The organism is Pseudomonas sp. AL03 (assembly GCF_029960815.1).
Lineage (GTDB): Bacteria > Pseudomonadota > Gammaproteobacteria > Pseudomonadales > Pseudomonadaceae > Aquipseudomonas.
The window spans coordinates 1-114586 of sequence record NZ_JASBRE010000010.1 but is presented as its reverse complement, the minus strand read 5'-3'; the positions used below and the strand labels follow the sequence as shown (position 1 = coordinate 114586).

111 protein-coding genes and 1 pseudogene (1 of these 112 cut by a window edge) are annotated in these 114586 nt (G+C 58.6%); 19 read left to right on the top strand and 93 right to left on the bottom strand.

Translation table 11 applies throughout. The annotated features are described in order from the left end of the window. From htpG to QK293_RS12345, 3 genes are all read right to left on the bottom strand, one after another. A protein-coding gene (gene htpG / locus QK293_RS12355) for a molecular chaperone HtpG (RefSeq protein WP_282377560.1) crosses the window boundary here: on the bottom strand, window positions 1-131 show its beginning. 1774 nt of this gene lie to the left of the window's left edge; 131 of the gene's 1905 nt are visible here — the first part of the coding sequence; its start codon is at window positions 129-131; its stop codon lies off the left edge, out of view. An 81-nt stretch (window positions 132-212) separates the two neighbouring features. Further along, window positions 213-665, bottom strand: coding sequence for a PaaI family thioesterase (locus QK293_RS12350; protein ID WP_282377559.1), 453 nt, complete (start codon window positions 663-665; stop codon window positions 213-215). Beyond that, window positions 662-1138 carry a PaaI family thioesterase gene (locus tag QK293_RS12345; protein ID WP_282377558.1) on the bottom strand — a complete coding sequence of 159 codons (477 nt, stop codon included), beginning with the start codon at window positions 1136-1138 and terminating at the stop codon, window positions 662-664. Before QK293_RS12345 ends, QK293_RS12350 begins: the two co-directional genes overlap by 4 nt. Window positions 1139-1296: 158 nt before the next feature. On the opposite strand from QK293_RS12345, the gene QK293_RS12340 reads away from it, so the two are divergent. Then, entirely contained in the window at window positions 1297-1530 is a 234-nt protein-coding gene (locus tag QK293_RS12340) for a hypothetical protein (protein WP_109635983.1), read from the top strand. A 77-nt stretch (window positions 1531-1607) separates the two neighbouring features. Here QK293_RS12340 and QK293_RS12335 read toward each other — a convergent pair whose 3' ends face one another. The 12 genes from QK293_RS12335 to sdhC form a co-directional block, all read right to left on the bottom strand. Then, window positions 1608-2009, bottom strand: a complete 402-nt coding sequence (locus tag QK293_RS12335) for an MAPEG family protein (RefSeq protein ID WP_282377557.1) — start codon at window positions 2007-2009, stop codon at window positions 1608-1610. Then, window positions 2009-2746: a DUF599 family protein gene (locus tag QK293_RS12330; protein ID WP_282377556.1), complete on the bottom strand. Its 738-nt coding sequence runs from the start codon at window positions 2744-2746 to the stop codon at window positions 2009-2011. Before QK293_RS12330 ends, QK293_RS12335 begins: the two co-directional genes overlap by 1 nt. A gap of 262 nt (window positions 2747-3008) precedes the next feature. After that, on the bottom strand, window positions 3009-4322 hold the full coding sequence (brnQ, locus tag QK293_RS12325; RefSeq protein ID WP_282377555.1) for a branched-chain amino acid transport system II carrier protein: 1314 nt from the start codon (window positions 4320-4322) through the stop codon (window positions 3009-3011). A 322-nt stretch (window positions 4323-4644) separates the two neighbouring features. Continuing rightward, window positions 4645-5526: a succinate--CoA ligase subunit alpha gene (gene sucD / locus QK293_RS12320; RefSeq protein ID WP_003210566.1), complete on the bottom strand. Its 882-nt coding sequence runs from the start codon at window positions 5524-5526 to the stop codon at window positions 4645-4647. Next, window positions 5526-6692, bottom strand: a complete 1167-nt coding sequence (gene sucC, locus QK293_RS12315; protein WP_008148602.1) for an ADP-forming succinate--CoA ligase subunit beta — start codon at window positions 6690-6692, stop codon at window positions 5526-5528. Before sucC ends, sucD begins: the two co-directional genes overlap by 1 nt. A 199-nt stretch (window positions 6693-6891) precedes the next feature. Next, a complete protein-coding gene (lpdA, locus tag QK293_RS12310) occupies window positions 6892-8328 on the bottom strand; it encodes a dihydrolipoyl dehydrogenase (RefSeq protein WP_282377554.1) in 1437 nt (478 codons plus the stop codon). A 110-nt stretch (window positions 8329-8438) separates the two neighbouring features. Further along, window positions 8439-9659 carry a 2-oxoglutarate dehydrogenase complex dihydrolipoyllysine-residue succinyltransferase gene (gene odhB, locus QK293_RS12305; protein ID WP_282377553.1) on the bottom strand — a complete coding sequence of 407 codons (1221 nt, stop codon included), beginning with the start codon at window positions 9657-9659 and terminating at the stop codon, window positions 8439-8441. A gap of 42 nt (window positions 9660-9701) precedes the next feature. Beyond that, window positions 9702-12533 carry a 2-oxoglutarate dehydrogenase E1 component gene (locus QK293_RS12300; protein WP_282377552.1) on the bottom strand — a complete coding sequence of 944 codons (2832 nt, stop codon included), beginning with the start codon at window positions 12531-12533 and terminating at the stop codon, window positions 9702-9704. A 276-nt stretch (window positions 12534-12809) separates the two neighbouring features. Further along, window positions 12810-13514, bottom strand: a complete 705-nt coding sequence (locus QK293_RS12295) for a succinate dehydrogenase iron-sulfur subunit (protein WP_046048041.1) — start codon at window positions 13512-13514, stop codon at window positions 12810-12812. A gap of 11 nt (window positions 13515-13525) precedes the next feature. Then, window positions 13526-15301 (bottom strand): succinate dehydrogenase flavoprotein subunit, encoded by a 1776-nt coding sequence (gene sdhA, locus QK293_RS12290; protein WP_282377551.1) that lies wholly within the window; start codon window positions 15299-15301, stop codon window positions 13526-13528. A 3-nt stretch (window positions 15302-15304) separates the two neighbouring features. Continuing rightward, on the bottom strand, window positions 15305-15673 hold the full coding sequence (gene sdhD, locus QK293_RS12285) for a succinate dehydrogenase, hydrophobic membrane anchor protein (RefSeq protein WP_007945134.1): 369 nt from the start codon (window positions 15671-15673) through the stop codon (window positions 15305-15307). Beyond that, window positions 15667-16041: a succinate dehydrogenase, cytochrome b556 subunit gene (gene sdhC / locus QK293_RS12280; protein ID WP_282377550.1), complete on the bottom strand. Its 375-nt coding sequence runs from the start codon at window positions 16039-16041 to the stop codon at window positions 15667-15669. The genes sdhD and sdhC overlap by 7 nt, the downstream gene beginning before the upstream one ends. A 361-nt stretch (window positions 16042-16402) precedes the next feature. Between sdhC and gltA the strand changes: the two genes are divergently transcribed. Continuing rightward, window positions 16403-17692: a citrate synthase gene (gltA, locus tag QK293_RS12275; RefSeq protein WP_282377548.1), complete on the top strand. Its 1290-nt coding sequence runs from the start codon at window positions 16403-16405 to the stop codon at window positions 17690-17692. A gap of 235 nt (window positions 17693-17927) precedes the next feature. Here gltA and QK293_RS12270 read toward each other — a convergent pair whose 3' ends face one another. The 3 genes from QK293_RS12270 to QK293_RS12260 form a co-directional block, all read right to left on the bottom strand. After that, the gene (locus tag QK293_RS12270) at window positions 17928-19586 is read right to left on the bottom strand and encodes a cation acetate symporter (RefSeq protein ID WP_282377546.1); all 1659 of its coding nucleotides are present in this window, start codon (window positions 19584-19586) and stop codon (window positions 17928-17930) included. Beyond that, window positions 19583-19894, bottom strand: a complete 312-nt coding sequence (locus QK293_RS12265; RefSeq protein WP_129442278.1) for a DUF485 domain-containing protein — start codon at window positions 19892-19894, stop codon at window positions 19583-19585. The genes QK293_RS12270 and QK293_RS12265 overlap by 4 nt, the downstream gene beginning before the upstream one ends. 238 nt (window positions 19895-20132) lie before the next feature. Further along, window positions 20133-20984 (bottom strand): glycine betaine ABC transporter substrate-binding protein, encoded by an 852-nt coding sequence (locus QK293_RS12260; RefSeq protein WP_282377545.1) that lies wholly within the window; start codon window positions 20982-20984, stop codon window positions 20133-20135. 300 nt (window positions 20985-21284) lie between these two features. Between QK293_RS12260 and QK293_RS12255 the strand changes: the two genes are divergently transcribed. Further along, on the top strand, window positions 21285-22880 hold the full coding sequence (locus QK293_RS12255) for a beta (1-6) glucans synthase (protein ID WP_282377544.1): 1596 nt from the start codon (window positions 21285-21287) through the stop codon (window positions 22878-22880). A gap of 99 nt (window positions 22881-22979) precedes the next feature. On the opposite strand, the gene QK293_RS12250 is transcribed toward QK293_RS12255, so the two are convergent. Next, window positions 22980-23348 (bottom strand): hypothetical protein, encoded by a 369-nt coding sequence (locus QK293_RS12250; protein ID WP_282377543.1) that lies wholly within the window; start codon window positions 23346-23348, stop codon window positions 22980-22982. A gap of 224 nt (window positions 23349-23572) precedes the next feature. Here QK293_RS12250 and QK293_RS12245 point away from each other — a divergent pair, with 224 nt between their 5' ends. Together QK293_RS12245 and QK293_RS12240 are read left to right on the top strand one after the other, a co-directional pair. Then, a complete protein-coding gene (locus tag QK293_RS12245; RefSeq protein WP_282377542.1) occupies window positions 23573-24871 on the top strand; it encodes a serine/threonine protein kinase in 1299 nt (432 codons plus the stop codon). Continuing rightward, window positions 24864-25652, top strand: a complete 789-nt coding sequence (locus QK293_RS12240; protein ID WP_282377541.1) for a VacJ family lipoprotein — start codon at window positions 24864-24866, stop codon at window positions 25650-25652. The genes QK293_RS12245 and QK293_RS12240 overlap by 8 nt, the downstream gene beginning before the upstream one ends. Window positions 25653-25816: 164 nt before the next feature. Here QK293_RS12240 and QK293_RS12235 read toward each other — a convergent pair whose 3' ends face one another. Then, window positions 25817-26731, bottom strand: a complete 915-nt coding sequence (locus QK293_RS12235; protein ID WP_282377540.1) for a DUF808 domain-containing protein — start codon at window positions 26729-26731, stop codon at window positions 25817-25819. 134 nt (window positions 26732-26865) lie between these two features. Between QK293_RS12235 and QK293_RS12230 the strand changes: the two genes are divergently transcribed. Beyond that, on the top strand, window positions 26866-27474 hold the full coding sequence (locus tag QK293_RS12230; protein ID WP_282377539.1) for a TetR/AcrR family transcriptional regulator: 609 nt from the start codon (window positions 26866-26868) through the stop codon (window positions 27472-27474). A 113-nt stretch (window positions 27475-27587) separates the two neighbouring features. Here the strand turns inward: QK293_RS12230 and QK293_RS12225 are convergent, their stop codons facing one another. Beyond that, window positions 27588-28028 (bottom strand): heme-binding protein, encoded by a 441-nt coding sequence (locus QK293_RS12225; RefSeq protein ID WP_282377538.1) that lies wholly within the window; start codon window positions 28026-28028, stop codon window positions 27588-27590. Between the two features lie 267 nt (window positions 28029-28295). Here QK293_RS12225 and gcl point away from each other — a divergent pair, with 267 nt between their 5' ends. From gcl to QK293_RS12195, 6 genes are all read left to right on the top strand, one after another. Continuing rightward, the gene (gene gcl / locus QK293_RS12220; protein WP_282377537.1) at window positions 28296-30071 is read left to right on the top strand and encodes a glyoxylate carboligase; all 1776 of its coding nucleotides are present in this window, start codon (window positions 28296-28298) and stop codon (window positions 30069-30071) included. Between the two features lie 142 nt (window positions 30072-30213). Beyond that, window positions 30214-30996, top strand: coding sequence for a hydroxypyruvate isomerase (hyi, locus tag QK293_RS12215; protein WP_282377536.1), 783 nt, complete (start codon window positions 30214-30216; stop codon window positions 30994-30996). A 50-nt stretch (window positions 30997-31046) separates the two neighbouring features. Continuing rightward, the gene (locus QK293_RS12210) at window positions 31047-31937 is read left to right on the top strand and encodes a 2-hydroxy-3-oxopropionate reductase (protein WP_282377535.1); all 891 of its coding nucleotides are present in this window, start codon (window positions 31047-31049) and stop codon (window positions 31935-31937) included. A gap of 160 nt (window positions 31938-32097) precedes the next feature. Next, window positions 32098-33378 (top strand): glycerate kinase, encoded by a 1281-nt coding sequence (locus QK293_RS12205; RefSeq protein ID WP_282377534.1) that lies wholly within the window; start codon window positions 32098-32100, stop codon window positions 33376-33378. Next, entirely contained in the window at window positions 33368-34783 is a 1416-nt protein-coding gene (pyk, locus tag QK293_RS12200; protein WP_282377533.1) for a pyruvate kinase, read from the top strand. Before QK293_RS12205 ends, pyk begins: the two co-directional genes overlap by 11 nt. 144 nt (window positions 34784-34927) lie before the next feature. Then, on the top strand, window positions 34928-35842 hold the full coding sequence (locus QK293_RS12195) for an urea transporter (protein ID WP_282377532.1): 915 nt from the start codon (window positions 34928-34930) through the stop codon (window positions 35840-35842). 17 nt (window positions 35843-35859) lie between these two features. Here QK293_RS12195 and QK293_RS12190 read toward each other — a convergent pair whose 3' ends face one another. Beyond that, entirely contained in the window at window positions 35860-36675 is an 816-nt protein-coding gene (locus QK293_RS12190; RefSeq protein WP_282377531.1) for an alpha/beta hydrolase, read from the bottom strand. Between the two features lie 61 nt (window positions 36676-36736). Beyond that, window positions 36737-39310, bottom strand: coding sequence for an autotransporter outer membrane beta-barrel domain-containing protein (locus QK293_RS12185; RefSeq protein ID WP_282377530.1), 2574 nt, complete (start codon window positions 39308-39310; stop codon window positions 36737-36739). A gap of 205 nt (window positions 39311-39515) precedes the next feature. Between QK293_RS12185 and QK293_RS12180 the strand changes: the two genes are divergently transcribed. Together QK293_RS12180 and QK293_RS12175 are read left to right on the top strand one after the other, a co-directional pair. Further along, window positions 39516-40340 carry an ion transporter gene (locus QK293_RS12180; RefSeq protein WP_282377529.1) on the top strand — a complete coding sequence of 275 codons (825 nt, stop codon included), beginning with the start codon at window positions 39516-39518 and terminating at the stop codon, window positions 40338-40340. A 103-nt stretch (window positions 40341-40443) separates the two neighbouring features. Then, window positions 40444-41442 carry a sulfate ABC transporter substrate-binding protein gene (locus tag QK293_RS12175; protein ID WP_282377528.1) on the top strand — a complete coding sequence of 333 codons (999 nt, stop codon included), beginning with the start codon at window positions 40444-40446 and terminating at the stop codon, window positions 41440-41442. A gap of 262 nt (window positions 41443-41704) precedes the next feature. Here the strand turns inward: QK293_RS12175 and QK293_RS12170 are convergent, their stop codons facing one another. Then, window positions 41705-42109, bottom strand: a complete 405-nt coding sequence (locus tag QK293_RS12170; RefSeq protein ID WP_282377527.1) for a type II toxin-antitoxin system HicB family antitoxin — start codon at window positions 42107-42109, stop codon at window positions 41705-41707. Continuing rightward, window positions 42109-42321: a type II toxin-antitoxin system HicA family toxin gene (locus tag QK293_RS12165; RefSeq protein ID WP_282377526.1), complete on the bottom strand. Its 213-nt coding sequence runs from the start codon at window positions 42319-42321 to the stop codon at window positions 42109-42111. The genes QK293_RS12170 and QK293_RS12165 overlap by 1 nt, the downstream gene beginning before the upstream one ends. Window positions 42322-42644: 323 nt before the next feature. On the opposite strand from QK293_RS12165, the pseudogene QK293_RS12160 reads away from it, so the two are divergent. Beyond that, a pseudogene (locus QK293_RS12160) lies at window positions 42645-42806 on the top strand (SDR family oxidoreductase); the annotation flags it as partial. Window positions 42807-42849: 43 nt separating this feature from the next. Here QK293_RS12160 and QK293_RS12155 read toward each other — a convergent pair. From QK293_RS12155 to ccmA, 10 genes are all read right to left on the bottom strand, one after another. After that, window positions 42850-43254, bottom strand: coding sequence for a hypothetical protein (locus tag QK293_RS12155; RefSeq protein ID WP_282377525.1), 405 nt, complete (start codon window positions 43252-43254; stop codon window positions 42850-42852). 14 nt (window positions 43255-43268) lie between these two features. Next, a complete protein-coding gene (gene ccmI, locus QK293_RS12150) occupies window positions 43269-44471 on the bottom strand; it encodes a c-type cytochrome biogenesis protein CcmI (RefSeq protein WP_282377524.1) in 1203 nt (400 codons plus the stop codon). After that, window positions 44464-44937, bottom strand: a complete 474-nt coding sequence (locus QK293_RS12145; RefSeq protein ID WP_282377523.1) for a cytochrome c-type biogenesis protein — start codon at window positions 44935-44937, stop codon at window positions 44464-44466. Before QK293_RS12145 ends, ccmI begins: the two co-directional genes overlap by 8 nt. Further along, complete coding sequence (locus tag QK293_RS12140) at window positions 44934-45470, bottom strand: DsbE family thiol:disulfide interchange protein (RefSeq protein ID WP_282377522.1); 537 nt, start codon at window positions 45468-45470, stop codon at window positions 44934-44936. The genes QK293_RS12145 and QK293_RS12140 overlap by 4 nt, the downstream gene beginning before the upstream one ends. Beyond that, window positions 45467-47470 carry a heme lyase CcmF/NrfE family subunit gene (locus QK293_RS12135; RefSeq protein WP_282377521.1) on the bottom strand — a complete coding sequence of 668 codons (2004 nt, stop codon included), beginning with the start codon at window positions 47468-47470 and terminating at the stop codon, window positions 45467-45469. The genes QK293_RS12140 and QK293_RS12135 overlap by 4 nt, the downstream gene beginning before the upstream one ends. A gap of 3 nt (window positions 47471-47473) precedes the next feature. Further along, complete coding sequence (gene ccmE, locus QK293_RS12130) at window positions 47474-47929, bottom strand: cytochrome c maturation protein CcmE (protein WP_282377520.1); 456 nt, start codon at window positions 47927-47929, stop codon at window positions 47474-47476. Then, window positions 47926-48102 (bottom strand): heme exporter protein CcmD, encoded by a 177-nt coding sequence (gene ccmD, locus QK293_RS12125; protein ID WP_008145547.1) that lies wholly within the window; start codon window positions 48100-48102, stop codon window positions 47926-47928. Before ccmD ends, ccmE begins: the two co-directional genes overlap by 4 nt. Continuing rightward, a complete protein-coding gene (locus QK293_RS12120; protein ID WP_282377519.1) occupies window positions 48099-48854 on the bottom strand; it encodes a heme ABC transporter permease in 756 nt (251 codons plus the stop codon). Before QK293_RS12120 ends, ccmD begins: the two co-directional genes overlap by 4 nt. An 82-nt stretch (window positions 48855-48936) precedes the next feature. Continuing rightward, window positions 48937-49605 (bottom strand): heme exporter protein CcmB, encoded by a 669-nt coding sequence (gene ccmB / locus QK293_RS12115; protein WP_090188533.1) that lies wholly within the window; start codon window positions 49603-49605, stop codon window positions 48937-48939. Beyond that, window positions 49602-50237: a cytochrome c biogenesis heme-transporting ATPase CcmA gene (gene ccmA / locus QK293_RS12110; RefSeq protein ID WP_282377518.1), complete on the bottom strand. Its 636-nt coding sequence runs from the start codon at window positions 50235-50237 to the stop codon at window positions 49602-49604. Before ccmA ends, ccmB begins: the two co-directional genes overlap by 4 nt. 197 nt (window positions 50238-50434) lie before the next feature. Between ccmA and QK293_RS12105 the strand changes: the two genes are divergently transcribed. The 4 genes from QK293_RS12105 (at window position 50435) to QK293_RS12090 (ending at window position 54478) form a co-directional block, all read left to right on the top strand. Then, window positions 50435-52009: a flagellar hook-length control protein FliK gene (locus QK293_RS12105; RefSeq protein WP_282377517.1), complete on the top strand. Its 1575-nt coding sequence runs from the start codon at window positions 50435-50437 to the stop codon at window positions 52007-52009. Beyond that, entirely contained in the window at window positions 52006-52335 is a 330-nt protein-coding gene (locus QK293_RS12100; RefSeq protein WP_282377516.1) for an EscU/YscU/HrcU family type III secretion system export apparatus switch protein, read from the top strand. The genes QK293_RS12105 and QK293_RS12100 overlap by 4 nt, the downstream gene beginning before the upstream one ends. A 158-nt stretch (window positions 52336-52493) precedes the next feature. Further along, a complete protein-coding gene (locus QK293_RS12095; protein WP_282377515.1) occupies window positions 52494-54218 on the top strand; it encodes a hypothetical protein in 1725 nt (574 codons plus the stop codon). A 65-nt stretch (window positions 54219-54283) separates the two neighbouring features. Beyond that, complete coding sequence (locus tag QK293_RS12090; RefSeq protein WP_282377514.1) at window positions 54284-54478, top strand: hypothetical protein; 195 nt, start codon at window positions 54284-54286, stop codon at window positions 54476-54478. Window positions 54479-54776: 298 nt separating this feature from the next. Here the strand turns inward: QK293_RS12090 and QK293_RS12085 are convergent, their stop codons facing one another. The 58 genes from QK293_RS12085 to rfbF all read right to left on the bottom strand — a co-directional run bounded on the left by QK293_RS12085 (window position 54777) and on the right by rfbF (window position 114219). Then, a complete protein-coding gene (locus tag QK293_RS12085; protein WP_282377513.1) occupies window positions 54777-56420 on the bottom strand; it encodes a hypothetical protein in 1644 nt (547 codons plus the stop codon). A gap of 255 nt (window positions 56421-56675) precedes the next feature. Then, window positions 56676-58322, bottom strand: coding sequence for a hypothetical protein (locus QK293_RS12080; protein WP_282377512.1), 1647 nt, complete (start codon window positions 58320-58322; stop codon window positions 56676-56678). Window positions 58323-58573: 251 nt separating this feature from the next. Next, entirely contained in the window at window positions 58574-58966 is a 393-nt protein-coding gene (locus QK293_RS12075; protein WP_282377511.1) for a DUF2802 domain-containing protein, read from the bottom strand. Beyond that, window positions 58967-59452 carry a chemotaxis protein CheW gene (locus QK293_RS12070; protein ID WP_131061597.1) on the bottom strand — a complete coding sequence of 162 codons (486 nt, stop codon included), beginning with the start codon at window positions 59450-59452 and terminating at the stop codon, window positions 58967-58969. 72 nt (window positions 59453-59524) lie between these two features. After that, window positions 59525-60403, bottom strand: a complete 879-nt coding sequence (locus QK293_RS12065) for a CheW domain-containing protein (protein WP_282377510.1) — start codon at window positions 60401-60403, stop codon at window positions 59525-59527. A gap of 1 nt (window position 60404) precedes the next feature. Further along, entirely contained in the window at window positions 60405-61193 is a 789-nt protein-coding gene (locus QK293_RS12060; RefSeq protein WP_282377508.1) for a ParA family protein, read from the bottom strand. 43 nt (window positions 61194-61236) lie between these two features. Beyond that, window positions 61237-62127 carry a flagellar motor protein MotD gene (motD, locus tag QK293_RS12055; protein ID WP_282377507.1) on the bottom strand — a complete coding sequence of 297 codons (891 nt, stop codon included), beginning with the start codon at window positions 62125-62127 and terminating at the stop codon, window positions 61237-61239. 15 nt (window positions 62128-62142) lie between these two features. Continuing rightward, window positions 62143-62883 (bottom strand): flagellar motor protein, encoded by a 741-nt coding sequence (locus QK293_RS12050; RefSeq protein ID WP_282377506.1) that lies wholly within the window; start codon window positions 62881-62883, stop codon window positions 62143-62145. Beyond that, window positions 62883-64019: a chemotaxis response regulator protein-glutamate methylesterase gene (locus tag QK293_RS12045; protein ID WP_282377505.1), complete on the bottom strand. Its 1137-nt coding sequence runs from the start codon at window positions 64017-64019 to the stop codon at window positions 62883-62885. Before QK293_RS12045 ends, QK293_RS12050 begins: the two co-directional genes overlap by 1 nt. A gap of 49 nt (window positions 64020-64068) precedes the next feature. Next, window positions 64069-66312, bottom strand: a complete 2244-nt coding sequence (locus QK293_RS12040; RefSeq protein WP_282377504.1) for a chemotaxis protein CheA — start codon at window positions 66310-66312, stop codon at window positions 64069-64071. Between the two features lie 14 nt (window positions 66313-66326). Next, window positions 66327-67115, bottom strand: a complete 789-nt coding sequence (locus QK293_RS12035; protein WP_282377503.1) for a protein phosphatase CheZ — start codon at window positions 67113-67115, stop codon at window positions 66327-66329. A gap of 22 nt (window positions 67116-67137) precedes the next feature. Next, window positions 67138-67509 carry a chemotaxis response regulator CheY gene (locus QK293_RS12030; RefSeq protein ID WP_003183998.1) on the bottom strand — a complete coding sequence of 124 codons (372 nt, stop codon included), beginning with the start codon at window positions 67507-67509 and terminating at the stop codon, window positions 67138-67140. 167 nt (window positions 67510-67676) lie between these two features. Further along, window positions 67677-68417, bottom strand: a complete 741-nt coding sequence (fliA, locus tag QK293_RS12025) for an RNA polymerase sigma factor FliA (RefSeq protein ID WP_282377502.1) — start codon at window positions 68415-68417, stop codon at window positions 67677-67679. Next, a complete protein-coding gene (gene fleN / locus QK293_RS12020) occupies window positions 68414-69244 on the bottom strand; it encodes a flagellar synthesis regulator FleN (protein WP_007975361.1) in 831 nt (276 codons plus the stop codon). The genes fliA and fleN overlap by 4 nt, the downstream gene beginning before the upstream one ends. A gap of 116 nt (window positions 69245-69360) precedes the next feature. Continuing rightward, window positions 69361-70689 carry a flagellar biosynthesis protein FlhF gene (gene flhF / locus QK293_RS12015; RefSeq protein WP_282377501.1) on the bottom strand — a complete coding sequence of 443 codons (1329 nt, stop codon included), beginning with the start codon at window positions 70687-70689 and terminating at the stop codon, window positions 69361-69363. An 11-nt stretch (window positions 70690-70700) separates the two neighbouring features. Further along, the gene (flhA, locus tag QK293_RS12010) at window positions 70701-72830 is read right to left on the bottom strand and encodes a flagellar biosynthesis protein FlhA (protein ID WP_282377500.1); all 2130 of its coding nucleotides are present in this window, start codon (window positions 72828-72830) and stop codon (window positions 70701-70703) included. A gap of 253 nt (window positions 72831-73083) precedes the next feature. After that, window positions 73084-74223: a flagellar biosynthesis protein FlhB gene (gene flhB / locus QK293_RS12005; RefSeq protein ID WP_282377499.1), complete on the bottom strand. Its 1140-nt coding sequence runs from the start codon at window positions 74221-74223 to the stop codon at window positions 73084-73086. 3 nt (window positions 74224-74226) lie between these two features. Further along, on the bottom strand, window positions 74227-75009 hold the full coding sequence (fliR, locus tag QK293_RS12000) for a flagellar biosynthetic protein FliR (protein ID WP_282377498.1): 783 nt from the start codon (window positions 75007-75009) through the stop codon (window positions 74227-74229). Between the two features lie 3 nt (window positions 75010-75012). Then, window positions 75013-75282 (bottom strand): flagellar biosynthesis protein FliQ, encoded by a 270-nt coding sequence (gene fliQ, locus QK293_RS11995; RefSeq protein WP_010456946.1) that lies wholly within the window; start codon window positions 75280-75282, stop codon window positions 75013-75015. Then, window positions 75279-76037, bottom strand: coding sequence for a flagellar type III secretion system pore protein FliP (gene fliP, locus QK293_RS11990; protein WP_282377497.1), 759 nt, complete (start codon window positions 76035-76037; stop codon window positions 75279-75281). Before fliP ends, fliQ begins: the two co-directional genes overlap by 4 nt. Beyond that, window positions 76037-76483 carry a flagellar biosynthetic protein FliO gene (gene fliO / locus QK293_RS11985; protein WP_282377496.1) on the bottom strand — a complete coding sequence of 149 codons (447 nt, stop codon included), beginning with the start codon at window positions 76481-76483 and terminating at the stop codon, window positions 76037-76039. Before fliO ends, fliP begins: the two co-directional genes overlap by 1 nt. Continuing rightward, entirely contained in the window at window positions 76484-76942 is a 459-nt protein-coding gene (fliN, locus tag QK293_RS11980) for a flagellar motor switch protein FliN (protein WP_282377495.1), read from the bottom strand. It abuts the gene before it with no gap. 69 nt (window positions 76943-77011) lie between these two features. Continuing rightward, the gene (gene fliM / locus QK293_RS11975) at window positions 77012-77980 is read right to left on the bottom strand and encodes a flagellar motor switch protein FliM (RefSeq protein ID WP_282377494.1); all 969 of its coding nucleotides are present in this window, start codon (window positions 77978-77980) and stop codon (window positions 77012-77014) included. A 9-nt stretch (window positions 77981-77989) separates the two neighbouring features. Then, window positions 77990-78490, bottom strand: a complete 501-nt coding sequence (fliL, locus tag QK293_RS11970) for a flagellar basal body-associated protein FliL (protein ID WP_282377493.1) — start codon at window positions 78488-78490, stop codon at window positions 77990-77992. 219 nt (window positions 78491-78709) lie between these two features. Continuing rightward, window positions 78710-80068 carry a flagellar hook-length control protein FliK gene (locus QK293_RS11965; RefSeq protein ID WP_282377492.1) on the bottom strand — a complete coding sequence of 453 codons (1359 nt, stop codon included), beginning with the start codon at window positions 80066-80068 and terminating at the stop codon, window positions 78710-78712. A gap of 105 nt (window positions 80069-80173) precedes the next feature. Further along, a complete protein-coding gene (locus tag QK293_RS11960) occupies window positions 80174-80521 on the bottom strand; it encodes an Hpt domain-containing protein (protein WP_282377491.1) in 348 nt (115 codons plus the stop codon). A gap of 30 nt (window positions 80522-80551) precedes the next feature. After that, window positions 80552-82258, bottom strand: coding sequence for a fused response regulator/phosphatase (locus QK293_RS11955; protein WP_282377490.1), 1707 nt, complete (start codon window positions 82256-82258; stop codon window positions 80552-80554). Between the two features lie 5 nt (window positions 82259-82263). Further along, window positions 82264-82569 (bottom strand): STAS domain-containing protein, encoded by a 306-nt coding sequence (locus tag QK293_RS11950; protein ID WP_282377489.1) that lies wholly within the window; start codon window positions 82567-82569, stop codon window positions 82264-82266. A gap of 95 nt (window positions 82570-82664) precedes the next feature. Next, entirely contained in the window at window positions 82665-83114 is a 450-nt protein-coding gene (gene fliJ / locus QK293_RS11945) for a flagellar export protein FliJ (protein ID WP_282377488.1), read from the bottom strand. Window positions 83115-83120: 6 nt separating this feature from the next. Further along, a complete protein-coding gene (gene fliI / locus QK293_RS11940) occupies window positions 83121-84479 on the bottom strand; it encodes a flagellar protein export ATPase FliI (protein WP_282377487.1) in 1359 nt (452 codons plus the stop codon). Further along, the gene (gene fliH / locus QK293_RS11935) at window positions 84469-85278 is read right to left on the bottom strand and encodes a flagellar assembly protein FliH (RefSeq protein WP_282377485.1); all 810 of its coding nucleotides are present in this window, start codon (window positions 85276-85278) and stop codon (window positions 84469-84471) included. Before fliH ends, fliI begins: the two co-directional genes overlap by 11 nt. 7 nt (window positions 85279-85285) lie before the next feature. Next, window positions 85286-86305 carry a flagellar motor switch protein FliG gene (gene fliG, locus QK293_RS11930; protein ID WP_282377484.1) on the bottom strand — a complete coding sequence of 340 codons (1020 nt, stop codon included), beginning with the start codon at window positions 86303-86305 and terminating at the stop codon, window positions 85286-85288. Next, window positions 86298-88085 (bottom strand): flagellar basal-body MS-ring/collar protein FliF, encoded by a 1788-nt coding sequence (gene fliF / locus QK293_RS11925; RefSeq protein WP_282377483.1) that lies wholly within the window; start codon window positions 88083-88085, stop codon window positions 86298-86300. Before fliF ends, fliG begins: the two co-directional genes overlap by 8 nt. 14 nt (window positions 88086-88099) lie before the next feature. Then, window positions 88100-88429 carry a flagellar hook-basal body complex protein FliE gene (gene fliE / locus QK293_RS11920; protein ID WP_282377482.1) on the bottom strand — a complete coding sequence of 110 codons (330 nt, stop codon included), beginning with the start codon at window positions 88427-88429 and terminating at the stop codon, window positions 88100-88102. Between the two features lie 146 nt (window positions 88430-88575). Then, complete coding sequence (gene fleR, locus QK293_RS11915; RefSeq protein WP_282377481.1) at window positions 88576-89961, bottom strand: sigma-54-dependent response regulator transcription factor FleR; 1386 nt, start codon at window positions 89959-89961, stop codon at window positions 88576-88578. A gap of 5 nt (window positions 89962-89966) precedes the next feature. Then, the gene (locus QK293_RS11910) at window positions 89967-91169 is read right to left on the bottom strand and encodes an ATP-binding protein (protein WP_282377609.1); all 1203 of its coding nucleotides are present in this window, start codon (window positions 91167-91169) and stop codon (window positions 89967-89969) included. 128 nt (window positions 91170-91297) lie between these two features. Further along, entirely contained in the window at window positions 91298-92773 is a 1476-nt protein-coding gene (locus tag QK293_RS11905) for a sigma-54 dependent transcriptional regulator (RefSeq protein WP_282377480.1), read from the bottom strand. Window positions 92774-92947: 174 nt separating this feature from the next. Next, window positions 92948-93244 carry a flagellar protein FliT gene (locus QK293_RS11900; RefSeq protein ID WP_282377479.1) on the bottom strand — a complete coding sequence of 99 codons (297 nt, stop codon included), beginning with the start codon at window positions 93242-93244 and terminating at the stop codon, window positions 92948-92950. 10 nt (window positions 93245-93254) lie between these two features. After that, on the bottom strand, window positions 93255-93650 hold the full coding sequence (gene fliS, locus QK293_RS11895) for a flagellar export chaperone FliS (RefSeq protein ID WP_282377478.1): 396 nt from the start codon (window positions 93648-93650) through the stop codon (window positions 93255-93257). Between the two features lie 129 nt (window positions 93651-93779). Next, window positions 93780-95219 (bottom strand): flagellar filament capping protein FliD, encoded by a 1440-nt coding sequence (gene fliD, locus QK293_RS11890; protein WP_282377476.1) that lies wholly within the window; start codon window positions 95217-95219, stop codon window positions 93780-93782. A gap of 82 nt (window positions 95220-95301) precedes the next feature. Beyond that, window positions 95302-95667 (bottom strand): flagellar protein FlaG, encoded by a 366-nt coding sequence (locus QK293_RS11885; protein WP_282377475.1) that lies wholly within the window; start codon window positions 95665-95667, stop codon window positions 95302-95304. A gap of 72 nt (window positions 95668-95739) precedes the next feature. Further along, window positions 95740-96585: a flagellin domain-containing protein gene (locus QK293_RS11880; RefSeq protein ID WP_282377474.1), complete on the bottom strand. Its 846-nt coding sequence runs from the start codon at window positions 96583-96585 to the stop codon at window positions 95740-95742. Window positions 96586-96838: 253 nt separating this feature from the next. Beyond that, window positions 96839-97105 (bottom strand): hypothetical protein, encoded by a 267-nt coding sequence (locus QK293_RS11875; RefSeq protein WP_282377473.1) that lies wholly within the window; start codon window positions 97103-97105, stop codon window positions 96839-96841. Next, a complete protein-coding gene (locus tag QK293_RS11870) occupies window positions 97102-98394 on the bottom strand; it encodes a 6-hydroxymethylpterin diphosphokinase MptE-like protein (protein WP_282377472.1) in 1293 nt (430 codons plus the stop codon). Before QK293_RS11870 ends, QK293_RS11875 begins: the two co-directional genes overlap by 4 nt. 83 nt (window positions 98395-98477) lie before the next feature. Further along, window positions 98478-99404: a ketoacyl-ACP synthase III gene (locus QK293_RS11865; protein WP_282377471.1), complete on the bottom strand. Its 927-nt coding sequence runs from the start codon at window positions 99402-99404 to the stop codon at window positions 98478-98480. 229 nt (window positions 99405-99633) lie between these two features. After that, the gene (gene pseI / locus QK293_RS11860) at window positions 99634-100686 is read right to left on the bottom strand and encodes a pseudaminic acid synthase (RefSeq protein WP_282377470.1); all 1053 of its coding nucleotides are present in this window, start codon (window positions 100684-100686) and stop codon (window positions 99634-99636) included. After that, entirely contained in the window at window positions 100679-102184 is a 1506-nt protein-coding gene (pseG, locus tag QK293_RS11855; protein WP_282377469.1) for a UDP-2,4-diacetamido-2,4,6-trideoxy-beta-L-altropyranose hydrolase, read from the bottom strand. The genes pseI and pseG overlap by 8 nt, the downstream gene beginning before the upstream one ends. Then, window positions 102181-102876 carry a pseudaminic acid cytidylyltransferase gene (gene pseF / locus QK293_RS11850; RefSeq protein WP_282377468.1) on the bottom strand — a complete coding sequence of 232 codons (696 nt, stop codon included), beginning with the start codon at window positions 102874-102876 and terminating at the stop codon, window positions 102181-102183. Before pseF ends, pseG begins: the two co-directional genes overlap by 4 nt. A gap of 6 nt (window positions 102877-102882) precedes the next feature. After that, the gene (gene pseC / locus QK293_RS11845) at window positions 102883-104046 is read right to left on the bottom strand and encodes a UDP-4-amino-4,6-dideoxy-N-acetyl-beta-L-altrosamine transaminase (protein WP_282377467.1); all 1164 of its coding nucleotides are present in this window, start codon (window positions 104044-104046) and stop codon (window positions 102883-102885) included. Continuing rightward, window positions 104043-105044 carry a UDP-N-acetylglucosamine 4,6-dehydratase (inverting) gene (gene pseB / locus QK293_RS11840; protein ID WP_282377466.1) on the bottom strand — a complete coding sequence of 334 codons (1002 nt, stop codon included), beginning with the start codon at window positions 105042-105044 and terminating at the stop codon, window positions 104043-104045. Before pseB ends, pseC begins: the two co-directional genes overlap by 4 nt. A gap of 30 nt (window positions 105045-105074) precedes the next feature. Continuing rightward, a complete protein-coding gene (locus tag QK293_RS11835) occupies window positions 105075-108008 on the bottom strand; it encodes a TIGR00180 family glycosyltransferase (protein WP_282377465.1) in 2934 nt (977 codons plus the stop codon). A 54-nt stretch (window positions 108009-108062) separates the two neighbouring features. Beyond that, complete coding sequence (locus tag QK293_RS11830; protein WP_282377463.1) at window positions 108063-108791, bottom strand: cephalosporin hydroxylase family protein; 729 nt, start codon at window positions 108789-108791, stop codon at window positions 108063-108065. Between the two features lie 30 nt (window positions 108792-108821). Further along, window positions 108822-109487, bottom strand: a complete 666-nt coding sequence (locus QK293_RS11825; RefSeq protein WP_282377462.1) for an acetyltransferase — start codon at window positions 109485-109487, stop codon at window positions 108822-108824. Then, window positions 109484-110605 (bottom strand): DegT/DnrJ/EryC1/StrS family aminotransferase, encoded by a 1122-nt coding sequence (locus QK293_RS11820; RefSeq protein ID WP_282377461.1) that lies wholly within the window; start codon window positions 110603-110605, stop codon window positions 109484-109486. The genes QK293_RS11825 and QK293_RS11820 overlap by 4 nt, the downstream gene beginning before the upstream one ends. After that, window positions 110602-111828 (bottom strand): class I SAM-dependent methyltransferase, encoded by a 1227-nt coding sequence (locus tag QK293_RS11815; protein ID WP_282377460.1) that lies wholly within the window; start codon window positions 111826-111828, stop codon window positions 110602-110604. Before QK293_RS11815 ends, QK293_RS11820 begins: the two co-directional genes overlap by 4 nt. Next, window positions 111825-112385 carry a dTDP-4-dehydrorhamnose 3,5-epimerase gene (gene rfbC, locus QK293_RS11810; protein ID WP_282377459.1) on the bottom strand — a complete coding sequence of 187 codons (561 nt, stop codon included), beginning with the start codon at window positions 112383-112385 and terminating at the stop codon, window positions 111825-111827. Before rfbC ends, QK293_RS11815 begins: the two co-directional genes overlap by 4 nt. Next, on the bottom strand, window positions 112382-113464 hold the full coding sequence (gene rfbG, locus QK293_RS11805; protein WP_282377458.1) for a CDP-glucose 4,6-dehydratase: 1083 nt from the start codon (window positions 113462-113464) through the stop codon (window positions 112382-112384). Before rfbG ends, rfbC begins: the two co-directional genes overlap by 4 nt. Then, window positions 113446-114219, bottom strand: coding sequence for a glucose-1-phosphate cytidylyltransferase (rfbF, locus tag QK293_RS11800; RefSeq protein WP_282377456.1), 774 nt, complete (start codon window positions 114217-114219; stop codon window positions 113446-113448). The genes rfbG and rfbF overlap by 19 nt, the downstream gene beginning before the upstream one ends. Window positions 114220-114586 lie beyond the last annotated feature (367 nt).

Sequence of the window (114586 nt, the reverse complement as noted above, 5' to 3'; positions counted from 1 at the left end):
TCAGAGGCGTTCGAGATCAATTCGCGAAGGAAAATTTCCTTGTTGGAATACAGCGAATGGATCATGAGGTGCAGCAGCTGCTTCACCTCGGTCTGGAAGCCCAGGGTTTCCTTTTGAGTTTCCACACTCATGGTCATCAAACTCCAATCAGATGGCAGTGGCCGCAACCTTCAGGGTCGACGGCGGGTTGTCATCAGAGTTTGGGGCTGAGTTCAGGATTTCAAGGGCTCTTCGATTTTGAAATGAGCGCGGGCCGTGGCAATCGGTTCGGCTTCGGTACTTTGCCAGGCCGTAATCGCGACGTTGGCCACCCGGCGACCCTGACGGCAAACCTGGCATCGAGCCCAAGTGTCGCGAAACTGCCCCGCACGCAGGTAGTCGAGGGAGAAGTCGATGATCTTCGGCACGCCTGGCGAACCGGTGAAAATCAGCAGGTGCAACGCTGCGGACAGTTCCATGAACCCGGCGATCACGCCGCCATGAATCGCCGGCAGTAAAGGGTTACCAATGTTGTCCTTGTTGGCCGGCAAGCGAAACAGCAGATCATCCCCCACCCGCGAACATTCAACGCCGATCAGTTTGGCGTAAGGAATCAGGTGCAGCAGCGAGGCGTAGTCGCCTTGCTCATGTGCCTTCTGAAGTTGTTCCTTGAAGGCGTCGGTCATTTCTCACCTCTGGCGATGGCGCCGCCAAAACCTTTGGTGCCTTTGATGGCTTTACCCATGCGCATGAAGGTACCCACCACATGGGCGATGGGTTGCTCGGGATCGTCTTGATAGGCGAAACCGCGAGCAAAGATCACATCCGTGGTCACCCGGTAGCACTGAGCAAAACCGTAGACATCTTTGTGTGGTTCAGCGGCGTGCATGTAGTCGATGCGCAGATCGAGGGTCGGGCAGACCTCAAATTCGGGTAGCACGCAGAGGGTCGACATGCCACAGGCAGTGTCCATCAGCGAGGTCAGCGCTCCGCCATGGATCACCCCGGTTTGCGGGTTGCCAACAATTTGAGGACTGTACGGCAGGATGACGGTTAGCCCTTCGCTGCTGGCGCTGTGAACCCGCAGCCCAAGTACCTGACAATGTCGCAGCGCCGATAGAAATCGCGTCGCGCGCTCAAAAACGGGGTTTTCGGTCATTTTTATCCCACTCTTTTTAGTGTTCTGGCAACGCACTGGCGCTTTAGTAAAAGTTCCCGTCAGAATAATCATATATATCTGTATAAATTGAGGAACTTAACGCTGCGGACTACGCTCGAAAGGTCAGTAGATATATTTTCCATAAGGAGAAACACCCCATGCGTAAGACTTTAGCTATTGCCTTGATGTTGACCGCTTCCCTCGGTCTCGCTGCCTGCGATAAAAAATCCGAGGACAAAGCTCAAGATGCCAACCAACATGCTGAGCAAGCTCAGCAAGACATGAACAAAGCTCAGGATAAAGTGAACGACGCTGCGAAAGAAAACGCCGAAGCCGCCAAAGCTCAGGCTGAATCGGATGCAGCGGCAGCAAAAGAAGCACCTAAAAATTAAAACAGTTTTTAGCGTGAAAAAGAAAACCCGCCAAGTGCGGGTTTTCTTTTGCCTGCTGTTTTTTTGCACTGCAGGCATTACAGCAAAATAGTTCTAAAAGTCGGACTAATCATTAACAACAACGAGCACACTAGTCCAACGAACCACACCAAGCTCCGTTGCCAGGCCAGATCAACCCAATAGCACAGTAAATAAATGATTCGCGTAATGACGAAGACGATTGCCAACAAGTCGATCAACCACCCCGCCGTCTGCGTGGTGTGAGCCATCAACACCCCCACCGCGAACAAAATGAACGCCTCAAAACAGTTTTGATGAGCCGCCAACGCACGGGCACCAAAGCCTGTCAGTTGCGCCTGTTGCTGACGCGGCAGATGGTTGTCGTAACCGCCCTGCTCGTTCATCGCTTTGGCCACGGGAATCTTTGCCACGAAAATCAGCAAGGCACTGATAAACACACACCAGAATGGAATACTCATCAAGCGGCCTCTTTGTTCGCTTCGGGCAATGGCGCCTCTGTAGGTGTATAGACCATCACGTCGAGAACGTCGGAATGAAACTCCCGGCGATACAACACCAACACGACGCCAGCGCTCATCAACATGAACAACCAGGGGCTGACGAACCAGGCCAGCATGGTCATGCCGAAGTAGTACGCGCGCAGGCCGAAGTTGAACTGGTTGGCGGCCATGGAGATGACGCGCGCCGCACGGGCAGCAAAGGCTTTGCGCTCCTGCTCGGAAACGTGACGCTCACCGACCATCGGCGCCGAGCCAATCAGAATGGCCGCAAAGTTGTACTGGCGCATGCACCAACTGAACGTGAAGAACGCATAGACAAACACCAGCGCCAGGCACAGCAACTTGATCTCCGACATCCCCTGGGAGGCCTGCTGCACCATCGGGATATCCGCCAACAACGACACGGCCCTTTCCGAGGCGCCGAGCACCGTGAGAATGCCGGCCAGGATAATCAGTGTGCTGGAGGCGAAGAATGAGGCGTTGCGTTCCAGGTTACCGACCACGCTGGCATCAGCGATGCGGTTGTCGCGCAACAGCATGCGGCGCATCCAGTCTTCGCGATAAAGGTGCAGCACACTGGCCAGACACGCAGTGTCGCGGCCCTTCCACGACGCATAACGGGTGTAGCCGCCCCAGCAGATGACGAACCAGAGCGCGGCGAGGATATGGATCATATTGGCGTGGATGAACGACATGCAGGTCCTTGTGATGTAGATACTTAACACCGAAACTTGTGGGAGCGAGCCTGCTCGCGAAAGCGGTGGATCAGCCAACATTTCTGTTGAATGTAAAACCTATATCACGAGCAGGCTCGCTCCCACATGGGATTTGCAGTGCTTCGACGTTAGCTGACAAAAAAAGACACTGCATCACGCGCATAAAAAATGCCCCGTATCGATTGATACGGGGCATTTCCATGTGTGTTCATGGCCGGCTTGTGGCGGGCCATGAAGCGGATTAAGCCAGTGCTTCTTCGCGCTTGCCCAGCAGACGATCGCAGACCACCGCGACGACCAGGGTCATGACCGACGGCACCAGCCAGGCCAGGCCTTGCTCGCTCAGCGGCAGGTGGGACATCTGAGTCGGCATCCAGTCCGCCAGGCCCGCGCCCTTGAGGGCGTCGATCAGGCCGAAGATGAACGACACCAGCATCACCGGACCGACGATGCGGCCCTGCTCATGCCAGAAGTCCTTGCAGAAGCTCAGGGCTACCAGGGCAATGCACGGCGGGTAGATCGCGGTCAGCACCGGGATCGAGAACGCAATCAGCTTGGTGAGGCCCAGGTTGGACACCAGCAGCGAGAACACGGCCAGGATGATGACCAGTGTCTTGTAGGACAGCGGCAGCACACGGCTGAAGTATTCGGCGCAGGCGCAGGTCAGACCCACCGCCGTCACCAGACAGGCCAGGGAGATCAGCACCGCCAGAAAACCGCTGCCCAGAGAGCCGAAGGTGTGTTGCACGTAAGCGTGCAACACCGCCGCGCCGTTGGTAGCGCCCGCAGCCACTTCATGGCTGCCCGAACCGAGACGGAACAGGCTGATGTAAACCAGCGCCAGACCCACGCCGGCAATCAGTCCGGCAATGATCGCGTAACGGGTAATCAACACCGGCGACTCGACGCCACGGGAACGAATCGCGTTGACGATGACAATGCCAAATACCAGTGCGCCCAGGGTATCCATGGTCAGGTAACCATTGATGAAGCCTTGGGAGAACGGTGCCGCCACGTATTCCGGGGTGGCTACGCCGACATCACCGGCCGGCAATGCAAACGCTGCGATGCCGAGAGCGGCCAGGGCGATGATCTTCAGCGGCGCGAGGAAACGCCCTACGGTATCCAGCAGTCGGCCCGGATAGAGCGAGATGAAGAACACCAGTAGGAAGTACACCGAACTGTAGAGGAACAACGCCAGCGGGCTCTCGCCGGTCAGCGGCGCCAGGCCCACTTCGAACGACACGGAGGCGGTGCGCGGTGTCGCGAACAGCGGGCCGACAGCGAGGTAGCACGCAGCCGCCAGCAGGCCACCGGCGACTTTACCGATCGGGCTGCTCAAGGCATCCATGGCGCCACCGACCTTGGCCAGGGCGATCACGGTGATCACTGGCAAGCCGACCGCGGTGATCAGAAAGCCCAGCGCCGCCATCCAGACATTTGGACCGGACTGCAGACCGACGATAGGCGGGAAGATGATGTTGCCAGCCCCGACGAACAGGGCAAACGTCATAAAACCAAGTGCCAGGATGTCCTGGCCTTTCAACACTTTCATTAAGGAAATACCACACTACTGAATCGGAATTTAGAGAGGGATTTCCCTTATGGGTGAGGGAAATGCTGTCGGTCCGTATAGGACTGACCCGTTTAGCGCGCAGCAACCTTGTGGGTCGCGGGCGCAAAAATGGCTGCTAGCCTAACGAATTTGCCCGACAAACGCACTGTTAGGGTGCGAACTATCCGATACACGACATTTCTGTGTCGCGTTTTTGCGTGTAATGGGTGCAGACCACTCTGCGTGGGAACGATCACCCGGAAACGACAAAGGCCACCCGAAGGTGGCCTTTGTCTGGTGAAGCGTCAGTTAAGCGCGAGGCTTACTTGACTGCCCAACCGGTCAGCTCGGACAAAGCCTTGCCGATGTCTGCCAGCGAACGCACGGTTTTAACGCCTGCGTCTTCCAGGGCAGCAAACTTCTCGTCTGCAGTGCCTTTGCCGCCAGAGATGATTGCGCCAGCATGGCCCATGCGCTTGCCCGCTGGGGCAGTCACACCAGCGATGTAGGACACAACCGGCTTGGTCACGTGTGCCTTGATGTAGGCAGCCGCTTCTTCTTCAGCCGAACCGCCGATCTCACCGATCATCACGATCGCTTCGGTCTTCGGGTCTTCCTGGAACAGCTTCAGGATGTCGATGAAGTTCGAACCCGGGATCGGGTCACCACCGATGCCGACGCAAGTCGACTGACCGAAACCGGCGTCAGTCGTCTGCTTCACAGCTTCGTAGGTCAGGGTGCCGGAACGGGAAACGATACCGACTTTACCTGGCAAGTGAATGTGACCTGGCATGATGCCGATCTTGCATTCGCCTGGAGTGATCACGCCTGGGCAGTTAGGACCGATCAGGACCACGCCCAGCTCGTCGCACTTGACCTTGGCATCCAGCATATCCAGGGTAGGAATGCCTTCAGTGATGCAAACGATCAGCTTGATGCCGCCGAACGCTGCTTCCAGGATGGAGTCTTTGCAGAAAGGAGCTGGAACGTAGATCACGCTGGCAGTGGCGCCAGTGGCAGCTACAGCGTCTTTCACGGTGTTGAACACTGGCAGACCCAGGTGCTCGGTGCCGCCTTTACCAGGAGTAACGCCACCCACCATCTTGGTGCCGTATTCGATGGCTTGCTGGGTGTGGAAACTACCTTGCGAACCGGTAATACCCTGGCAGATAACTTTGGTGTCTTTATTGATCAGGACGCTCATTATTTGCCCTCCGCAGCTTTGACAACTTGTTGAGCAGCGTCGGTCAGGCTGGTAGCAGCGATGATGTTCAAACCGCTTTCTGCCAGTACTTTAGCGCCCAGCTCAGCGTTGTTGCCTTCAAGGCGAACAACAACCGGGATTTTCACGCCGACTTCTTTCACAGCGCCGATGATGCCTTCGGCAATCATGTCGCAACGAACGATGCCGCCGAAGATGTTGACCAATACTGCAGCGACGTTAGTGTCGGACAGGATGATCTTGAACGCTTCGGTCACGCGTTCTTTGGTAGCACCGCCGCCCACGTCGAGGAAGTTGGCTGGTTTGCCGCCATGCAGGTTGACGATGTCCATGGTACCCATGGCCAGGCCAGCACCGTTGACCATGCAACCGATGTTGCCTTCCAGCGCTACATAGTTCAGTTCGAACTTGGCAGCGTGCGCTTCGCGCGGATCGTCTTGTGACGGATCGTGGAAAGTCTTCAGCTTAGGCTGACGGTACATGGCGTTGGCGTCGATGTTGATCTTGGCGTCGAGGCAATGCAGATCGCCGTCAGCCTTGATCACCAGCGGGTTCACTTCCAGCAGAGCCAGGTCGTGATCCTTGAACAGTTTGGCCAGACCTACGAAGATCTTGGCGAACTGAGCAACTTGCTTGCCTTCCAGACCCAGCTGGAATGCCAGCTCGCGACCCTGGAATGGCTGAGCGCCAACCAGTGGATCGATAGTGGCCTTGAGGATTTTCTCAGGGGTGTCGTGAGCGATTTTCTCGATGTCCACGCCACCTTCGGTGGAAGCCATGAACACGATACGACGGCTCGAACGGTCAACGACAGCGCCCAGGTACAGCTCTTTAGCGATATCAGTGCACGATTCAACCAGGATCTTGGTGACTGGCTGACCATTGGCATCAGTCTGGTAAGTCACCAAACGCTTGCCCAACCACTGTTGAGCGAATGCTTTGGCGTCTTCTTTGCTGCGAACCAGCTTAACGCCGCCCGCTTTACCGCGACCACCTGCGTGAACCTGGGCTTTGACAACCCATTCGGTCCCGCCGATCTTGTCGCACGCTTCTGCTGCTGCTTCCGGGGTGTCTACGGCGAAACCCTGGGAAACTGGCAGGCCGTATTCGGCGAACAGCTGCTTACCCTGATACTCGTGAAGATTCATGCTTATTACCGTCTTCGTTAGGTACTGCGCATTCGGTGCTGCACTTGTTCAGTGCCGCACCACCTGTGACTGCTGCTTGCGTAGGTGTTCCGGATAACCGGTGAAACTACGCAAGACTGCGTCCGGCGGACATTCCGCGGTGAGTCTTGCACGCAAGTCTCACGACGGGCCTTCCGCCGTGGTTTCTTATTGTCTTGTCTTAACGCTTCTTGCGGTTGGCGATGTGAATGGCGCCGCCATTCACTGCCAGAGCGGCTTCGTGCAAGGCTTCGGACAGGGTCGGATGGGAGAAAACCATCATGCCCAGGTCTTCGGCACTGGTGCCGAATTCCATACCGATCGCGCCCTGCTGAACCAGTTCTGCAGCGCTCGGGCCAATCACGTGGACGCCCAATACGCGGTCAGTCTTGGCATCAGCAATGACTTTCACGAAACCGCCGGTGTCGTTGGCTGCCATGGCACGGCCACTGGCTGCAAACGGGAAAGTGCCGACGTTAACTTCAACGCCTTCAGCTTTCAAGGTTTGCTCGGTTTTACCGACCCACGCGATTTCCGGGTGAGTATAAATAACAGACGGGATCAGGTCATAGTTGATCTGGGCTTTGTGGCCCTTGATGCGCTCTACAACCATGATGCCTTCCTCGGACGCCTTGTGCGCCAGCATCATGCCGCGAACCACGTCACCGATCGCGAAAACGCCCGGTACACTGGTCGCGCACTGGTCGTCAACGAAAACGAAACCACGTTCGTCGATCGTCACACCGCTGTCAGCTGCCAGCAGCTCGGTGGTCACCGGACGGCGACCAACGGCAACGATCAGCTTGTCAAAGGTGATGTTCTGTTCGCCATTGGCATCGGTGTAGTTCACAACGACTTCGTCGCCGTTCACTTTGGAACCGGTGACGCGAGCGCCCAGCTTGATGTTCAGACCTTGTTTGGTCAGGGTTTTGTAGGCTTCTTTGGAAACGGCGTCGTCAGCAGCAGGCAAGAACTTTTCCAGTGCTTCCAGAACAACCACTTCGGAACCCAGACGGGACCAGACCGAACCCAGTTCCAGACCGATGACGCCAGCGCCGATCACGCCCAGACGCTTAGGCACCGATTGGAATTCCAGCGCGCCAGTCGAATCGACGATCACGTTCTGGTCAACCGGAGCCGGTGGAATGTCGATCGGACGCGAGCCCGAAGCCAGGATCACGTTCTCGGCCTCGATGATTTCGACGGTGCCGTCTGGCTTGGTCAGTTCAACTTTCTTGCCGGCCAGCAGTTTGCCGTGGCCTTGCAGGGAAGTAACGCCGTTAGCCTTGAACAGGGTTGCAACGCCAGAGGTCAGGCCTTTGACGATGTTGGCTTTACGGCCAACCATTGCAGCCACGTCCATGGTCACGCCAGCGTGGTTGATACCGTGGATCGCGAAGCCTTCTTTGGCTTCCTTGTATTTCCAGGAGCTGTCCAGCAGCGCCTTGGACGGAATGCAGCCGACGTTCAGGCAAGTACCGCCGAGGGCCAGCTTGCCTTCCTTGTCGGTGTATTTCTCGATGCAGGCAGTGGAGAGGCCCAGTTGCGCTGCTTTAATGGCAGCCACGTAGCCGCCAGGGCCCGCGCCAATCACTACCACGTCGAATTTCTGAGTCATGTGTCATTCCTTCTCGAATCAAACCGGACGGCCCCTTTTGAGGACCGTCGTGGGACGAAGCTGGTCATTACAGAAGGGCCGTCCATCACTGGACGGCCTGTGCAACGAAATCAGATATCCAGCAGCAAACGAGCCGGGTCTTCCAGCAGGTTCTTGATGGTAACCAGGAAGGTCACAGCTTCTTTGCCATCGATCAGACGGTGATCGTAGGACAGAGCCAGGTACATCATCGGACGGATAACAACCTGACCGTTGATCGCCATAGGACGCTGCAGAATGTTGTGCATGCCCAGGATAGCCGCTTGTGGCGGGTTGACGATCGGGGTCGACATCATCGAACCGAAGGTACCACCGTTAGTGATGGTGAACGTACCGCCGGTCATCTCGTCCATCGACAGTTTGCCGTCACGAGCCTTCTTGCCGAAGGTGGCGATGCCGCCTTCGATTTCAGCCAGGCTCATCAGTTCGGCGTTACGCAGAACCGGTACAACCAGACCGCGGTCGCTGGAAACAGCCACACCAACGTCGGCGTAGCCGTGGTAAACGATGTCAGCACCGTCGATCGAGGCGTTGACAGCCGGGTAGCGTTTCAGCGCTTCGGTGGCCGCTTTCACGAAGAACGACATGAAGCCCAGACGCACGCCGTTGTGGGACTTCTCGAACAGGTCCTTGTACTTCGAACGCAGCGCCATGACTTCGGTCATGTCGACTTCGTTGAACGTGGTCAGCATCGCCATGTTCGACTGAGCTTCAACCAGACGCTCGGCAACCTTGGCACGCAGACGGGTCATTGGAACGCGTTTTTCAACGCGGTCACCGGCGGCGAACATTGGAGCAGCGGCAGCAGGCGCAGCAGCCTTGGCAGGCGCGGCAGCCGGAGCGGCTTTCTTGGCGGCAACAGCGGCTACTACGTCTTCCTTGGTCACACGACCGCCTTTGCCAGTGCCGGCAACGGAAGCGATATTGATGCCATTTTCTTCAGCCAGCTTGCGAGCAGCCGGTGCAGCAACAGGATCGTCTTCGCCTTCGGCCGCTGGAGCAGCAGCCTGTGCAGCAGCCGGAGCAGCGGCAGCGGCTGGAGCGGCAGCAGCGCCGCCCGCTTCAATGGAGCCCAGGACTTCGTCGGACAGAACGGTGTCGCCTTCGTTCTTGACGATAGCGCCCAGCACGCCGTCAGCGGTGGCCAACACTTCCAGTACGACTTTGTCGGTTTCGATGTCGACGATCAGATCATCGCGCTTGACGGCGTCGCCCGGCTTTTTGTGCCAGGTGGCAACGGTGCCATCGGCAACCGATTCCGGGAAAGTGGGGGCTTTGATTTCGATAGCCATTATCTGTGGGTCCTTAAATTCGGTTTCAGGTGCGCGAAGGCGTTAAACAGTAAAGGCGTCTTGCAGCAGTTTTTCTTGCTGCTCAGCGTGCATCGATGCGTAACCACAAGCAGGTGCAGCAGAGGCATCACGGCCCGCGTACTCGAGTACGAGAGACTTGTTGTGATTGCCAACGATGCGACGCATGTGGTGTTGGCTGCAGTACCAGGCACCCTGGTTCATCGGCTCTTCCTGACACCAAACGATATGTTTGAGGTTGGTGTACGGAGCCAGGACTTCGTTCAAGTCGTCCTCAGGGAATGGGTACAGCTGCTCGATACGCACGACGGCGATGTCATCACGACCTTCGGCACGGCGTTTTTCCAGCAGGTCGTAGTAGACCTTGCCGCTACACAGGACAATGCGCTCGACCTTTTTCGGGTCTTGAACATCGATTTCCGGGATAACGGTCTGGAACGAACCTTCGGCCAGATCTTCCAGGGTCGACACGGCCAGTTTGTGACGCAGCAACGACTTCGGCGTCAGGACTATCAATGGCTTGCGCAGCGGGCGAATCACCTGACGACGCAGCAAGTGGTAGATCTGCGCCGGCGTGGTCGGCACCGCTACCTGAATGTTGTGCTCGGCGCACAGTTGCAGGTAACGCTCCAAACGAGCCGAAGAGTGCTCCGGACCCTGACCTTCATAACCGTGCGGCAGCAACATGGTCAGACCGCAGAGACGGCCCCACTTGTGCTCGCCACTGGTAATGAACTGGTCGATAACCACCTGGGCACCGTTGGCGAAGTCGCCGAACTGGGCTTCCCAGAGAACCAGTGCCTCAGGCGTGGTGGTCGAGTAACCGTATTCGAACGCCAGTACGGCCTCTTCAGACAGGAACGAATCGTACAGGTCGAAGCGTGGCTGACCTTTGTACAGATTCTGCAGCGGAATGTAGCTGCCCGGGTCTTTCTGGTTGTGCAAGACAGCGTGACGGTGCGAGAACGTACCGCGGCCGATGTCCTGACCGGTCATGCGAATCGGGTGACCTTCGAACGCCAGGGTCGCGTACGCCATGGTTTCGGCGTAACCCCAGTTGATCGGCAGGCCGCCGACTTGCATCTTCTGACGGTCTTCGTAGATTTTCGAGACCTGGCGCTGAACCACGAAGCCTTCCGGAATTTCCAGCAGCTTGGCGGACAGTTCCTGCAAGGTTTTCAGATCGAAGCGAGTGTCGTGACGCGCGGTCCAGGCATGGCCCAGATACGGACGCCAGTCCACGAACAACTCTTTGTTCGGCTCTTTGACCAGGCTTTTTACAACATGCAGACCGTTGTCCAGCGCGTTACGGTATTCGTCGACTTTCGCCTGAACACGCTCAACGTCCAGTACACCGCTCTGGGTCAGACGATCGGCATACAGCTCACGCGTGGTGCGCTGCTTGGCGATCTGCTGGTACATCAGAGGCTGGGTACCGCTTGGCTCGTCGGCCTCGTTGTGGCCGCGACGACGGTAGCAGACCAGGTCGATCACCACGTCGCGCTTGTACTGCATCCGGTAGTCGATGGCCAACTGGGTCACGAACAATACGGCTTCCGGATCATCACCATTCACATGGAGGATCGGCGCCTGGATCATTTTCGCAACGTCGGTCGCGTACTCGGTGGAACGCGAGTCCAGCGGGTTGCTGATGGTGAAACCGACCTGGTTGTTGATGACGATGTGCACGGTGCCGCCGGTTTTGAAACCGCGGGTCTGCGACATCTGGAAGGTTTCCATCACCACGCCTTGACCGGCGAATGCCGCGTCACCGTGGATGGAAATCGGCAGAACCTTCTCACCGGTAGGGTCGTTGCGACGATCCTGACGGGCGCGAACCGAACCCTCGACCACTGGAGATACAATTTCCAGGTGGGACGGGTTGAACGCCATGGCCAGGTGAACCTCACCGCCAGTGGTCATGACGTTGGACGAGAAACCCTGGTGATATTTAACGTCACCGGAACCCAGTTCGACCTTCTTCTTGCCTTCGAACTCGTCGAACAGCTCGCGCGGGTTCTTGCCAAAGGTGTTGACCAGCACGTTCAGACGACCACGGTGGGCCATACCGATAACGATTTCCTTGGTGCCGTAGGAGCCGGAACGCTGGATCAGCTCGTCGAGCATCGGAATCAGACTCTCGCCGCCTTCCAGACCGAAACGCTTGGTACCCGGGTATTTGGTCCCCAGGTATTTTTCCAGGCCTTCGCCGGCCGTGACGCGCTCGAGTAGATGGCTCTTGATGTCGGCGGAGTACGTCGGACGGCCACGCACGCTTTCCAGACGCTGCTGGAACCACTGGCGCTGCTCGGAATCGGTGATATGCGTGAATTCAGCGCCGATGGTGCGGCAATATGTCTGCTGCAACGCTTCGTGAATTTCGCGTAGGCTCGCTTCCTCTTTGCCGATGAACAGGTCGCCGGCACGGAAGGTCGTATCAAGATCGGCATTGGTCAAGCCGTAATGATTGATCGACAGGTCTGCAGGCGCAGGACGCTGCCACAGCCCCAGCGGGTCAAGCTGGGCTGCCTGGTGGCCACGCATACGGTAGGCCTGGATCAATCGCAGCACTTCAACTTGCTTCTTCTCGTGCTCACTGCTCACGCTGCCGGCGGAAACCGGTTGGGCGCGGCGCTGGTTCTTTGCCAGCAAGACGAAATGATCGCGTATTGTCGAGTGCGAAACATCGGTGGCAGTGTTGCCGTCAGCTGGCAACTTCTGGAAGTAGGTGCGCCACTCTTCTGGCACAGCGTTAGGGTCGTGCAGGTAGAGCTCATAGAGCTCTTCCACATAGGCAGCGTTACTACCGGATAGGTAGGCGCTGTTCCACATGCGCTGCATCACGCTTTCTTGCATGCTTGGTCACCCTCGGTTAGGGGAACACCACCGGCGTCGACACCGAGCACGCTTGCAGAAGTCCGAATGCAGCGACTAAAACAAGCCACTTAGGATCACGCTGATAGTCCGGGTACCAGCCCGGATGCCCCTGCTTGTCTCATTTCTTCAAAATAAGAGCCGCAGCCTTATAAGCTGCTGCTCAGGTTAAAACTACGGCGCCGGTTGAAGCCTGCGCCGTAGCATCTACGGGTACAGCGGTACTGCATTTACAACAGCCGGGTTACAGCAGCTGAATCACACGCCGCTTTGCAGCAACATGTTACGTACGTGACCGATGGCCTTAGTCGGGTTCAGGCCTTTCGGGCAGACGTTGACGCAGTTCATGATCCCGCGGCAGCGGAATACGCTGAACGGGTCATCCAGCGAAGCCAGACGCTCGGCAGTCTTGGTGTCGCGGCTGTCTGCCAGGAAGCGATACGCTTGCAGCAGAGCAGCTGGACCCAGGAACTTGTCCGGGTTCCACCAGAAGGACGGGCAAGAGGTCGAGCAGCAAGCGCACAGGATGCACTCGTACAGACCGTCGAGCTTTTCGCGCTCTTCAGGGGTCTGCAGACGCTCGATGGCCGGAGCCGGCGTGTCGTTCTGCAGGTATGGCTTAACCTTCTCGTATTGCTTGTAGAAGATGCTCATATCGACGACCAGGTCACGGATAACCGGCAAACCTGGCAGAGGACGAACGATCAGCTTGTTACCTTTTACGACAGCGGACAGCGGCGTGACGCACGCCAGAGCGTTTTTGCCGTTGATGTTCATGCCGTCGGAACCGCAAACACCTTCACGGCAAGAGCGACGATAGGAGAACCCTTCGTCCTGCTCTTTGATCAGGGCCAGCACGTCCAGCACCATCAGGTCTTTACCACCGGTATCGACCGAAAATTCCTGCATGAACGGCGCAGCGTCCTGATCAGGGTTGTAGCGATAAACACTGACTTGCAACATGGCGGCCACCCTTAATAAGTCCGAATCTTAGGTTCAAAAGTCGGAACAGTCTTCGGCGAGAAGTTCACGGCACGCTTGGTCACGCGCTTGTCACCCGGGAAGTACAGGGTGTGGCACAGCCAGTTTTCGTCGTCGCGATCTTCGTAGTCTTCACGGGCGTGAGCGCCGCGGGACTCTTTGCGGATTTCTGCGGCGATGGCGGTAGCTTCGGCCACTTCCAGCAGGTTCTGCAATTCCAGCGCTTCGATACGAGCCGTGTTGAACGCCTGGCTCTTGTCGTTGATCTTGACGTTGGCGATACGGCCACGCAGATCAGCGAGCTGCGCGATACCCTTCTGCATGTATTCGCCGGTACGGAATACACCGAAGTAGTTCTGCATGCAGCTTTGCAGCTCTTTACGCAGGGTGGCGACGTCTTCGCCTTCGGTACGCGAGTTCAGGCCATCGAGACGCGCCAGGGCAGCGTCGATGTCGGACTGGCGAGCGCGAGTGTAATCGACGCCTTCTTTCAGGGTCTGCTCCAGGAACAGGCCGGCAGCACGACCGAATACCACCAGGTCGAGCAACGAGTTACCGCCCAGACGGTTGGCACCGTGCACCGATACGCAGGCCACTTCGCCTACTGCGAACAGACCCGGGATGATCTGGTCAACGCCGTCGGCGTCCTGAGTGATTGCCTGACCGTGAATATTGGTCGGCACGCCGCCCATCATATAGTGGCAGGTTGGAACGACCGGAATCGGCGACACGGCTGGATCGACGTGGGCGAAGGTCTTGGACAGTTCCATGATGCCTGGCAGACGGCTGTGCAGAACTTCTTCACCGAGGTGATCGAGTTTCAGCATTACGTGGTCGCCATCCGGACCGCAACCGTTGCCGGCGATGATTTCTTTAACCATCGAGCGAGCAACCACGTCACGACCAGCCAAGTCTTTGGCGTTCGGAGCATAACGCTCCATGAAACGCTCGCCGTGCTTGTTGATCAGGTAACCGCCTTCACCGCGGCAACCTTCAGTCACCAGTACACCCGCGCCGGCGATGCCGGTTGGGTGGAACTGCCACATTTCAATGTCTTGTACCGGCACGCCAGCACGCAGAGCCATGCCGACGCCGTCACCGGTGTTGATCAGGGCATTGGTGGTGGACGAGTAGATACGACCTGCACCGCCGGTCGCCAATACGGTGGCGTTAGCGCGGACGTAGGAGGTTTCGCCGGTTTCGATGCAGATGACGATCATGCCGACAAAAGCACCATCTTCGTTCTTCACCAGGTCGACACCGTAGTATTCGTTGAGGAATACGGTGCCGGCCTTGAGGTTGGCCTGGTACAGGGTGTGCAACAGCGCGTGACCGGTACGGTCGGCAGCGGCGCACGTACGGGCAGCCTGGCCACCTTTACCGAAGTCTTTCGACTGACCGCCGAACGGACGCTGATAGATGCGGCCTTGTTCGGTACGGGAGAACGGCAAGCCCATGTGCTCGAGCTCGAAGACCGCTTCCGGGCCTACGGAACACATGTATTCGATAGCGTCCTGGTCACCGATATAGTCGGAACCCTTGACGGTATCGTACATGTGCCAGCGCCAGTCATCGTTCGGATCTGCCGAGGCGATGGCGCAGGTGATGCCACCCTGGGCGGATACAGTGTGCGAACGAGTCGGGAAAACCTTGGTAACCACGGCAGTCTTGTGACCACCTTGTGCCAGCTGCAGCGCAGCGCGCATGCCAGCACCGCCGCCGCCAATGATGATGGCGTCGAACGAAAGCGTGTTAACTGTATTAGACATGAATCAGATACCCCAAAGAATCTGCACACCCCAGACGAAGTAGGCGAACATCGCGACGCCGCATACTGCCTGGAAGAGGAAACGTATTGCAGTCGCGGACTTGCCGAACGCCATTGGCGTCAGGTAGTCGGTCGCGATGGTCCACATGCCGACCCAGGCGTGAGCGCCGAGGGCAACGAGGGCCAGGAGACTGAAAATACGCATCCAGTTGCTTGCGAACAGTTCATGCCATTGGGCGTAGCCGATGCCAGGGTTGGCGACGACGTATCCGATCAGGAAAATGAAGTAAGCCGCGAGAACGACCGCAGACACACGTTGTGCCATCCAGTCATAGAGGCCCGAACGCGACAGGTTCGTGACGTTAGTTACCATATCCAAACTCCTGCCAGAACGATTACCACCACGGAAATGGCGATAACGATTTTCGAGCCCAGTTTGCCGCCTTCAAGCGACTCGCCAATGCCCATGTCCATCATCAAGTGGCGCACACCGGCAACCAGGTGATACAGCAGAGCGGACAGGATGCCCCATGTCACTAGCTTGGCTAGCGGACTGGTCAGACACGCTTTCACCTGACCGAAGCCTTCTTCCGAGTCGAGCGACTTGTCCAATGCATAAAGCATGATGGCCAGGCTGACAAAGAGGATGATTCCGGAGATTCGGTGAAGAATGGACGTGTAAGCAGTGACTGGGAGTTTGATGGTCCTTAGGTCTAGGTTTACAGGTCGTTGGCTATTCACGGCTTTTTCACACTGAAGAGCCCCTAACAATCAGGGCAAAGTTGTTGGGGAGTGCACTGGTCAGGTACCCACCACCCAGGGAGTGCGACCCCCAGTAAAGCAGGCCCAAAAGCCCCTGGCGGTCGGAGGCCGAGTATAGACAGTTAGGCTACTAATGACAACGCGTTCACCTTCCCCTAATAGCGCATTGCACAAGTTGGATAAAAGGCGTAAACGGCAGTCAATTTCGAGGAAAAAGTCCGGTTAAAGCCTTCTGGAGCAAGACTTTAGGCAAATTGACATTCGAATTTATCTCACTATAGTGGTGCGGGCCCTGCGTGGGGGGTCTGTCTGATGATTTCAAGCATAAATAGGAGGCCACATGGCTGACAAAAAAGCGCAGTTGATCATCGAGGGCGCAGCCCCCGTCGAGCTGCCCATTTTAACCGGCACCGTTGGTCCCGATGTTATCGATGTTCGGGGCCTTACGGCCACGGGCCGTTTCACCTTTGACCCTGGTTTCATGTCGACCGCTGCCTGCGAGTCGAAGATCACCTATATCGACGGCGACAACGGCATTTTGCTGCACCGCGGCTACCCGATCGAACAGCTGGCTGAAAAGTCGGACTACCTGGAAACCTGCTATCTGCTGCTCAACGGCGAACTGCCGACCGCAGAACAGAAGGCCCAGTTCGTCAGCACCGTGAAGAACCACACCATGGTTCACGAGCAGCTGAAAACCTTCTTCAACGGCTTCCGTCGCGACGCCCACCCGATGGCCGTCATGTGCGGTGTAGTCGGCGCCCTCTCGGCCTTCTACCACGACTCCCTGGACATCAATAACCCGCAGCATCGCGAAATCTCCGCGATCCGTCTGGTTGCCAAGATGCCAACCCTGGCAGCGATGGTTTACAAGTACTCCATGGGCCAGCCCATGATGTACCCGCGCAACGACCTGACGTACGCGGAAAACTTCCTGCACATGATGTTCAACACCCCGTGCGAGATCAAACCGATCAGCCCGGTACTCGCCAAGGCCATGGACAAGATCTTCATCCTCCATGCCGACCACGAGCAGAACGCATCGACCTCCACCGTACGCCTGGCCGGCTCTTCGGGTGCCAACCCGTTCGCCTGTATCGCCGCCGGCATCGCTGCACTGTGGGGCCCTGCCCACGGCGGCGCGAACGAAGCTGTTCTGACCATGCTCGATGAAATTGGCGATGTGTCGAACATCGACAAGTACATCGCCAAGGCCAAGGACAAGAACGATCCGTTCAAACTGATGGGCTTCGGTCACCGGGTTTACAAAAACCGCGACCCACGCGCCACAGTCATGAAGCAGACCTGCGACGAAGTACTGAAAGAACTGGGCATCACCAACGATCCGCAACTCGAACTGGCCATGCGCCTGGAAGAGATCGCCCTGACCGACCCGTACTTCATCGAACGCTCGCTGTACCCGAACGTCGACTTCTACTCGGGGATCATCCTCAAGGCGATCGGCATTCCAACCAGCATGTTCACCGTGATCTTCGCCCTGGCGCGGACTGTCGGCTGGATTTCCCACTGGAAAGAAATGCTCTCCAGCCCGTACAAGATTGGCCGTCCGCGCCAGCTGTATACCGGCTACGAGTCGCGTGACATCACCAAGCTGGAAGATCGCAAATAAGACCTGTCTTGCGATAACGTTTAAAGTTGCACCGGGAACGGCCTCTATGTAGATAGAGGCCGTTTTTGTTTGTGCTGGTTCAGCGGCCTGAAGGCCGGCTGGGTCTTTGGTCGTGTACATATCCGTTGCTGCGGTAACGGATATGTACACGATCAAACCACCCAACAAAAAATGCCCCGATCTCTCGACCGGGGCATTTCTGTTTAACGCAGCTTACATAAGCAAACCTGAAGCCTTAGTGAGCAACCGCCCCACTCGCCCCCAAGCCAGTCTGCGAACGAACAAACTGAGGGAAGAACAGCGCCCGCTCATTGTCAGCCGCAGTCGACTTGTCAGTAATCGAGAAGAACCAGATCCCGATAAACGCAATGGCCATGGAGAACAACGCCGGGTACTCATACGGGAAGATAGCCTTCTCGTGATGCAGGATCTGCACCCAGATGGTTGGCCCAAGGACCATCAAACCAACGGCACTGATCAGACCCAGCCAGCCGCCGATCATCGCACCACGCGTGGTCAGCTTCTTCCAGTACATGGAAAGCAGCAGCACCGGGAAGTTACAGCTCGCCGCGATGGAGAACGCCAGGCCCACCATGAACGCAATGTTTTGGCTTTCGAACAGAATGCCCAGACCGATCGCCAGCACACCCAGGCAGACGGTGGTGATTTTCGAGACGCGGATCTCGTCCTTGTCGTTGGCCTTGCCCTTCTTGATCACGCTGGCGTAAAGGTCATGAGACACCGCCGTAGCACCGGCCAGCGTCAAACCAGCCACCACAGCCAGAATGGTTGCAAACGCGACTGCCGAGATGAAGCCCAGGAAAACACTGCCTCCTACCGCGTTGGCCAAGTGCACCGCCGCCATGTTGTTGCCGCCCAACAGCGCGCCAGCCGCATCTTTAAAGGCAGGGTTGGTGCTGACCAGCAAGATCGCGCCGAAGCCGATGATGAACGTCAGGATGTAGAAGTAGCCAATGAAGCCGGTTGCATACAGCACGCTCTTACGAGCTTCTTTTGCGTCACTCACAGTGAAGAAGCGCATCAGAATGTGCGGCAGGCCCGCGGTACCGAACATCAGCGCCAGGCCAAGGGAAAACGCGGAGATCGGGTCTTTCACCAGACCGCCCGGGCTCATGATCGCCTCACCTTTAGGGTGAACCTTGATCGCCTCGGAAAACAGCGCATTGAAGTCGAAGTTGACGTGCTTCATTACCATCAGCGCCATGAACGAGGCACCAGACAGCAGCAACACTGCCTTGATGATCTGCACCCAAGTGGTCGCCAGCATGCCGCCGAACAGCACGTACAAGCACATCAGGACACCGACCAGGATGACTGCAATGTGATAGTCGAGACCGAACAGCAGTTGAATCAGCTTGCCGGCACCGACCATTTGCGCGATCAGGTAGAACGCCACTACCACTAGCGAACCGCAAGCGGACAGCGTGCGGATCTGGGTTTGCCCGAGACGATAGGACGCCACGTCGGCAAAGGTGTATTTACCCAGGTTACGCAGGCGCTCGGCGATCAGGAACAGAATGATCGGCCAGCCCACCAGGAAGCCGATCGAGTAGATCAGGCCGTCGTAGCCGGAGGTGAACACCAGGGCGGAAATACCCAGGAAGGACGCCGCGGACATATAGTCGCCGGCAATTGCCAAACCGTTCTGGAAGCCGGTGATCTTGCCACCCGCCGCATAGTAGTCAGCCGCCGAATTGTTGCGCTTGGAGGCCCAGTAGGTGATGCACAGGGTCAAACCGACGAACGCCACGAACATCAGAATCGCGGAGACGTTAAGCGGTTGTTTGTTGACTTCGCCAGTCAGAGCTTCAGCGGCCCAGGCACCAGGCGCGAAAGCTGCGATGCTCAATAGAGCCATTAGACGCCGGATCATTGCTGAGCCTCCTTGAGAATCGCATTGTTCAGGTCGTCGAATTCGCCATTGGCGCGTCGTACGTAGATTGCCGTCAGGATAAAGGCCGAGAGAATCAGCCCGACACCAATGGGTATCCCCCAGGTAATCGAAGACTCGGGGCTGATTTTCGCACCCAGAATATGCGGCCCGTAAGCGATCAAAAGGATGAATCCAGAGTAAAGCCCAAGCATGATTGCCGAAAGAATCCAGGCGAATCGTTCTCTCTTGCTAACCAGCTCCTTGAAGAGCGGGCTGTTTTGAATCGAGAGGTAAATGCTGTCGTTCATTGTTTTTATCCTCGCAGCACAGATGAAGTTGTAACGTCATCCACTTTATGCGGCTGCGGAACTGGTTCCAGACGACCTTAGTATTAGAACGACATGACGGTACTACCATTTTTCAGCCGATATTAATTAGCCTGCTTTGCACCCATCTTCTCTCTGCAAAAATGCGGGAATGCAAAAGGCCGCTTGGCAGTGATACCAAGCGGCCCTGGAAGGTGCTGACTAGACGCGTCAGCTCAAATCATTTGATCCAGTCGGCAACGCGTTCCGGGTGTTTGGCCACCCAATCCTTCGCTGCGGCTTCAGGTTTGGCACCATCCTGAATGGCCAACATGACTTCGCCGATTTCGTCTTTCGACGCCCACTGGAAGTTCTTCAGGAACTTGGCAACTTCCGGAGCCTTGGTGGCCAGGTCTTTGCTGCCGATGTTGTTCACGGTTTCAGCCGCGCCAAAAACGCCCTTCGGGTCATCCAGGAAGCGCAGTTTCCACTTGGCGAACATCCAGTGCGGCACCCAACCGGTGACTGCGATGGATTCGTTTTTCTTCTCGGCACGGGTCAGCTCGGCGATCATCCCGGCGCCGGAACTGGCCTTGAGTTGATACCCAGTCAGATCGTAGTCCTTGATGGCCTGTTCGGACTTGAGCATCACGCCTGAACCGGCGTCGATACCAACGATGCGTTTTTTGAAGCTGTCGTCGGTTTTAAGATCGTCAATGGATTTGGCCTTGACGTACTCCGGCACGATCAGACCAATTTTCGCGTCTTTGAAGTTCGGACCGTAATCGACGACCTGATCCTTGTTCTTGGTCCAGTAATCGCCGTGAGTTACAGGCAGCCACGCAGACATCATGGCGTCGAGCTTGCCAGTGGCCACACCCTGCCACATGATCCCGGTGGCGACGGCTTGCAGCTTCACGTCATAACCCAGCTTCTGCTTGATCACTTCGGCCGCCACATGAGTGGTGGCAACGCTGTCGGACCAACCGTCAACGTAGCCGATGCTCAGGGTTTTGCTCTCGGCATTGGCGAATGTGGAGCCAATCGCAAGTACCAGAGCGGCACTCGCGCCTAAAAGTCGTCGCATCTTCATCGTTACTTCCCCGAAAGTGCTGCGCTCGACGGATGCCGAGTCGCGTCAACGTATTGTTATGGTGCACAGCGCCCCCATCACGCCCACCGCAAACTCGTCCGAACATCAGCGCGATTTATCTATGAGAGCACTGATGCGTCGATCATCAACCTCACGCCAAAGGCGACCTTCTCTGCCAGCGACCTCAAGGCATCGAGAAACGACATCAGAACGCCATTAATCTAGACCACCGGACGTCCGCCGGCCAATCCGCTCGAACTTTGCATGTCAAAATTATGCAGGCCACCAAGCACGCGGCAAATGAAGGTAACATGCGCGGCTTTGCTCCCAGACGGCCTGACCATGCCCGCGACATCACGTTTTCCTTTTTTTGCTTATCTATTCGCCTGCCTGCTGGGGCTTTTTGCCCTCGGTGGCTTCTGGTACGGCCTCGGTAAACCGGTGATGCTGCCGGATGTGGCCAGTGCGACGCACAAGCTGCAATGCGCCTCCTACACCCCGTTCGACAAGGATCAATCGCCGTTCGATCAGCCGTTCAAGCTGCGCCCCGAACGCATGGACGCCGACCTCGCGCTGCTGGCGACGCGCTTCGAATGCATCCGCACCTATTCAATGACCGGCCTTGAGGCCCTGCCCGACCTGGCGCGCAAGCACGGGCTGAAGCTGATGATTGGCGCCTGGGTCAACAGCAATCCGGTAGACACCGCCAAGGAAGTCGACCTGCTGATCGCCTCAGCCAATGCGAACGCGGACGTGGTGACCTCGGTGATCGTCGGTAACGAAACCCTGTTGCGCAAAGAAGTCACTGGCGCGCAGTTGGCCAAGCTTATTCATAAAGTCAAAAGTCAGGTCAAACAGCCTGTCACTTACGCCGACGTCTGGGAGTTCTGGCTCAAACACCCGGAAGTCGCCCCGGCAGTGGACTTCCTGACCATCCATTTGCTGCCGTACTGGGAAGACGATCCTTCGAATATCGACGCCGCGCTGCAACATGTAGCCGAGGTGCGTCAGGTGTTCGGTAACACATTCGCGCCCAAGGACGTGATGATTGGCGAAACCGGTTGGCCGAGCGAAGGCCGTCAGCGCGAAACCGCTCTGCCGAGCCGGGTCAATGAAGCCAAGTTCATTCGCTCTTTTGTCATCATGGCGGAGCAGCAAGGCTGGCATTACAACCTGATCGAAGCTTTTGACCAGCCGTGGAAACGCGCCAGCGAAGGTGCGGTCGGTGGTTACTGGGGGCTATTCGACGCCGATCGTCAGGACAAGGGCGTGCTGGCAGGTCCGGTGTCGAACGTGCCGTACTGGTCGCAGTGGCTGGTGGTGGGTGGTTTGATCTTCCTCGGCACACTGATCCTCGGCGGGCGTGTTCGCAGCACTCGCGCAGCGTTGGTCCTGCCGCTGCTAGGCGCGCTGGCGGCTTGCTCGATTGGCGCCTGGGGCGATCTGGCGCGTGTCACCACTCGTTTTGCCAGTGAATGGTTGTGGGTGGCGCTGCTGACGGGTTTGAATCTGTTGGTGCTGGCGCATGCGGCACTGACGTTGAGCGCTCGCACTGGTTGGCGTGGACGGGCGTTCAATGCGCTGGAACGTCGGGCTGGCTGGTGGCTCGCTGCAGCCGGGTTTGCCGCTGCGGTAATGATGCTGGAGCTATTGTTCGATCCGCGTTACCGCAGCTTTCCGAGTGTCGCTTTCCTGTTGCCGGCCCTGGTTTATCTGTGCCGCCCGGTAAGCGTGCCGCGTCGTGAGATAGCCCTGCTGACCTTCATCATTGGCGCCGGCATTGCGCCGCAGCTGTATCAAGAAGGGTTGCAGAACCAACAGGCCTGGGGTTGGGCGCTGGTGAGTGGGCTGATGGTTGCAGCGTTGTGGCGCAGTTTGCGGGTTCGTAAAGGCTAATCTTCAGCGAGGCGACTGGCCTCTTCGCGGGCATGCCTCGCTCCTACAAGGTTTGGGGGATCCATTGTAGGAGCGAGGCTTGCCCGCGAAGACTGACTGTCAGGCGCTGCGAGAGGCGCGAACCAGACGCAAAGCAGCAATCACCACCGCAAACACCGCCAAAGTCGTGTTGTACAACGCCAACGCCGGAAACCCGATCAACAGCGCCAGCACGGCCAACCACCACCCTGCCCGGCCCGGTAGCACAAACCCGATAACGGCTGCCGCCAATGCCGCGAAGCCCAAGACCTTGAAGTGAATCATCAACCCCAGGCTCGAACGAATCTGGCATTCCCAGCGACTCGCTTCGTCCACACAGATGCCAACCCATTGAGCATCCTCCATAAAGCCATAACGCGCGCCATAACTGGCGGCCAGCCATAACGGCAGGAGAACGAGCAGCAGAATCACAGGCAGACGGCGGGACATGAAACACTCCAATAAACGAAAACGGCGGCCAGCTTAATCCCCCGCCAGCGGTAAGCAAACGCGCGCAACAGATAATTGGTCACGAAATAGCTGCAAAGTGTATCGTCCAGCTACCATTACTCCGAAATTAGGCCTGATTGGTGCCGATCCATGGCACTTTGGCGCAAACCCCGTGGTCATAGCCTGCGAACTTCATTCGGCACCTTTCTCTAAGAGATCTAGTCATGCTCCGTTCCTTGCGCTTCGCCGCCCTGTTTGGCGGCCTTATTTTGAGTGCGTCCGTACTGGCGGTCGACATCGACGCCGCCAGTTATGGCTACCCCTTGACGAACCCGTTCGAGGCGACCATTGCCACGACACCGCCGGACTTGCGCCCGGAGTTGCCGCTGGATGACGACATCAATCAGGCCGACCGCAGCGTCAGGTTGCGCCCGGAGCGTGAATTCGACCTGCCGGACAACTTCTGGCCGGTGAAGAAACTCACCTATCGCATCGCCACCCAGGACAAAGCCGCACCGCTGATTTTCCTGATCGCCGGCACCGGCGCGCGCTATGACAGCAGCCACAACGAGTACCTGAAAAAGCTCTACTACAAGGCCGGCTACCATGTGGTGCAACTGTCGTCGCCCACCAGCTTCGACTTCATGAGCGCCGCCTCACGTTTTGCTACACCCGGCATCACCAAGGAAGACGCCGAAGACATGTACCGGGTGATGCAGGCTGTGCGGGCACAAAACCCGAAAGTCCCCGTCACTGATTACTACCTGACCGGCTACAGCCTGGGCGCGCTGGACGCGGCATTTGTCGCACACCTGGACGAAACCCGCCGCAGCTTCAACTTCAAGAAAGTCTTGTTGCTCAACCCGCCGGTCAATCTCTACACCTCGATCACCAACCTGGACAAGCTTGTACAAACGGAGGTCAAGGGCATTAACAACAGCACAACGTTCTATGAACTGGTGCTGGACAAACTGACCCGCTACTTCCAGCAAAAAGGCTACATCGACCTTAACGATGCATTGCTTTACGACTTTCAGCAGTCCAAGCAACACCTGAGCAATGAACAGATGGCCATGCTGATCGGCACCTCATTCCGTTTCTCGGCAGCAGACATTGCCTTCACCTCGGACCTGATCAACCGCCGCGGCCTCATCACCCCGCCGAAATACCCGATTACCGAAGGCACCAGCCTCGCGCCGTTCCTCAAACGCGCGCTGCAGTGCGACTTCGACTGTTACATCACCGAACAGGTCATCCCGATGTGGCGCGCCCGCACAGACGGCGGCAGCTTGCTGCAACTGATCGACCAGGTCAGTTTGTATGCGCTAAAGGATTACCTGCACGACAGCCCGAAAATCGCCGTCATGCACAACGCCGACGACGTGATCCTCGGCCCTGGCGACCTCGGTTTCCTGCGCAAGACCTTTGGCGATCGTTTGACCGTTTATCCACTGGGCGGCCATTGCGGCAACCTTAATTACCGCGTCAACAGCGACGCCATGCTGGAGTTCTTCCGTGGCTAAACACCTCCTGCTTATTGCAGCGTTACTCTGTGCAGGCGTTGCCAATGCCGACAACAGCAAAGCCAACGCACCGGTTGTCATCGACAGTGACGGCTTCAAGGAGCCGCTGAGCAAACTCAAATTCAACCCGGGGCTGGATCAGCGCGAATTCGAACGCTCGACGCTTAACGCACTGAACGTCTACGACCCGCTGGAAGAGTGGAACCGCCGCGTCTACCACTTCAACTACCGCTTCGACCAATGGGTATTCCTGCCAGTGGTCGACGGCTATCGCTACATCACGCCGAGCTTCCTGCGTACTGGCGTCAGCAACTTCTTCAACAACATCGGTGACGTACCGAACCTGTTGAACAGCCTGCTGCAGTTCAAGGGGCAGCGCTCGATGGAAACCACCGCACGGCTGCTGCTCAACACCACCGTCGGCATCGCCGGCCTGTGGGACCCGGCCACCGCCATGGGCCTGCCACGCCAGAGCGAAGACTTCGGCCAGACGCTGGGTTTCTACGGTGTACCGGGCGGCGCCTACTTCGTGCTGCCGATCCTTGGCCCTTCGAACATCCGCGACACCGGTGGCCTGGCAGTGGACTACACGGCCGAGTCGGCGATCAACTTCCTGAACGTCTCCGAAGTCAGCTCCAACCACCCCGAGGTCTGGGTCCTGCGCAGCGTCGACAAGCGCTACCAGACCGGCTTCCGCTACGGCCAGCTGAACTCGCCGTTCGAGTACGAGAAAGTGCGTTACGTCTACACCGAGTCGCGCAAGTTGCAGATCGCCGAGTAAGTCCGACGGCAACAAAAAAAGGCCATTCAACGCGAGTCGAATGGCCTTTTTTATGTCAGTCACAAATCAAATGTGGGCGCGAGCCTGCTCGCGAAATCAGTCCATCAGTCAACATAGATGTTGAATGTTATGACCTCTTCGCGAGCAGGCTCGCTCCCACAGGTTTAGGATTTCAGGGTTGTCCAGATTTTGCTGGCAACCATCACACCCGCCAACACCACCGCACCCGCCACAATCCCCGCCACCGCATTCAGCAACGTCGGCACGATAAACCCGGCACCGCCCGCCCCCGCGCTAACGCTTTCAATCCAGTGATGAACCACCGGCACGCCGTGGGTAAGAATTCCGCCACCCACCAGGAACATCGCTGCCGTGCCGATCACCGACAGGCTTTTCATCATGTACGGTGCCGCACGCAAGATCCCGCCGCCGATGCTTTTGGCCATCTGGCCCGGCTTCTGGGTCAGCCACAGACCGAGGTCGTCGAGTTTGACGATGCCAGCTACCAAGCCATAGACGCCGATAGTCATGACGATGGCGATGCCCGAGAGCACGATGACTTGTTGGGTCAGCGAAGCATCCGCCACGGTACCCAGAGTGATGGCGATGATTTCCGCCGAAAGAATGAAGTCGGTGCGAATGGCACCCTTGATCTTGTCCTTTTCGAACGCCACCAGATCGACCGCTGGATTGGCCACGGCCTCGACCAGCTCGGCATGTTCGGCTTGATCTTCAGCTTTGCTGTGTAGGAATTTGTGGGCGATTTTCTCGAAACCTTCGAAACACAGGTAGGCGCCGCCGATCATCAACAAGGGTGTGACCAACCAGGGAATGAACGCGCTGATGGCCAGAGCTGACGGCACCAGGATCAGTTTGTTGAGGAATGAGCCCTTGGCCACCGCCCAGACGACCGGAATTTCTCGCTCGGCACGCACGCCGGAAACCTGCTGAGCGTTGAGCGCCAAATCGTCACCGAGCACGCCGGCGGTCTTTTTGGCGGCCATTTTGGTCATCAACGCCACATCGTCGAGTACGGCGGCAATGTCGTCGATCAGCAACAGCAAACTGCTTCCTGCCATGAATCAGGTGTCCTTCTTGAATGAATGCCGCGCAGCATAGCGCGGCCGGGCGCCGCACGGGGCATTCTTGAGCGCCGCGCGAGGCCGGTGCTACCATGCGCAACCGCCAGAACAGGCAAGGAACCCCCTGGTTTATGAGCACTATCCGCGAGCGCAACAAAGAACTGATCCTGCGTGCCGCCAGTGAAGAATTTGCCGACAAGGGCTTCGCTGCGACCAAAACCAGTGACATCGCGGCCAAGGCGGGATTGCCCAAGCCCAACGTCTATTACTACTTCAAATCCAAGGAAAACCTCTACCGCGAGGTCCTGGAAAGCATCATCGAGCCGATCCTGCGGGCCTCGACACCATTCAATGCCGACGGCGTACCCAGTGAAGTGCTGAGCGGCTACATCCGCTCGAAGATCCGCATCTCCCGCGACCGGCCCTTCGCCTCCAAGGTGTTCGCCAGCGAAATCATGCACGGCGCCCCGCACCTGAGCGCCGATCTGGTGGAACGGCTCAACGGCCAGGCCAAGCACAACATCGACTGCATCCAGACCTGGATCGACCGCGGCCAGATCGCCCCCATCGACCCCAACCACCTGATGTTCAGCATCTGGGCTGCGACGCAGACCTATGCCGACTTCGACTGGCAGATTTCCGCAGTGACCGGAAAGGCCAAGCTCGATGAGGCGGATTATGAGGCGGCGGCGCAGACGATTATCCGGTTGGTGCTCAAGGGGTGTGAGCCGGACCGCTAGACCGTGGCGCGGCCATCGCGAGCAAGCTCGCTCCCACAGTAGGTCTCTGTCGTTCAGATGATCCTTGTGGGAGCGGGCTTGCCCGCGATAGCAATGGTTCAGTCACTACAAAATCAAGCAGTCACCCCCGCATCCGCCCGCAACCCCATCGCCTCGATCGCACTGATCGCACATTGCTCATCGACATCAGAAAGATCACCGCTGATACCCACCGCCCCCAGCACATTCCCTTCCTGATCCCGAATCAACACGCCGCCCGGTGCCGGCACAACACTGCCCTGTCCCAGACTATTCAAAGCGGCGATGAACGCCGGGCGTTGTTGGGCGTCCAGCGCCAGCAGGCGTGAGCCTTTGCCCAGGGCGATGGCGCCCCAGGCTTTGCCGATGGCGATCTGCGGGCGCAACAGGCTGGCGCCATCTTCGCGTTGCAGGCTAACCAAGTGCCCACCGGCATCCAGTACTGCGATGGTCAATGGAGCCGCCGAGATTGCACGCCCCGCGGAGATGGCCTGACTGATCAGGTTGACTGCAACTTTCAAGGTTAAAGCGCTCATGGTGCCGTCCTCATTTTGTTATAGGGAAAACGGTTGGACTGCTCTTTGTTCAGCAGTCCGATGCAACAAATAGAACACAATGAGTTATATTTTTGTATACAATAATTCTCGAAAAGCGCCACATGCGACGAAAAGCCACAGCAGATGAGGCTTCCGACGAATGAAACGGCCGCTTGAGAAAATGGATTGACCTGCGCCGTCCGCCGTGAATACACTCTGCGCAAAGCCACTTGTATACAATTACAAAACGTACGAGGCACCAAAACCATGAGCAAAATGAGAGCAATCGAAGCCGCCGTTCTGGTGATGCGCCGTGAAGGGGTTGATACCGCTTTTGGCATCCCCGGCGCCGCGATCAACCCGCTGTACTCCGCCTTGCAGAAGGTCGGTGGCATCGATCACGTCCTCGCTCGGCACGTTGAAGGCGCCTCGCACATGGCCGAGGGCTACACCCGTACCAAGGCTGGCAACATCGGCGTGTGCATCGGCACTTCCGGCCCTGCCGGTACCGACATGGTCACCGGGCTCTACAGCGCCTCGGCCGACTCGATCCCGATCCTTTGCATCACCGGGCAAGCACCCCGCGCCCGTATGCACAAGGAAGACTTCCAGGCTGTCGACATCACCGCGATCGTCAAGCCAGTGACCAAGTGGGCCACCACCGTCATGGAACCGGGCCAAGTGCCTTATGCGTTCCAGAAAGCCTTTTACGAAATGCGCTCCGGCCGTCCAGGCCCTGTGTTGATCGACCTGCCGTTCGATGTGCAGATGGCCGAAATCGAATTCGACATCGATGCCTACGAACCACTGCCACTGGCCAAGCCAACCGCTAACCGCGTGCAAATCGAGAAGGCGCTGGCCATGCTCGACCAGGCCGAACGTCCATTGCTGGTTGCCGGTGGCGGGATCATCAATGCCGACGCCAGCGAGTTGCTGGTGGAGTTCGCCGAGCTGACTGGCATTCCAGTGATTCCGACCTTGATGGGCTGGGGCACCATCCCGGACGATCACCCGTTGATGGTCGGCATGGTTGGCCTGCAAACCTCGCATCGCTACGGCAACGCGACAATGCTAAAGTCGGACGTGGTGCTGGGTGTCGGTAACCGTTGGGCCAACCGCCACACCGGTTCGATCGACGTTTACACCGAAGGCCGCAAATTCATTCACGTTGACATCGAACCGACCCAGATCGGCCGCGTGTTCACCCCGGACCTGGGCATCGTTTCCGACGCCGCTGCCGCGCTGACCGTGTTCATCGAAGTCGCTCGCGAATGGCAAGCCGCCGGCAAGCTGAAAAACCGCAGTGCCTGGTTGCAAGACTGCCAGCAGCGCAAATCCAGCCTGCAGCGCAAGACTCACTTCGACAACGTGCCAGTCAAGCCGCAGCGCGTGTATGAAGAAATGAACCAGGTGTTCGGCAAGGACACGTGCTACGTCAGCACCATCGGTCTGTCGCAGATTGCCGGCGCGCAGTTCCTGCACGTCTACAAACCGCGTCACTGGATCAACTGCGGTCAGGCCGGCCCGTTGGGCTGGACCATTCCGGCAGCGCTGGGCGTGGTCAAGGCTGATCCGACCCGCAAGGTCGTGGCGCTGTCGGGCGACTATGACTTCCAGTTCATGATCGAAGAGTTGGCGGTGGGTGCGCAGTTCAAGCTGCCGTACATCCACGTGGTGGTCAACAACTCGTACCTGGGGCTGATTCGTCAGGCTCAGCGCGGTTTCGACATGGACTACTGCGTGCAACTGGCCTTCGATAACCTGAACGCTCCGGAACTCAACGGTTACGGTGTCGACCACGTCGCGGTCGCTGAAGGCCTCGGCTGCAAGGCGCTGCGTGTGTTCGAACCGGGTCAGATCCAGCCTGCCCTGCGCAAGGCCCAGGAAATGATCGAAGAGTTCAAGGTGCCGGTCATCGTCGAGATTATTCTGGAGCGCGTGACCAACATTTCCATGGGCACCGAGATCAACGCCGTCAACGAATTCGAAGACCTGGCGCTGGTTGGCAACGATGCGCCGACGGCGATTTCGTTGCTTGATTAAGATGACCTGATACCTGTAGCAGCTGCCGAGGCACGAGGCTGCGTTGCGTGTCCGCTGGGCCGCCATCGGGGCCGCTTCGCAGCCCAACGCAGCCTCGTACCTCGGCAGCGGCTACAAGCACCTATTTTTACAGGAGACCACCATGCCGCGTTTCGCAGCCAACCTGTCCATGCTGTTCACCGAGCAGGATTTTCTTGCCCGTTTTGAAGCCGCCGCCAAGGCCGGCTTCAGTGGTGTCGAATACCTGTTCCCTTACGACTTCAGCTCCGCCGACATCAAAGCCACGCTCGACGCGAACGGCCTGACCCAGGTGTTGTTCAACTTGCCGGCCGGTGACTGGGCCAAGGGCGAACGCGGTATCGCGTGCCTGCCGGATCGGGTTGAAGAGTTCCGCGCCGGTGTCGACCTGGCGATTGCTTACGCAAAAGTGTTGGGCAACACCCAGGTCAACTGCCTGGCCGGTATTCGTCCACAAGGCGTCGACGATGCCACCGTGGAAAAAACCTTCGTCGCCAACCTCAAGTACGCGGCCGACAAGCTGCAAGCGGCGGGCATCAAACTGGTGATGGAAGCGATCAACACACGCGACATCCCGGGTTTCTACCTGAACAACACGGCGCAAGCCCTGTCGATTCGCGAACAGGTCGGCAGCGCCAACCTGTTCCTGCAATACGACATCTACCACATGCAAATCATGGAGGGCGACCTCGCCCGCACCATGGCCGCGCACCTGGGCGAGATCAACCACATCCAGTTGGCCGATAACCCTGGGCGCAACGAACCGGGCACCGGTGAAATCAACTACCGCTTCCTGTTCGAACACCTGGACCGCATCGGTTATCAGGGTTGGGTTGGCTGTGAATACAAGCCGTTGACCACCACTGAAGCAGGTCTGGGTTGGTTGAAGACTCATAACGCAATCTGAAGCGCTCCCCATGTATGAGGGGGCAGCTATAAAAACAAGAGGAATTTCTCATGGCTAAAATCGGATTTATCGGCACCGGCATCATGGGCCACCCAATGGCATTGAACCTGCAGAAAGCCGGTCACAGCCTGTTCCTGTCGGTGCACCACGATCCCGCGCCTGCTGACCTGATTGCCGGTGGCGCCGTCGCCCTGGCGAACCCGAAAGAAGTGGCGCAAGAAGCCGAATTCATCATCGTCATGGTGCCGGATACCCCGCAGGTCGACGACGTGCTGTTCCGCGCCGACGGCGTTGCGGCCGGTGTCGGCAAAGGCAAAATCGTGATCGACATGAGCTCGATCTCGCCGACTGCCACCAAAGCCTTCGCCGCCAAAATCAACGAAAAAGGCGCTCAGTACCTTGACGCGCCAGTGTCCGGCGGTGAAGTCGGTGCCAAGGCTGCGACCTTGAGCATCATGGTCGGCGGCGATGCCGATGCCTTCGAACGCGCTCTGCCGCTGTTCCAGGCGATGGGCAAGAACATCACTCTGGTGGGCGGCAACGGCGACGGTCAAACCGCGAAAGTGGCGAACCAGATCATCGTTGCACTGAACATCCAGGCCGTGGCCGAAGCCCTGCTGTTTGCGTCGAAAAACGGTGCCGATCCCGCCAAGGTCCGTGAAGCGCTGATGGGCGGTTTCGCGTCCTCGAAGATCCTCGAAGTTCACGGCGAGCGCATGATCAAAGGCACCTTCGACCCAGGCTTCCGCATCAGCCTGCACCAGAAGGACCTGAACCTGGCCCTGGCCGGCGCACGCGAGCTGGGCATCAACCTGCCGAACACCGCCAACACCCAGCAAGTGTTCAGCACCTGCGCGGCCATCGGCGGCAGCAACTGGGACCACTCGGCGCTGATCAAGGGCCTGGAACACATGGCGAATTTCTCGATTCGCGATAAATAAGCCACCTCCCCGCTCCCCTGTAGGAGCGAGGCTTGCCCGCGAAGGGATCGCCTCGGTGCAGCAGAAACACCGCGGTGTCCGGTTCGCGGGCAAGCCTCGCTCCTACAGAGGGCGATGCAAGGCCCGATATCCCCAATAACAAGAAATCCGGGAGCCCGCCATGTCGGTCGATCCGCAACAATTCCTGCGCGAGCTGTTTGCCACAGCCATCGACGCGGCCCATCCGCAGCAAGTCCTTGAAGCCCATTTGCCTGCCGATCGCAGTGGTCGGGTGATCGTTATCGGCGCCGGCAAAGCCGCCGCGGCCATGGCCCAAGTGGTCGAGCGCTGCTGGCAGGGTGAAGTGACAGGTCTGGTGGTGACGCGTTATGGTCACGGCGCCCCGTGTGAAAAAATCGAAGTGGTCGAAGCCGCTCACCCAGTGCCCGATGCTGCCGGTCTGGCGGTCGCCAAACGGGTGTTGGAACTGGTCAGCAACCTGAGCGAAGACGACCGCGTAATCTTCCTGCTCTCGGGCGGCGGTTCTGCCCTGCTGGCACTACCGGCAGCCGGCATCACCCTGGCCGACAAGCAGTCGATCAACAAAGCCCTGCTCAAATCCGGCGCCACCATCGGCGAGATGAACTGCGTACGCAAACACCTCTCGGCGATCAAGGGTGGCCGCCTCGGCAAAGCCTGCTGGCCTGCCACTGTTTATACCTACGCGATTTCCGATGTACCGGGCGACCTCGCCACGGTCATCGCCTCCGGTCCCACCGTGGCCGATCCGAGCACCTCGGCCGAAGCGTTGGCGATCCTCAAGCGCTACGCCATAGACGTTCCGGTCTCGGTGCGCAACTGGCTGCAGAGCCCGGAATCGGAGACGGTCAAACCCGGCGATCCGAGCCTGGCGCGCAGTCATTTCCAGTTGATCGCCCGTCCGCAGCAGTCGCTTGAAGCCGCTGCGGTGAAAGCACGTCAGGCCGGCTTCAGCCCGCTGATCCTCGGCGACCTGGAAGGCGAGTCCCGCGAAGTGGCCAAGGTTCACGCCGGTATCGCTCGTCAAGTCGTGCTGCACGGTCAGCCGCTGGCAGCGCCTTGCGTGATCCTCTCGGGCGGCGAAACCACGGTCACCGTACGCGGTAATGGTCGTGGCGGACGCAACGCCGAATTCCTGCTGAGCCTGACCGACAGCCTCAAAGGCCTGCCCGGCGTCTACGCGCTGGCCGGTGACACCGATGGCATTGACGGATCCGAGGATAACGCCGGCGCGATCATGACCCCGGACAGTTACGCCCGCGCCGCCGCACTCGGCTTGAGCGCCAGCGACGAGTTGGACAACAACAATGGCTACGGCTATTTCGAGGCGCTGGACGCGCTGATCGTCACCGAGCCGACCCGCACCAACGTTAACGACTTCCGAGCCATCCTGATTCTCGAGACCCCTGAAAATGACGCCTGACAAGAAGGTTAAAATCCTCGCCACCCTCGGTCCTGCCACTGACGGGATCGACGACATCCGTGAGCTGGTGCAGGCCGGGGTCAACATCTTTCGCCTGAACTTCAGCCACGGCGATCACGCCGACCACGCTCAGCGCTATCAGTGGATTCGTGAAGTCGAGCGCCAGCTGAATTATCCACTGGGCATCCTGATGGACCTGCAAGGCCCGAAACTGCGGGTTGGCAAGTTCGCCGAGGGCAAGGTGCAACTGCATCGCGGTCAGGCTCTGCGTCTGGACCTGGACCCGACGCCGGGCGATGAGCGCCGGGTCAACCTGCCCCACCCGGAAATCATCGCGGCGCTGGAACCGGGCATGGACCTGCTGCTGGACGACGGCAAGTTGCGTCTTCGTGTGGTCACCAAATACTCCGACGCGATCGATACCACCGTGCTCAATGGCGGTGAGCTGTCGGACCGCAAAGGCGTGAACGTCCCCCAAGCGGTACTGGAACTGAGCCCACTGACGGCCAAGGATCGTCGCGATCTGAGCTTCGGTCTGGAGCTGGGTGTGGACTGGGTGGCGCTGTCGTTTGTGCAGCGTCCTGAAGACATTCGCGAGGCGCGCGAACTGATCGGCGACAAAGCGTTTCTGATGGCCAAGATCGAGAAGCCATCGGCCGTGACTCAACTGCGCGAGATCGCTGAGTTGAGCGACGCGATCATGGTTGCTCGCGGTGACCTGGGCGTGGAAGTGCCGGCCGAAAGCGTGCCGCAGATTCAGAAAAACATCATCAGCATCTGCCGCGAACTCGGCAAACCGGTGGTGGTGGCCACGCAGATGCTTGAGTCGATGCGCTTCTCCCCTGCCCCGACCCGTGCAGAGGTGACCGACGTTGCCAACGCCGTGGCCGAAGGTGCGGATGCGGTGATGTTGTCGGCGGAAACTGCGTCCGGCGAGTACCCGCTGGAAGCCGTGCAGATGATGAGCAAGATCATCCGCCAAGTGGAAAACGGTCCGGATTATCAGGCGCAGCTGGACGTGAGCCGGCCGAAGGCTGAAGCGACGGTGTCCGACGCGATCAGCTGCGCGATCCGCCGCATTAGCAACGTGCTGCCGGTGGCGGTGCTGGTGAATTACAGCGAGTCCGGCACGTCGAGTTTGAGAGCCGCGCGGGAGCGGCCGACGGTGCCGATCCTGAACCTGACGCCGAACCTGCAAACCGCTCGCCGGTTGACGGTGGCGTGGGGCGTGCACTCGGTGGTCAATGATCGGCTGCGCCAGGTGGATGAGGTGTGCTCAACGGCACTGGAGATTGCGCAGGCGCAGGGCATGGCCAAGCGTGGCGACACTTTATTGATCACGGCGGGTGTGCCGTTTGGGCAGCCGGGGTCGACTAACTCACTGCGTATCGAAACATTGATTTAACCCTTACACGATGATCGTTCCCACGCTCTGCGTGGGAATGCAGCCCGGGACGCTCCGCGTCCCAAGAGCAGACGCAGAGCGTCCATTGAGGCATTCCCACGCAGAGCGTGGGAACGATCTGTAACGTACACCACAGACCTTAAAATGCCTGCCAACCACTTCAACACCCATTGCCCCGACTGGGCGACTGCCCTGCTCAACGGTTTCAGTCAGGTCTTCCTCCAGCGCCATCCGCTGTGCGGCCTGCTGTGCCTGCTGGCCATTCTTTTTACCGCGCCGGCTCTGCTGGGCGGTGCGCTGCTGGGCGGTGTCGCCGGGTTGCTCGTCGCGCAACGACGCGGTTATGCCAAGGCTGATCGACAGGCTGGGCTTTTCAGTTACAACGGTGTCTTGCTCGGTTTGCTGCTGAGCCTCTACTTCCCATGGTCAGCGATGTTGCCGCCGCTGATCATCGCCGCTGGCGGCCTGAGCGCGATGTTGACCCAGCAATGGCTCAAGCGTGCTCGCGATCATCATTGCCTGCCCGCCTACACCGCGCCCTTTGTCGGGTTGAGCTGGATCCTGCTTTCGTTTGCCGCGCCTCAATTACCCGCGCCTGTGATCGAGATAAACACACTCAACCTGCTCGTCGCTTCATTGAAAGGGCTCGGTCAGGTGATGTTTCTGGATCATCCGCTGGCTGGTGCTCTGATTGCTGCGGGTTTGCTGATCGCCGATCGCCGCGCGTTCCTTTGGGCACTGCTGGGCTCCACTGCCGGCCTAGGCTTCGCTTTACTGCATCACGAAACTGCAAACGCGCTGCTGGGTTTGAGCGGTTACAACGCGGTGCTCGCCGCCCTCGCTTTCAGCCAGAATCGCCGTCAACCCTGGTTGCCGCTGCTCGGCATTGTATTGGCCGTGTTGCTCACACCGGGCTTTGCCGCGCTGGGACTATCCACGCTCACCGCGCCCTTCATCCTCGCCTGCTGGCTGATCCGTGCCGGCATTCGGGTGTTGCGCCAGGCCGCTGTCGACAGTGCGCCTTGCGCTATTGAGCGCCAAACCAAGGGTGGCGCCTGAAAAGGCTGAATCTGCATTCAGCGCAAGGGGTCAGTCTCGCAAGCCAATGGCAGATCCGACCGCGACCCCCAACTTTCATCGTATCCCTGATCGTGGGTGGCGAGCGTTTCGACGACTTCCAGGCATTTGCCCTGAAGCTGCGTGGTATAGACCTGGAGCATTTGAGGCGGCACGACCTTGTCATTCAAACCGATGAAATGGCGTTGCGGGAGCGCACGCAACTTGTCGCGAAACTCCAGAGGTGTCACCGGTTTCGAGAATGGCGCGAGCTGCATCAGCTTCGCCCACTTTACAGGGTCGAGATTCCCGGCAATCGTTTGCACCTGAGTTACGTCGTTACGAGAACCCGCAAGGATCAAGGCAATCGCCGCGCCCCCCGAGTATCCGACCAGTTCGAACTGCTCCACTGCAAAGCGACTTTTCAGACGATCAAGGGCCGCGCTCATGGTCTCTATGACCAATGAATTGAAACGACCGGAAGTCCACAAATCAGTGTTGCAACCCGGTGATGTCACGAACTGACAAGGGCGCGCCAGATACGCGCTGGCCCCCCGATCTCCAGCGGCCAATCTCGCCATCAAGGACACGCGAGGGGTCGGATCGATACTCGGTTGAGACCGTGTCGCCCACGCCCGACCATCGCCTTCAATGTAAACACGCAGATGCTTGTAGCCCCCTGGTGGCGGTAGCAAGGCCATGAGTGTGTAAGGTGAACTATCGAGCGTGCCAGGAGTAAGTGAAGAGCCTTGGCTTACCGCCTGCAAATCGACTTTACCCGCGCATCCGCTGAGCCCGAGGAGCGCGAAGCCGATGGCGGCCAGTGCTTTAAACATGGTTTTAATCTGTTGATCAGACGCAACGGTCCGCCAGCGCGAACCGTTGCAATCCAGTCGATCAAAAAGCGTAGCGCGCTTCAAGGGTAAAGGTGTCGGCGTTAAAACCGGTCTTCGCTTGATAGCTGTAATGGGTCCCCAAGGTTAGAGCATCAATTTGATACTTCACTCCTATGCGACCTTCATAACTATCACGCACCGGACTGGCTCCCGCGACAATGAACGGCGAGCCCCCCAAGGTGAAACTGGAGGTCTGATTGATCTGGTCACCGATGAAGTCATGGTAAGCCATCACGCTCGCTTCAGGTGTAAGGGTGCCATTGAGCAATGGCACGTCAGCGGCCATTCGCAACCCGGCACCCAGCTCGCCAATTTCGAAGCGCTGGGCATTGGAGTGCAGGGCGGCCGAAGAGCCATGCTCATTAAAACTGTCCAGCTGAATATTGGTGTAACGTGCGGCGACGCGCGGCTCGATAATCAGTTGGTCGGTGAGTTTGAAGGTGTAACCGCTCAAGGCGCTGAGGGCCCACGCGTCACTGTTGTAGCTGGCCTTGGCCACGCTGTCGGCGACATAACGTTTGCTGTCATTGTCATTGCGCCCGTAACTGAGGCTGCCATCGACAAACCAGTTGCGCAGATCCCAGCTACCGTACAGCGTCAATGCGCTGCCCTGTACACCGGTTTTATTTCCGGTATCGGAGGTGACGTTAGTGTTCAGATAGGAATAGGCCAGACCCACGGTGGAGTTGGCATTCAGCTTGCCATCCGCCCCGACGGCAATACCGCTGCTGTTGGCCGAATAACCGGCGACCGCATCACGATTGTCCTGATCCTGGTTGCTGCTCAAACCCTGAATCCATACGCCGGTATCTGCCAGCGAATCCCCTGATGAGAGCCCCGAGCGCAGACCGGACACGCGGTTGCCGATCGCTCCATTCATCATCGCCTGACCCGACACTGCCGCATTAACAGCCCCACCGCTGACTTCCGGAGCCAGTTGCTCACCGAGCTTTGCCAGTTCCTCTTGGGAGGAGGCGTTGGCAAAGGCTTTGAAGACCGCATCATCACTGTTCAATTGTCCCAGCGGGCCATTCTTGAAGCGATTGAGGATCTCGCGGGTGCTGCTGGAGGTGCCGATGCTCCCCTGCTCTTCATCCACCTGACTGTCACTTTTCAGTGTGACCAGTGCGTTGACGGTCTGAGCATTGGTTGTATAGCTGGCGACGTTCAACAACGAGGACGAACTGGTGACGCTCAACCCGTTGTTCTGCAGGCTGCTGGCCTTGACCAGTGTGTATTGAGTGCCGGCAGCGGTCGGCGTGAAATCACCTGGTTTAGCATTCAACGTCACTCTGGAGGAGTGGGCGAAGGTGGCCTTGCCGTCCACCGTCAAATAAGGCGTACCGGGTGTGACGCGATCCGAAAGCAACATATCGATGCCACTGTTGGCACCGACGCTCAGGTCACCGGTAATTTCGACCCCCTGGTTCTGAAGGTTTAGAGATCCCGAAACGATGGAAACCGTGCTGTCGATTTTGCTACCGGTGTAATTGGCCTGACCAGCCACATTCACCCCATTGAGGTTGAGCAGATCGCCCTTGATCGCACCGCCGGCCCAGTTCAGTTGCGCCAACCCTGCGCCATCGATGGCCGCCGCATGATTACTGCGAATTTCGCCACCTTGCTGGTTGATCTCGAACGCTGATGTCTGGCCCGCATCGACCCGGATTGCAACACCGTCCGCAGTGATATTGCCGGAGTTGATAATGCCCCGAGCGCCAGACACAGCATTCTGCGTGAAAGTAGCACCGCCGAGTTTGATGCCCACGGCATCTTCACCCGATGCCTCAATAGTCCCGGTGTTGAGCAAATGATCGACTGAACCCTCCAAAAACCCGATAGCCTCGGAGTTCTTGCCGACGCTCATGATCGAGCCGCTGTTCTCGATCCTCAACGCGCTGGTTTGGGTCTCGACGTGAAAAGCGGAGGCGTTCTGACCCGTGGCACGAATCGTTCCTGAGTTGAGAAGCCTGCCGGCGATGCTCACGGGATGCCTGGAATGGGAATCCAGAATCAGCCCCACGGCATAGTTACCCTGCACATCGACAACACCACTGTTGATCAGATCGCCGCCAATAGTGGTCCCATGGAGGTAGATACCCTCAGGCTCGCCATAGATATTGGCTCCCAATGACTGGGTGATGGAGACAGTCCCGGCGTTGATGACATTACCGGTGATAGTGGTATTGGCGATCTCGATTCCCTCAGCGTTATTCACGTTGGAAAGAGAAAGCTTGCCGGCATTGATGAAGTCACCCTGAATGTTGCTGCCGCTGGAGTTGAGGAAACTGACATCCAGTCCGATCCCGGTCACCGTCGCGCCTTGAGCGTCGAAAGTGAAGTCGCCCCGGTTAATGAGTGAGCCCGCGACAGTGTTCTGGAAGAACGTGACACCCGTTTTGTCCGTGTTGCTCTGGCGGGTTCGTTGCCCGGTCAGGGTCAAGGTTTCACCAAGGGTTTGACCAGTCCAGTCCTTGAAACCCTGACTCAGGTCGTACTCGCTGGCAAATACCTGAGCGGTCGAAGCGCTGACAACCATTGCCAGCAGGCTTTTCTTGAAAAACTGACTATCCATATCGCTTCCGTGTGGTTCTGAAATCCAAGCCGCACATCAAAACAAGGGCTTTTGTTTCTGTGGGAAGTCGATATATCGACGAGAGAGTCAATTTCTTAAGCCATGAACGACTAGAACCGGCTGAACATGGCGGACTCGGCGTCCCGCTTGCGCAATCCTCGTCAATCACCCAGGCTTCTCTCTTTATCGGCTTGGGCAAGACCTAATGGAAAGTAACAACGACTGGCGCCATCGCCTCTACGTCATGATTTTCCAGAGCGACACAGTGGCCGGTCGGCGCTTCGACGGTATCCTGTTGTTGATCATCCTCGCCAGCATTGTGATCGTGATGCTCGACAGCATCGACTCCATTCACCAGAACTACGCCAACCTGCTGGCGTACATCGAGTGGGGCTTCACCGTTATCTTCGCCATCGAATACGGCCTGCGGCTGTACTGTTCGCCCAAACCATTGCGCTATGCGTTCAGCTTTTATGGGCTGGTGGATTTGCTGGCGATCGTGCCCGGTATCCTCGCGCTGTATTACGCCGATGCGCAGTACCTGCTGATTATCCGGATCATTCGGATGCTGCGGATTTTCCGCGTGCTCAAACTCAGCCCATACCTCAAGCAAGCCAACTATCTGATGTCCGCATTGCGCGGTAGCAAGCAGAAGATCGTGGTGTTTCTGGTCAGCGTCTGCACGCTGGTCACGGTGTTCGGCACGCTGATGTACGTGATCGAAGGCCCGGAACACGGCTTCACCAGCATTCCCAAAGGCATCTATTGGGCTATCGTCACGCTGACCACCGTGGGCTTCGGCGACATCGTGCCCAAGACGCCGTTGGGCCAGGTGGTCTCGTCGCTGGTGATGATCACCGGTTACTCAATCATCGCCGTGCCCACGGGAATTTTTACCGCCGAACTGGCCAACGCCATGCGTGGCGAGCAACTGCAACACGACTGCCCGGTGTGCAAGAAAAACAACCACGAACACGGCGCGGCATTCTGCTCGCAGTGCGGTAATCAACTGTTCAAGAAACGGGAATAAGCAAAGTGCTTTTTAATCTTTAAAGGACTATGCGAGCCCGGCTATAGTCGCTGGCAAATTGCCCCACTTTCTAAATAAAAACTTCTAGAACAAGGAATGCTCAGTGAAAAAACTCTTTGGCGCCTCACTTCTGGCCGCTGGCCTGGCACTGACCAGCGTGGCTCAGGCCGCACCGACCCTGCTCAACGTTTCTTACGACGTGATGCGCGATTTCTACAAGGACTACAACACTGCCTTCCAGAAACACTGGCAAGCCGAGCACAACGAAAACATCACCCTGCAGATGTCCTTCGGCGGCTCCAGCAAACAGGCGCGTTCGGTCATCGACGGCCTGCCGGCTGACGTCATCACCATGAACATGGCCACCGATATCAACGCCCTGGCGGACCACGGCAAACTCGTCCCGGACAACTGGGTCACCCGCCTGCCGAACAACAGCGCGCCGTTCACCTCGGCCACCGTGTTCATCGTCCGCAAAGGCAATCCGAAAGCCCTGAAAGACTGGCCCGATCTGCTCAAGGACGGTGTGCAGGTGATCGTGCCGAACCCGAAAACCTCGGGCAACGGCCGCTACACCTACCTCTCGGCCTGGGGCTATGTGCTGAAAAATGGTGGTGACGAAAGCAAAGCCAAAGACTTCGTCGGCAAGCTGTTCAAACAAGCGCCGGTCCTCGACACCGGTGGCCGTGCAGCCACCACCACGTTCATGACCAACCAGATTGGCGACGTGCTGGTGACCTTCGAAAACGAAGCGGAAATGATTGCGCGTGAGTTTGGTCGTGACCAGTTTGAAGTGATCTACCCGAGTGTTTCTGCTGAAGCCGAGCCGCCGGTGTCGGTGGTCGACAAAACAGTCGACAAGAAAGGCACCCGCGCGGCAGCTGAGGAATATTTGAAGTACCTGTGGTCGCCGGAAGGCCAGGAGATTGCGGCAGCGAACTACCTGCGTCCGCGTGATCCGGCGGTGCTGGCCAAGTACACCGATCGTTTCCCGAAAGTAGATTTCCTGTCGGTAGAGAAGACCTTTGGTGACTGGCGGACTGTGCAGAAAACTCACTTCAATGATGGTGGGATCTTTGATCAGATTTACAGCGGCCAGTAATTCCTGAGCCCAATGAAAAAGGCGACCTGAGTAGGTCGCCTTTTTTGTGGCTGCTAATGAGTTCACTCCTCGACGCACCGTTACATCGGTGACGTTACGCCGTCCTTGCCCGCGGAAATCGATTGGAGGAGAGAACATAAGCACGCTATCCAACAGGATGTAAGTACGTAACCGCTGAAAGCTTCGCGGGCAAGTCGGACCGCCGCACCGCTCGCTCCTACGGGATCGAGCTTGTCCACAAAGGGGATGTACCCGACTTCACTCAGTGTCGAACCAACTTCTCCATCGCCGCATCTGCCAGAAAGGAAGAGCGGCTTTTGACATTGTGCTCACGCACATATCGGTCAATGCGCTGAATCACATAGCCAGGCAGCGTCACATTGACCTTCTCGGTTTTGCCCATGTATGGCGCGATGTCCAGCTCCAGCATTCCCCAGCCCATGTCGGCAAAGTCTGGATTTCCACGATGAGCAGCCGCAGAAGTCGGCATTGGAATCGACTCCCCGTCAGCCGCTATTTCCTGAAGCAGGATGTGGGCAATCTCGACCGCTGCGTTATAGGCGTCTTCAAACGTATCCCCGGCCGTTACGGCGCCTGGAATATCGGGGATCTGAATACCGATGGCGGTGTTCTCGTCGCCCCACTCGATACAGATTGGGTATTGCATTATGGATCTCCTGCGTAACTGGCTCCCGGGCAATGCAGCCCGGCTCGCCTCCTGATGCTTTTGACCGTCCCGATCGGTAAATCCTTTTTCGGATGAGGGACGGGGATCGTGTATGGGTTGTATCGGTGTTTGAAGAGGTGATGGCTGCCGGTAATCCGATCCAGTGTCCAGCCCGCCTCCTCCAACTCCTTAATCAATAGCCTGCTCTGCACCACTCGCCTCCTTGCTCAGGCCCGAATAAAAGTAACCCTAGAGTTATCTTTATTCAAGCACAAAAGTGCGGGACGCGACGCTCGGTTGTTTTACAGAGTGTGATTCAAGGCACCTCCCACCAAAAATGAATCATTTTGCTCTGCGTAAGCCGTCACGCCGAGGTGAACCCGGATTACACTCAGCGACCTGAGCCTGAAGCGATGCGGGATGCGATTCGCGGCTAACCGATCAAATGCCGCCTGACTCGCGGCATGTTCTTTCAAGGAGTGTGCAATGACCCGACGTACCTTTCTCATCACCGGCGCCAGCAAAGGCATTGGCCGCGCGGTGGCCGAATCTGGGCGGCGTGCCGATGGGTCGGTTGGGGCAGCCGCAGGAGATCGCTGCGGCGATAGCGTTTTTGCTGTCCGAGCAGAGCGGCTTTATTACCGGGCAGACCTTGTTTGTCGACGGTGGCGCTTCGATAGGTAAAGCCGCGTTTTAACCAACAACACCAACCCCTGTGATCCTTTGATCACCGTTTCTGTTTACTGCCCGAATTGCCGTCCCAACCCACCCGGCACGCCCTGGATATCGGTGTCTTCCCATGGCCCGTTCGGGCTGATCGACCGGCTCCAGCCGTTGTTCCAGCGATAGTAGGTGCGCTGGCGGTAGAAAGTGTTGGTCTGATCATCGAGAACGTACACGCCGAGCTTGGCATCCCAATGGCTGTTGCCACCCGGCGGCGGCGCGAAGCTGGCGGAGGTACGTGGCAGCGGTTTGGCGGGCTTGGCCGGAATGCTCGGCTTGCCCGGCGTGGGTGACGTAGACGGCGTGGGTCTGGGCTGCGAGGGCGGGATCGGCGGCAGCCGCGTCGGCTCGGGCCGCTGGACCGCACAAGCGCTTAACCCCAAAACCAGACTGAGGAGGGTGATACGAGCGATGGCGGTCATGTTGGCGTGTCCTGTTATTTATCCGGGCTGTCGATGGTCAATTGTTGCGGCGCGGTGGTGCTGCTGGCCAGAGGCTGGCTGCGACCGATCCATTCGCCGGCAGTCGGTTGGCCGGCGCGGGAGATGCGCGCAACCAGTTGGACTTCAGGGAAGTTCGACAGTTTCAACTGCGGCATCATTGCATCGGCATCGCCCAGTTCGACGGTCGCCGGCAAGTCGGCCACGGTCAGGCGCTTGGCGGCCAGTGGTGCCGGTGGGCCTGAGGTGGCGCGGGCGAAGATGAATACGCTGTCGCCCGGCTGGACCTTGGCTTTCAGGTCTGGCGCCAGATCCACACGCACCTTCAGCAGCGCCGCGACCTTGGCCGCCGGCGCCTGAGCCACCTTGCCGCCGCTGGCGACAAGTTTCTCGGTGGCCCGAGTGATGCCGCCTTGCAGCGCAGCGCGGGAACTGTCTTCCGGCGGCAGTTGCGCCAGTAAGCGATTCCAGTAGTCGATGGCGTCCTGGTAACGCTCGCCTTCGAAAGCTGCGATGCCGAGCAGACCAAGGCTGGTGACTTCTTTCGGATCGGCTTTCAGCGCTTCGTCAGTCAAGGCCTGGACCTTGTCCGACCACTTCTTGCCGTCGGCGAAGTACTGGGCCTGAGCCCATTGGCCCAACAGTTCCGGCTGACGACCGGCCAGGCTCACCGTGCGTTCGAAGATCTTCGCCGCCTCGCCAGGACGGTCCTGGGCCATGTAAGTACGCCCCAGAAAGTACAAGCCCTCGGCCGAATCCGGTTGAGCGGCGACCGCGCGCTCCAGGCGACGGGTCATCTCTTCCATCGACTGTGGCGCCTGGGCGAATTCGCGGGTCAGTTCGACCTTGTCGCTGGCGCCAAAATGCAGGTACAAGCCAAGACCCAGCACCGGCACCAGAATCGCCGCCAGCAAGGGCCACGGTTTGCCCAGGCGGGACACGCGCGGCGCCTCGACGCCTTCGGTGTCGGCGAGCAATTCACGGGCGGCTTCGGCGCGGCCGGTGTCCATTTGCGCGGCATCGAGAACGCCCTCTTCCTGCTGAGTCTGCAACTCAGCCACGCGCTCCTGATACAGCGCGACGTTCAGGGCAGTACGATCCTCTTCAAGCTGCGCGCGACGACCACGCAGAACGGGAATCAGCAGAAAACTCAGGGCAACCAGAAGTAGCAGACCTGCAGCGAGCCAGAAATCAATCATTCTTGGTTTTATCCAACAGGTGGTCGAGGCGCTCGCGCTCCTCGGCAGAAAGCTCATCCTTGGTGTCAGTGCGTTGCACGCGACGACGGCGGACGATCACGGCGATGATCACAAAACCACCCAGCAGCAGGCCGGCAGGGCCGAACCAGAGCACAGCAGTCTTGGCGTTCAGAGCAGGTTTGTAGCGGACGAAATCACCGTAGCGGTCGACCATGAAGTCGATGATCTGTTGATTGTCCTTGCCCTCGCCGAGCATGCGAAAAATCTCTTTGCGCAGGTCGGCGGCGATCGGTGCGTTGGAATCGGCGATGTCCTGATTCTGACACTTGGGGCAACGCAGCTCTTTGGTCAACTCGCGAAAACGCTCACGGTCACTTTCTTTGGCGAACTCGTAGGTGTCGATGGCCGCGTGCGCCACGCCGGCCATGCTCAAACCCAATACCGCGGCGGCTATCCAGCGCTTCATGGCTTGGCCTCATCGACCAGCGCCTGATACTTGGCCGCCAGTTTTTCGCGCCAGACCTGTTCGTCGATCACGCCAACGAATTTGTCGCGGATGATGCCCTTGGCGTCGATGAAGAAGGTTTCCGGCGCACCATAAACGCCAAGGTTCAGGCCCAGGGTGCCTTCATCGTCACGGATGTCCAGCTGATACGGATTGTGGAATTCGTCCAGCCACTTCAACGCATCCGCGTTGACGTCCTTGTAGTTGATGCCGTAGATCACCACACCCTGCTTGGCCAGTTTGTTCAGCACCGGGTGCTCGACCCGGCAGGAAATGCACCAGGTGCCCCAGACGTTGACCAGTGCCGGTTTGCCTAGAATGTCCGCCCTGGTCAGGGTCTTGTCGCCCTGCACGGCCGGCAGGGAAAACTCCGGGAATGGCTTGTTGATCATCGCCGAGGGCAACTCGGCCGGGTCCAGGAACAGACCGCGATAAAGGAAAACAGCCACCACCAGAAAAATCACCAGTGGTAACAGCATTAACCAACGTCTCATGCCGTGGCTCCCGTCATGCCCAGTGCTTCACGCACACGGCTTTTCACCTTGACCCGGTAACGCCGATCCATAGCCGCCAGCAGCCCGCCGAGACCGGTGAGCAGACCACCGAACCAGATCCAGCGCACGAACGGTTTGACGTGGACACGAACGGCCCAGGCGCCGTCGCCCAACGGTTCGCCGAGTGCGACGTAGAGGTCACGGGTGAAACCGGCGTCGATCCCGGCTTCGGTCATCACCGAGTTCTGCACCGTGTACAAGCGTTTCTCCGGGTGCAGCACGCTGACTTCCTTGCCGTCGCGGATCACCCGTACGGTGCCCTTGTCGGACGTGAAGTTCGGGCCTTCGAAGTGCTTGGCGCCTTCGAACACAAAGTGGTAACCACCCAGGGCCATGGACTCGCCCGGCGCCAGACGCAGGTCGCGCTCGGCGCTGTTCTGGCTCGACAGCACGACACCGAGGGCGCACACGGCGATGCCGAGGTGAGCGACTTGCATGCCCCAATAACTGCGGGTCAGGGTCGGCAGGCCTTTGATCAGGCCTTTGTGGCGAGTTTTGTCGAAGATGTCACGCACGCCGGCCAGCAAGACCCAAGCCGCGAGCATGAAAGTCGCGATCACCGCCCAGTTGAAATCGCCATAAGCGACGCCAGCCACCACCGCCAGCGCGGCGCTGCCGAGCAACACCGGGGTCAGCATGCTCAACAGCCATTTGACCGGGGTGTCTTTCCAGCGCACCAACATGCCGACCGCCATCACCATCATCAGCAAGGCCATCAACGGAATGAACAGCGCGTTGAAATACGGCGGGCCAACCGACAGCTTGGCGCCGGTCATCGCATCGAGAATCAGCGGATACAAGGTGCCCAGCAGGATCATCGACGCCGCCACCACCAGCACCAGGTTGTTACCCAGCAGCAGGGTTTCCCGGGACCAGAGATTAAAGCCTACGTGACTCTTCACCACTGGAGCGCGCAGGGCAAACAGCGTCAGCGAGCCGCCGACCACAAACAGCAGGAAGATCAGGATGAACACACCGCGCTCAGGGTCGGACGCAAACGCGTGAACCGAAGTCAGCACGCCGGAACGCACCAGGAACGTACCCAGCAAGCTCAACGAGAACGCGGCGATGGCCAGCAACACGGTCCAGCTCTTGAACACGCCACGTTTTTCCGTGACCGCCAACGAGTGAATCAGCGCCGTGCCGACCAGCCATGGCATGAAGGATGCGTTTTCCACCGGGTCCCAGAACCACCAGCCGCCCCAGCCGAGTTCGTAGTAGGCCCACCAGGAGCCCAACGTGATGCCGATACCGAGGAAGGCCCAGGCGACGATGGTCCACGGACGGGACCAGCGCGCCCACGCCGCATCAAGACGACCGCCCAGCAGCGCAGCGATAGCGAAAGCGAAGGCCACGGAGAAACCGACATAGCCCATGTACAGCATCGGCGGGTGAACGATCAGGCCTATGTCTTGCAGCAAGGGATTGAGGTCACGGCCGTCCGCAGGAATTTGCGGCAGGATCCGTGCAAACGGGTTGGACGTGAGGATCAGGAACAGCAGGAAACCGGTGCTGATCATGCCCATCACCGCCAGTACGCGAGCCAGCATCACTTGCGGCAACTGCCGGGAGAACACCGACACCGCGAAGGTCCAGCCGCCGAGAATCAACGCCCAGAGCAGCAACGAACCTTCGTGAGCGCCCCACACCGCGCTGAACTTGTAGTACCACGGCAACGCACTGTTGGAGTTGCTGGCGACGTAGGCGACGGAGAAATCGTCGGCCATGAAGGCGTAAGTCAGGCAACCGAAGGCAAACAGCAGAAACGCGAATTGCCCCCAGGCGGCCGGTTGGGCCAGGCTCATCCACAAACGGTCACCGCGCCAGGCACCGAGCAACGGCACGATGGCCTGAACCAGCGCGAAACACAGCGCCAGAATCATCGCCAGGTGGCCCAATTCGGGGATGAACAGCCCTGAACTATAAAGTGCAGAAGTCATCAATTAGCCCTCTTTGACGGGAGTGGGTGCCGACTGGCCGCTGTCTTTCAGGGCCTTGGTCACTTCCGGTGGCATGTACTTTTCATCGTGCTTGGCCAGTACTTCGTCGGCCACCACCACGCCGTCTGCGTTGATTTTGCCCAAGGCAACGATGCCCTGCCCTTCACGGAACAGGTCCGGGAGGATGCCGCGGTAGCTGATGGTCACGGATTTGCTGAAGTCGGTGACAATGAATTTCACGTCCAGCGAATCACCGGAACGTTGCAGCGAACCTTTCTCGACCATGCCGCCCGCGCGGATGCGCGTGTCTTGCGGGGCTTCGCCGTTGGCGATCTGGGTCGGGGTGTAAAACAGATTGATGTTCTGCTGCAGGGCGCTCAGGGCCAGACCGACAGCAGCGCCGACACCGACCAGGATCGCGAGAATGATGATAAGACGCTTTTTGCGCAGCGGATTCACTTGCCGTTCTCCCGGCGCAGACGACGCGCCTCTTGTTGCAGATACCGCTTGCGGGCCAGGATCGGCGCCGCCACGTTGAGGGCCAGCACTGCCAGGCAGATGCCATAGGCTGACCAGACATACAGGGCATGATGGCCCATGGCGAGGAAGTCGCCAAATGAAGCAAAACTCATCGCGCGGCCTCCAGACTGTTCTGCACTTCGGCCTTGACCCAACTGGCGCGGGCTTCGCGCTTGAGCACTTCAAGGCGCATGCGCAGCAGCAGCACCGCGCCAAAGAAACAGTAGAAACCCAGCACCATCAGCAGCAGTGGCAGCCACATCTCGGCCGGCATTGCCGGTTTTTCGGTGAGGGTGAAGGTCGCGCCTTGGTGCAGGGTGTTCCACCACTCCACCGAGTATTTGATGATCGGGATATTGATCACGCCGACAATCGCCAATACCGCGCAGGCCTTGGCGGCACTGTCACGATTGCTGATGGCGTTGCCCAGCGCAATGAGACCGAAGTACAGAAACAGCAGAATAAGCATGGACGTTAGTCGTGCATCCCAGACCCACCACGAGCCCCAGGTCGGTTTGCCCCAGATCGCCCCGGTGACCAGCGCCACCGCGGTCATCCAGGCACCGATGGGCGCCGCGCATTGCAGGGCGACGTCGGCCAGCTTCATCTTCCACACCAGCCCGACGATGCCGCACACGGCCAGCATCACGTAGACGGATTGCGCCAGCATGGCGGCGGGAACGTGGATATAGATGATGCGAAAGCTGTTGCCTTGCTGGTAGTCCGGCGGCGCGAAGGCCAGGCCCCAGACTACGCCAACGCCGATCAGCAGCAACGCCGCGACGCTCAGCCACGGCAGCAGTTTGCCACTGATGCCGTAAAACCATTTGGGCGAGCCGAGCTTATGAAACCAAGTCCAGTTCATTACTGTTTCCATCACGGTTGCTGCTCGATATCACGAAGCAGCCACAAAGGGTCTTTACTGGTTAAAATTTAACCAGACCTCATTATTCGCCGACGCTGATCTTCAGGCCAGCAGCTATTGCAAAAGGTGTCAGGGTTATCGCCAGGGCGGTCAGGCTACCAAGCCACAGGAGATAACCGGTCGCCGGCATGCCTTGCAATGCCGCCTGCAAGGCGCCACTGCCAAGAATCAACACCGGGATGTACAGCGGCAGAATCAGCAGCGCCAGCAACAGGCCACCGCGTTTCAATCCCACCGTCAGGGCTGCGCCCACCGCACCGAGCAGGCTCAGCACCGGTGTACCCAGCAATAAAGAAAGCAGCAACACCGGCAGACAGGCGGTTGGCAAACCGAGCATCAATGCCAGCAGTGGAGCGAGCAAAACCAGTGCCAGGCCAGAGAAGGCCCAGTGTGCCAGTACCTTGGCCAATACCAGAAGAGGCAGGGGGTGCGACGAAAGGACCCACTGTTCAAGCGATCCATCTTCGAAATCACTGCGGAAAAGCCCGTCCAGCGAGAGCAAAACCGATAAAAGGGCCGCTACCCAGACCAGTCCCGGAGACAAGGTTTGCAACAATTGAGACTCGGGGCCGACCGCCAACGGGAACAGGGAAACGACGATCGCGAAGAATACGAGCGGATTGGCCAGTTCCGCAGGACGGCGGAACAGCAAACGGGCCTCGCGGGCGACCAACAGGCCGAAAACACTCATACGGCCCAGTTCCCCAGATCAATGTCGCGATAGCCGGCCGGCATCCGGGTCAGCGTGTGGTGAGTGGTCAAGACCACCATGCCACCGCGCTCGCAGTGGGCGGCCAGGTGTTCTTCGAGTTGCGCCACGCCTTGTTTATCGAGCGCGGTGAACGGCTCATCGAGGATCCATAGCGGCGGGCTTTCCAGGTACAACCGCGCCAACGCGACCCGGCGTTGCTGCCCGGCAGACAGCGTGTGGCAGGGAACATCCTCGAAACCGCGCAATCCGACAGCCGTCAGCGCTTGCCAGATCGCCTCATGGGAGGCCGGTTGATGCAGGGCGCAAAGCCAGCTCAGATTCTCCTCCGGCGTCAGCAGGTCTTTGATCCCGGCGGCATGGCCGATCCACAGCAGGTTGCGCGCCAGCTCAAAGCGTTGCTCGTTCAGTGGTTGGCCGTTGAGCAGCACGAGACCGGCGGTCGGCTGCATCAGACCGCAAAGCAGACGTAAAAGGCTGGTCTTGCCGCTGCCGTTGGGGCCGCTGATTTGCAACATTTCGCCACTGGCCAGTCTCAATTCGAGATTTTCGAAGAGCAGCCGAAGGTCTCGCTCACAAGCAAGGGCAACGGTTTGCAGGACTGGACTGGTCAAGAGATCACGGGCCTTTACGGTTCAAGTCGGCAGCGGAGCGGCCGCTAAAGAGATGCAGGATAAATGCATTGGCGGCCCTTTCTAAGGAGCTGGATCAAGTATTTGAAATGTTTTCAGCGCCCCGGATACAACGGGGCGGCATTATACATGCCATGCCCTACTCTAAAGAGGGCAATTTCCTCAGGTTGTGACCGCGTATGACAGGCGAAATGAACATCCTCCCGCTACCGCAGACCACGCCGGCAACTTCGCGGCCGCTGGTGGTGAGTGGCGATTTGCTCAAGCTGCTGACGCCAGTGGAGGGCCTGATCACTGCCGGTCAGACCGCCAAGGCCGAAGTACTGTCGCTCAAGCAGGCGGATCAGACCTTTCAACTGTTACTCAAGGTCACCCTCGACAGCGGCCGTCAGACCACGGTCCAGGCCACCAGCACCCAACCGCTGCCTCAGGGCACCAGCCTGGCGATCACCCAGCCATCGGCGGGTAATCTGGCCGTCACCGTGCAACAGGCCATCGCCTCCAGCGTTGCCACCCTCACCCGTATCGACACGGCGCAACTGCCCGTTGGCACCCTGCTGCAAGGCAAAGTGCTGACCTCTCAGGTGATGCCGCAGGTGCCGGGCCAGCCGACCGTGTTTCGCTCGATGGTGAGCTTGCTCAACACCGCGTTGAGCGGCAGCACCCTGAGCATCGACAGCCCGACACCGCTGCGCATCGGCACCTTGCTGAGCGCGCTGGTGCAGGACACCCAGACGTTGAAGTTCGTGCCGTTGAGCAGCCGTCAGGAGCAATTGGCGGTGACCCACCAACTGGCCAGCCAACAGAGCCGCCAGGGTTCGCTGGATGGCCTGCTCAAGCTCCTGCAAAACCTGCCGTCCTCGAATCAGACGTCCAGTGATCTGCGAGCCGCCGTCGACGCGTTGCTCGCCGGCCTGCCCGATGTTCAACAACTCAGCACGCCAAAGGGGTTGGCCCAGGCACTGGCCAATAGCGGGTTGTTCCTTGAAGCTAAACTGCTCAGCGGTCAGAACCCGACGCTGGCCCCGGACATGAAAGGCGATCTGCTCAAGCTGATCGCACAATTGACGCCAGGCCTGCCGGCCAACACCCATCTCAACGCGATCATGGCCGCCAACACACTGGCCCAAGCCATGCCGAACTTCGTGCGCAGCGCCCTCGGCATGCTCGGTCAGGTCAGCGCCAAAACGCAGCCCACCAGCTTTCCGCTGCCCGAGCGCCTGCTACAAAGCATGGACGGCGAAGGCGATCTCGAGCACTTGCTGCGTTTGGCAGCAGCGGCTGTTTCGCGCCTGCAAAGCCATCAACTGTCGAGCCTGGAACAGACCGGCGTCACTGACGACGGTCGGCTGATGAGTACCTGGCAGCTGGAAATCCCGATGCGCAATCTGCAGGACATCGTGCCGTTGCAGGTCAAGTTCCAGCGCGAGGAGGCGCCCGAGAAAGAACAACAAAGTGAGCGCCGCGACGAGCGCGAACCCAAACAGCAATTGTGGCGAGTGGATCTGGCGTTCGACATGGAGCCTTTAGGCCCGCTGCAGATTCAGGCACAACTGATCCAAGGCAGCTTGTCCAGCCAGCTGTGGGCCGAAAGACCGTACACCGCCAACCTGATCGAACGTAACCTGGTCGAACTGCGCCAGCGTCTGCTGGCGTCCGGCCTGAATGTCGGCGATCTGGATTGCCACCTCGGCACACCACCACAAGGCCCTCAAACCCGCCTCGAACAACGCTGGGTCGACGAAACCGCATGAGAAACCCCAACGCCCCGCGCCAAGCCATTGCCCTCAAATACGACGGCAGCCACGCCCCTACCCTCACGGCCAAAGGTGACGAAGCACTGGCCGAAGCCATTCTGAAGATCGCCCGCGATTATGAAGTGCCCATCTATGAAAACGCCGAGCTGGTGAAACTGCTGGCGCGGATGGAACTGGGGGAGAGTATTCCGGAGGATTTGTATCGCACGATTGCCGAGATTATTGCGTTTGCATGGAATCTGAAGGGTAAGTTTCCGGAAGGGCAGGATCCGGCTGCGCCGATGGTCGAGAAAGACATTACCGAGCGCGGCGAGGATTACTGACCCCGGGATTCGTCCGACCCAACGTTATTTGTGGCTTTTTACCATTCGTCGCTACTGTCAGATCTGACAGTAGCGAGCATCCTTGCTTTCGTTGCCAGATAGGCAAGCAGCGTTGACCCACCCTTTCCAGGCGCTGCCCTTATTACAGGAGCGTTCTGATGACATTGCCCACGCCCCCCGGTGTCGCCTTTGAGGACAGCAGCTTGCTGGCCCATCCGGCACCCTATATTCCCGCATTGATCACGCCACTGGATGGCGACGAAGGCTACGACGGCGGCATTGGAGCCGATGCCTTGGAAACGGATCTGCTTGTCATCGTTGATCCCTGGCTTGAAATGGCAATCGGTGACCGTTGCCTTCTCTTCTGGGATGACGCCGTGAACCCCATCAGGACAGAGAACATCGACACACAGGAAAAGGTCGACAAACCATGCCTATTCCATGTGCCAAAAAACCAGATTCTGGATGGAAACGCATTCCCGGTTTTTTACCGTGTAATACGCTCCAGCCAGAATGGATCCGATTCAACCAAGCTCAATGTATTGATCAAACGCACGCTTCCGGGAGGTGTTCTCGACAAACCCGAGCCACTTGGTCACCCCGGGCTGCGTTACTCCTTCAATCCGGACATCAGCAATGGAGTCGATGGGGAGATCGCGAAAAACGGCATCACCCTGCATGTCGAGCCTTATCAGAACATCACTGTGTACGATCGTATCGTCGCGCGCTGGGGTAGCGAAGAACAGGCCGTACATTATCCCGTGACCCCTGATCAGATCAACGACCCGCTAAATCATCCGATCCTGATCACCTTCGACGAGCAGTTGATCAAACGCGCAGGTGACGGTAGGCATTCAGTTACCTACCAAGTGATAGACCGCTGCGCCAACGGTCCGCATGCTAATGCGCCATGGGCAATACCCACTGAAGTAACTGTCAATCTGCTCCGTATCCCGGCTCCGACGGTAACAGGTGAGCAAGGCGGCGTACTGGATACGGCATACGTGACGACTATCGAAGCAGTTGCTTCGGGAGTGGGGCTGATCACGGGTGACAGCGTCTGGATTAATTGGCTGGGCCGCGTCGAAAGAGAGACAACAACAGTTCCGTATTCTGGAAGCGGCGTACTGCGGTTTCCCATTCCACTCAACTGGGCTGATGAAAGTACTGAAAGTGCCGTGAGCGTTACCACTCGGGTGCGGCGTGCAGGGCGAACGCTCACCTCTGAGCCTCACAACCTGACAATCAAAACCACAATTGAGCTAAAACCGCCGAGGGTACTGGAAGCCTACGGTCCTAATGGTGATCGTTTGAAAATGGCTGATATTTATGAGGCCAGTCATGTCACGGCTCAGGTTCAGAAGTACTTGGGGATGGCTATCGGGCAAACCATCCGGGCACGTTGGGCTTCCAGCCGGCATGTCTATGACAGTGCGATCACAACCGTTACAACGGTTGGCCCGATGACTTTCAATGTTCCTCGATTGGAAGTTGTGGATGCCATTGGCAGTACCGTTCCAGTCAGTTTCACGGTACGCACCTATCCCAACGGTCCCTTGCACCGCTCCGACGCTCTGCTGCTGGCCGTGGATGCTCAAAACTTTGTTCTGACACCTCCAAGGCTTACTCCCGATCAAAAAACCGTCACCGTCCGTTATCCCGGAATGGTCACCGGTTACCACGCTTGCGTACGCCTCACTGGCGCCGTTACTCGGGAAACAGACTGGCAAGACTTACAAACTGATGTCACGGAAGAGTTCAGTATTCCGGCAAATTGGATAGAGGAAAACGAGGGGGAAACTGTGTTGATCAACTACAGTGTCAATCGACCGGGCATCGACGAACAAAGCATATTTTCTCAAGTATTAAGAGTAGACCTTTAACAATACGAATAGGACCGATTGCGTAGGCGAACTCATTCGCCTTTTACGAATGGAGTACAGGAAACATGAATACCGAACTGAATGCACTGAATCTTATCGCGCCGAGGGTACTTGAAGCCTCTGGCTCCGACGGAGATCGACTTAACCTCAATGAGGTATACAACAACCCACACGTCGATGTTGAAGTAAACTTCGAAGGCATGTTGAGAGGAAACCAAATACACGGACGCGGGGAAAAAAGTGACCGTCAAGTTTCTTAACATGACGACCGACTATACAGTTAGAGTCAGGTGGCACAGAGTGGTTGTGAGGGACACCGAAACCCAGCCAATTCAGAACAGCTCATCAATGGCGTTCAATATTCCGGCTCGCTGGGCATCAGAGAATACTAACAAAACTGTGCTAATCAACTATACGGCTCAAATGACAACCTGATGTTTTCTCGCTTGCTGCGCATCTCTTTTTTAACAATCGAAGCCAAAAGTGGAAGAAAGCGCGGGATGCAGTTTTATCGCACCCCGCGCCTTTACTATTGAAAGATAAAATCTGCGTTTATGATCAGCGGCCGAATAGCGCAACGACCTGATCATTCTCGTGATAACTGAATACCTCAGGCGCTCCTGGAGCCAGATCCACTCTAATCACAGGAAGCAAATCACCTGTGATGTTGAAATAGTCTTGTTGCATATACTTCGCTCCGCCCACTCCCGCGCCACCGCCTTGATTCTGTAGATAAAAAAATGCATACAGCGGTAATTGTCTTGGAATACTTTGCGGCCAAAGGGAAAGAATCACTTCATTATGGTGCAATCGAGCGCCTGGAATCTCAAAGCCACCTCGCGCCTGCAGACTTAAAGCAAATTGTTCGACGCTGGAAGTAAAGCCACACTGGTGCTCATTCCTCGCCGAATAATAGCTGGATCCGGGTACTGCTCGGTAATGCGTCGTCCATGCCGCAATAGAAACTACCCCTTCCTCCGGACATGAGCGACTGTTATTTGGATAAGTTTTATGTGGTCCGCACCCACCTATACCTACCCGCTGCCAACTCGCCGCATCCGAGGGAAAGGAACACAGCAGGTTTATGGCGTAAGTTTCCAACCGCTCAGCCGTAGCAAAGTCCTTGAAGATGAAACCATGGAGGTCCCCCCAAGCAAGAATGGTAATTCCGAGATCTTTACGAAGGTAGGAAAAAGGAACGCCTTGTTTGGTAATTGCCGTCGGACTAGGATCCCACGCGTGATAGGCCGGCTTGGCGCCTGTGGTGCGCACAAGTACACCACTGCAATAATAAGCAGGCTTCCCGCTACAATTATTTGAGACGTTGTTATAACGCCCATTCAACCGCTCGGCCACCAGTTGTCCAAACCTCTGATCTTTGGCGTCAAAACTGAAAATATTGTGGTTTGCAGCAGTCAAATTTATTTTGACGATGGGCACATAAAGCGACGTTTCCAGATAATAATCTTTCTGGAACTTCTGTGCGTCTGCCAACTTGGCCGGCGCCGATGCCTCATAGAACACTGCCTCAATTGGCAGCTTCTCGGGTTTGCTCTCATCCCACGTTTGGATCAGCACCTCAGTGGGCTTGACGGTCCAAGCGGCACCAACAAGTTTGTGCGCTTCAAGGCTGGCCTTGAACTGTGCAGCCACCACCGTGCTAAGCGAGCATTGATTTTTGGGGAACGACTGGTGCTCCTGAAAGTTTTTCAGCCAGGCTGCTGCTGTTGTCGCCGGAACCGCCAACTTTGCACAATTGGCGAGATCCGCGCTCAATTCTGCCTCCTTGGGCGCGAAGCCACATCCATGATCTGCGCGTCCATCTAGCGATTCGGTTGGAAAGGGAAAGATACAACGTAGACTTAGTGCTTTTCCTGCGGCCAGCGCCGACGTTTGATCCTTAAGGATGAAACCGCTTTTCCTGCTGCTGTTTAGCGCAGTACTACCCACATCAGATCGAATATAAGTGAACGCGACAGAGCCCAAGAGGGTCGCTTGTGTCCCATAATCCCAAAACTTAAACGCCGTACTGTAATCCACTGCCCGCAGTAACACCCCCGAACAATAGTAAGCTGGGGTGCCGTTCGAACACTGCGCCACATGGCTCGTGTATTTGGCGTTCAAGTCCGTCACCAACGCCTGTCCGGACATGGCGCTAACATTAGCGGCAAACCATATCAACAAAAACAAGAGACGCCTCATAATTACACCCTGATGAAAGTGGATTTAATGTTGAGTGTATTTAATGATCAACAGGCTCCTCTACTGTCAAAGTTGACAGTTTCGACGAATGGAAAATGTCATTAACCCCACGCGTTGACCAAGGTTCCATACGCCCTCAGCGTTAAGAGCGGTTTGATATCCAACTTGATTAACCGAGCCTGCAGCAGCTCAAAAAAAAGAAAGCACGGAATGCAGCTTCATTGCACCCTGTGTCGTTACTTTCTGTATTTACGATCAACGTCCAAATAGCGCAACGACCTGATCATTCTCGTGATAACTGAACACCTCAGGCGCTCCTGGAGCCAGATCCACTCTAATCACAGGAAGCAAATCACCTGTGATGTTGAAATAGTCTTGTTGCATATACTTCGCTCCGCCCACTCCCGCGCCATCGCCTTGATTCTGCAGATAAAAAAATGCATACAGCGGTAATTGTTTTGGAATACTCTGCGGCCAAAGGGAAAGAATCACTTCATTATGGTGCAATCGAGCGCTTGGAATCTCAAAGCCACCTCGCGCCTTCAGACTTAAAGCAAATTGTTCGACGCTGGAAGTAAAGCCACACTGGTGCTCATTCCTCGCCGAATAATAGCTGGATCCGGATACTGCTCGGTAATGCGTCGTCCATGTCGCAATAGAAACTACCCCTTCCTCCGCACATGAGCGACTGTTATTTGGATAAGTTTTATGTGGTCCGCACCCACCTGTACCTACCCGCTGCCAACTGGCAGCATCCGAGGGAAAGGAACACAGCAGGTTTATGGCGTAAGTTTCCAACCGCTCAGCCGTAGCAAAGTCCTTGAAGATGAAACCATGGAGGTCCCCCCAAGCAAGAATGGTAATTCCGAGATCTTTACGAAGGTAAGAAAAAGGAACGCCTTGTTTGGTAATAGCCGTCGGACTAGGATCCCAAGCGTGATAGGCCGGCTTGGCGCCTGTGGTGCGCACAAGCACACCACTGCAATAATAAGCAGGTTTCCCGCCACAATTGTCCGAGACGTTGTTGTAACGCCCATTCAGACGCTCGGCCACCAGCTGTCCAAACCTCTGATCTTTGGCGTCAAAACTGAAAATATTTGGGTTGGCACCCTTAATATCCATCTTGACGATGGGAATGTAGAGCGACGTTTCCAGATAATAATCTCTCTGGAACTTCTGTGCGTCTGCCAACTTGGCCGGCACCGATGCCTCATAGAACACTGCCTCGATTGGCAGCTTCTCGGGTTTGCTCTCATCCCACGTTTGGATCAGCACTTCAGTGGGTTTGATTATGCCCCAGTCGCGCTCAGCAACTGCGTGCGCTACAAGGCTAACGTTGAACTGTGCAGCCACCACAGTGCTCAGCGAGCATTGCTTCTCCAGCAATCCGCCAATCGCCCGAAAATTTATGATCCACTGTGCTAACGTCGTGGCTGGGACCGTCAACGTTGCACAACTGGAAAGATCTTGGCTGAGCGGTGCCGCCTTAGACGCAGCCCCGCATCCATGATCTGCGCGCCCATCTAGCGATTCGGTTGAAATAGGGTATATACAACGCAGGTTTAGTGCTTTTCCTGCGGCCAGCGCCGATGTTTGATCTTTGAGGATGAAACCGCTTTTCCTGTTGCCATTTAACGCAGTACTGCCAACATCAGAACGAATGTAAGTGAACGCGACGGAGCCCAGTATTGTCGATTTTGAACCATAATCCCAAAACTTGAAAAACGTACTGTAGTCCACTGCCCGTAATAGAACGCCGGAGCAATAGTAGGCTGGCGTACCGTTCGAACACTGCGCAACGTTACTCGTGTACTTGGCGTTCAGATCGGTGACCAGGGACTGCCCGGACATGGCATGAACTTGTGCAACACAACAAAACATTAAAACAACTAGAATCCTCATGGACCCCACCCTCTTGAAATACAAACTCATTTCAAGCCTGGCCCAGACAACACGAGTAACTCTACTGTCAGAAATACCAGTTCAGACGAACGGCGCATCGATTATCGACGGGGTGATCCGTAGTTTATTTCGCAAAGGGGTGCTGCATCGAACGGTGTCTAAACGCAAAAAAATCGCAGCGTTCGGCAAGTTCCTACAGGGATTTCTGTACACCCGTAGGAGCTGCCGAAGGCTGCGAACTTTTGATCTTCTTAACTTTTGTGCAACTTACTCATCAACTCCGCCTCAGCCTGGGTCAACCCGCAGGACTGAGTCAGTTCATCAACACTCGCGCCCATCCCGACCAATCGCGCCGCTTGGGCAAACGACAGGCTCGACGGATCGCGCTGTTCCAGCTGAGCCAGTTTGTCCGGTAACGGGCCCACCACCGCACGCAGTTCGTGCAGGTCTTCACCCATGCGCACGCTGCCGCTCTGGTAGTCCTCGACACGCCGGGTCAGGTCCTTGATGCGCTGATCACGCAGCGCATCGCCCTGGGCCTGCTGCGCAGCGATAAGTCGTTGGCCTCGTATGTACGCCAAAAACATCGCCAGCGTGCCTGCCCAGAAGAGGAACAGGACAATGACCGCCACCTCAAGAATCAATCAGATGTTCTCCAGGTCCGACCACTCTTCTTCGCTCATCATCTTGTCCAGCTCGACCAGAATCAGCAGTTCGTTGTTCTTGTTGCACACGCCTTGAATGAACTTGGCGGATTCTTCGTTACCGACGTTCGGCGCGGTTTCGATTTCCGACTGACGCAGGTAAACCACTTCGGCCACGCTATCGACCATGATCCCGACCACTTGCTTGTCGGCTTCGATGATGACGATACGGGTGTTGTCGCTGATCTCGGCGTTCATCAGGCCGAAGCGCTGGCGGGTGTCGATCACAGTGACCACGTTACCGCGCAGGTTGATGATGCCCAGCACGTAGCTCGGGGCACCCGGGACCGGGGCGATTTCGGTGTAACGCAGGACTTCCTGAACGCGCATCACGTTGATGCCGTAGGTTTCGTTGTCCAGTTTGAAGGTTACCCATTGCAGGATCGGATCTTCGGAACCCTTTGCAGACGACGCCTTATCATTCATACCCTGACCCCTCGAAAAACCGCCCTAGCGGTGTATGTTCTGTGCGACGGCAGTCACTGCCGTCACGTGATTTTATGTTGGTTTGTGCGCTGGTTTAACGCTGCTCATGTGCTTTGCCCCGCCGCTGGCGATCAACTCGGCCAGTGCGGAAACATCGAGCAACGCACACATGTGTTCAATCACGGTGCCCGCCAGCCATGGCCGTTGACCACGGTGGCTGCGCCATTTGATTTCGTCCGGGTCCAGGCGCAACGAGCGGCTGACCTGATGCACCGCCAGCCCCCACTCGTAGCCCTGAACCGAAATAACGTACTGCAGGCCCTGACGGAAATCGTCGCGGTAGCGGTCAGGCATGACCCACCGCGCGGTGTCCAACACTTTCAGGTTGCCGGCCTGGCTCGGCAGAATCCCGAGGAACCATTCCGGCTGACCAAACAGCGGCGTCAGCTCGTGGCCGGCCAGGGAGTAAATCGAGCCCAGACACACCAGCGGTACCGCCAGGGTCAACCCGGCGACATCGAACAACAGGCATTCGAATGGCTCGGCGGCCCATGACGGACGACCATCGGTTTCCACCGGTGGCGGCGTGTTGCTCGGCGGCAGATGGACGTCAACCACTGGCGGCACCAGGGCTTGCAGCAGCGGTGCGATAGTCGATACAGGCGCCAGAACCGGTGCCGGTGCTTCTTCGATCACAACAGGTGCTTTCACCACGGGGGCTACCACTGGCGCTACCTTCAGCGCGGCGACCACGGCGAGTTTCTGCGCATCACGAGCCTGTTCTTCAAGCACCGCCGCCTGGAATTCGTCCAGAGCTGCTTCAACCTCCACAACCTCGGGTAGCGCCTCGATTTCCGGCGGCAACTCTTCGGTCGCCTCCATCAGCAAGCTGTCCAGATAAGACTGGAGCGCGAGTTGCGGGCGCGAGGTGATTTTTACCGGGCGGTTCATCTCACGCCACCTGCGGGACAAGTTGTGCTGCCAGCAAATGCTTGAGCAGTGCGCGGTAGGCAAGAACACCACGGCTCTTGCCGTCAAATTGCGAAGGCGTCACCCCGGCCCGGCTGGCGTCACGCAAGCGGGTGTCGACTGGAATGTAGCCCTGCCAGATTTCTTCCGGGTACTTGTCGCGCAACACCCGCAGAGTGCCAAGGGAAGCCTGCGTGCGGCGGTCGAACAGGGTCGGCACGATGCTGAAGGGCAGCGCCTGTTTGCGTGAACGGTTGATCATCGCCAGGGTGTTGACCATGCGCTCCAGGCCTTTGACCGCCAAGTGCTCGGTCTGCACCGGAATTACCAATTGCTGGCTCGCCGCCAAGGCATTGACCATCAGCAAACCGAGCAACGGCGGGCTGTCGATCACGGCGTAGTCGAAGTCTTGCCACAGTTGCGCCAGGCTCTTGGCAATCACCAGGCCCAAGCCACTCTGACCCGGCGACTGGCGCTCGAGAGTCGCGAGTGCGGTGCTCGATGGCAACAGGGAAATACGCTCGTGGCTGGTGGGCAACAACAACTGACCAGGCAAGCCTTGCGGCACACTGCCCTTGTGCAGGAACAGGTCATAGCTGCTGTGTTCCAGACTGTCGGGGTCATAGCCGAAATAGCTGGTCATGGAGCCGTGGGGGTCGAGATCGACCACGACCACGCGCTTGCCCGCCTCGGCCAGTAAACCGGCTAAAGCGATAGAGGAAGTGGTTTTACCGACACCACCCTTTTGATTGGCGACTGCCCAGACTCTCATTCGGATTGTTCCTCCCGGTCGAAATGGTCGACCGAGAATTAGCTCAACGTATTAATGCGGGTGACGGAGAATTGACGGCGCTCTCTCGTACCGGCGACTTGACCGGGGTCGGTGCAGTTTGTGTGCCAGCACGCTTCAACGCGGCATCCGGATGCGCATTGGCCGTTCCGGTACCGGTGAGACTGCGGCGTACATCAAGATTTCGTGACACCACCAGCACAACCCGACGGTTACGCGCCCGCCCCTCGGCAGTCGCGTTGTTGGCCACTGGCTGGAACTCGCCGTAACCTACCGACGCCAGACGGCCAGGGTTCACACCCTGCATCGCCAGCATGCGCACGATGCTCGCCGAACGGGCCGAGGACAGCTCCCAGTTGGTCGGGTATTGCGCGGTGCGGATCGGTTGATCGTCAGTGAAGCCTTCAACGTGAATCGGGTTGTCGAACGGCTTCAGAATCGCGGCGACCTTGTCGATGATGTTGAACGCGATGTCACTGGGCATGGCGTCGCCACTGCCGAACAACAGGCTGGAATTGAGTTCGATCTCGACCCACAGCTCATTGCCGCGAATGGTCATCTGATTGGAGCTGATCAAGTCGCCGAACGCGGCGCTGATGTCGTCGGCGATGCTTTTGAGCGGATCGCTGGCACCCGCGATACCGGCGTCGACCTGCTCGGCGTCTTTAACCAGCGGCTTGGCCGGGGTCACGGTCTTCGGTCGCTCGTCGCCAATCGGGATCGGCTTGAGCGCACGATCCGAATCAGAGAACACGCCGATCAATGCTTCCGAAATGACTTTGTACTTGCCTTCGTTGATCGAAGAGATCGAGTACATCACCACGAAGAAAGCGAACAGCAACGTAATGAAGTCGGCGTACGAAACCAGCCAACGCTCATGGTTTACATGTTCTTCAGGTTGGCGACGACGTGCCATGGTCCATGTCTCCCATCAATCCATGAAGCCCTGAAGCTTCAACTCAATAGAGCGAGGGTTTTCACCTTCGGCGATCGACAGAATGCCTTCCAACAACATTTCGCGATAACGCGACTGTCGCAAAGCGACGGACTTGAGTTTGGCGGCAATCGGCAGCAGCACCAGGTTGGCACTGGCCACGCCGTAGATGGTCGCGACGAAGGCCACGGCAATGCCGCTCCCCAGTTGCGATGGATCGGCCAGGTTGCCCATCACGTGGATCAGGCCCATCACCGCACCAATGATGCCGATGGTCGGCGCGTAGCCGCCCATACTTTCGAAGACTTTGGCGGCTTCGATGTCGCGGCTCTCCTGGGTGAAGAAATCGACTTCCAGGATGCTGCGAATCGCTTCCGGCTCCGCGCCGTCCACCAGCAGTTGCAGGCCTTTGCGCGAGTAGTTGTCAGATTCGGCGTCGGCCACCCCTTCCAGCCCGAGCAGGCCTTCCTTGCGCGCGGTCAGGCTCCAGTTGACGACGCGATCGATGCCGCCGGCCAGGTCCACGCGAGGTGGAAACAGGATCCAGGCCAGAATCTGCATAGCGCGCTTGAAGGCGCTCATCGGCGCCTGCAGCAGCGCCGCACCGAGGGTCCCACCGAGTACGATCAACGCCGCCGGGCCGTTGGCCAGCGCGCCGAGGTGACCGCCTTCAAGGTAGTTGCCGCCAATGATGGCGACAAACGCCATGATGATCCCGATGAGGCTTAACACATCCATCAGATACAAGCCTCGACCAGATGCTTGCCAATATCATCCAGGCCGTACACCGCGTCGGCGAGTTCGGCTTTGACGATGGCCATCGGCATGCCGTAGATCACGCAGCTGGCTTCATCCTGGGCCCAAATCGAGCTGCCGCCCTGCTTGAGCAGACGCGCGCCTTCGCGACCATCGGCACCCATGCCGGTCAACACGACCGCCAGAACTTTGTCGCCGTAGGTCTTGGCCGCCGAACCGAAGGTGATGTCCACACACGGCTTGTAATTCAATCGCTCGTCACCCGGGAGAATTTTCACCGCGCCACGGCCGTCGATCATCATTTGCTTGCCACCCGGCGCCAGCAGCGCCAGGCCCGGACGCAGGATGTCACCATCCTCAGCTTCCTTGACGCTGATGCGGCAGAGCTTGTCCAGACGTTCGGCGAAGGCCTTGGTGAAGGCGGCCGGCATGTGCTGGATCAACACAATCGGTGCCGGGAAGTTGGCCGGCAATTGGGTCAGAACCCGCTGCAGGGCAACCGGGCCGCCAGTGGACGTACCGATGGCGACCAATCTGTAGGCTTTGCGTTTCGGCGCTGGCGACGACGAGGCGGGGGCGTGCGTACGCGCCGGAATCGACGCCGGTGACGGACGCGCAGGCACGCTGCTGCCGTAACTGCTGACGCTCGCAGGCGCAGGCGCAGGCGTCGGGGCTGGCGCGGCGACGGGTGCCGGAGCACTGTAGGTGCTGGCACGACGGTTACTGCGCGAGATGCTGAGAATCTTCTCGCACAGCAGTTGCTTGACCTTCTCCGGGTTGCGGGAGATGTCTTCGAAATTCTTCGGCAGGAAATCCACCGCGCCGGCGTCCAGCGCATCGAGAGTGACCCGAGCGCCTTCATGTGTCAGCGAGGAAAACATCAACACCGGGGTCGGGCAGCGCTGCATGATGTGCCGCACTGCCGTGATGCCATCCATCATCGGCATCTCGTAGTCCATGGTGATCACGTCTGGCTTGAGGGCCAGCGCCTGATCAATCGCCTCTTTTCCGTTGGTCGCCGTGCCGACGACCTGGATATTCGGATCCGCTGAAAGAATTTCCGAGACGCGGCGGCGGAAAAACCCCGAATCGTCCACCACCAGGACTTTAACTGCCATAAACACTCCGTTAGACGGAGCGAGGCTCAGTCGCCCCGCTCCACCAGAATCAAATACGCCGTGCGGCGTAACGCTTGAGCATGCTCGGAACATCGAGAATCAGCGCAATGCGGCCGTCACCGGTGATGGTGGCGCCGGACATGCCCGGGGTTCCCTGGAGCATTTTGCCCAATGGCTTGATGACCACTTCTTCCTGGCCCACCAGTTGATCGACGACGAAGCCGATCCGCTGAGTGCCCACCGAAAGGATCACCACATGGCCCTCGCGCTGCTCTTCGTGAGCGGCGGAGGCGACCAGCCAGCGTTTGAGGTAGAACAATGGCAGTGCCTTGTCCCGCACGATCACCACTTCCTGGCCGTCCACCACGTTGGTGCGCGACAGGTCGAGGTGGAAGATCTCGTTGACGTTCACCAGCGGGAACGCAAACGCCTGGTTGCCGAGCATGACCATCAGCGTCGGCATGATCGCCAGGGTCAACGGGACCTTGATGACGATCTTTGAGCCCTTGCCCTTGGTCGAATATATATTGATGGTGCCGTTGAGCTGGGCGATTTTGGTTTTCACCACGTCCATGCCCACGCCGCGTCCGGAGACATCGGAAATTTCGGTCTTGGTCGAGAAACCCGGCGCGAAGATCAGGTTGAAGCAATCAGACTCGCTGAGGCGATCTGCCGCATCCTTGTCCATCAAGCCTTTCTTCACGGCAATGCCGCGCAGAACATCGGCGTCCATGCCCTTGCCGTCATCAGAAATCGACAGCAGGATGTGGTCGCCTTCCTGTTCAGCGGACAGGATCACCTTGCCGCTGCGAGGCTTGCCCATCGCTTCGCGCTCGGCCGGCTCTTCGATACCGTGGTCAACCGAGTTGCGCACCAAGTGGACCAGCGGGTCGGCCAGGGCCTCGACGAGGTTCTTGTCGAGGTCGGTTTCTTCGCCGACCAGTTCCAGGTTGATCTCTTTCTTGAGCTGGCGAGCCAGGTCGCGAACCAGACGCGGGAAACGCCCGAAGACCTTCTTGATCGGTTGCATCCGGGTCTTCATGACCGCGGTTTGCAGGTCGGCCGTGACCACATCGAGGTTCGACACGGCCTTGGACATGGCTTCGTCGCCGCTGTTGAGGCCCAGACGGACCAAACGGTTACGCACCAGTACCAACTCGCCGACCATGTTCATGATTTCGTCGAGACGCGCGGTATCGACCCGCACGGTGGTCTCGGCTTCGCTGGCCGGTTTTTCCGCCGGTGGCGCGGCCGGCGCACGAGCCGGAGCCGGTGCAGCAACAACAGGCTTCGGCGCTTCGGCTTTAGGCTCGGGCGCTTTGGCAACGGGTTTCGCTGCTACAGCCTTGGCAATTGGCGCCGCAACCGAAGCGCTGGCGCCCGACGCGGTACCGACTTCAGTGAACTTGCCTTTGCCGTGCAACTCGTCGAGCAGTGATTCGAACTCGTGATCGGAGATCAGATCGCCGCCAGCCGCTTTAGCGGTTGGCGCAGCCGGGGCCGGGACCGCAGCAATGGCCGATTCCAGCGCATCAACGGCAAAGTTGCCCTTGCCGTGCAGCTGATCGAGCAGTGCTTCGAACTCGTCGTCGGTGATATCGGAGCTGTCGCCTGCCGCTTTCGGGGCAGCCGGTGCGGCTGGCGCCGGGGCCACCGCATCGACGGCGAACTGGCCTTTACCGTGCAGTTGATCGAGCAACGACTCGAACTCGGCATCGGTGATTTCGTCGCTGCCCGCCGCATTGCTGCTCGGCGCTGGCACAGCTGCCGGGGCTTCTGCCTGAGCCTTGACGGCGTTCAGCGAGTCCAGCAGTTGTTCGAATTCGTTATCGGTGATGTCGCCCGACTCGCTGTCGGCAGCCGGTATTTCGACCACGTCGGCAACCGGTGCGGCTTCTTCAATTTTCGGCTCGGCCAGATGGGCCAGAGCTGCCAACAATTCTGGCGTGGCAGCCGTGATCGGGCTGCGCTCGCGGACTTCGGTAAACATGCCGTTCACCGCATCCAGCGCTTCGAGAACCACGTCCATCAGTTCCGAGTCGACGCGACGTTCACCCTTGCGCAGGATGTCGAACACGTTCTCGGCGATGTGACAGCACTCCACCAGCTCGTTGAGCTGGAGGAAGCCGGCGCCTCCTTTTACAGTGTGAAAACCGCGAAAAATTGCATTGAGCAAGTCCGCATCATCGGGTCGGCTTTCAAGCTCGACCAGCTGTTCGGACAGTTGCTCTAGAATCTCGCCGGCCTCAACCAGGAAATCCTGAAGGATCTCTTCATCGGCGCCGAAGCTCATGTGTAGGGGTGCTCCTAGAATCCAAGGCTGGAAAGCAAATCGTCTACATCGTCCTGACCGGACACAACGTCTTCTCTTTTATCGGCATGAATCTGCGGACCTTCACCCTGAGAGAGATGTTTTTGCGGATCTTTTTCAGCCAGCATCGCTTCACGGTCATGTTCGATGCCCGCAAAGCGGTCCACCTGACTGGCCATAAGTACGAGCTTGAGCAGGTTGCTTTCAACTTCGGTGACCAATTGGGTCACACGCTTGATCACCTGACCGGTGAGGTCCTGGTAATCCTGAGCGAGCAGAATGTCGTTGAGGTTGCTCGACACCACGCGATTGTCTTCGCTGCTGCGGGTCAGGAAACCGTCGACTCGCCGGGCCAGTTCGCGGAACTCTTCAGCCCCGACTTCCCGACGCATGAACCGTCCCCAGTCGGTGCTCAAGGCCTGGGCTTCATCGCTCAGGCCGTTGACCAGCGGCGTGGCGTTCTCCACCAGGTCCATGGTGCGGTTGGCTGCGGCCTCGGTCAGCTTGACCACATAGCCCAGACGCTCGGTGGCGTCCGTGATCTGCGACACTTCCTCGGCTTGCGGCATGTTCGGGTCAATCTGGAAATTGACGATCGCGCTATGCAGCTCGCGAGTGAGCTTGCCCACTTCCTGGTACAGGCCGCGGTCACGGGTCTGGTTGAGCTCATGGATCAGTTGCACGGCGTCGCCGAACCTGCCTTTTTCAAGGCTTTCGACCAGTTCGACAGCGTGTTTTTTCAGGGTCGACTCGAAATCGCCCTGTGAAGATTCGTTATGCTCCATAGCTCCCCCGTGGCGCAGTTTCTTAACCGATGCGTTCGAAAATCTTTTCGATTTTTTCTTTCAACGCCTGGGCCGTAAAGGGTTTGACCACATAGCCGTTAACACCGGCCTGGGCTGCCTCGATGATCTGCTCGCGCTTGGCCTCAGCGGTCACCATCAGCACCGGCAGGTGCTTGAGCTTTTCATCGGCGCGCACGTGGCGCAGCAGATCGATACCGGTCATGCCGGGCATGTTCCAGTCCGTTACCAGAAAGTCGATGCTCCCGCTGTTGAGGACCGGAATGGCAGTGGTGCCATCATCGGCCTCGACCGTGTTGGTGAACCCAAGGTCACGCAACAGGTTTTTTATGATCCGCCGCATCGTTGAGAAGTCATCAACGATGAGGATTTTCATGTTCTTGTTCAATTCGACCTCCAAGCAGTCTTAAACGCGCCCAGCACCTGGACACGCCATTTCAATCAATCCGGCAAAGCACTCAATGACTGTCTGGAGCACAACAGATCGGGACTCGTGCGGTTCAACACCCCACCAGCCACGTTCGCAGTGTCCCCACACTGCCTTCAGCGCGCTCGCCACTCCCCCAAACGCCCCCGCAAACGGGCCGCGCACTGGCTGTGTAACTGGCTGACCCGAGACTCGCTGACCCCCAGGACCTCACCGATTTCCTTGAGATTCAACTCTTCGTCGTAGTACAGCGCCAACACCAGTCGCTCACGCTCCGGCAAATTGGCAATCGCGTCCGCCAGTGCCATCTGGAAGCGTTCATCTTCCAGATCGCGCGACGGTTCGAGATGAGCACTGGCGCCATCCTCGTGCAACCCTTCGTGTTCGCCGTCCTGCAACAGATCGTCGAAACTGAATAACCGGCTGCCCAGGGTGTCGTTCAAAATCCCGTAATAATCGTCGAGACTCAATTGGAGTTCGGCCGCAACCTCGTGATCTTTAGCGTCACGACCGGTTTTAGCTTCAATCGAGCGAATGGCGTCGCTGACCATCCGGGTATTGCGGTGGACCGAACGTGGCGCCCAGTCCCCCTTGCGCACTTCATCGAGCATCGCGCCGCGGATTCGAATGCCCGCGTACGTCTCGAAGCTCGCGCCTTTGCTGGCGTCGTATTTGGTCGACACTTCAAGCAGGCCGATCATCCCGGCCTGGATCAGGTCTTCGACCTGGACACTGGCCGGCAGACGCGCCAGCAAGTGGTAGGCAATGCGTTTAACCAGTGGCGCGTAACGCTCGATCAGCTCGTACTGCGCGTCACGTGCCGACTTCTTGTAGAGGTTGTAGCCGCTGGCTGTCATAGCACCGGTCCTGCCGTTTGTTGCACGAGGCGCTCGACGAAAAACTCCAGGTGCCCACGCGGGTTGGCAGGCAACGGCCAGGTATCGACCTTCTGTGCAATGGCCTTGAACGCCAGGGAGCACTTGGAACGCGGGAAGGCTTCATAGACGGCGCGCTGCTTCTGCACGGCCTTGCGCACGCTTTCGTCGTAAGGCACCGCGCCGACGTATTGTAAGGCGACGTCGAGGAAGCGATCCGTGACCTTGGTCAACTTGGCGAACAGGTTGCGACCTTCCTGCGGGCTCTGGGCCATGTTGGCCAGGACGCGGAAACGGTTCATGCCGTAATCGCGGTTTAGCAGTTTGATCAGCGCGTAGGCATCAGTGATCGAGGTCGGCTCGTCACAGACCACCAGCAAGACTTCTTGCGCTGCGCGAACGAAACTGACTACCGACTCACCAATGCCCGCAGCGGTGTCGATCACCAATACGTCGAGGTTGTCGCCGATATCGCTGAACGCTTGGATCAGGCCGGCGTGTTGGGCCGGGCTCAGATGAACCATGCTCTGTGTGCCGGACGCGGCCGGGACGATGCGGATGCCGCCAGGGCCTTGCAACAATACGTCGCGCAGCTCGCAGCGGCCTTCGATCACGTCGGCCAACGTACGTTTGGGTGTCAGTCCCAGCAGGACGTCGACGTTCGCCAGCCCCAGATCGGCGTCCAGCAGCATGACGCGCCGGCCGAGTTCAGCTAGAGCCAGGGACAAGTTCACTGACACGTTAGTTTTCCCGACGCCACCTTTGCCGCCGGTCACCGCGATCACCTGTACGGGATGCATGCTGCCCATGAATTTTCTTTACCTTGTCTTACTTAGACGGAGGCCACATTACTGGCTGCGCGTTCACAAAATGAACAATGCATGGCAGACCATCGATGTAGGTACAAAAACAGTTCATTAATACCTCAGCCGACCTGCTTGGTCGGGCTGTGGTAAATATCAGCGAACATGTCAGCCATGGCTTCTTCGCTGGGTTCTTCTTGCATTTGCACGCTGACGGCGCGACTGACCAACTGATGACGACGCGGCAGATGCAAATCATCCGGAATCCGCGGGCCATCGGTCAGGTAGGCCACCGGCAATTCATGACTGATGGCCAGGCTCAACACCTCGCCCAGACTTGCCGTTTCATCCAGTTTAGTCAGGATGCAGCCAGCGAGCCCACAACGCTTGTAACTGTGATAAGCGGCCGTTAGAACCTGTTTCTGGCTGGTGGTTGCCAACACCAGATAATTTTTCGATTTGATCCCACGACCGGCCAGGCTTTCGAGCTGCATGCGCAGTGCCGGATCGCTGGCCTGGAGGCCCGCGGTATCGATCAGCACCACGCGTTTGCGCAGCAAGGGCTCCAGCGCCTGCACCAGCGACTGACCCGGATCGACGTGAGTCACCGACACATTGAGGATCCGGCCGAGGGTCTTGAGCTGCTCCTGAGCGCCAATACGGTAGCTGTCCATGCTCACCAACGCGATATTCTGCGCGCCGTACTTGAGCACGTAGCGGGCAGCGAGCTTGGCCAGCGTGGTGGTCTTGCCCATGCCGGCAGGGCCGACCATGGCAATCACACCGCCCTCTTCCAGCGGCTCGACTTCCGGTGTGGCGATCATCCGCGCCAGGTGCGCCAGCAACATGCGCCAGGCCTGACGAGGTTCTTCAATATCGGTAATCAGCGCCAGCAAATCGCGCGACAACGGGCCGGACAGGCCGATGCGTTGCAGGCGACGCCAAAGATTGGCCTGGGCCGGACGGCTGCCTTGCAGCTGATTCCAGGCCAGGGAGCCGAGTTGCACTTCCATCAGTTCGCGCAAGCTGTTGAGTTCGAAACGCATCGAGTCGAACGCCCGCGGGTCCACACCACCGGAGGCTGGCGCAGCGGCCGGTGCAGGCCGACGGGGTTCGGCGTAGGTCGGTTCGATCAGCGGCTCGGCCGCGGTCAGTGGCAGGCCGGCGAACAACTGGCGATTGGTGCTCTTGTCGCTCTCGCCTTCGCCTCGCAGGCTCAGTTCGGCCTGGGCGGTAACGATCCGCGACTGGGTCTTGCGCAGCTCGTCTTCGAGTTCCATGTTCGGAACGCGCGGGGCCAGCGCCGACAACTTGTAATCCAGGGCAGCCGTCAACTCGACACCACCGGCGATCCGGCGGTTGCCAATGATGGCGGCTTCAGCGCCCAACTCATCACGAACCAGTTTCATGGCCTGACGCATATCGGCGGCGAAAAAACGCTTAACTTGCATAAACCACTACCTCAGCCGTTGGGCCCTACTGTCGCAACGATGGTCACTTGCTTGTTGTCAGGAATTTCCTGATACGCCAACACGTGCAAACCCGGGACTGCCAGTCGGCCGAATCGCGACAGCATCGCGCGAACCGGACCGGCTACCAGCAGAATCACCGGTTGACCTTGCATTTCCTGACGCTGCGCCGCATCGATCAACGAGCGTTGCAGTTTTTCAGCCATGCTTGGCTCCAGCAGAACGCCCTCTTCCGAGCCTTGTCCTGCCTTCTGAAGACTATTGAGCAATATTTGTTCCAACCTTGGCTCCAGGGTGATCACTGGTAGCTCGGAGTCAGTGCCTACAATGCTTTGGACGATTGCGCGGGATACGCCGACGCGCACGGCGGCCACCAGCGCGGCAGTATCTTGACTCTTGGCGGCATTGTTGGCGATGGCCTCGGCAATGCTGCGAATGTCCCGTACTGGCACCTGTTCGGCCAGCAAAGCCTGCAAGACTTTGAGCAGCTGCGACAGAGACACCACGCCAGGCACCAGCTCTTCAGCCAGTTTCGGCGAGCTTTTAGCCAACAATTGCATGAGTTGCTGCACTTCTTCGTGACCGATCAACTCGCTCGAGTGCTTGTACAAAATCTGGTTCAAGTGGGTTGCCACTACCGTACTGGCATCGACCACGGTGTAACCGAGGGATTGCGCCTGGGCACGCTGGCTGATTTCGATCCAGACCGCCTCCAGACCGAAAGCCGGATCTTTGGCGGTAATGCCGTTGAGCATCCCGTAGACCTGCCCCGGGTTGATCGCCAGTTCGCGGTCCGGGTAAATCTCCGCTTCGGCCAGGATCACCCCCATCAGGGTCAGGCGATAGGCACTCGGCGCCAGGTCGAGGTTGTCACGGATATGCACGGTCGGCATCAGGAAGCCCAGATCCTGCGACAGCTTCTTGCGCACACCTTTGATCCGCGCCAGCAACTGACCACCCTGGTTGCGGTCCACCAGCGGTATCAGCCGGTACCCGACTTCCAGGCCGATCATGTCAATCGGGGTCACGTCGTCCCAGCCAAGCTCCTTGGTTTCCTGGGCGCGAGCGGGCGATGGCAACAGTTCCTGCTGACGCTTGACCTCTTGCAAGGCCTGAACCTTGACCACGTTCTGCTTCTTCCAGAACAGGTACGCGCCGCCGGCCGCCACGGCCGCCATGCTGAGAAAGGAGAAGTGCGGCATGCCGGGCACCAGGCCCATGACCGCCATCATACCCGCCGCCACTGCCAACGCTTTCGGCGAGGCGAACATCTGGCGATTGATCTGCTTGCCCATGTCTTCCGAACCGGAAGCACGGGTCACCATGATCGCTGCAGCTGTAGATAAAAGCAGTGATGGCAATTGCGCCACCAAACCGTCACCGATGGTCAACAAGGCGTACACCCGACCGGCATCGCCGAAGGTCATGCCGTGCTGGAAGATACCGACCGCCATGCCGCCGATCAGATTGATGAACAGAATCAGCAGGCCGGCAATGGCGTCACCGCGAACGAACTTGCTGGCACCGTCCATGGAGCCGTAGAACTCGGCTTCCTGGGCCACTTCCATCCGGCGCATTTTGGCTTGGTTCTGATCGATCAGGCCGGCGTTCAAGTCGGCGTCGATTGCCATTTGTTTACCCGGCATCGCATCGAGGGTGAAGCGCGCGCTCACCTCGGAAATCCGCCCGGCACCCTTAGTCACTACGACGAAGTTGATGATCATCAAAATCGCGAAGACCACGATACCGACCACGTAGTTACCGCCGATCACCACCTCACCGAAGGCCTGGATCACCTTACCGGCGGAGGCGTGACCGTCCTGACCGTGGAGCATCACCACCCGCGTGGAGGCCACGTTCAACGCCAGCCGCAGTAGCGTCGCCACCAGCAGAATGGTCGGAAACACCGCGAAATCCAGCGGTCGCAAGGCATAAACGCACACCAGCAACACCACGATCGACAAGGCAATATTGAACGTGAAGAACACGTCCAGCAGGAACGGCGGGATCGGCAACATCATCATCGCCAGCATGACCAGCAGCAACAACGGCACACCCAGATTGCCCCGACTTAAGTCGGCAACGTTTGTGCGAGCACTGTTGAGTAACTGAGAGCGATCCACCGGTTTTCCCCGTTCCTTTAAAGCAAACTTTTGACGCCTGAAGCAGGCGCAAAGCGGCTACTGCAAGAAGCCTTCCAACTTTTGCGGGGGTGGAAAATAGAGGGATTGATTAAGCCTTTGTAGCAGCTGTCGAGCCTGCGAGGCTGCGCTTGAGCCGGGGTCGCGCTCGACCGAAGTCCTCGCAAGGATTTTACGACTGCTGCGCAGCCGAACGCAGCCTCGCAGGCTCGGCAGCTGCTACAGGGTGCAGGGATCAGGAATCGCGCCGCAGATCCGGCGGAATCGGCAGATCGCCCTTGAGCGGATCCGGGCGCTTGCCCTTGCCGGCGCGGTGCTGGCGGATCTGGTAGACGTAAGCGAGCACCTGGGCGACGGCAAGATAGAGCCCGCCAGGGATTTCCTGATCAAGTTCGGTGGAGTAGTAGATCGAACGTGCCAGCGCCGGCGACTCAAGCAGCAGCACGTCGTTGGCCACAGCAATTTCACGGATTTTCAAGGCCAGGAAGTCGCTGCCCTTGGCGATCAGCATCGGCGCCCCGCCCTTGTCCGGATCGTACTTGAGCGCTACGGCGTAGTGTGTCGGGTTGGTGATGACCACATCGGCGTCGGGGATTGCCGCCATCATCCGGCGCTGGGACATGTCGCGCTGCAGCTGGCGAATCCGTTGTTTGACCTCCGGCCGCCCTTCCTGATCTTTATGCTCGTCACGCACTTCCTGCTTGGTCATCAGCAGTTTCTTGTGGCTCTCCCAGAGCTGCACCGGGACATCCACCGCAGCGATAACGATCAGCCCGCAAGACATCCACAACGTACTCCAGCCTACCACCTGCAAGCAGTGGATGATGGCCAGTTCCAATGGTTCGTGTGCGATGCGTATCAGGTCATCAATGTCCGATGACAACACTAAAAGCGCCACGGTAAGGGTGATGAAAAATTTCGCCAGCGCCTTGAGCAGCTCAGCCACAGCCTTGAACGAAAACATGCGCTTGAGGCCGGCAGCGGGGTTCATCCGACTGAACTTCGGTGCCAGGGAACTGGCCGCGAACAGCCAGCCGCCCAGGGAAATCGGCCCGATCAATGCTACCAGGACCAGGGTGATCATGATGGGTTGAATCGCCAGCAACGCCATCAGTCCCGAGTTCATCAGATAAGTGCCCATCGAGCGCTGATCGAGGATGACTTCTCGCGGCAGAGAAAAATTCTGTCGCATCAACTCCATCAAATCCTGCGCCAGGGCTCCGCCGAAAATCAGCAGCGCAGCAGAACCAGCCAGCATGATCGCCAGCGTGTTGAGCTCCTTGGAGCGCGCAATCTCGCCTTTCTCGCGAGAGTCCTTTTTACGTTTCTCCGTGGGGTCTTCTGTTTTGTCCTGACCGCTTTCGCTCTCAGCCATGACTCAGCGCGCCTGTGCCAGTTCGCGTAAAAACTGCAAGGCCTCGGAGGCCAGCGGTTGATACTGATTGAGGATGTCCGCAAGCCCCACCCAGAGGATGTACATCCCGAGCACCAGGGTCAGCGGGAAGCCGATGGAGAAGATGTTCAGCTGCGGCGCCGCCCGGGTCATGATGCCAAACGCAATGTTCACTACCAGCAGCGCGGTGATCGCTGGCAGCACCAGCATAAGAGCAGCCCCAAGGACCCAACCGAGCTTGCCGGCCAGCTCCCAGAAATGATTGACCATAAACCCGCTACCGACGGGCAGCGTGGTGAAGCTTTCGGTGAGGACTTCGAACACCACGAGATGGCCATTCATCGACAGGAACAACAGCGTCACCAGCATGGTGAAGAACTGCCCGATCACTGCCACCGACACACCGTTGGTAGGGTCGACCATGGAAGCGAAGCCCATGCCCATCTGAATGGAGACGATCTGCCCGGCAACCACGAAGGCCTGGAAGAACAGCTGCAAGGAGAACCCCAGTACCGCGCCGATGATGATCTGCTCGGCGATCAGCAGCAGCCCGCTCAGATCCAGCGCATTCACCGGCGGCATGGGTGGCAGGCCGGGGGCAATGACCACGGTAATGGCCACAGCGAAATAGAGGCGGATCCGCGTGGGCACCAGGCTCGTACCGAATATCGGCATGACCATCAGCAACGAACCGACGCGAAACAGCGGCAACATGAACGTCGCCACCCAGGTACTGATCTGGGTGTCAGTCAGCTGGAGCAGCGACATGGCTTAGCCGATAACCTGAGGAATATTGCCGTACAACTGCAGGATGTATTCCATGAAGGTCTGCACCAGCCACGGACCGGCGACAATCAGCGTCACCAGCATCACCAGCAAGCGCGGCAGAAAGCTCAGCGTCTGTTCGTTGATCTGCGTAGCGGCCTGGAACATTGCCACCAACAGGCCCACGAGCAAACTCGGAATCACCAGCACGGCAACCATCATGGTGGTCAGCCACAGTGCCTCCCGAAAGATGTCTACCGCAACTTCTGGCGTCATGGCGATACACCGCCGAAGCTGCTCGCCAGCGTACCGATGATCAACGCCCAGCCATCCACCAGCACGAACAGCATGATCTTGAACGGCAGCGAAATGATCAGCGGCGAGAGCATCATCATGCCCATGGCCATCAGCACACTGGCCACGACCAGGTCGATGATCAGGAACGGAATGAAGATCATGAAGCCAATCTGGAAGGCGGTTTTCAGCTCGGACGTGACGAACGCCGGGACCAAAATGGTCAGCGGAGCCTGATCCGGCGACGCGATATCAGTGCGTTTGGACAAGCGCATGAACAACTCCAGATCGCTGCTGCGGGTCTGGGCGAGCATGAAGTCCTTGATCGGCACCTGGGCCTTGGCCACGGCGTCTTGAGCGGTGAGCTTCTCCGCCAGATACGGTTGCAAGGCATCTTGATTAACACGGTCGAACACCGGCGCCATGATGAACAGCGTCAGGAACAGCGCCATACCCGTGAGGATTTGGTTAGACGGTGTCTGCTGCAGGCCCAGGGCCTGACGCAGGATCGAGAAGACGATGATGATCCGGGTAAAACTGGTCATCAGCATGACGAACGCCGGGATAAAACTCAGCGCGGTCATGATCAGCAGGATTTGCAGGCTGACCGAATATTCCTGAGCGCCTTCGGCATTGGTACCCAGGGTGATCGCCGGGATCGACAACGGATCGGCGGCGAACGCCAGCGGCGCGGCCAGCATCAGGGCCAGCATCAAGACGATGCGTAACGCACCCATTACTTCTTATCCTTCTGATCCTTGCCCATCAACTCCATCAGGCGCTGGGCAAACTCGGGGGTCGCTTTTTCAGTACCGCTGGGCACTTGCACCGGCTCCTTGAGCACGTGCAACGCGGTGATGGTGCCGGGGCTCAAGCCAAGCAGAATCTGCTCGTTGCCGACCTGCACCAGCATCAACCGGTCGCGAGGGCCCAGCGCGCGGGAACCGATCAGCGCGATCACCTGCCCTTTGCCGGCCGGCCCGGCCTGTTGCACCCGACGCAATAGCCAGGCGAGGAAGAAGATCAACCCCAGCACCAGCAGTAAACCGAACACCAACTGTGTCAATTGCCCGCCCACACCACTGCTGACCGCGGGTGCGACGGCGGTGGCAGCCGTCGCCACCGGCTCGGCAGCCAGAACGCTGAACGGCAAGGCAAAAAGAACGCCCAGAACCTTTTTCACTTAGCGCAGCTTCTTGATGCGTTCGCTTGGGCTGATCACGTCGGTCAGGCGGATGCCGAACTTCTCGTTGACCACCACCACTTCGCCGTGAGCGATGAGCGTGCCGTTGACCAGCACGTCCAGCGGTTCACCGGCCAGACGATCGAGCTCGATCACCGAACCCTGGTTGAGTTGCAGCAGGTTGCGAATGTTGATGTCGGTGCTGCCGACTTCCATGGAAATCGATACCGGGATATCGAGGATCACGTCCAGGTTCGGACCGTCCAGGGTGACTGGATTGTTGTTTTTCGGCACGCTGCCGAATTCTTCCATCGGCAGACGGTTGGACGGCGAACTGGCGGCGTCGGCGGCCAGCAAGGCGTCGATGTCGTCCTGCCCGGCATCGCCGGTTTCTTCCAGGGCAGCAGCCCATTCATCGGCCAGCGCCTGGTCGTCCTGGGTATTCATATCGTCAGCCATCATGTGTCCTCGGCGGGCAACCATTCAATTAGAAGCCGTCAGTTAAAAGCGAGTGTGTACGAGCGCCAATCAACGGCGCTCGATCGGCTCGATCACTTGCAACGCGAGGTTGCCTTTGTGCGAACCCATCTTGACCTTGAACGCAGGCACGCCGTTGGCGCGCATGATCATCTCTTCCGGCATCTCGATCGGGATAATATCCCCCGGCTGCATGTGCAGAATGTCCCGCAGGCGCAACTGACGGCGGGCCACCGTGGCACCGATCGGTACGTCAACGTCCAGCACGTCCTGGCGCAAGGCATTGATCCAGCGCTCGTCCTGATCGTCGAGGTCCGACTGGAAGCCGGCGTCGAGCATTTCGCGTACCGGTTCGATCATCGAGTACGGCATGGTCACGTGCAGGTCGCCGCCGCCGCCATCGAGTTCGATGTGGAACGTTGACACCACAATGGCTTCGCTCGGACCGACGATGTTGGCCATGGCCGGGTTCACTTCCGAGTTGATGTACTCGAAATTCACTTCCATGATCGCCTGCCAGGCTTCCTTCAAATCGACGAAGGCCTGCTCCAGCACCATGCGCACCACACGCAGTTCGGTCGGAGTGAATTCACGCCCTTCGATCTTTGCGTGGCGGCCGTCGCCACCGAAGAAGTTGTCCACCAGCTTGAACACCAGTTTGGCGTCGAGGATGAACAGCGCGGTGCCGCGCAACGGTTTGATCTTGACCAGGTTGAGGCTGGTCGGCACGTACAGCGAGTGCACGTATTCGCCGAACTTCATCACCTGCACGCCACCGACGGCAACGTCCGCCGAGCGGCGCAGCATGTTGAACATGCTGATGCGGGTGTAGCGGGCGAAACGCTCGTTGATCATCTCCAGGGTCGGCATGCGTCCACGGACGATGCGATCCTGGCTGGTCAGGTCGTAGCTTTTGACGCTGCCGGGTTCGGCAGCGGTATCGGTCTGCACCAGACCATCGTCGACGCCATGCAACAGCGCATCGATCTCATCCTGGGACAGCAGGTCCTGCACGGCCATGTCGTGTTCCTACTGCAGTACGAAATTAGTGAAGAGCAACTGTTCGATGACCACTTTGCCGAGTTCTTTCTGCGCCACTTCCTGGACGCTGGCCGTGGCTTTCTGACGCAACATTTCCTGGCCGACTGGCGACGCCAGGGTGGCGAAGTCCTGGCCGGAGAACAGCATGACCAGGTTATTGCGGATGACCGGCATGTGGACTTTGAGCGCGTCCAGATCGGCCTGATTGCGCCCCTGCAGGGTGATGCTCACCTGCATGTAGCGCTGACGACCGTTCTGGTTGTAGTTGGCCACGAAGGCCGGAGCCATGGGCTCGAAAATCGCTGGCTGCTTGCCGACCGGGGCGGTTTCTGCCGCGGCGACAGGCTTGCTCTGGGCGCTGTGCATGAAGAACCAGGTTGCCCCCACAGACAAACCAATCGCCAGCAGCAGGGCCACCACGATCACGATGATCAGCTTGAGTTTGCCTTTGGTTGCGGGGTCTTTTACTGCTGCTTCGCTCTTCGCCATGCCAATAATCCGTCACTATTCGGGTTTTCACAGTCGCACGGCAAGGCAAGAGCAAGTGTTATGCCAGAAGTGTCTGAGGGAAAACTGGAAGGACAGTTTGATCGTTCCCACGCTCTGCGTGGGAATGCAGCCCGTGACGCTCCGCGTCACATGCAAGAGCGGACGCGGAGCGTCCATTGAGGCATTCCCACGCAGAGCGCGGGAACGATCGGAGAGAAATCAGGCGTAGTAGTCGACTGCGCTCGAGCCGATCACGCTGGTGGTGCTGGCCGCAACTTCGGCAACGCTAACCGCAAGCTCGTCGTCCATGGAATCGAGGCGACCACCGCTGGCGTTGGTGCGCCCGCCCTGGCCTTGGCCCTGTTGAGCCTGATCCTGCCCCTGACCTTGCCAGCCACGGGACTGGTCGGACACGTTGACGTCGACCTGGCCCATGCCCTGCTGCGCAAACATGTCACGCAAGCGATGCATTTGCCCGTCCAGCGCTTCGCGTACGCCTGGATGGGCGCTCATGAAAGTCACCTGAGTCTGCTGATCCGGAACCATGTTCACCCGAATGTCCAGGCGTCCCAGTTCGGCCGGTTGCAACTGGATGTCGGCCGCCTTGAGATTGGCACTGGACAGGTACATGACCCGGTTCACCACTTCTTCGGTCCAGCCGCTCTGGTGCATGGCGATCGGCTGGTTCACCGGCAAGGCATTGGCAGTTTTCGGCGTGGCCGCCTGGGTCAGCGCCGCCAGACGGTTGGCGAAATCGTCGACCCGGGTATCGCTGGTCGCGGACTTCAGGTCCTTGAGACCGTCATCGATAAGACCGCTGAAGGCCTTGTCGCCGCCCTGGCCAGTGCTGTCCTTGTCGGCTTGCACGTCGAGCATGCTCGCCATGCCCGCGGCAAAGTTCTGCGCCGAGGTCGATTCGCCGTCGGCCTGAGCCTGGGTCGAGGTCGGTGTCGCTTTCGGCTGAGCCTGACTGGAAGCGGAAACGTGACCGCTCTGCTCCATGGCCATGCGCACGGCTGGCAGCGCGTCGAGGGGATCGGCTTCGGGGTCGAAATCGGTGTCAGTGGTTGCGGCGGGAAAGATTGCCGCTGTAACGGCCGCAACAATCGGCGCTTCGACCTGCGCGGCGACTACCACTGGCGCAGTCGTCGGCGCTGGTGCTGCCGGCTGGGCTGCCTGCATCAAAGCAGGATCGAGAGTCGGGTCAACAGGCGCGGCATCGGCGACCGACGTTTCAGCGGAATCCGAGGCTTGATCGCTGGCAGCCTTGTCGTCAGTCGGCGCCGGTTTATCGGCGGGCAAGGATTTGCCGCTATCGGCAACCGCGGGTTCCGGGGCGGCAGATTTGTCGTTGTCGACGTCCTTCTTTCCAAGGCTGTCCGGGGTTTTATCGCGTACCGGCTTTGCCGATCCGTCAGACACGGCAGAGGGCTTGTTCTGGGCTTGATTGGCGTAGACCTGAGCGAAGCTGGACGCCTTGTCCCCAGGCTCAGCGGCCAGCGCCGGTGTATTGGCGGAAGCGGCTTGAGTCTTGGCCTGCGCGGCGGCCTGAAGCAGCATATTGGGGGTAACGGGCATGGAACAGTCTCCGCTGCACTGGGATCGTAGGTACAGTTGACGGAGATTATTGCAAAGGTCGCGCCAGGTTTTAGTGCCCGGTGCTAAAAGCGCCGGGCGGTCGTCTCAGTCAGCAAGAGAGCGCTGGCGCTCGGCTTCATAGAGCGGTCGAACAATGGCAAATTCGCCATCAATTTCGCCCACCAATTTTTCAATGCCGGCGAGGCTTTTTTGCTTGGCGCGTTGTTCCAGCTCATTGCACAACTCAGCCAGGCGAATGGCGCCCATGTTGCTGCTACTGCCTTTGAAACTATGGGCAGCATTCATGAGTTGCGCGGCATCTTCGGCGTTATGCAAGATGCACAAACGCTCTTCGGAATCGGCGATGAAGGTATCCAGCAACGCCGGATACTGATCCTCCATGACCTCTTGCAACGCGTTCAGCACGTCGCGGTCCAGGTGTGTGTCAGCCACTTGCTCACTCCTTGATCAAGAATGCGTGGATTATGCCAGAGCCTCCCAGAAAAATTCCACGCGGGCACTTCGACCCTCATCGGACCAACTCGCGTTGTGGCCCAATTGACGGATCAGACTGACACCACGTCCCGACAGACGGACGCCATCGACGGGCTGCTCCATCACTCGAGCGACATCGAAACCCTTGCCACTGTCTTCGACCCGAACCGTCAGGCAGCCGCCCTCGCCCCTCGGGACAACCTGCAAATGCACCCGCACGAAGCCGTCCTGCAAGTCGTCCAGGCGCGTTTTGCGCTGTTGATAATAACGGGTAAAGCCCGCGGCATCGCGCTTGAGCGCCGAATCCAGCCCCAGCACGCCATGCTCCAGGGCATTGGAATACAGTTCGGCCAAAACACTGTAGAGCGCCCCGCTCTGAGCCCGCAGACCGTGGACCTCAAGCAGCAATTGCAGAAGATACGGCAGTGGATTGAAACGTCTGAGCGTGGCGGCGCGAAACTCGAAACTCACTGACCAGTCCAGCGGGCAAGACTGACCACTGTCGGAATACACCAGCGCCGGCGGGCTCAGTTGCGCGGCGTCCAGCAGACTGACCTCGACCATGCTCACGTCATCGCGTGCCTCGCCGCGAAAGTCCCGCAACGCCTGCTCGATCTTTTCGAACAACTCATCAGGCTGATGATTGGCCGCAAACACCTGCTGCAGTCGCTCCACACCAAACAGTTGTTCGTTGGCATCACAGGTATCGATCACCCCGTCGGACAACAGGAAGACCCGATCCCCGACCGCCATGGGAAACACCTCGGTGCGGTCATCAAACGATTGTGGGTTCAGTACGCCGAGCGGCAAATGCCGAGCCTTCAGCGCCGTGCGCTCACCACTGGCGATGCTGTGCAGGTACCCGTCCGGCATCCCGCCGTTCCAGACCTCCACCGAACGTCGCTGAAAACTCAGGCACAGCAGCGTTGCACAACAGAACATGTCCACCGGCAGGATGCGCTTGAGCTTGGCATTCATCTCGCGCAAGGTTTCGGACAGGCCATAACCCTTGGCAGTCATGCCGTAAAAGACTTCGGCCAGGGGCATCGCACCGACCGCGGCCGGCAAACCATGGCCGGTGAAATCACCGAGCAGCACATGCATGTCACCGGCCGGGGTAAACGCAGCCAGCAGCAGATCGCCGTTGAACAGCGCATAGGGCGATTGCAGGTAGCGGATATTGGGTGCATTCAGGCAGCCGGAGTGAGCCACCTTGTCGAATACGGCCTTGGCCACTCGCTGCTCGTTGAGCAGGTAGTGGTGGTGCCTGACGATCTGGTCACGCTGCTGCAACACCGTGGCCTGCAACCGCCGCAAGCGATCCATCGCCTTGATCTTGGCGGCGAGGATCACCTGGTTGTAGGGCTTTGCCAGAAAGTCGTCACCCCCGGCCTCCAGACAGCGCGCCAGCGCTTCGCTTTCGGTCAGCGAGGTGAGGAAGATGATCGGCACCAGGGTTTCCCCTGCCAACACCTTGATCTGCCGCGCCGCCTCGAAACCGTCCATCACCGGCATCATCGCGTCCATGAGCACCAGTTGCGGCCGTTGCTGGCGAAACGCGTCAACGGCTTCGGCACCATTGGCGGCCGTCAGCACCTCATGGCCCTGGCGACGGACGATGGTCGACAGCAGCATGCGATCGGCCGCGCTGTCTTCAGCGATCAGGATCGTCAGCGGCTCGAACAAGGACTGCATGGCGGTCACGCCACGTCGAAGATTTGTTCGAAGTTGGAGATGGCGAGAATCTTGCGCACATCTGCATTGGCGTTGGTCAACGTGATCTCGGCATTCTCGCCACCGGCGTGATCACGCAATAGCAACAACATGCCGAGCGCTGAGCTGTCGAGGTAGGTGGCGTCCTTCAAGTTCACTTCGAAGGAGTCGGGTTTTGGCTCAAGATTCTCATAGGACTCACGAAACTCCTGATGCTTGGCAAAATCGAATCGTCCCTTGATCGAAATCGTCAGTTTTTGCCCACCTTGAGATACTTCTGTAACAACTGACATTGAACGGCTTCCTTGTCATGGGTGAACTTACGTGTACAAGGTTTAGCACTTGGCGGGGGCGGGAGCAAGGCACGAAATTGTTGAGCGCTGCCTGATCAGTAAGGATCCTGACGCGGTAACCGCTGGGACAACTCATCCAGCAGCTTTTGCTCGCGCCGGTCCTCCAGCCGCCGTGCCTCATCCATATAGCGCGACACCAGTTTGCGCAAGCCTTCGACCCGGGCATACGCCTGTTGCCAGCTTTCGCGCGCCTTGTTCAGATTATTTTGATGCCACACGAGGCTTTGTCGCTGCTGGTCGATGGCGGTACCCAGTTGCGCAAGGAAGCCTTGATAACCCAGCAGCCATTGGCCCGACACGCCACTGCTGCCGCGCACGATCCATTGCTCCTGATAGTCGAGGCGAAAGGCTTCGAGGTCGGCGAGTTTGCTTTCTGCCAGGCGGACCTGCCCCTGGAAGTGCCCCAGGCGCTGGACCGCGGTTTTCTCGACCTTTTCAGCCATTTCGACCACGGGGGCCAGGCGCGAGGCTCGGCTCTGGGCCATGGTCGGTTACCCGCTGGCCGCGGGGGCGAAGATCGAGCCGAGATAGGCTTCGCTTTCGCCCAGGCTGATACTGTCGTTCAGGCCCTGGCGCAGGTATTTGACCAGCTGCGGTTGCAGGGAGATTGCCAGATCGGTTTCCCGATCACCACCCGCAACGTAGGCGCCGACGCTGATCAGGTCTCGACTCTGTTGATAACGCGACCACAGCTGCTTGAAATACTGAGCGCGAGTCATGTGCTCCGGCGATACCACCGACGGCATGACGCGGCTGATGGACGCTTCGATATCGATGGCCGGGTAATGACCTTCCTCGGCCAGGCGCCGGGACAGCACAATGTGCCCATCGAGCACGCCTCGCGCGGCGTCGGCAATCGGATCCTGCTGGTCATCGCCTTCGGACAATACGGTGTAGAACGCGGTGATCGAACCGCCGCCCTTCTCGGCATTACCGGCCCGCTCAACCAGTTTCGGCAGCTTGGCGAACACCGATGGCGGATAACCCTTGGTCGCTGGCGGCTCGCCGATGGCCAGGGCGATTTCTCGCTGGGCCTGGGCGAATCGGGTCAGGGAATCCATGAGCAACAGGACGTTCTTGCCCTTGTCGCGGAAATACTCGGCAATTCGCGTGCAGTACATGGCCGCGCGCAGACGCATCAGTGGCGCATCGTCCGCCGGGGACGCCACGACGACAGAGCGCTTGAGCCCTTCTTCACCGAGGATGTGCTCGATGAACTCTTTAACTTCACGACCCCGCTCACCGATCAACCCGACGACGATGATGTCGGCCTCGGTGAAGCGGGTCATCATGCCCAGCAGCACACTCTTACCCACGCCGGTACCGGCGAACAAGCCGAGTCGCTGACCACGGCCGACTGTCAACAAACCGTTGATGCTGCGAATGCCCACGTCCAGCGGCTCACTGATGGGTTCGCGCTTGAGCGGGTTGATGGTCGGGCCGTCCATCGGCACCCAATCTTCGGCCTTCATCCCGCCCTTGCCGTCCAGCGCGCGACCGGCGCCATCGAGCACCCGCCCGAGCATGCTCATGCCCATCGGCAGACGACCGGTATCAGCCAGAGGCACCACACGGGCACCGGGAGCGATGCCGGCCACGCTGCCGACCGGCATCAGAAACACCTTGCTGCCGGAGAAACCCATGACTTCGGCTTCGACCTGTACCGGGTGATAACTGTCGTCATTGATGACCATGCAGCGGCTGCCCATGGCGGCGCGCAAGCCTTCGGCTTCGAGGGTCAAGCCGACCATGCGCAGCAAGCGGCCCTCAAGGATCGGCGCGCCTTCCAGCTCCGTGGCCTCGGCGTAGCTGCCGAGACGCTTGGCGAAGCTGGTGCGATCAAGGCGCATCAGGGTCGTCCAGTTCGGGTTCGACCGGCGCGATCGCGGGTTTGTCGCTGATCGGCAGTTCCAGACTCAGATCCGCCGCGGCCGGGTGCAAGGCCTGTTCGTGCAACTGATCGAACAGCTTGTCCATGACCCGCGCAACGCGGGTTTCGACCGTGGCGTCGATACGACTGTGTTCAGTCTCGACCCGGCAACCGCCGGGCAACAACGCCTCGTCCTCGACGATGCGCCAGGTTTCTTCATGGCGTTCGCGCAGGGCTTTGACCTGTTCGAAATCTTGCGGATTGATGTACAGCCGCACATTGCCCACGCCCAGCGGCAAGAGCTTGAGAGCCTCGCGCATGACGTGTTCGATCTGCGTCGAGTCGATGGCCAGTTCGCGCTGAATCACCTGTTTGGTGATGTGCTGCACAAGGTCGACCAGGGACTTTTCGATCAGGGTGTCCTGTTCGGCAATGGGCTCGAACAGATGCCCCATCAGTTGCTCCAGAGCAGCAATCTTGGCGGCCAGCGCCACTTCGGCTTCCTGACGAACCTTGAGCGTGGTGCTGTGAAAACCTTCTTTCTCACCCGTGGCGAAGCCTTCGTTGTAGGCCTCCTGGCGAATGCTTTCGAGCTCTTCGAGGGTCAGTGGCTGGACTTCTTCCAGCGGCACTTCTTCCATTTCCGGAGGCTCAGGCTCAGGTTCAGGCTCGGGCTCCGGCACAAAAGGGTCGAAACTGGGCAGCGACCAGACGTCGAAACCACCGACGTCCTTGCCACGGATCAGGTCGGTGTTGGACTCATCATGTTTGGACGACATAGTGACCTTAGATCATCTCTTCGCCGCCCTTCCCGCCGAGAACGATTTCTCCGGCTTCGGCCATACGGCGGGCAATGGTGAGGATTTCTTTCTGCGCGGTTTCCACGTCGCTGACACGCACCGGGCCTTTGGCCTCGAGGTCGTCGCGCAACAGTTCGGCCGCCCGTTTGGACATGTTCTTGAAGATCTTCTCTTTGACGCCTTCGTCCGAACCTTTGAGGGCCAGCACCAGCACATCGGAGGACACTTCGCGCAGCAGCGCCTGAATCCCGCGGTCGTCGACATCGGACAGGTTGTTGAACACGAACATGAGGTCTTCGATCTGACCGGACAGGTCTTCGTCGACTTCGCGGATCGAGTCCATCAGCTGACCTTCGATCGAGCTGTCGAGGAAGTTCATGATATCTGCCGCACGCTTGATGCCACCCAGGGTGGTGCGCGCGGCATTCGAGTTGCCGGAAAACTGCTTCTCGAGAATCTGGTTGAGTTCTTTCAGGGCCGCAGGCTGCACAGTGTTCAGCGAGGAAACCCGCAGAATGATGTCCAGACGCACTTTATGGTCAAAGTTACCCAGCACTTCACCGGCCTGGTCCGGATCGAGGTACGCCACGACGATCGCCTGGATCTGCGGGTGCTCGTAACGGATCACGTCGGCGACGGCGCGCGGCTCCATCCACTTCAGGCTGTCGAGGCCGCTGGTGTTGCCGCCCAGCAGGATACGGTCGATCAGGCCGTTGGCCTTGTCTTCGCCCAGTGCCTGAGTGAGCATTTTGCGCACGTAGTCGTCGGAGCCGACGCCGAGGCTGGTCTGGTCGCCGACGATGTCGACGAACTCACTCATCACCTGCTCGACCTGCTCGCGGTGCACGTTACCCATTTGTGCCATGGCCACACCCACACGCTGGACCTCTTTGGGCCCCATGTGGCGCAGCACCTGGGCGGCGTCGGTTGAACCCAGGGACAGCAGCAGAATCGCGGCTTTGTCGACCTTGCTCAGTTTGGCGGCAACGGCTCGGTTATCACTCATCTGCGTTAATCCACTCTTTCACGACCTGGGCCACGCGACCCGGATCTTCTGCCACCAGACTCTTGATTGCGTTCAACTGTGCGTCATAGCCTTCGCTCGGGCTCGGCAGCAGGATGCTGGTCGGGCCACCGAGGCTGACGCGGTCGTTGGCCAGTTCGCCGTCCAGACCGCCCATGCCACCCAGTTCGACGTCGCTACCCAAGCCAGCTAGCTGTTTGCCTTTACCGCCACCGGTGATGTTGTTGAGCACCGGACGCAGCACACCGAACACCAGCACCAGGATGAACAAGACACCCAGCACTTGTTTGACGATGTCCCAGAACCATGGCTGGGAGTAGAACGCAATATCGGCAATCACTTCACCGCGCTCGGCGGAGAACGGCATGTTGATCACGCTGACGCTGTCGCCACGGCTGGCGTCGAAGCCGACGGCGTCCTGTACCAGGCGAGTGAAGCGCGCCAATTCATCGGCGCTCCACGGTGCACGGGTGGTTTCGCCGTTGGCCGCGTTGATCTTGACCTGGTCATCCACCACCACAGACACCGACAGGCGATTCAAACGGCCCTGCTGTTGTTTGGTGTGGCTGATGGAGCGGTCGAGCTCGAAGTTCTTGGTGGATTGTTGACGCTTGTCCGCCGGGTACGGTGCGAGCATAGGCTGGCCGGTGGCCGGGTCCATGATTTGCTGACCGTTGGCATCAATCAATGGCTGGCCTGGCTGCACCATGCCGGCCGCCGCGGTAGCGCCACCGGTGGTTTGCGGCGCGGAGGCTGGCGCTGGTGGCTGGTTGCTCAAAGCACCCGGCACGCCTTGCGGACCATTGCTGGCGGTGCGTTGCTCATTGACCGACTGCTCGCTGCGCAAGGCCGGTTGATCCGGGTTGAACTGCTCGGAGGTCGACTCGACAGCACTGAAATCCACGTCGGCCGAGACTTCGGCTTTATAGCGATCGTTGCCCAGCACCGGTTGCAGGATGTTGTGCACGCGCTGAGTCAGCATGCTTTCCATGCGACGGCTGTAATCGAATTGCTTGCCGGCCATGGTCAGTTCGGAGTTCTCCGCCTGATCGGAGAGCAAGGTGCCCTTCTGATCGACGACGGTGATCTGGGATTTGCTGAGTTCGGGAACGCTGGTAGCCACCAGGTTGATGATCGCCAGCACCTGGCCAGGCTCCAGCGAGCGGCCGGAGTACAGCTCCACCAGAACCGAAGCGCTCGGCTTGCGCTCGTCGCGCACGAACACCGAGCTTTTCGGAATCGCCAGGTGCACGCGGGCACCCTTGACGTTGTTCAAACTGGAGATGGTGCGGGCCAGTTCGCCTTCGAGACCGCGACGATATCGGGTCGCCTCCATGAACTGGCTGGTACCCAGGCCCTGGTCCTTGTCGAGAATTTCAAAACCGATGTTGCCGTCGCTGGGAGTGACACCAGCGCCCGCGAGTTTGATTCGCGCACGGGACAGGTCATCGGCCTTGACCAGCAAGGCACCGGAATTTGGTTCAACGGTATAGGGAATGTCGGCTGCGGCCAGGGTATCCATGACCTGTTTGGCGTCCATACCGGCAAGGCTGCCGTACAGAGGCCGGTAGTCCGGCTGCTGGGACCACAACACCACGGCAAAGCCAATCGCCACGCTCGCAGCCAGGCCGACCAACAGGCCCACCTGACGCAACATGGTCATCTCGGAGAGGTTTTCCAGGAAGGACAACCCGAACAGCGGCGGTTTGCCGTCTATTGGAGTGGTCTTGGCCGGAACATTATCGGCGACTGCTTCTGCCATGACTCAATTCGTCCTTAAACCGGCATCTGCATGATGTCTTGGTAAGCCTGAACCAGCTTGTTGCGTACTTGCGTCAACGCTTGAAAAGACACGCTGGCCTTCTGCGAGGAAATCATCACGTCCGTCAGGTCGACGCCGCTCTTGCCGATCTCGAAGGCACTGGCCAACTGACTGGACGCCTGTTGGGTGTCGTTCACTTTATTGACGGCCTGACCGAGCATGTCGGCAAAGCTGCTGCCACCCATTTCAGGGACTGCGGCAGTCGATTTCGGCGCAGACATGGCATCCATTTGCATGGAGCGCATGTCCAGCATCAATCGATTAAATTCAATACCTTGGCTCATGGTCTACTCTCTTTGACGAGCTACGTCTTTGGCGACCCGCAATTTTTTGACACTCACTCGGCGGGTAGTGAGGTGTTAGCAACAAGGGTGCCAGCTCCGTGGCCGCTCTAAACAAAAACTGTCCCGGGCTTTGCATGGCTAACGAATCAGGTGGCGAATAAATAAGCTTCCACGTCCATTCCGGCATCACGCATCTGCGCCAGCTTGTAACGCAGGGTGCGCGGACTGATGCCCAAACGCTCGGCGGCCTCTTTGCGACGGCCGCGCTCGGAGCGCAAGGTGTCGATGATCATCTGGAATTCACGGCGACGCAGGTCATCACCCAATGCCCCGGCCGGCACGGGTTCGACCTCCATGGCCCGCACGGACGTCGGCACCAAGGCTGGCAACGGCGCACAGGCGACCGGCCCGGCCAGGCAGAAATCCTGCGGCTGTATCAAACCGCCCTGCTGCAGGATCAGCGCTCGCTGAATCGCGTTATCCAGTTCACGCACATTACCCGGCCACGGATAACCGATCAGGCACGCCTGAGCCTCAGGCGACAGCCTTGCCGCGGCATGCTTCATTTTATTGACGTACTTGGCCAGCAGACGCTCGGCCAGCGGCAGGATGTCGGCGGTGCGCTCGCGCAACGGACGCCAGGCCAGCGGAAACACCGACAGGCGATAGTAAAGGTCTTCACGGAAACGCCCCGCCGCCACTTCCCCTGCCAGGTCACGGTTGGTGGTCGCGACGACTCGAATGTCCAGTGTGATCGGCTTGCGCGCCCCCACCCGCTCGACTTCGCGCTCCTGCAACACGCGCAGCAACTTTGCCTGCAGGCCCAGCGGCATTTCGGAAATTTCGTCGAGCAGGATGGTCCCGCCATCAGCCTGTTCGAACTTACCGGCCTGAGCCGCGATGGCACCGGTGAACGAGCCCTTCTCATGACCGAACAGTGTGGCTTCAAGCATGTTGTCGGGGATGGCTGCGCAGTTGATCGCAATGAACGGCTGACTGGCACGATGAGAGTGCTGATGAATGTAACGCGCCAGCACTTCTTTACCGGTCCCGGACTCGCCGGAGATCAATACCGTGGAATCACTGCGCGCCACCCGTGCAGCCAGTTCCAGCAATTGCGCACTGGCCGGCTCGAACGCTACAGGTCCCTCGCCCTCGGAAGCGTCGAGGCAGCCCAGCGCATGACGCGCCACCAGATCCAGCAACGCCTTGGGCTCGAACGGTTTGACCAGGTAATCCGCCGCGCCTTGTCGCATCGCATCGACTGCTCGCTCCACGGCGCCGTGAGCCGTCATCAACAACACCGGCAGCTGTGGTTGACGAGCGCGCAGCAATCCGAGCAGTTGATGGCCGTCCATGCCCGGCATGTTGACGTCACTCAGCACCAGATTGAACGCCTCGGAGCCGACCGCTGCCAGCGCCTCTTCCGCCGAACCGACGGCTTTGAAATCGTGCCCGGCGAGCAATAGCGTATCGGCCAATGCTTCGCGTAGCGCGCGGTCATCCTCGACCAGTAAAACCTTGATTGCCATGTCCTTCACTCCGCGCCCTGAGCGCTGGGCTTTTCACCACAAAAAAGCGGCAGGATCACCTGCGCACACGTGCCCCGACCCAGCCGCGAGCGCAGCTGCAATTTTCCCTGATGAGCACGGGCCACAGCCTTGACCACGGTCAGGCCGAGGCCGGTTCCGGTGGTTTTAGTGGTAAAGAAGGGTTCACCCAGGCGCGCCAGTACTTTCGTATCGATGCCGCTACCGCTGTCGCTGACCGATACACGCAGGTTGTTTTCACGGGTGTAGAGATGGACTTTCAAACGGACGTCGCCGGCACTGGCCTGGATGGCGTTCTCGATCAGATTCAGGATAGCCCCGACCAGCGTGTCGCGATTGCACAGCAACTCGCCGGAATGACTGTCGCATTGCCAGCGAATCGGCAGGTCCTGCACATGGGTCAGTGCGGCCGCCTGCAGCGACTGCATCAGCACCTTGGGTGTGACGCGATCGGTCAGCGGCAGCTCACCACGAGCAAACACCAGCATGTCGCGAACCTGATGCTCCAGCTCATGCAGACGCTCTTTCAGGCGGCCGGCAAAACGTTGCTGGGTCTCGACCGGCAACGCCTGCTCGGTCAAATGACTGGCGTAGAGCAAGGCGGCGGACAAGGGTGTACGAATCTGATGAGCCAGCGAGGCGACCATTCGGCCGAGGGACGAGAGTCGCTCGTGGCGGGCCAACTGATCTTGCAGATGACGGGTTTCAGTCAGGTCGTTGAGCAACACCAACTGGCCGGGCTCGGCATCCAGCGAGCGAGTGGAGATCGACAAGCGCCGACCGTCCTTGAGAGAAATTTCATGACCGTCGTCTTCACGGGGCGCAAAGCAGCGGGCAATGACATGACGCCACAGCTCGCCTTCGAGGGGCAGGCCGAGCAGTTCGCAGGCAGCGGGATTGGCTTCGCGCACGATGCCTTGAGCGTCGATGACAATGACGCCGCCGGGCAACAGATCAAGGAGGTTTTGCAACCGGTTGGCCAGGCGTTCTTTTTCCGCCAGTTCTTGCATGCGCTGAGCGCTGACCACCGCCAGCTCACCCTTGAGCTCGGTGACCCGGGCCTCAAGCATGCTGTAAGAGTCGGTCAATTGGCTCGACATTTGGTTGAACAGCGCAAACGCCTGCTCAAGGCCAAGCCGGCTTGCCTGCTCTACAAACGGTTGCCCCGAAGCGTCAGGGACAGGAGACATCTGGGCGGCTTGGGGCATTGTGCTCTCTCGCTTGGCTGACCGTCAGTTAAACGGAACGTTGCGAGGGACGTAGCAATACCCGTGCCTAAAAAAAACCACCTATAAATGAGGGACTTGAAAAACAGGCGTCAATCATCTGCCTGTTCATCACCGTCACGACGGCTCATGCCGTACTTGCGCATCTTCTCCACCAGCGTGGTGCGACGAATACGCAGCCGCTCTGCCGCGCGCGCAACGATGCCATTGGCATCATCCAGCGCTTGCTGAATCAACCCTTGCTCCAGACCACCGAGGTAGTCCTTCAGGTCCAGGCCTTCCGGCGGCAGCAGGGCGCCGGCAGAGAAATCCGGGGTATGACCGTTGATGGCCACCCGCTCTTCGAGATCGCTGCGCAGGCTGTCGACCAACTGCTCGTCTTCATCGTCGACGTAACGGAATTTCTTCGGCAATTCGACCACGCCGATCACTCCGTACGGATGCATGATCGCCATGCGCTCCACCAGGTTGGCGAGTTCGCGAACGTTGCCCGGCCAACCGTGACGGCACAGCGACATGATCGCCGCGGAATTGAAACGGATCGAACCACGCTTCTCGTGCTCCATGCGCGAGATCAACTCGTTCATCAGCAGAGGAATGTCTTCGACACGTTCGCGCAGTGGCGCCATCTCGATCGGGAACACGTTCAGGCGGTAGTACAGGTCTTCGCGGAAGGTGCCGATCTCGATCATGCTTTCGAGATTCTTGTGGGTCGCAGCGATGATGCGAACGTCGACGCTCTGGGTCTTGTTGCTGCCCACCCGCTCGAAGGTGCGCTCCTGCAACACACGCAGCAACTTGACCTGCATCGGCAACGGCATGTCGCCGATTTCGTCGAGGAACAGCGTGCCGCCGTTGGCCAGCTCGAAACGTCCGGCACGGCTGGTGATGGCACCGGTGAACGCACCCTTTTCGTGACCGAACAGTTCGCTTTCCAGCAACTCGGCCGGGATCGCCCCGCAGTTGACCGGAACGAACGGCGCGTCACGACGCTTGGAGTGATAGTGCAGGTTGCGCGCGACCACTTCCTTGCCGGTCCCGGACTCGCCGAGGATCAGCACGCTGGCGTCGGTGTCGGCGACTTGTTGCATCATCTGACGGACGTGCTGAATCGCCCGGCTGGTGCCGACAAGACTGCGAAAAAGATTGGGTTCGCGATGACGACCGCGCTCGCGGGCCTGGTCGTACATCTCACGATAGACCTGGGCACGGTGCAGGGAGTCGAGCAACTTGCTGTAGCTGAGTGGCATTTCGAGGGTCGAAAGCACTCGGCGACGCTGGTCTTCTGGCAAGTCAACGGAAGAATTATCGCCCATTAACAAAACCGGAAGGAACTCATCCCAGGTAGAGAGTGTCTTTAACAAGCCCGTAAGTGCGCCAGGAGCATTGACTGTCCCGATGAGGACACAGATCACTTCACGACTTGACGACAATGAGCCTATAGCCTGCTGCCAGTCATGGCTACCGCAAGGTAAATTTTCTTCGCCAAGAAAATTTAATATCACCGCCAAGTCGCGGCGACGGACGCTATCGTCATCAATCAGCAGAATTTTGGTTTCACGCCACATGCAATTGCAACTTCCCTAGTCAACTCAATGCCCGAAATGAGGGGGCAAGCTAGACGCTTGCAGACACGTTGATGCCTGTAGACGCCTGAAATGTTCAACCAGCCACTAGTTAAGTCAAAAAACCGTGCACAGTCAAATTTATGGCGCACTATGTTTGGATTAACCGGGGATTAATTAACCAAACAGATGGTAAACCTTTGCCGCGTTTTGTGCTTGGTGGATCTGCGACATCTCATCGACTATCGCTTGCCTCTCCCCTGTCGCCGCCTCCAGAAGCTGTTTATACACCCCCAGCAACTCCTCAAGGTTATCGCGCAACGCGGCCTCGTCCCCCGAAGCTTCACTCAAGACATCTTCCATGCAGGAACGGCAAGCCAGGTCCAATTCACCAATGGCTTCCCAGTTACGCTCAGCCAAAGCACCGACCAGGCCATCACGGGCTTGTTCGATTCGCTGCAATACAAGACTCATGGTGATCTCCTTAAAACTGCGGACCTGGCGCGGCGATAGCATCCCAGCCGTCTTTGACGGTGCGAAGCAGATCGGCGACTTCGTCGAGAATCTTTGGATCGGTTTTGACGTTGGCTTCTGTCAGACGCTTCATCATGTAGGTGTACAGCTTGTCCAGCTCACCCACAGACTCAATAGAGTTTTCCAGGTCCAGGCCCTCACGCAAGCCGCCGATGATCCCGATCGCCTTGCCGATGAAAATGCCTTTGTTGGGGATATCCTTGCGCCCCATGGCACCCTTGGCCTGAGCGATGCGATCCAGACCACCCTCCATGAGCATTTGCACCAGGCGATGGGGGCTGGCTTCGGAAGTCTGGGCCTGAGCGCCAATCTTCTGGTACTGCCGAAGGGCTAACATCGGGTTCATGTTCTACCTCATTTAAACTTTGTGATTCGTATAGCCAGTGTATCGACACGGCGTCAAAAATCTTTAGATCGAAACAAAAAAAGCCCGACAAGCGGAATCCGCTACCGGGCTTTTGGCGCTTACGCGCTACTAGGCGTTTTTCTGTGCGTTCATTGCCTCGAACATCGAGGTAATGTTGCTGGCAGTAGCCTTTAGCTTACCGATCAGGGTGTCCATGGCGATGTACTTCTTGGTCAGCACGTCGGTCAGCGTCGCGATCCGACGATCCAGTGCCGCCTGCTGGCTGGCCAGGTTGGTTTTGACCTTCGCCAGGCTGGTCGAACGCGCATCAAGGATGCCTTCGCTGCCAGTGACGGTATAAGGCGTAATCACCGTATTCATTCGTTCCAGCAGCCCCTTGGCCGCATCACCGGTCGCCGTTGGATCACCCAGGAACAGCTTCTGAACCTCACCACCCAGCTTCTGCGTATCCATAGCTGCAGAGAACTTGGTGCTGGCAAAATCGAGCGCACCGGTTTTCTGGTTGGTGGTAATACCCAACTGTGAAAGTACGGTCAGCTTGTCGCCTGCACCAATACTGGCCAACGGTTCACGGATCGACGCCAGGATGCCCCGAGCCAGCGAGTCACCGGTCAATGCCGCGGCAATGGTTGGCTTGCCATCTTTATCCAGGGAGGGCTTGGTCAGCGTATTGACGCTGCTGACAACCTGGTTGTAAGCATCGACAAAAGCCTGGATCGATTTTTTCAAACCGTCACTGTTCGGCCCGACCGTCACAGTGGATGTTGCCCCACCACCCGCCACCAGATTCAGTGTCAGGCCGGAAATGGCGCCATCCACGGTGTTGGATTTGCTGGTGATCGCCAGTCCGTCAACCGTGAAGCTGGCGTCCACAGCGAGCTCACCGATCGCACCGGCCGAGGCCGCCGTAGGCGTGGCACCCATTTTCTGGCCCGCAGTGATTTCCAGGCCGGCAATACCACTGAGAGTGATATCGGAACCTGCACCAGTAGCAGTGGACCCCATCACCAAACGAGAGCCGAAGGAGTCAGTGACAATGTTGGCACTGAAGCCATTGGCGCCTTGCTGGGTGTTGATCGCATCCCGTACCGATTGCAGGGTGGCGCCGGCGGGAATGTCGACAGGACGGGAAATGCCATTTTGAGTGATATTGAGCGTACCACTCGGAATGGCACTGCTAGGGCCGCCGGCAAACGCGGCAGTCGCCACTTTCGACGAGGTCGCGAGATTGTTGACCTTGATGACATAAGTGCCGTTGACCGCCGAGTTGCTGGCGACAGAAGTCAGCACTTTGGGATCGGAACTCGTGGCGTTGTAACCCAGGAACTGCGGGGTCTTCGTATCACCGAGGTTTTTGATCGCGGTCTGGAAATTCGCGAGGACACTCTTGAGGGTCCCGATACCGGAAATGTGCGAGGTATTGCTGGTCGTCTGTCGATTGATCTGACTCTGCTTGGCCGATTTGTCAGCATCAACCAAGACTTTGACGATAGCAGTGGTGTCAATGCCGGAACCTAACCCCAGACCCGGTTGAATTGGACTTGCCATGTGGAACTCCCTTCAGTGTATCGCCGGCCTTTTGACCATTAAAACGCCCAAAAGAACATAGCAACAAAATTCGTGCCAGCAGTCAGGCCTTAGCGCTGAACAACAGACTGCTTGCATCATTCAAACTATTGGCCAGCTTGAGCACTTCTTCGTTGGGGATTTGGCGAACCACTTCACCCGAGTCGCTGGCAATCACTCTGACAATTACTTTGCCTGAAGGCTCATCAATCGTGAACTCCAGATTGCGCTTGACCGATTGAACGAACTTTTCAATTTCCTGAACGGCCATCTTCAGTTTGTCCTTCTCGGTTACCGCGTCTTTTGACTCATCCTTGACCGTTGCCACTGTGGCAGCATCGGCTCGAGGCTTTTCCGCCGGCTTGTCAGCAACAGTCGTCGCTGGCTTCGCAGCTGGATAAGACAAGTTCAGCTTCACGCTCATATCCATGTCCATCACCTCTTAAACTAAAAAAGCGAGAGAGCGCGCGTGCGCACTCCCCCGCCAAAACTCATCCGGCTATTACTGAAGCAGTTTCAGTACAGCGGATGGCAGTTGGTTGGCCTGAGCCAGAACTGCGGTGGAGGCTTGTTGCAGAGTTTGTTGCTTGGTCAGCTGTGCAGTTTCAGAAGCGAAGTCGGTATCTTGTACGCGGCTCAGTGCAGCACTGGCGTTTTCGTTGATGTTCTGCAGGTTGGAGATGGTGGTGGAGAAACGGTTTTGAGCAGCACCGAGGTCAGCACGAGTGGAGTTAATGTTCGCCAGTGCAACGTCGATGGCCGAGATAGCCGACAGTACTGCTGAGTGGTTGGCTGCGTTGGAAGTACCGGAGATGGTAGTACCGGTCATGCCCAGGGCGCTGGCGTCGAAGCTCGTCGACAGAGTCAGGGTGATCTGGTTGTCGGAAGTAGTACCCGCACCTACCTGGAATTCCATCGCGCCAGCAGTACCGTCGATCAGTGCCTTGCCGTTCAGGTTGGTGGACTGAGCAATACGGGTCAGTTCAGCGATCGACTGTTTGTATTCTTTGTCCAGAGCGGTACGGTCAGCAGTGCCGTTGGAGTCGTTTCGCGATTGCAGTGCGATTTCACGCATACGCTGCAGAATGTTGGTCGATTCTTGCAGAGCGCCTTCAGCGGTCTGAGCGATCGAAACACCGTCGTTGGCGTTTTTGATAGCGATGGTCTGACCACGGATCTGCGAGGTCATACGGGTAGCGATTTGCAGGCCGGCGGCGTCGTCTTTGGCGCTGTTGATTTTCAGGCCGGAAGACAGGCGAGTCATCGAAGTCGAAAGCGCATCAGAGGCCTTGTTCAGGTTTTTCTGAACATTCAGCGACGTAGTGTTGGTATTTACTGTCAAAGCCATGACGAATTCCTCGTTGGTTGGGTACTGCGGCTTCCGGCCCTGGCAACCGCCGGGTATGGCCTAGAGAACCTTCGTAATAGTTATCGTCGCGAACGCAGGTTGCTTTAGGGGATTTTGAAAAAAATTTGCCATCACACTGCCACCCTCAATGAAACAAGGGCCTGGCGGCAATCCAACCCAAAAAAGTGACGTCAGGGAAATGCCGGTAACGGGACAGCGAGGACTCGCCTGTACCGGCAATTGTCAAAAAGCCTTAACCGGCAGCGGCCACTTCCAGCAACTGTGGCAACTCATGATCGAGATAATCAGCCAGCGCCAACCAATCCTGCTCCTCCTGACAGGCAAGCATGTCGGTGAGCAACGCCGTCCAGCGGGATTGGACCTCGACATTCTCACGCCCCATCGCGGATTGCACATCACTGCAGATCTGGACCATCAGCAGCGCAGCTTCGACATCTCGTCCCAGACGGAACAAAACGGAACACTGCCGCGCCTCGGCAACCAGGGAGGATTCAGTCATCGCGTGAGCTCCGGGTGAAACGTTGTGCCGACAATCATCGCCCCTGCCCAACTGCTGTTATAGAAAGCCACCCGAGGATGCCCGGCGATGTACCGCTCCAGCTCGCACAGGTAACTGCGGAAATTGAGCTGCGTCTTGACTCGCTGACCGTGGCCATCGAGGACCCAGTGCCGGGCAGCGCCCACTTGCGGTCCAAGATCACCGTCATTCCAGCCGGCGTGGGTCTTGTTGTTCGGGAAAGCAAAGTCGGCACCGAACAGAGTGATCTGGCTGCCCCCCATGTGTACCGCCAGGTCCACCGCCGGGTGAATCACACTGCCACCGACAAAGAGTTGGGCCTTGGGTAATTGCTGGCGCATGTCCTTATAGACAGGACTGGCGGAATAGGCCACATAACGCTTGCCCTGCCAGCCCCCCAAAACCGCTGGATCGACCATAGGCATGTAGACCAGCGTGATATCGCTCGTGGCGTCGGACGGCAAATGTCGCGTCGAGATGCGCTGATCAATCGTGACCACCACATCCGGTTTGATCCCATGCTCGACAAGCGGTCGGTAGGCTGTATCAACGCAAATGAACAGCGGCCGCCGCGCCTGTTCGCGTACCGTACGCAGCGTGTCGAAGTGCTGTTCCAGGCTCGGCCCGGTGGCAATGACAAACACTTCCCTGCCGGAACAGGTGGCAAACAGCTCGGCAACATCGGCATCGGCGCTAACGCGCTCTACACACGCCTGCAAACGCTCGGCAATTTCCGGATTGTCGGCATCGAATTCGCGATTGTTGAAGGTCAGGTGGGTTTCGCTGATCAGCCGGTCGCGGATTTTGGCGTTGAAGTCGTCCGCCAGCACCAGCTCCGAAGGCAGCGCGAAGTACGGCAACTGGATCTCCGACAGATCGCCGGCGTACAGCAGCACCACTCGCGAGTCGCCGAGCCACGGCTGTTGATCGAGCAGTTGCAGCACCAGGGCAAACACCGCACCGTTCAGAATGTGCACGCACAACCGTTCAAGCCCGGCACGCTCCAGCAATTGCAGCTGCAAATCACCCAGCCCGGTGCCATAGACATGCACCACCGGACTGTCGACGGGCAGGCTGTCGGCCTGAAGCAACGCTTCGCGAGTGCGGTCATGGCGACTGGTCAACTGAATGCCATTGATGCTCAACGTCGAGCCCAGGCCTTCCACCAGATCAGCTTGCAAGACGGCGCTGCTCTCCACCGTCAGTCGATGCCAGACCTTGGGCCAGCGCCGCTGTATCAACTCGCCGTTGCGCTCAAAGAACTCGCTCATTAAGCCTCGCTTTTCATTCAGGCAAAAAAATAGCGCTCAAGGTTACACCTTGAACGCTTTTTTTGTGCCTGGCTTTTGAAAGATCAAGGGCGATAGATAATCGCCGAGCCCCACGACAAACCAACGCCGAAACCGCTCAACGCCACGCGCTTCCAGGTGGAGTCCAGCACATGTTTTTCCAGCAGCAGCGGGATGCTCGACGACACCGTGTTGCCGGTCTCGACCATGTCCTTGATGAACTTCTCCGGCTCGCCTTCGAAGCGTCGCGCCACGGCATCGACAATCGCTGCACTGCCCTGATGGATGCAAAAGGCATCGATATCGTCAGCGGTCAATTGCGAATCGGCCAGCAACTCGTGCAAATGCGCCGGGACTTTAAGCAGCGCAAAATTGAACACCTGACGGCCGTTCATGAAGAACACCCCGTCGGTAACCTTCAGGTGCGGCGCACCGGAACCGTCGGTGCCGAACTTGGCCTTGCCCAATTGCCATGGCGCGTTTTCACCCATCCAGGTCGCGGTGGCGGCATCACCAAACAGCATGGTGGTGTTGCGATCTTCCGGGTCGACGATCTTGGAGTAAGGATCAGCGGTGATCAGCAGGCCATTCTTCAAGCCTGCGGCTTCCATGAAACCCTTGATGGCGTAGATGCCGTAGACGTAGCCGGAGCAGCCCAGGGAAATATCGAACGCGGCCACGGTAGTCGGCAGGCCCAGTTTGTCCTGAACGATAGCTGCGGTGTGCGGCAGGCCTTCTTCGTCGCCGTTCTGGGTGACAACGATCAGCACGTCGATGTCTTCACGTTTCAAGTCGGGATTTTTGGCGAACAGCGCATTGGCTGCTTCGACGCACAGGTCCGAGGTTTCCTGCCCGGCGTCTTTACGCGGCAGGAAGGCCGAACCGATCTTGCCCAGGATGAACTCTTCATCCTTTTCGAATTTTGCACCTTGTGCGTAATTGTCCACGCCGGCTACAGGAACGTAGCTCGCAATGCTTTTTATGCCAATCATTACGGCTTCCCAATAATAAACAGCCCAATACCACCGCTCGTAATGATTCGAGGGGCGCCGACAAACAGATAAAAACGTCGCCTCCACTGAGGCGACGGCGGGAAGAATAAAAGGCTATCACTGGGCCAAAAACAGGCCAGGCGCCACCTTCCCGATTAATACAATACAGTGAAGATGCGCGTAATGACTCGCAGGTCACGCTATTTTGCCGAATCAGCGCCACAAGGGGTTATTCGACCAACGACCAGTCCAGCGGCGTTCCGCGCGGGATGGCCTGACGCGCACGGCGGCCCAGAAGCGTTTCCGTGTGTTTTGGAGCCAACCCCAGACCCGGACGAATGGCTCGCAGATTATCGACAGTAAAGGGTTCGCCGGCAGCCATGTCCTGAGTCACGTAGAGCGAGCGGCGGTACACCAGCGACTTGCGCTCGGCGTCCGTCACACCGTAATGCACACGGCCCATGGCCTGCCATGCGCGTTCGGTTTCTATCACCAGGCTGGCGAGCTCCGCCGGTTCCAGCGAAAAACTGGCGTCCACACCACCGGCGGAACGGTCGAGGGTGAAGTGCTTTTCCACCACCGTCGCCCCCTGGGCCACCGCGGCCACAGACACACCGACACCCATGGAGTGGTCAGACAGCCCGACTTCACAGCCAAACAATTCGCGCAAATGAGGAATCGTCCGCACGTTGCTGTTGGCGGGCGTCGCCGGGTAAGTGCTGGTGCACTTGAGCAACACCAGATCCTTGCAACCGGCCTCGCGGGCGGCACGGACGGTTTCGTCGAGTTCAGCGATGCTGGCCATGCCGGTAGAAATGATCAATGGCTTGCCGGTCGCAGCGACCCGACGAATTAACGGCAGGTCGGTATTCTCGAAGCTGGCGATCTTGTAGGCCGGCACGTCGAGACTTTCGAGGAAGTCCACTGCGGTGTCATCAAACGGCGTGGAAAACGCGAGCATGCCCAGCTCTTTGGCCCGGGCGAAAATCGGCGCGTGCCATTCCCATGGTGTGTGGGCCTTCTCGTACAACGCGTACAGCGAAGAACCGGCCCAGAGGCTGTCAGGGTCCTTGATGAAGAACTCACCTTCGGACAGGTCCAGGGTCATGGTCTCGGCGGTGTAGGTCTGGAGCTTCAAGGCATGGGCACCGGCCTTGGCCGCCGCGTCGACGATCTGCAGCGCCACCTCCAGAGACTGGTTATGGTTGCCACTCATCTCGGCAATGATGAATGGCGGTGCATCGGCACCGATGGAGCGATTGCCGATCTTGAAGCTAGTCATTGCGGTGTTCCTTCAATATGCGCGTGAACGCGCAAGCACGCTGGGTGAATCCTGCCTCGCGAAACAGCTTCAGCGACGACTGATTCGCCGGCAACACTTGAGCGGTGATGACATTCAGTTGCGGCCAGTGGGCGGTCAAAAAAGCTTCGCCCCGCGCCAGCAAGGCCCTGCCCCACCCCAGACCGAGGCGGCCTTCAAGCAGGTAAATCGATACTTCGACTTCAAGTCCGTCCAGGTCATAACGCAGTACCCCGACCGGGCCATCGTTCGCCTCGGCAATCAACAGTAAACGCCCCGGGTTGCTCAGGCTCGCGGCAAGCCAGTCTTGATGCCGTTGCCAATCGATGACCTGCGTGTCCAGCGACCAGCGCCGCACCGACTCGGCATTGCGCCCCTCGAACAGCAGCTGCGCGTCGTCCAGAGACGCCTTGCGAACCTGCAGTACCGCACCGGCGAGCGCTGCCGCAACCCGCTGCGCACCCCGCCCATCGACCAACTGACGCGAGTGTTCGGCCAGACTTTGGCGTAACCCCTGATTGCCCGCGAGAAAAGCGATGGCCTGACGCAACTGATCGACGCTGACGTTCTCGCGGGGGCCCAGATACACGTGGGAACCTGAGGTCGCCATTATTTCGGCGTTGGCCTGCTGATTATTCGAGACCGCGATACAGATCGTCGGCAACCCCATGGCCGCCCGCTCCCAACTGGTGCCTCCGCCGGCACCGACAAACAGGTCGGCCCCGGTCATCAGTCGGTAAAAGTCACTGACAAAACTGTGCAAGCGCCAGTTCGGACGACTCGCCGCCAAGGCCTGCATTTGTGCCCAGGCCGGGTTGTCGGCACCGGCGACAAAATCGACTTCGAGCTCATGCAAATCCGCCATTGCCAGCATCGCGTGATGGGTTTGCATCGCCGCATCGAAGCCACCGAAATTCACCAGCACCCGCCTGGCCTGGGGCTTGACCGGAATCGCCAGGCAGCGGAATTCATCGCGCAACAGGGCAAAATGTGGACCGAGCAAGGTCTGGCAACCGGGCGCCAGCAGCGAAGCATAGGCTTGTGGCGTACCCGATAAATTCTGGTTGAGCAGCAAATCGACGCTGTAGGTTCGAGTGGCGAGGTCGTCCACAGCGGCAATCCTTGGCGCCCAACGGCGGGCCGCGGTCTGCCAATGATGGTCGAGGCCGTAGTGGTCGACGATGACCCAATCGAACCCCGGATGATTATTCAGCGCCTGCCCAAGCGCGGCGATGTCCGCCTGCCAAGGCAGCAAGGACTCGATCGCCTGCTGCGGGTCTTCATCAGGGTAACGAGCCGCCAGGGCGAAGACTTCAAAGCCCTCGGCTTGCAGTGCATCCAGTCGATGGCCCGGCAACAGGCGGCAAGCGAAGGCCACCTGCGCACCTTGCTTGCGCAAGACTCTGGCCAGGGTCAAACAGCGAGCAATGTGACCGCAGCCAATGGTCGGCGACGCATCGGCGCGGATCAGCACTCTCATTGCAGCTCTCCGCCAGCTTTCAATGCGGCATAGAGGTATTCGGCACGCTTCCAGTCTTCAAGGGTGTCGATGTCCTGCACCAGATGCCGCGGCAGAATCACCGGCAGGCTCGCCGGAGAAAACAGCACATCGCCGCGCAACCAGGCCTCTCTGCGCCCCCAATAGAACTGGCCGGCATCCTGATAGGCTTCAGGTAAATCCTGGGAACGGGTGTTGCGAAACTCCGGATAGAGCGAGGTCAAGGCACCCTGCTCGTCGAGGGTCAAGGCACGTTGCACCGGGAAGCCGAAACCGGCCACGGAAAAAGCGAAGGACTTGTCCGGATGCTGCACCAGTAATTCATGCCCCTGACGCAGATAGCGTGCCTGCAACAGTGGCGCGGTAGCGTAGATGCAGCAGACGTAGTCGAAGATCGGCAATTGGCTCAAGGCATGCACGATCACCGCAGCTGTGCCGGTGAAATCATCAGCCAGTTCGACAGGCCGCACGAACGGCACCAGTGCGCCATGAGTCCGGGCGACGTCGGCAATTTCTTCGTCATCCGTACTGACGACGACTTGATCAAATAACCCGCAATCAAGCGCCGTACGGATCGAACGGACGATCATCGGTACACCGTCGAACGGTTTGAGGTTCTTGCGCGGGATTCGCTTGCTGCCACCGCGGGCCGGAATGATTGCAACGCAGTTCAAGTGTCACTACTCCTCAAGAACCAACCGACGCAGTTGCTCAACCACGAAGTCCTGTTGTTCATCGCTCAGCAAAGGAAACATCGGCAAGCTGATGGCTTCGGCGTAATAACGCTCGGCCTGCGGGAAGTCTCCTTCGGCAAACCCCAGATCACGATAGTACGGCTGCAAATGCAGCGGAATATAGTGCAGGTTCACCCCGATCCCGACCGCCCGCAACCCTTCGAACACCTGCCGATGGCTGAGGTTGATCCGGTCTGTGTGCAACCGCACCACGTACAGATGCCATGCCGACTCGGCGCCTGGTTGCGCGCTGGGCAAGGTCAACGGCAAGTACGCCAACAATCGGTCATAACGCGCCGCCAGCTCACGACGACGCTCGATGAAGTCATCGAGCTTATTCAGCTGTGACAGACCGAGAGCCGCTTGCAGATCAGTGATCCGGTAGTTGAAGCCCAGTTCCACTTGCTGGTAGTACCAGGGACCGTGACTGGATTCGGTCATCTGCTGTGGATCGCGGGTCATGCCGTGGCTGCGCAAACGCTGCAAGCGCTCGGCCAGTTCAGGGCGGTTGGTCAACACCATGCCACCCTCGGCGCTGGTGATGATTTTCACCGGGTGAAAACTGAACACCGTCATCGCCGCGAATTCGCCGCAACCCACGGGACGCCCGGCATAGGAGGCACCGACCGCGTGGGACGCGTCCTCGATCACCGTAACGCCGTAACGTTCGGCCAGTCCGGCGATCATGCGCATGTCGCAGCTCTGCCCGGAAAACGCCACGGCCACCAGCACTTTCGGCAGCGTGCCATCGCGCTCCGCGGCCTCAAGCTTCGACGCCAGTGCGTAGGCATCGAGATTCCACGTCAGCGGATCGATGTCGACAAAATCCACCTCGGCGCCGCAATAGCGACCACAGTTGGCCGAGGCCAGGAACGTGTTCGGCGTGGTCCACAGCCGATCGCCCGGTTCGAGTCCGGCAGCGAGGCAGGCAATGTGCAACGCCGCCGTGGCATTGCACACCGCCACCGCAAAATCAGCCTGGCAACGTTGCGCCAATGCCAGTTCGAAGCGTTCGATGGTCGGCCCTTGAGTGAGCCAGTCCGACTGCAACACGGCGACCACCGCATCGATGTCTGCCTGATCGAGACTCTGCCGACCGTAGGGAATCATGCCGACAGCTTCGCGTGCAGATCAGCAATCTGGCCGACCGACAGGTAGTGCGGATTGGTGTCGGAACGGTACTCGAAGTCTTCACTGACCGGCCTGCCCTGCTCCCCCAGTTTGTCGACGGCAAAATCCACGTCGATGCTGGTGAAACGAATCGAGGGCTGAATGGTGTAGTGATCGGCGAACTCCAGGGTCATCCGCGCGTCGTCCAGCGGCACCATCAACTCATGGAGTTTTTCTCCCGGACGAATGCCGACGTTCCTGTGCGGCAAATGTTCAGCCATGCCCTGTGCCAGATCGACGATACGAATCGACGGGATCTTCGGCACAAACACTTCACCACCGTGCATGCGGGCGAAGCTGTCGAGCACAAACTGCACACCGTGATCGAGGGTGATCCAGAAACGCGTCATGCGCTCATCGGTGATCGGCAGCTCCGTGGCGCCCTCGGCAATCAGCTTGCTGAAAAACGGCACCACCGACCCCCGCGAGCCGGCGACGTTGCCGTAACGGACAACCGAAAACCGGGTGTTCTGGTCACCGGCAATGTTGTTCGCGGCGACGAACAATTTGTCCGACAGCAGCTTGGTCGCGCCGTACAGGTTGATCGGGCTGGCGGCCTTGTCGGTGGACAGCGCGACAACTTTTTTCACGCCGTTGTCGATGGCCGCGGCGATGATGTTTTCCGCGCCGTTGACGTTGGTGCGGATGCATTCGGTCGGGTTGTACTCCGCCGCCGGCACTTGTTTCAGTGCCGCAGCATGCACCACGTAATCGATACCGCGCATGGCCTGACGTAAACGCTCAGCGTCGCGCACATCACCGAGGAAATAACGCATGCACGGCGCGTTGAACGTCTGCTGCATCTCGTACTGTTTGAGCTCATCGCGCGAAAACACCACCACCCGCTTCGGCTGATATTGCTCCAGCAACCGGCGGATGAAATTGCGCCCGAACGAGCCGGTGCCGCCAGAGATGAAAATCGATTTACCGTTGAACATGCCTTGAGTCCTTTTACCTGTCAGTCAGGCTTATGCGAGCAACTGCGCCCAGTTCACCGGGGCTGCTTCACCCAGGGCAAAGCCCTTGCCGGTCAAGGCCAGGTTGTTGTTGTAAGCCTCGTCGTGCGCAAAGCGCGCCTGCCACTTGTCGCGCAAGGCTGCCACTGCCTGAGGATCGTTCGGCAAAACGCCCGGGTGGGCAATCTGAACCTGCGGCGTCCACACCGTGAGCAAACCGGCGTCGGCAACTTTCAGGCAGAGATCGACATCGGCGTACACCTCATCGAAATGCTCACGATCCAGTCCGCCGAGGGCAACGAAAACCTCCTTGCGAATCATCAGGCACGCACCGGAGACGGCCGAGTAATTCTGTTCGACGAGCAGTCTGCGCATGTAGCCCGGCGCCTCCTTTTTCTCGCCGATGAAGGGCGAAGCGATCTCGCCGTTGAGCCCCAGAATCAGGCCGGCACCGGTGACACTGCCTTCGCGGTCCAGCAATTTGGCGCCAACCACCCCGACTTCGGGACGCTGGGCCTGATTGAGTAACGCCTCGATCCAGTTCGCGTTGACCACTTCGGCGTCCGCCGCCAGCAGCACCAGGTATTCACCCTGCGCCTCCTCGGCGGCCAGGTTGATCAGGGCCGACGTGCTCAGGCGTTGCGTTGTCTTGACCAGACGAATCCGGTCTGCGCCGTTTTTCTCCAGGCTGTCGAGCCAGGCGAGCAGCTCGGTGGACTGGCTGTGGTTATCGGCAATGACGATTTCGTTATGTTGATAGCGTGTGCGTTGCAAAACGCTGACCAGGCAGCGCTGCAAGTGCTCGAGGTTGTCCTGGCTATGGATGATGATCGACACCTTCGGGCGACCGGCATGACGGTAGTCGATACTGTAACCACCCGACACTTCGGCGTTGACCTGGGCCTGATAACCGCGCGTCGCCAAATGACGAACCAACGTCTGACGCTCATGGTCATTGGCTGTCAGCTCGGGTGCGGCGGTGATCAGCAACGGCTCGGCCAAATGGGCAAGGCCGGCCACGCCACCGGTTTCGATCAAGCGCAGCAGCAGGTCGAACTCAAGTGCCGAGGTGAGTTCGCGGGTAAAACCGCCGACCTCCACCAGCGCTTCGCGGCGAATCAGCCAGTGCCGCGCGACGAGTGCCGGCATGCTCTGCAACAGGTCGAGGTTGAAGGCTGGCCGGAACACATCGACCAGCGTGCCATTGGCCTGGCGATGAATTTCGTCCATCGCCACCGCACGGCAACCCTCGGCGTTCTGCAACTCGAGACTGGCACGCAAGAAACCGGCAGCGGTGAACTCGTCGCCCGCCTCGCCCAGCAGCAACCAGTCCGACGTCGACTGACGAGCGATCTGGTTCAGTTTATCAACGTAATTGGCCGCCGTGACCTTGACGAAATGCAGCGTGTTTTGTGCCGTGGTGACCGCCGGCAAGTCGCCCGTGGTGAAGACCACCACCTTGAACGCCCGGAACGCACTCTCCATGAGGCTATCCAGAGTAATCTGGAGTTTGTCCATGTCTGCGTCCAGATCGAGCAGCAGAATGCCGAACTGAGGCCCCCCTTCGTTGGCCGCCAGGTGCTGGTTGATTTTCCTCACCACGGTGTCGTTCGGTTGCCGGGCTTGCAGCCAGTTGTGCAGACGTCCCGATGGCATCGTGTCGAGTAACTGGCGACTGTCGAAGATCGGCACGCTGTCCAGACGCTGAACCCAGTCGGTCAGCACCTGGGCATCAGCGGGCTCATCCATCTGCTGGAGCTGCTGCCCAAGCTTTTGCAGCACCCGACGGTTGAAGGCCCCCAGCTGAACGGCTTCAAGCAGACGGTTCTGGATCGTCGCCGAACTGTCATTGGAGTAGGTGCGCTGCAAGGCCTCTTGCTTGAGCAATGCGCCTTCCATTTCTTCGAGTTGCAAGCGCCCGGCCGGCATCGCATGCAGCAAAAATTCGCACTGCGTGAGTTGTTCGAAGAAAGCGCTGTTGTAGAACGGCATTTCGACGTATTGCTCAGCGCCAAAGACCCGCTTCGGCCCCAACGTCGGATCTTTCCAGTAGGACTCGAAAATCGGCTCGATGGTCAACGCGTTACGGGTTGTCAGGCTCTCGGCCAGGGTGGCGAAGCTTTGCAGAGCAACCTCTGCGGTCTGCTTTTCGTCCAGACCGCTGATGCCAGTCGGTAGCGACGCCAGAAACCCGGCAAAGCGCTCGCGGTCGGCGACAGAGCGGGCGTCCTTGAAGCTCAAGGTCGTCATGATCTCGGTGTTGTGATCCGATCGACCGTAGTTGACCTCACGCACCACATACGGCGTCGGGAGAATCCGCGCCTTGGCCCGTGCCAGCATGTAGTAGGCATGACCGATTTCCTGCCATTGGAAGATCGTGCCTTCAGGCATCGCTTCATACCAGTCACGCAGCAGCGAGGTGCGGTGGACCGCGTAGAACGGCGGAATGTACTGGCTCATGAAATCCAGGACACGATCCTGACCGCGCTCGGCGTTGTAGTCCTCGTGTACTTTCTTGTCACGACGGTAGTACTGCACATAGTTGGAGTGGGTCAGGTACATCAGACAATAGCCATGGCACAGACCGTAGTCGGGGTTGGCTTCGAGGAAGCTCACCGACTCGGTGAGGGCACCGTGCAACAGAAAATCATCGTCGGAGGCGAAGACCATGTATGGAGTAGTAACCTGCTCGACGCCGTACGCCAGTTTGGACTGGATTCCCCAGTAGCCAAATTGCGGCAAGTGCCGATAGTCGATGGTGTCCGCAACCGTAGCCGCGCCTTCCAGCGCGATGGCTGATGAATCGAGGACCAGGATCTTGCAAGGCAGCGTGCTGTAGAACTGCAATGCCCGACGCAAGAACGCCGGACGATTGTGCGTAATCAGCACCAGAGTGAACAGCTCACTCAGGGACAACGTGTTTTCTGAACCGTAAATGCCTTGCATAACCTTCCCCACCACTGACTGATTGCCTGATGAAAACTCGAATGAAGTTGCCGCTTAGCGCACTCGGCGCAAGTAGCCATCTGGCGCGACAGTGATCAGCAGCTTGCTGTGAATTGCCTGGTCGATCTCGAAATCACGGTTCTCTTCCAGGTAGGCCCAGACTGCGGTTTTCGGGTTGTCACCCTTGCCCCACGGACGGTCCGGGAACGCATCTTCCGGCATGTCTTCGACCACGGTGTCCATGACCACGCAATAACTGCCCACCGAGACCATCGGTGCATACAGGCGCAGCTCTTCGAGTACGTGTTCGTGGGTGTGATTGGAGTCGAGTACCACCAGCACTTTCTTGCCCTGGATACGCTCGCGCACCTGGTCGACAATGGCAGTATCGATGCTCGAACCCTGAATCATCCGGATGCGTTTGCTCATCGGGTGAGCTTCGATCGCTTCGCGGTTGTGCTGGCGGATATCGATGTCGACACCCAGCACTTCACCATGGCCCATCAGTTCCAGGATCGAGGCGTAAAACACCAACGACCCGCCGTGGGCGATACCGGTTTCAACGATCACGTCCGGACGCAGGTTCCAGATGATTTCCTGCATGGCGACCATGTCCTGCGGGAACTGAATGATCGGCCGCCCCATCCAGCTGAAGTTGTAGGTGTACTTGTGCTTGGCCGTTGTGCCGACCCATTCCAGCGACTCGGCTTGCAACGCCTTGTCCTTTTTCAGGCCTTCGATGTTGTCTTTTACTTCTTCGCGAAACTGCTCATGGGGATTCATTGCAACGCTCCAAAAAAATAGGGAAACGGGTTACTTGAAGACCCTACCGTCGGGGTAAGGCACCACGTTGGTCTTGATGATCCTGGCGGGATTGCCCGCCACGACTGAATAATCCGGGACATCTTTGGTGACGACGGCACCGGCGCCGATGGTCACCCAGCGGCCGATGCGCAACCGCGGAAGAATGGTGGCATTGGTGCCGATAAATGTTCCGTCGCCGATCTCCACGCAACCGGCGATGCACACGCCGGGCGCCATGAACACCGAGTGGCCGATTTGGCCTTCATGCCCCACCACACTGCCGGCGCTGATGCTAGTGTTGTCGCCCAGCGTCACCTCGGCCTGCATGAGTACGCCTTCCTGCAGATAACTGCCCTGCCCCATGCGAATCATGGTCAGGTCGATGCCGGGGTGGACGAACTGGCCCAGCGTGGCACCGGCCTCGACCAGTTGGCGGGTGGTCTCGTAGCGCAGTCGGGTGCTGCCGGTGATCAGGTTGACGAAACACACGTCCGGCCCTTTAAGTTCACTCACCAGCCCGGAACCGCCAATAACCGGCACGCCATAAAACAAAGTGCCCTGTTTGCCCGGGTCATTGTCCAGAAACGCAAACTCGACGTTCGGCGTGCTGCGCTTCACCGCGTGCAGCATGCGCACCGCTTCCGGGTTCGCCGCACCCAGCAAGTACATCTTCACAGCGATTGCCTTTTTGCCAGCAGCGCACGTACCACATCGACCACGCGCGCCTGATCGGCGTTCGTCATGTCGTGATAACTCGGCAGGTTGAACGCACGCTCCGGCAAGGCAAACGAAACCGGCGTGTCGACCACATGCTCGCTGAACATGGGCAACGACGACAGTGGCCAGAAGAACACCCGGGCGTCGATATCGGCAGCCTGGAACGCGGCGATCATCTCGTCGCGATGAATCCCGGTCCCGGCATCGAATACCACCGTGGGCATCCAGTAACCGTTGCGCGCATGGGCAGGTTCCGGGTTCAGCGAAACACCCGACAGCGATGACAGCGCGTGGGCGTAATTGGCGAATATCGTCCGTTTGCGTTCGATCAGCTCATCGATCCGCTCGACCTGAGCGCAGCCGACGGCAGCCTGCAAGTTGCTCATCTTGTATTTGAAGCCAATGAACTCCGGCCAGAATTGTTTGGTGCTGCCCGCGACACGACCATGGTTGGACAAGGTCAGGACACGCTCGTACAAGGCTTTATCCGACGTGACGAAAATGCCGCCCTCGCCGGTGGTCATGGTTTTGGTGCCATGGAAAGAAAACGCACCGAACGCCCCCATCGAACCGGCAGCCTTGCCGCGCCACTGCGAGCCGATGGCTTCGGCAGCGTCTTCGATGACCGCAATACCGTGTTCGCGACCAATCGCCAACAATGCATCCATGTCACACAGGTTGCCGTAGAGGTGAACCGCGAGAATGGCTTTGGTCTTGGGGGTAATTGCACGCCTGACGAGTTGCGGATCCAGGCACCAGCTATCTGGCAGAACATCGACAAATACCGGCGTAGCGCCCAGATACGTGATCGGTGCCGCCGAAGCGATCCAGTTGGTGTTGGCCAGGATCACTTCATCACCCGCGCCGATGCCCAGCGCCGCCATGCCCATGTGCAGCGCACCGGTGCAGCTTGAAGTCGCGATGGCGTAGGTCGCACCAAGGTGCTCGGCAAACCCGTGCTCGAAACGCGTCAGGTATTCGTAGCAACGCGCGCCCCAACCATTCTGCACGGCATCCAGGGCATACCGGGCTTCCAGTTCGCCGACACTCGGTTTGGTGTAGTGAATTCTGCTCATTGAATACTCAACTCCGGAACGGCAACGACAAACTGTGCGCCCCACTCTTTGACCGAGGCGAATTGCTGGGTGATTTCCGTCAACAGGTTCCATGGCAGAACCAGGATGTAGTCGGGCTGTTCGAGGGCGATACGCTCGGGTGAAACCACCGGTATCCGGCTGCCAGGCAAAAATTTGCCCTGTTTATGCGGATTGGCGTCGGCGACCCAGGCCAACAGATCAGGCTTGACCCCGGCGTAGTTGAGCAACGTGTTGCCCTTGGCGGCGGCGCCGTAACCGACCACTCGTTTGCCATCGGCTTTCGCCTGCAACAGAAAGCGCAGCAATTGGTGCTTGATGCCCTCGGCAGCTGGCGCAAGGGTCGAGTAGTACTCGGGGGTTTTCACCCCGGCAACGATTTCGGCCTGCAATTGAAGCGCAACCGCGGGCTGCACTTCGCGACGAAGACCGTCAGCACGCTGCACGAACACCCGCAACGAACCGCCATGGGTCGACAGCTGACTGACGTCGAACACTTCCAGACCGTTGCGTTCGCACAATGTATGCACGGCGGTCAGGGACAGGTAGGAATAGTGCTCGTGATATAGCGTGTCGAACTGTTGCCCGGCCATCAGCGTCAGCAGTTGCGGAAACTCGAACGTTGCCACGCCAGTCGGCTTGAGCAAGGTCGCAAAGCCGCCGAGGAAATCATTGATGTCCGGCACGTGGGCCAACACGTTGTTGGCAGCCATCAGGTCCGCAGACCAGCCTTCGCCGACCAATTGCGCAGCGGTGTGACGGCCGAAGAACAACTCGCGGATTTCCAGGCCCTTTTCGCGCGCCGCTTGCGCGGTGCTGCGGGTCGGTTCAACGCCCAGGCAAGGGATGCCGCGACCGGCGACGTACTGCAACAGGTAACCGTCGTTGGCAGCGATTTCCACCACATGGCTGTCGGCAGTCAGGCCGAAGCGTTCGACCATCTCGGCAACGTAGTGATCAGCATGCGCCAGCCAGGTGCTGGAAAACGAACTGAAATAAGCATACTCAGCGTCGAACAGGCTGTCGGCACGGGTGTAATCCTCGGTTTGCACCAACCAGCACTGCTGACACACCGCGACCTTCAGTGGCACCCATTGTTCGGCCTGTTCCAGCTGATCGGCACGTACGTAGGCGTTCGACGGCGGCGACGTGCCGAGGTCGATCAGCGGCAAGGCCAAAGGAGTTCCGCAACCACGACAGTTCATAGACGCACTCCAGCGAAACGTTCATCGAGCAAGGGATGGCTGGCGTCCCTGGCTGACAGATTATTGACAGGCAGCGGCCAGGCAATCGCCAGCTGTGGATCGTTCACCGACAAACCGCCTTCGTGCTCCGGTACATAGTCGGCGCTGTGCAGATAAAGCAATTCGGCGTCGTCGGTCAGGGTCTGGAAGCCGTGGGCAAATCCGGCAGGAATGAGCAGGCTGCGACCGTCGCCAGCGCGCAGGTGTTCGGCGTGCCAGTGCAGGAATGTTGCGGAGTCGGGCCGCAAGTCCACCGCCATATCCCAAACTTCACCGCGCAGGCAGGTGATCAGCTTGGCTTCCGGCGCGTTGGCATTCTGGTAATGCAAGCCACGCACACTCCCGCGTGCGCGGGTGCAGGAATGGTTGATCTGGCGAATGGAAAACGCTTGGCCGAAGGCACTCAGGCTGCCCTCGCAGAACAACCGGGCGAAGTGCCCGCGATCGTCTTCGAAGCGTTTGTGCTGCACGCTGAACAAGCCCGTCAGCGGCAGCGCTTTCAACAAAAATTCGCTCACAGCGCGCCTCGGTACAGGTTCAACTGGCCCAAGGTGAAGTCACGCATGTCGTCGCCGTTTTGCCAGGCCAGGTGCCAATCGAGGGTCTGGGTCAGGCATTGCTGCAACGACCAGCGCGGTTGCCAGCCCAACAGTTGTCGGGCGCGGCTGCTGTCCAGGCGCAACAGGCCTGCTTCGTGCAGATCACTCGGTTCGATGCGCAAACCGCGCGCTTGTGGCCAGCGGTTGGCGAGCAATTCGACGACTTCGCCGACGCTGCACATGTCCGCTTCGCTCGGGCCGAAGTTCCAGGCGCCGGCAAACTCGGGACCTTTTTCATAGAGGCCGGCGGCCAGTTGCAGGTAACCAGCCAGTGGTTCCAGCGCGTGCTGCCAGGGGCGCACGGCTTGCGGGTAGCGCAGGGTCACGGGCTCGTTTGCGGACCAAGCCTTGAGTACGTCGGGAATCAACCGTTCCGGCGCGAAGTCGCCACCACCCAATACGTTGCCGGCCCGGGCTGTGGCCAGGGCCAAACCGTGCTCGGCATACTTTTCGGCCGGGAAGAACGAAGCGGCGTAAGACTGCGCCAGCAACTCGCAGCAGGCCTTGCTGCTGCTGTAAGGATCGTTTCCGCCGAGGGCTTCGTCTTCGCGGTACGGCCAGAGCCATTCTTTGTTCGCGTAAACCTTGTCGGTGGTCACCAGCACGCACGCACGCACGCCGCCGACTTGACGGATCGCTTCGAGCAGATTGAGGGTACCCATGACGTTGCTGGAGTACGTCCCCAGGGGGTCTCGATAACCTTCGCGTACCAAGGGCTGTGCCGCCAGGTGCAGGACGATTTCTGGTTGGGTATCGGCGATCAGTTCCAGCAGGGCGCCCAAGTCACGCAGGTCGCCGCGCTGATCATTTATGCCTTCGGCCACCTGCGCCAGGCCGAACAGATTCGGCTCGGTGGATGGATCAAGCGAAAACCCGCTGACCTTCGCGCCCAGACTTTGCAGCCACAACGTCAGCCAACTGCCTTTGAAACCAGTGTGACCGGTCAACAAAACTCGCTTGCCGCGCCAAAATTCCGGGCTCAGTCCCATTGCTTCCATGGGGCCTCCCCTGTCTGCCACAACGCCTCAAGATGGTTTTTGTCGCGCAGAGTATCCATCGGCTGCCAGAAGCCATCGTGCTGGAAGGCCATCAACTCACCCCGCCCGGCAAGGACGTCGAGAGGGCCTGACTCCCACGAGGTTTCATCGCCATTAATCAGTGGCAGAACCTTAGGTGACAGCACAAAGAAGCCTCCGTTGATCCAGCCACCATCACCGCGCGGTTTTTCAGTGAACCCCAACACCCGATCGCCTTCACGGTCCAGCGCACCGTAGCGGCCTGGTGGCTGCACCGCCGTGACCGTGGCCTGCTTGCCATGAGAAAGGTGAAAATCCACCAGAGCACCGATGTTCAAATCGGACACCCCGTCGCCGTAGGTGAAGCAGAACGCTTCTTCGTTTTCCAGATAGCGGCTGGCGCGACGCAAACGGCCACCGGTCATGGTTTCGTCACCGGTGTCGATGAGCGTGACGCGCCACGGCTCGCTGTAGTTCTGGTGAACGTCCATGCGGTTGTTGCACATGTCGAAGGTGACGTCAGAGGTGTGCAGGAAGTAGTTGGCGAAGAAGTCCTTGATTGCATAGCCCTTGTAACCCAGGCAAATCACGAAGTCATGAATCCCGTGAGCGGAGTACTGCTTCATGATGTGCCAGAGAATTGGCTTGCCGCCGATTTCAATCATCGGCTTGGGTTTGAGGTGCGACTCCTCACTGATGCGCGTGCCCAGGCCGCCCGCCAAAATAACTGCCTTCATCGTCTCCCCTCTTGTTCGTCACAGGGCTCAGCCAAGCTGTATCAAGCTTTTGCAGGCCTTCTGGATAAAACCTTCAATGCCTCTCAGGGCGCTTCTGGATTCACCGGAAGTGCTCGTTTTATGGCGATATCGGGGGGACCTGCAGGAAACGCGCCAGCTCTTTCAGTGCGGTGGGCGAGCGCTGAGACGAAAGAACCAGGTATTGAAGGCCTGATGCTGTTCACTCGGCTGGTAGCTGATAGCTGATAGCTGATAGCTGGGGGTTGGGGTACATATCCGTTTCTGCGGTAACGGCTGCTGACGGTTTCGCTTTTACAGCGTGTCACTTTCGAAAAGCGCGAAAGTAACCAAAGCGCTCTTGCCCCTT

Excerpts from the sequence above, each read along its gene's own strand:
- QK293_RS12145 (WP_282377523.1), bottom strand. The coding sequence starts at position 44,937 with ATGAAGCGCTGGATAGCCGCCGCGGTATTGGGTTTGAGCATGGCCGGC.
- rfbF (WP_282377456.1), bottom strand. The coding sequence starts at position 114,219 with ATGAAGGCAGTTATTTTGGCGGGCGGCCTGGGCACGCGCATCAGTGAG.
- QK293_RS11910 (WP_282377609.1), bottom strand. The coding sequence starts at position 91,169 with ATGTCTCCTGTCCCTGACGCTTCGGGGCAACCGTTTGTAGAGCAGGCA.
- QK293_RS12295 (WP_046048041.1), bottom strand. The coding sequence starts at position 13,514 with ATGTTGCAAGTCAGTGTTTATCGCTACAACCCTGATCAGGACGCTGCG.
- QK293_RS12040 (WP_282377504.1), bottom strand. The coding sequence starts at position 66,312 with ATGAGCTTCGGCGCCGATGAAGAGATCCTTCAGGATTTCCTGGTTGAG.
- QK293_RS12070 (WP_131061597.1), bottom strand. The coding sequence starts at position 59,452 with ATGAATGATAAGGCGTCGTCTGCAAAGGGTTCCGAAGATCCGATCCTG.
- fliJ (WP_282377488.1), bottom strand. The coding sequence starts at position 83,114 with ATGGCCCAGAGCCGAGCCTCGCGCCTGGCCCCCGTGGTCGAAATGGCT.
- QK293_RS11950 (WP_282377489.1), bottom strand. The coding sequence starts at position 82,569 with ATGTCAGTTGTTACAGAAGTATCTCAAGGTGGGCAAAAACTGACGATT.
- QK293_RS12330 (WP_282377556.1), bottom strand. The coding sequence starts at position 2,746 with ATGTCGTTCATCCACGCCAATATGATCCATATCCTCGCCGCGCTCTGG.
- QK293_RS12255 (WP_282377544.1), top strand. The coding sequence starts at position 21,285 with ATGAAGGTAACATGCGCGGCTTTGCTCCCAGACGGCCTGACCATGCCC.
- pseG (WP_282377469.1), bottom strand. The coding sequence starts at position 102,184 with ATGAGAGTGCTGATCCGCGCCGATGCGTCGCCGACCATTGGCTGCGGT.
- fliE (WP_282377482.1), bottom strand. The coding sequence starts at position 88,429 with ATGAGCCAAGGTATTGAATTTAATCGATTGATGCTGGACATGCGCTCC.
- QK293_RS12105 (WP_282377517.1), top strand. The coding sequence starts at position 50,435 with ATGACAGGCGAAATGAACATCCTCCCGCTACCGCAGACCACGCCGGCA.
- QK293_RS12230 (WP_282377539.1), top strand. The coding sequence starts at position 26,866 with ATGAGCACTATCCGCGAGCGCAACAAAGAACTGATCCTGCGTGCCGCC.
- QK293_RS12210 (WP_282377535.1), top strand. The coding sequence starts at position 31,047 with ATGGCTAAAATCGGATTTATCGGCACCGGCATCATGGGCCACCCAATG.
- QK293_RS11905 (WP_282377480.1), bottom strand. The coding sequence starts at position 92,773 with ATGTGGCGTGAAACCAAAATTCTGCTGATTGATGACGATAGCGTCCGT.
- QK293_RS11870 (WP_282377472.1), bottom strand. The coding sequence starts at position 98,394 with ATGAGCGAGTTCTTTGAGCGCAACGGCGAGTTGATACAGCGGCGCTGG.
- pyk (WP_282377533.1), top strand. The coding sequence starts at position 33,368 with ATGACGCCTGACAAGAAGGTTAAAATCCTCGCCACCCTCGGTCCTGCC.
- pseB (WP_282377466.1), bottom strand. The coding sequence starts at position 105,044 with ATGTTCAACGGTAAATCGATTTTCATCTCTGGCGGCACCGGCTCGTTC.
- QK293_RS12050 (WP_282377506.1), bottom strand. The coding sequence starts at position 62,883 with ATGGATGTGTTAAGCCTCATCGGGATCATCATGGCGTTTGTCGCCATC.
- QK293_RS12085 (WP_282377513.1), bottom strand. The coding sequence starts at position 56,420 with ATGAGGCGTCTCTTGTTTTTGTTGATATGGTTTGCCGCTAATGTTAGC.
- QK293_RS11820 (WP_282377461.1), bottom strand. The coding sequence starts at position 110,605 with ATGAGCAGAATTCACTACACCAAACCGAGTGTCGGCGAACTGGAAGCC.
- QK293_RS12190 (WP_282377531.1), bottom strand. The coding sequence starts at position 36,675 with ATGTTTAAAGCACTGGCCGCCATCGGCTTCGCGCTCCTCGGGCTCAGC.
- flhF (WP_282377501.1), bottom strand. The coding sequence starts at position 70,689 with ATGCAAGTTAAGCGTTTTTTCGCCGCCGATATGCGTCAGGCCATGAAA.
- ccmB (WP_090188533.1), bottom strand. The coding sequence starts at position 49,605 with ATGAGTGTTTTCGGCCTGTTGGTCGCCCGCGAGGCCCGTTTGCTGTTC.
- fliA (WP_282377502.1), bottom strand. The coding sequence starts at position 68,417 with ATGACAGCCAGCGGCTACAACCTCTACAAGAAGTCGGCACGTGACGCG.
- QK293_RS12135 (WP_282377521.1), bottom strand. The coding sequence starts at position 47,470 with ATGACTTCTGCACTTTATAGTTCAGGGCTGTTCATCCCCGAATTGGGC.
- fliR (WP_282377498.1), bottom strand. The coding sequence starts at position 75,009 with ATGTCGCTGCTCCAGCTGACTGACACCCAGATCAGTACCTGGGTGGCG.
- pseC (WP_282377467.1), bottom strand. The coding sequence starts at position 104,046 with ATGATTCCCTACGGTCGGCAGAGTCTCGATCAGGCAGACATCGATGCG.
- QK293_RS12270 (WP_282377546.1), bottom strand. The coding sequence starts at position 19,586 with ATGATCCGGCGTCTAATGGCTCTATTGAGCATCGCAGCTTTCGCGCCT.
- odhB (WP_282377553.1), bottom strand. The coding sequence starts at position 9,659 with ATGGCTATCGAAATCAAAGCCCCCACTTTCCCGGAATCGGTTGCCGAT.
- ccmI (WP_282377524.1), bottom strand. The coding sequence starts at position 44,471 with ATGATTGATTTCTGGCTCGCTGCAGGTCTGCTACTTCTGGTTGCCCTG.
- QK293_RS12185 (WP_282377530.1), bottom strand. The coding sequence starts at position 39,310 with ATGGATAGTCAGTTTTTCAAGAAAAGCCTGCTGGCAATGGTTGTCAGC.
- sucD (WP_003210566.1), bottom strand. The coding sequence starts at position 5,526 with ATGAGCGTCCTGATCAATAAAGACACCAAAGTTATCTGCCAGGGTATT.
- gcl (WP_282377537.1), top strand. The coding sequence starts at position 28,296 with ATGAGCAAAATGAGAGCAATCGAAGCCGCCGTTCTGGTGATGCGCCGT.
- sucC (WP_008148602.1), bottom strand. The coding sequence starts at position 6,692 with ATGAATCTTCACGAGTATCAGGGTAAGCAGCTGTTCGCCGAATACGGC.
- gltA (WP_282377548.1), top strand. The coding sequence starts at position 16,403 with ATGGCTGACAAAAAAGCGCAGTTGATCATCGAGGGCGCAGCCCCCGTC.
- QK293_RS12335 (WP_282377557.1), bottom strand. The coding sequence starts at position 2,009 with ATGAGTATTCCATTCTGGTGTGTGTTTATCAGTGCCTTGCTGATTTTC.
- QK293_RS11875 (WP_282377473.1), bottom strand. The coding sequence starts at position 97,105 with ATGACTGAATCCTCCCTGGTTGCCGAGGCGCGGCAGTGTTCCGTTTTG.
- fliH (WP_282377485.1), bottom strand. The coding sequence starts at position 85,278 with ATGTCGTCCAAACATGATGAGTCCAACACCGACCTGATCCGTGGCAAG.
- QK293_RS12035 (WP_282377503.1), bottom strand. The coding sequence starts at position 67,115 with ATGGAGCATAACGAATCTTCACAGGGCGATTTCGAGTCGACCCTGAAA.
- fleR (WP_282377481.1), bottom strand. The coding sequence starts at position 89,961 with ATGGCAATCAAGGTTTTACTGGTCGAGGATGACCGCGCGCTACGCGAA.
- QK293_RS12245 (WP_282377542.1), top strand. The coding sequence starts at position 23,573 with ATGCTCCGTTCCTTGCGCTTCGCCGCCCTGTTTGGCGGCCTTATTTTG.
- QK293_RS11900 (WP_282377479.1), bottom strand. The coding sequence starts at position 93,244 with ATGAGTCTTGTATTGCAGCGAATCGAACAAGCCCGTGATGGCCTGGTC.
- pseI (WP_282377470.1), bottom strand. The coding sequence starts at position 100,686 with ATGACTAGCTTCAAGATCGGCAATCGCTCCATCGGTGCCGATGCACCG.
- motD (WP_282377507.1), bottom strand. The coding sequence starts at position 62,127 with ATGGCACGTCGTCGCCAACCTGAAGAACATGTAAACCATGAGCGTTGG.
- QK293_RS12095 (WP_282377515.1), top strand. The coding sequence starts at position 52,494 with ATGACATTGCCCACGCCCCCCGGTGTCGCCTTTGAGGACAGCAGCTTG.
- sdhA (WP_282377551.1), bottom strand. The coding sequence starts at position 15,301 with ATGTCTAATACAGTTAACACGCTTTCGTTCGACGCCATCATCATTGGC.
- brnQ (WP_282377555.1), bottom strand. The coding sequence starts at position 4,322 with ATGAAAGTGTTGAAAGGCCAGGACATCCTGGCACTTGGTTTTATGACG.
- ccmD (WP_008145547.1), bottom strand. The coding sequence starts at position 48,102 with ATGAGTTTTGCTTCATTTGGCGACTTCCTCGCCATGGGCCATCATGCC.
- QK293_RS12195 (WP_282377532.1), top strand. The coding sequence starts at position 34,928 with ATGCCTGCCAACCACTTCAACACCCATTGCCCCGACTGGGCGACTGCC.
- QK293_RS12030 (WP_003183998.1), bottom strand. The coding sequence starts at position 67,509 with ATGAAAATCCTCATCGTTGATGACTTCTCAACGATGCGGCGGATCATA.
- fliS (WP_282377478.1), bottom strand. The coding sequence starts at position 93,650 with ATGAACCCGATGTTAGCCCTTCGGCAGTACCAGAAGATTGGCGCTCAG.
- fliD (WP_282377476.1), bottom strand. The coding sequence starts at position 95,219 with ATGGCAAGTCCAATTCAACCGGGTCTGGGGTTAGGTTCCGGCATTGAC.
- rfbG (WP_282377458.1), bottom strand. The coding sequence starts at position 113,464 with ATGGAAGCAATGGGACTGAGCCCGGAATTTTGGCGCGGCAAGCGAGTT.
- fliQ (WP_010456946.1), bottom strand. The coding sequence starts at position 75,282 with ATGACGCCAGAAGTTGCGGTAGACATCTTTCGGGAGGCACTGTGGCTG.
- fleN (WP_007975361.1), bottom strand. The coding sequence starts at position 69,244 with ATGGGCAGCATGCATCCCGTACAGGTGATCGCGGTGACCGGCGGCAAA.
- fliM (WP_282377494.1), bottom strand. The coding sequence starts at position 77,980 with ATGGCCGTGCAGGACCTGCTGTCCCAGGATGAGATCGATGCGCTGTTG.
- QK293_RS12140 (WP_282377522.1), bottom strand. The coding sequence starts at position 45,470 with ATGAGACGTTGGTTAATGCTGTTACCACTGGTGATTTTTCTGGTGGTG.
- QK293_RS12100 (WP_282377516.1), top strand. The coding sequence starts at position 52,006 with ATGAGAAACCCCAACGCCCCGCGCCAAGCCATTGCCCTCAAATACGAC.
- lpdA (WP_282377554.1), bottom strand. The coding sequence starts at position 8,328 with ATGACTCAGAAATTCGACGTGGTAGTGATTGGCGCGGGCCCTGGCGGC.
- hyi (WP_282377536.1), top strand. The coding sequence starts at position 30,214 with ATGCCGCGTTTCGCAGCCAACCTGTCCATGCTGTTCACCGAGCAGGAT.
- QK293_RS12300 (WP_282377552.1), bottom strand. The coding sequence starts at position 12,533 with ATGCAAGAAAGCGTGATGCAGCGCATGTGGAACAGCGCCTACCTATCC.
- QK293_RS12090 (WP_282377514.1), top strand. The coding sequence starts at position 54,284 with ATGAATACCGAACTGAATGCACTGAATCTTATCGCGCCGAGGGTACTT.
- QK293_RS11885 (WP_282377475.1), bottom strand. The coding sequence starts at position 95,667 with ATGGATATGAGCGTGAAGCTGAACTTGTCTTATCCAGCTGCGAAGCCA.
- QK293_RS11955 (WP_282377490.1), bottom strand. The coding sequence starts at position 82,258 with ATGCAGTCCTTGTTCGAGCCGCTGACGATCCTGATCGCTGAAGACAGC.
- QK293_RS11865 (WP_282377471.1), bottom strand. The coding sequence starts at position 99,404 with ATGATTGGCATAAAAAGCATTGCGAGCTACGTTCCTGTAGCCGGCGTG.
- QK293_RS11830 (WP_282377463.1), bottom strand. The coding sequence starts at position 108,791 with ATGAATCCCCATGAGCAGTTTCGCGAAGAAGTAAAAGACAACATCGAA.
- fliF (WP_282377483.1), bottom strand. The coding sequence starts at position 88,085 with ATGGCAGAAGCAGTCGCCGATAATGTTCCGGCCAAGACCACTCCAATA.
- fliG (WP_282377484.1), bottom strand. The coding sequence starts at position 86,305 with ATGAGTGATAACCGAGCCGTTGCCGCCAAACTGAGCAAGGTCGACAAA.
- QK293_RS12065 (WP_282377510.1), bottom strand. The coding sequence starts at position 60,403 with ATGAACCGCCCGGTAAAAATCACCTCGCGCCCGCAACTCGCGCTCCAG.
- QK293_RS11835 (WP_282377465.1), bottom strand. The coding sequence starts at position 108,008 with ATGCAAGGCATTTACGGTTCAGAAAACACGTTGTCCCTGAGTGAGCTG.
- QK293_RS11965 (WP_282377492.1), bottom strand. The coding sequence starts at position 80,068 with ATGCCCGTTACCCCCAATATGCTGCTTCAGGCCGCCGCGCAGGCCAAG.
- QK293_RS12260 (WP_282377545.1), bottom strand. The coding sequence starts at position 20,984 with ATGAAGATGCGACGACTTTTAGGCGCGAGTGCCGCTCTGGTACTTGCG.
- QK293_RS11880 (WP_282377474.1), bottom strand. The coding sequence starts at position 96,585 with ATGGCTTTGACAGTAAATACCAACACTACGTCGCTGAATGTTCAGAAA.
- QK293_RS12045 (WP_282377505.1), bottom strand. The coding sequence starts at position 64,019 with ATGGCAGTTAAAGTCCTGGTGGTGGACGATTCGGGGTTTTTCCGCCGC.
- QK293_RS12180 (WP_282377529.1), top strand. The coding sequence starts at position 39,516 with ATGGAAAGTAACAACGACTGGCGCCATCGCCTCTACGTCATGATTTTC.
- flhB (WP_282377499.1), bottom strand. The coding sequence starts at position 74,223 with ATGGCTGAGAGCGAAAGCGGTCAGGACAAAACAGAAGACCCCACGGAG.
- QK293_RS12345 (WP_282377558.1), bottom strand. The coding sequence starts at position 1,138 with ATGACCGAAAACCCCGTTTTTGAGCGCGCGACGCGATTTCTATCGGCG.
- fliI (WP_282377487.1), bottom strand. The coding sequence starts at position 84,479 with ATGCGCCTTGATCGCACCAGCTTCGCCAAGCGTCTCGGCAGCTACGCC.
- fliP (WP_282377497.1), bottom strand. The coding sequence starts at position 76,037 with ATGGGTGCGTTACGCATCGTCTTGATGCTGGCCCTGATGCTGGCCGCG.
- QK293_RS12225 (WP_282377538.1), bottom strand. The coding sequence starts at position 28,028 with ATGAGCGCTTTAACCTTGAAAGTTGCAGTCAACCTGATCAGTCAGGCC.
- QK293_RS12265 (WP_129442278.1), bottom strand. The coding sequence starts at position 19,894 with ATGAACGACAGCATTTACCTCTCGATTCAAAACAGCCCGCTCTTCAAG.
- QK293_RS12350 (WP_282377559.1), bottom strand. The coding sequence starts at position 665 with ATGACCGACGCCTTCAAGGAACAACTTCAGAAGGCACATGAGCAAGGC.
- QK293_RS12155 (WP_282377525.1), bottom strand. The coding sequence starts at position 43,254 with ATGACCGCCATCGCTCGTATCACCCTCCTCAGTCTGGTTTTGGGGTTA.
- sdhD (WP_007945134.1), bottom strand. The coding sequence starts at position 15,673 with ATGGTAACTAACGTCACGAACCTGTCGCGTTCGGGCCTCTATGACTGG.
- fliL (WP_282377493.1), bottom strand. The coding sequence starts at position 78,490 with ATGGCGAAGAGCGAAGCAGCAGTAAAAGACCCCGCAACCAAAGGCAAA.
- fliN (WP_282377495.1), bottom strand. The coding sequence starts at position 76,942 with ATGGCTGACGATATGAATACCCAGGACGACCAGGCGCTGGCCGATGAA.
- QK293_RS12120 (WP_282377519.1), bottom strand. The coding sequence starts at position 48,854 with ATGAACTGGACTTGGTTTCATAAGCTCGGCTCGCCCAAATGGTTTTAC.
- QK293_RS12205 (WP_282377534.1), top strand. The coding sequence starts at position 32,098 with ATGTCGGTCGATCCGCAACAATTCCTGCGCGAGCTGTTTGCCACAGCC.
- QK293_RS11815 (WP_282377460.1), bottom strand. The coding sequence starts at position 111,828 with ATGAACTGTCGTGGTTGCGGAACTCCTTTGGCCTTGCCGCTGATCGAC.
- QK293_RS12340 (WP_109635983.1), top strand. The coding sequence starts at position 1,297 with ATGCGTAAGACTTTAGCTATTGCCTTGATGTTGACCGCTTCCCTCGGT.
- QK293_RS12235 (WP_282377540.1), bottom strand. The coding sequence starts at position 26,731 with ATGGCAGGAAGCAGTTTGCTGTTGCTGATCGACGACATTGCCGCCGTA.
- QK293_RS12170 (WP_282377527.1), bottom strand. The coding sequence starts at position 42,109 with ATGCAATACCCAATCTGTATCGAGTGGGGCGACGAGAACACCGCCATC.
- QK293_RS12250 (WP_282377543.1), bottom strand. The coding sequence starts at position 23,348 with ATGTCCCGCCGTCTGCCTGTGATTCTGCTGCTCGTTCTCCTGCCGTTA.
- QK293_RS12060 (WP_282377508.1), bottom strand. The coding sequence starts at position 61,193 with ATGAGAGTCTGGGCAGTCGCCAATCAAAAGGGTGGTGTCGGTAAAACC.
- QK293_RS12080 (WP_282377512.1), bottom strand. The coding sequence starts at position 58,322 with ATGAGGATTCTAGTTGTTTTAATGTTTTGTTGTGTTGCACAAGTTCAT.